General features: G+C 72.5%; 96 protein-coding genes and 1 pseudogene (1 of these 97 only partly in view). 45 read left to right on the forward strand and 52 right to left on the reverse strand.

The annotated features are described in order from the left end of the window. Positions 1-184: pseudogene (locus tag Cba03nite_RS17420) on the forward strand (hypothetical protein); the annotation flags it as partial. Positions 185-270: 86 nt separating this feature from the next. Here Cba03nite_RS17420 and Cba03nite_RS17425 read toward each other — a convergent pair. From Cba03nite_RS17425 to Cba03nite_RS17440, 4 genes are all read right to left on the reverse strand, one after another. Beyond that, entirely contained in the window at positions 271-786 is a 516-nt protein-coding gene (locus Cba03nite_RS17425) for a DinB family protein (protein WP_203746984.1), read from the reverse strand. A gap of 114 nt (positions 787-900) precedes the next feature. After that, positions 901-1,116: a hypothetical protein gene (locus Cba03nite_RS17430; RefSeq protein WP_203746985.1), complete on the reverse strand. Its 216-nt coding sequence runs from the start codon at positions 1,114-1,116 to the stop codon at positions 901-903. After that, on the reverse strand, positions 1,113-1,406 hold the full coding sequence (locus Cba03nite_RS17435) for an ArsR/SmtB family transcription factor (protein ID WP_203747436.1): 294 nt from the start codon (positions 1,404-1,406) through the stop codon (positions 1,113-1,115). The genes Cba03nite_RS17430 and Cba03nite_RS17435 overlap by 4 nt, the downstream gene beginning before the upstream one ends. A gap of 146 nt (positions 1,407-1,552) precedes the next feature. Beyond that, a complete protein-coding gene (locus Cba03nite_RS17440) occupies positions 1,553-2,773 on the reverse strand; it encodes an MFS transporter (protein WP_239125815.1) in 1,221 nt (406 codons plus the stop codon). 132 nt (positions 2,774-2,905) lie between these two features. Between Cba03nite_RS17440 and Cba03nite_RS17445 the strand changes: the two genes are divergently transcribed. Continuing rightward, a complete protein-coding gene (locus Cba03nite_RS17445) occupies positions 2,906-3,532 on the forward strand; it encodes an aspartate/glutamate racemase family protein (protein WP_203746986.1) in 627 nt (208 codons plus the stop codon). 63 nt (positions 3,533-3,595) lie between these two features. On the opposite strand, the gene Cba03nite_RS17450 is transcribed toward Cba03nite_RS17445, so the two are convergent. Together Cba03nite_RS17450 and Cba03nite_RS17455 are read right to left on the reverse strand one after the other, a co-directional pair. Further along, positions 3,596-4,396: a TIGR02452 family protein gene (locus Cba03nite_RS17450; protein WP_203746987.1), complete on the reverse strand. Its 801-nt coding sequence runs from the start codon at positions 4,394-4,396 to the stop codon at positions 3,596-3,598. 344 nt (positions 4,397-4,740) lie between these two features. After that, positions 4,741-5,736: an aldo/keto reductase gene (locus tag Cba03nite_RS17455; protein WP_203746989.1), complete on the reverse strand. Its 996-nt coding sequence runs from the start codon at positions 5,734-5,736 to the stop codon at positions 4,741-4,743. A gap of 52 nt (positions 5,737-5,788) precedes the next feature. Here Cba03nite_RS17455 and Cba03nite_RS17460 point away from each other — a divergent pair, with 52 nt between their 5' ends. Beyond that, complete coding sequence (locus Cba03nite_RS17460; protein ID WP_203746991.1) at positions 5,789-6,160, forward strand: MerR family transcriptional regulator; 372 nt, start codon at positions 5,789-5,791, stop codon at positions 6,158-6,160. Here the strand turns inward: Cba03nite_RS17460 and Cba03nite_RS17465 are convergent. The 6 genes from Cba03nite_RS17465 to Cba03nite_RS17490 all read right to left on the reverse strand — a co-directional run bounded on the left by Cba03nite_RS17465 (position 6,151) and on the right by Cba03nite_RS17490 (position 11,179). After that, entirely contained in the window at positions 6,151-6,900 is a 750-nt protein-coding gene (locus Cba03nite_RS17465; protein ID WP_203746993.1) for a GntR family transcriptional regulator, read from the reverse strand. The genes Cba03nite_RS17460 and Cba03nite_RS17465 overlap by 10 nt on opposite strands. A 170-nt stretch (positions 6,901-7,070) precedes the next feature. Further along, the gene (trpA, locus tag Cba03nite_RS17470; protein WP_239125816.1) at positions 7,071-7,865 is read right to left on the reverse strand and encodes a tryptophan synthase subunit alpha; all 795 of its coding nucleotides are present in this window, start codon (positions 7,863-7,865) and stop codon (positions 7,071-7,073) included. Then, on the reverse strand, positions 7,862-9,019 hold the full coding sequence (gene trpB / locus Cba03nite_RS17475; RefSeq protein ID WP_239125838.1) for a tryptophan synthase subunit beta: 1,158 nt from the start codon (positions 9,017-9,019) through the stop codon (positions 7,862-7,864). Before trpB ends, trpA begins: the two co-directional genes overlap by 4 nt. 173 nt (positions 9,020-9,192) lie before the next feature. Beyond that, positions 9,193-9,855, reverse strand: a complete 663-nt coding sequence (locus tag Cba03nite_RS17480; protein WP_203746997.1) for a hypothetical protein — start codon at positions 9,853-9,855, stop codon at positions 9,193-9,195. 2 nt (positions 9,856-9,857) lie between these two features. Further along, on the reverse strand, positions 9,858-10,241 hold the full coding sequence (locus Cba03nite_RS17485) for a hypothetical protein (protein WP_203746999.1): 384 nt from the start codon (positions 10,239-10,241) through the stop codon (positions 9,858-9,860). Positions 10,242-10,471: 230 nt separating this feature from the next. Further along, positions 10,472-11,179 (reverse strand): M23 family metallopeptidase, encoded by a 708-nt coding sequence (locus Cba03nite_RS17490; RefSeq protein ID WP_203747001.1) that lies wholly within the window; start codon positions 11,177-11,179, stop codon positions 10,472-10,474. Positions 11,180-11,695: 516 nt separating this feature from the next. On the opposite strand from Cba03nite_RS17490, the gene Cba03nite_RS17495 reads away from it, so the two are divergent. Then, positions 11,696-12,067, forward strand: coding sequence for a TraR/DksA family transcriptional regulator (locus tag Cba03nite_RS17495; RefSeq protein WP_203747003.1), 372 nt, complete (start codon positions 11,696-11,698; stop codon positions 12,065-12,067). Positions 12,068-12,139: 72 nt separating this feature from the next. Here Cba03nite_RS17495 and Cba03nite_RS17500 read toward each other — a convergent pair whose 3' ends face one another. From Cba03nite_RS17500 to Cba03nite_RS17575, 16 genes are all read right to left on the reverse strand, one after another. Further along, positions 12,140-13,645, reverse strand: coding sequence for a sugar ABC transporter ATP-binding protein (locus Cba03nite_RS17500; RefSeq protein WP_239125839.1), 1,506 nt, complete (start codon positions 13,643-13,645; stop codon positions 12,140-12,142). After that, a complete protein-coding gene (locus Cba03nite_RS17505; protein ID WP_203747007.1) occupies positions 13,645-14,664 on the reverse strand; it encodes an ABC transporter permease in 1,020 nt (339 codons plus the stop codon). The genes Cba03nite_RS17500 and Cba03nite_RS17505 overlap by 1 nt, the downstream gene beginning before the upstream one ends. Continuing rightward, positions 14,661-15,713 (reverse strand): ABC transporter permease, encoded by a 1,053-nt coding sequence (locus tag Cba03nite_RS17510; protein ID WP_203747009.1) that lies wholly within the window; start codon positions 15,711-15,713, stop codon positions 14,661-14,663. The genes Cba03nite_RS17505 and Cba03nite_RS17510 overlap by 4 nt, the downstream gene beginning before the upstream one ends. Positions 15,714-15,834: 121 nt before the next feature. Continuing rightward, a complete protein-coding gene (locus tag Cba03nite_RS17515) occupies positions 15,835-16,884 on the reverse strand; it encodes a sugar ABC transporter substrate-binding protein (protein ID WP_203747011.1) in 1,050 nt (349 codons plus the stop codon). Positions 16,885-17,095: 211 nt separating this feature from the next. Next, positions 17,096-18,586 carry a glycoside hydrolase family 99 protein gene (locus tag Cba03nite_RS17520; RefSeq protein ID WP_203747013.1) on the reverse strand — a complete coding sequence of 497 codons (1,491 nt, stop codon included), beginning with the start codon at positions 18,584-18,586 and terminating at the stop codon, positions 17,096-17,098. Positions 18,587-18,596: 10 nt separating this feature from the next. Beyond that, positions 18,597-21,431, reverse strand: coding sequence for a PQQ-dependent sugar dehydrogenase (locus Cba03nite_RS17525; protein ID WP_203747015.1), 2,835 nt, complete (start codon positions 21,429-21,431; stop codon positions 18,597-18,599). A gap of 196 nt (positions 21,432-21,627) precedes the next feature. Then, entirely contained in the window at positions 21,628-23,739 is a 2,112-nt protein-coding gene (locus Cba03nite_RS17530; RefSeq protein ID WP_203747017.1) for a ThuA domain-containing protein, read from the reverse strand. An 88-nt stretch (positions 23,740-23,827) separates the two neighbouring features. Further along, positions 23,828-27,229, reverse strand: a complete 3,402-nt coding sequence (locus tag Cba03nite_RS17535; RefSeq protein WP_203747020.1) for a discoidin domain-containing protein — start codon at positions 27,227-27,229, stop codon at positions 23,828-23,830. 195 nt (positions 27,230-27,424) lie between these two features. Beyond that, on the reverse strand, positions 27,425-30,562 hold the full coding sequence (locus tag Cba03nite_RS17540; RefSeq protein WP_203747022.1) for a fascin domain-containing protein: 3,138 nt from the start codon (positions 30,560-30,562) through the stop codon (positions 27,425-27,427). A 156-nt stretch (positions 30,563-30,718) separates the two neighbouring features. Continuing rightward, on the reverse strand, positions 30,719-31,801 hold the full coding sequence (locus Cba03nite_RS17545) for a polyprenyl synthetase family protein (protein ID WP_203747025.1): 1,083 nt from the start codon (positions 31,799-31,801) through the stop codon (positions 30,719-30,721). Between the two features lie 235 nt (positions 31,802-32,036). Further along, positions 32,037-33,416, reverse strand: a complete 1,380-nt coding sequence (locus Cba03nite_RS17550; RefSeq protein ID WP_203747028.1) for an alkaline phosphatase family protein — start codon at positions 33,414-33,416, stop codon at positions 32,037-32,039. Further along, positions 33,416-34,534 (reverse strand): metabolite traffic protein EboE, encoded by a 1,119-nt coding sequence (gene eboE / locus Cba03nite_RS17555; protein WP_203747031.1) that lies wholly within the window; start codon positions 34,532-34,534, stop codon positions 33,416-33,418. Before eboE ends, Cba03nite_RS17550 begins: the two co-directional genes overlap by 1 nt. After that, on the reverse strand, positions 34,534-35,385 hold the full coding sequence (locus Cba03nite_RS17560) for a TatD family hydrolase (RefSeq protein ID WP_203747035.1): 852 nt from the start codon (positions 35,383-35,385) through the stop codon (positions 34,534-34,536). The genes eboE and Cba03nite_RS17560 overlap by 1 nt, the downstream gene beginning before the upstream one ends. Next, positions 35,385-36,689, reverse strand: coding sequence for a TIM barrel protein (locus Cba03nite_RS17565; RefSeq protein WP_203747038.1), 1,305 nt, complete (start codon positions 36,687-36,689; stop codon positions 35,385-35,387). Before Cba03nite_RS17565 ends, Cba03nite_RS17560 begins: the two co-directional genes overlap by 1 nt. Then, a complete protein-coding gene (locus Cba03nite_RS17570) occupies positions 36,686-37,528 on the reverse strand; it encodes an SCO3242 family prenyltransferase (RefSeq protein ID WP_203747042.1) in 843 nt (280 codons plus the stop codon). The genes Cba03nite_RS17565 and Cba03nite_RS17570 overlap by 4 nt, the downstream gene beginning before the upstream one ends. Beyond that, positions 37,525-38,748, reverse strand: coding sequence for an inositol-3-phosphate synthase (locus Cba03nite_RS17575; protein ID WP_203747045.1), 1,224 nt, complete (start codon positions 38,746-38,748; stop codon positions 37,525-37,527). The genes Cba03nite_RS17570 and Cba03nite_RS17575 overlap by 4 nt, the downstream gene beginning before the upstream one ends. Positions 38,749-39,145: 397 nt before the next feature. Between Cba03nite_RS17575 and Cba03nite_RS40520 the strand changes: the two genes are divergently transcribed. The 3 genes from Cba03nite_RS40520 to Cba03nite_RS17590 all read left to right on the forward strand — a co-directional run bounded on the left by Cba03nite_RS40520 (position 39,146) and on the right by Cba03nite_RS17590 (position 42,230). After that, positions 39,146-40,312, forward strand: a complete 1,167-nt coding sequence (locus Cba03nite_RS40520) for a ThuA domain-containing protein (protein WP_203747048.1) — start codon at positions 39,146-39,148, stop codon at positions 40,310-40,312. Between the two features lie 149 nt (positions 40,313-40,461). Then, on the forward strand, positions 40,462-40,803 hold the full coding sequence (locus Cba03nite_RS17585) for an STAS domain-containing protein (protein ID WP_203747051.1): 342 nt from the start codon (positions 40,462-40,464) through the stop codon (positions 40,801-40,803). Further along, positions 40,800-42,230, forward strand: coding sequence for a trehalose-6-phosphate synthase (locus tag Cba03nite_RS17590; RefSeq protein ID WP_203747054.1), 1,431 nt, complete (start codon positions 40,800-40,802; stop codon positions 42,228-42,230). Before Cba03nite_RS17585 ends, Cba03nite_RS17590 begins: the two co-directional genes overlap by 4 nt. Before the next feature lie 59 nt (positions 42,231-42,289). On the opposite strand, the gene Cba03nite_RS17595 is transcribed toward Cba03nite_RS17590, so the two are convergent. Beyond that, on the reverse strand, positions 42,290-42,748 hold the full coding sequence (locus Cba03nite_RS17595; protein ID WP_203747057.1) for a carboxymuconolactone decarboxylase family protein: 459 nt from the start codon (positions 42,746-42,748) through the stop codon (positions 42,290-42,292). Between the two features lie 143 nt (positions 42,749-42,891). Here Cba03nite_RS17595 and Cba03nite_RS17600 point away from each other — a divergent pair, with 143 nt between their 5' ends. Together Cba03nite_RS17600 and Cba03nite_RS17605 are read left to right on the forward strand one after the other, a co-directional pair. Then, the gene (locus Cba03nite_RS17600) at positions 42,892-43,773 is read left to right on the forward strand and encodes a sigma-70 family RNA polymerase sigma factor (RefSeq protein WP_203747060.1); all 882 of its coding nucleotides are present in this window, start codon (positions 42,892-42,894) and stop codon (positions 43,771-43,773) included. 459 nt (positions 43,774-44,232) lie between these two features. After that, the gene (locus Cba03nite_RS17605) at positions 44,233-46,104 is read left to right on the forward strand and encodes a right-handed parallel beta-helix repeat-containing protein (protein WP_203747063.1); all 1,872 of its coding nucleotides are present in this window, start codon (positions 44,233-44,235) and stop codon (positions 46,102-46,104) included. 62 nt (positions 46,105-46,166) lie between these two features. On the opposite strand, the gene Cba03nite_RS17610 is transcribed toward Cba03nite_RS17605, so the two are convergent. Next, complete coding sequence (locus Cba03nite_RS17610) at positions 46,167-47,096, reverse strand: NADP-dependent oxidoreductase (RefSeq protein WP_203747065.1); 930 nt, start codon at positions 47,094-47,096, stop codon at positions 46,167-46,169. 409 nt (positions 47,097-47,505) lie between these two features. Between Cba03nite_RS17610 and Cba03nite_RS17615 the strand changes: the two genes are divergently transcribed. The 4 genes from Cba03nite_RS17615 (at position 47,506) to Cba03nite_RS17630 (ending at position 50,305) form a co-directional block, all read left to right on the forward strand. Next, the gene (locus tag Cba03nite_RS17615) at positions 47,506-48,762 is read left to right on the forward strand and encodes a glycoside hydrolase family 16 protein (RefSeq protein ID WP_203747067.1); all 1,257 of its coding nucleotides are present in this window, start codon (positions 47,506-47,508) and stop codon (positions 48,760-48,762) included. Positions 48,763-48,857: 95 nt separating this feature from the next. After that, positions 48,858-49,016 carry a hypothetical protein gene (locus Cba03nite_RS17620; protein ID WP_203747069.1) on the forward strand — a complete coding sequence of 53 codons (159 nt, stop codon included), beginning with the start codon at positions 48,858-48,860 and terminating at the stop codon, positions 49,014-49,016. 29 nt (positions 49,017-49,045) lie between these two features. Further along, entirely contained in the window at positions 49,046-49,705 is a 660-nt protein-coding gene (locus Cba03nite_RS17625; RefSeq protein ID WP_203747071.1) for a hypothetical protein, read from the forward strand. Between the two features lie 30 nt (positions 49,706-49,735). Further along, entirely contained in the window at positions 49,736-50,305 is a 570-nt protein-coding gene (locus Cba03nite_RS17630; protein ID WP_239125817.1) for a P-loop NTPase family protein, read from the forward strand. Here the strand turns inward: Cba03nite_RS17630 and Cba03nite_RS17635 are convergent. Further along, positions 50,271-50,966, reverse strand: a complete 696-nt coding sequence (locus Cba03nite_RS17635) for a GNAT family N-acetyltransferase (RefSeq protein WP_239125818.1) — start codon at positions 50,964-50,966, stop codon at positions 50,271-50,273. The genes Cba03nite_RS17630 and Cba03nite_RS17635 overlap by 35 nt on opposite strands. Positions 50,967-51,109: 143 nt before the next feature. Further along, entirely contained in the window at positions 51,110-51,679 is a 570-nt protein-coding gene (locus Cba03nite_RS17640; RefSeq protein WP_203747073.1) for an HAD domain-containing protein, read from the reverse strand. 408 nt (positions 51,680-52,087) lie between these two features. On the opposite strand from Cba03nite_RS17640, the gene Cba03nite_RS17645 reads away from it, so the two are divergent. Next, on the forward strand, positions 52,088-53,659 hold the full coding sequence (locus Cba03nite_RS17645; protein WP_203747077.1) for a vWA domain-containing protein: 1,572 nt from the start codon (positions 52,088-52,090) through the stop codon (positions 53,657-53,659). 115 nt (positions 53,660-53,774) lie between these two features. Then, positions 53,775-55,244, forward strand: a complete 1,470-nt coding sequence (locus tag Cba03nite_RS17650; protein ID WP_239125819.1) for a hypothetical protein — start codon at positions 53,775-53,777, stop codon at positions 55,242-55,244. A 70-nt stretch (positions 55,245-55,314) separates the two neighbouring features. Here Cba03nite_RS17650 and Cba03nite_RS17655 read toward each other — a convergent pair whose 3' ends face one another. Beyond that, entirely contained in the window at positions 55,315-55,791 is a 477-nt protein-coding gene (locus Cba03nite_RS17655; protein ID WP_203747080.1) for an SRPBCC family protein, read from the reverse strand. A 1-nt stretch (position 55,792) separates the two neighbouring features. Then, positions 55,793-56,134: an ArsR/SmtB family transcription factor gene (locus tag Cba03nite_RS17660; RefSeq protein ID WP_203747083.1), complete on the reverse strand. Its 342-nt coding sequence runs from the start codon at positions 56,132-56,134 to the stop codon at positions 55,793-55,795. A 117-nt stretch (positions 56,135-56,251) separates the two neighbouring features. On the opposite strand from Cba03nite_RS17660, the gene Cba03nite_RS17665 reads away from it, so the two are divergent. Then, entirely contained in the window at positions 56,252-57,292 is a 1,041-nt protein-coding gene (locus Cba03nite_RS17665) for a suppressor of fused domain protein (protein ID WP_203747086.1), read from the forward strand. A gap of 61 nt (positions 57,293-57,353) precedes the next feature. On the opposite strand, the gene Cba03nite_RS17670 is transcribed toward Cba03nite_RS17665, so the two are convergent. The 3 genes from Cba03nite_RS17670 to Cba03nite_RS17685 all read right to left on the reverse strand — a co-directional run bounded on the left by Cba03nite_RS17670 (position 57,354) and on the right by Cba03nite_RS17685 (position 61,647). Next, entirely contained in the window at positions 57,354-57,962 is a 609-nt protein-coding gene (locus Cba03nite_RS17670) for a hypothetical protein (RefSeq protein WP_203747089.1), read from the reverse strand. 124 nt (positions 57,963-58,086) lie between these two features. Then, positions 58,087-60,012 carry a fibronectin type III domain-containing protein gene (locus tag Cba03nite_RS39830; protein ID WP_239125820.1) on the reverse strand — a complete coding sequence of 642 codons (1,926 nt, stop codon included), beginning with the start codon at positions 60,010-60,012 and terminating at the stop codon, positions 58,087-58,089. Positions 60,013-60,177: 165 nt separating this feature from the next. Continuing rightward, entirely contained in the window at positions 60,178-61,647 is a 1,470-nt protein-coding gene (locus Cba03nite_RS17685) for a DivIVA domain-containing protein (RefSeq protein WP_203747092.1), read from the reverse strand. 252 nt (positions 61,648-61,899) lie between these two features. Here Cba03nite_RS17685 and Cba03nite_RS17690 point away from each other — a divergent pair, with 252 nt between their 5' ends. From Cba03nite_RS17690 to Cba03nite_RS17735, 10 genes are all read left to right on the forward strand, one after another. Next, positions 61,900-62,403, forward strand: coding sequence for a hypothetical protein (locus Cba03nite_RS17690; protein ID WP_203747095.1), 504 nt, complete (start codon positions 61,900-61,902; stop codon positions 62,401-62,403). A 90-nt stretch (positions 62,404-62,493) separates the two neighbouring features. Further along, positions 62,494-63,330 (forward strand): DUF4097 family beta strand repeat-containing protein, encoded by an 837-nt coding sequence (locus tag Cba03nite_RS17695; RefSeq protein ID WP_203747098.1) that lies wholly within the window; start codon positions 62,494-62,496, stop codon positions 63,328-63,330. 12 nt (positions 63,331-63,342) lie between these two features. Then, a complete protein-coding gene (locus tag Cba03nite_RS17700; protein ID WP_203747100.1) occupies positions 63,343-64,299 on the forward strand; it encodes an ATP-binding cassette domain-containing protein in 957 nt (318 codons plus the stop codon). Further along, positions 64,296-65,075, forward strand: coding sequence for an ABC transporter permease (locus Cba03nite_RS17705; protein ID WP_203747102.1), 780 nt, complete (start codon positions 64,296-64,298; stop codon positions 65,073-65,075). The genes Cba03nite_RS17700 and Cba03nite_RS17705 overlap by 4 nt, the downstream gene beginning before the upstream one ends. A 179-nt stretch (positions 65,076-65,254) precedes the next feature. Next, positions 65,255-66,574 (forward strand): DUF1800 domain-containing protein, encoded by a 1,320-nt coding sequence (locus Cba03nite_RS17710; protein ID WP_203747104.1) that lies wholly within the window; start codon positions 65,255-65,257, stop codon positions 66,572-66,574. Positions 66,575-66,593: 19 nt separating this feature from the next. Continuing rightward, the gene (locus Cba03nite_RS17715; RefSeq protein ID WP_203747106.1) at positions 66,594-67,832 is read left to right on the forward strand and encodes a DUF1501 domain-containing protein; all 1,239 of its coding nucleotides are present in this window, start codon (positions 66,594-66,596) and stop codon (positions 67,830-67,832) included. A 54-nt stretch (positions 67,833-67,886) separates the two neighbouring features. Continuing rightward, the gene (locus Cba03nite_RS17720) at positions 67,887-68,546 is read left to right on the forward strand and encodes a copper resistance CopC family protein (RefSeq protein WP_203747108.1); all 660 of its coding nucleotides are present in this window, start codon (positions 67,887-67,889) and stop codon (positions 68,544-68,546) included. 97 nt (positions 68,547-68,643) lie between these two features. Continuing rightward, a complete protein-coding gene (locus tag Cba03nite_RS17725; protein WP_239125821.1) occupies positions 68,644-69,408 on the forward strand; it encodes a pyridoxamine 5'-phosphate oxidase family protein in 765 nt (254 codons plus the stop codon). A 130-nt stretch (positions 69,409-69,538) separates the two neighbouring features. Beyond that, entirely contained in the window at positions 69,539-70,222 is a 684-nt protein-coding gene (locus Cba03nite_RS17730) for a hypothetical protein (protein ID WP_203747110.1), read from the forward strand. A 131-nt stretch (positions 70,223-70,353) separates the two neighbouring features. Next, a complete protein-coding gene (locus Cba03nite_RS17735) occupies positions 70,354-71,766 on the forward strand; it encodes a carbohydrate-binding protein (protein WP_373315757.1) in 1,413 nt (470 codons plus the stop codon). Positions 71,767-71,830: 64 nt separating this feature from the next. On the opposite strand, the gene Cba03nite_RS17740 is transcribed toward Cba03nite_RS17735, so the two are convergent. The 3 genes from Cba03nite_RS17740 to Cba03nite_RS17750 are packed head-to-tail and all read right to left on the reverse strand — an operon-like array spanning position 71,831 to position 74,085. After that, the gene (locus Cba03nite_RS17740; RefSeq protein WP_203747112.1) at positions 71,831-72,220 is read right to left on the reverse strand and encodes a PPOX class F420-dependent oxidoreductase; all 390 of its coding nucleotides are present in this window, start codon (positions 72,218-72,220) and stop codon (positions 71,831-71,833) included. Positions 72,221-72,247: 27 nt separating this feature from the next. Further along, positions 72,248-72,904 (reverse strand): response regulator, encoded by a 657-nt coding sequence (locus Cba03nite_RS17745; protein ID WP_203747115.1) that lies wholly within the window; start codon positions 72,902-72,904, stop codon positions 72,248-72,250. Further along, complete coding sequence (locus Cba03nite_RS17750) at positions 72,901-74,085, reverse strand: sensor histidine kinase (RefSeq protein ID WP_203747117.1); 1,185 nt, start codon at positions 74,083-74,085, stop codon at positions 72,901-72,903. The genes Cba03nite_RS17745 and Cba03nite_RS17750 overlap by 4 nt, the downstream gene beginning before the upstream one ends. A gap of 131 nt (positions 74,086-74,216) precedes the next feature. Here Cba03nite_RS17750 and Cba03nite_RS17755 point away from each other — a divergent pair, with 131 nt between their 5' ends. Continuing rightward, the gene (locus Cba03nite_RS17755) at positions 74,217-74,762 is read left to right on the forward strand and encodes a hypothetical protein (RefSeq protein ID WP_203747119.1); all 546 of its coding nucleotides are present in this window, start codon (positions 74,217-74,219) and stop codon (positions 74,760-74,762) included. Between the two features lie 108 nt (positions 74,763-74,870). On the opposite strand, the gene Cba03nite_RS17760 is transcribed toward Cba03nite_RS17755, so the two are convergent. Then, the gene (locus Cba03nite_RS17760) at positions 74,871-75,488 is read right to left on the reverse strand and encodes an HAD family hydrolase (RefSeq protein ID WP_203747121.1); all 618 of its coding nucleotides are present in this window, start codon (positions 75,486-75,488) and stop codon (positions 74,871-74,873) included. 23 nt (positions 75,489-75,511) lie between these two features. Here Cba03nite_RS17760 and Cba03nite_RS17765 point away from each other — a divergent pair, with 23 nt between their 5' ends. After that, positions 75,512-76,963 (forward strand): serine/threonine-protein kinase, encoded by a 1,452-nt coding sequence (locus tag Cba03nite_RS17765; protein ID WP_203747124.1) that lies wholly within the window; start codon positions 75,512-75,514, stop codon positions 76,961-76,963. A gap of 2 nt (positions 76,964-76,965) precedes the next feature. Here Cba03nite_RS17765 and Cba03nite_RS17770 read toward each other — a convergent pair whose 3' ends face one another. Next, positions 76,966-77,604: an HdeD family acid-resistance protein gene (locus Cba03nite_RS17770; RefSeq protein WP_203747126.1), complete on the reverse strand. Its 639-nt coding sequence runs from the start codon at positions 77,602-77,604 to the stop codon at positions 76,966-76,968. Positions 77,605-77,739: 135 nt separating this feature from the next. Between Cba03nite_RS17770 and Cba03nite_RS17775 the strand changes: the two genes are divergently transcribed. Genes Cba03nite_RS17775 through Cba03nite_RS17785 form a run of 3 tightly spaced genes read left to right on the forward strand, consistent with a single transcriptional unit; the run spans position 77,740 to position 81,564 of the window. Continuing rightward, the gene (locus Cba03nite_RS17775; RefSeq protein WP_203747128.1) at positions 77,740-78,090 is read left to right on the forward strand and encodes an SCP2 sterol-binding domain-containing protein; all 351 of its coding nucleotides are present in this window, start codon (positions 77,740-77,742) and stop codon (positions 78,088-78,090) included. Further along, positions 78,083-80,146: an amylo-alpha-1,6-glucosidase gene (locus Cba03nite_RS17780; RefSeq protein ID WP_203747130.1), complete on the forward strand. Its 2,064-nt coding sequence runs from the start codon at positions 78,083-78,085 to the stop codon at positions 80,144-80,146. Before Cba03nite_RS17775 ends, Cba03nite_RS17780 begins: the two co-directional genes overlap by 8 nt. After that, positions 80,143-81,564 (forward strand): MFS transporter, encoded by a 1,422-nt coding sequence (locus Cba03nite_RS17785; RefSeq protein ID WP_239125822.1) that lies wholly within the window; start codon positions 80,143-80,145, stop codon positions 81,562-81,564. Before Cba03nite_RS17780 ends, Cba03nite_RS17785 begins: the two co-directional genes overlap by 4 nt. A 6-nt stretch (positions 81,565-81,570) precedes the next feature. Here Cba03nite_RS17785 and Cba03nite_RS17790 read toward each other — a convergent pair whose 3' ends face one another. The 5 genes from Cba03nite_RS17790 to Cba03nite_RS17810 form a co-directional block, all read right to left on the reverse strand. Beyond that, positions 81,571-83,409, reverse strand: coding sequence for a hypothetical protein (locus Cba03nite_RS17790; protein WP_203747133.1), 1,839 nt, complete (start codon positions 83,407-83,409; stop codon positions 81,571-81,573). 350 nt (positions 83,410-83,759) lie between these two features. Next, positions 83,760-87,218, reverse strand: a complete 3,459-nt coding sequence (locus Cba03nite_RS17795) for a discoidin domain-containing protein (RefSeq protein WP_239125823.1) — start codon at positions 87,216-87,218, stop codon at positions 83,760-83,762. Between the two features lie 367 nt (positions 87,219-87,585). Beyond that, entirely contained in the window at positions 87,586-89,454 is a 1,869-nt protein-coding gene (locus tag Cba03nite_RS17800) for a CASTOR/POLLUX-related putative ion channel (RefSeq protein ID WP_203747135.1), read from the reverse strand. 173 nt (positions 89,455-89,627) lie between these two features. Then, positions 89,628-91,919: an exo-beta-d-1,3/1,6-glucosidase gene (locus Cba03nite_RS17805; protein ID WP_203747137.1), complete on the reverse strand. Its 2,292-nt coding sequence runs from the start codon at positions 91,917-91,919 to the stop codon at positions 89,628-89,630. A gap of 151 nt (positions 91,920-92,070) precedes the next feature. After that, positions 92,071-92,703, reverse strand: coding sequence for a TetR/AcrR family transcriptional regulator (locus Cba03nite_RS17810; protein WP_203747140.1), 633 nt, complete (start codon positions 92,701-92,703; stop codon positions 92,071-92,073). A gap of 102 nt (positions 92,704-92,805) precedes the next feature. On the opposite strand from Cba03nite_RS17810, the gene Cba03nite_RS17815 reads away from it, so the two are divergent. Continuing rightward, entirely contained in the window at positions 92,806-93,564 is a 759-nt protein-coding gene (locus Cba03nite_RS17815; RefSeq protein WP_203747142.1) for an SDR family NAD(P)-dependent oxidoreductase, read from the forward strand. Between the two features lie 10 nt (positions 93,565-93,574). Here Cba03nite_RS17815 and Cba03nite_RS17820 read toward each other — a convergent pair whose 3' ends face one another. The 4 genes from Cba03nite_RS17820 to Cba03nite_RS39835 form a co-directional block, all read right to left on the reverse strand. Further along, a complete protein-coding gene (locus Cba03nite_RS17820) occupies positions 93,575-93,919 on the reverse strand; it encodes a helix-turn-helix domain-containing protein (RefSeq protein WP_203747144.1) in 345 nt (114 codons plus the stop codon). A 76-nt stretch (positions 93,920-93,995) separates the two neighbouring features. After that, positions 93,996-94,484, reverse strand: coding sequence for an Hsp20/alpha crystallin family protein (locus Cba03nite_RS17825; protein WP_308442756.1), 489 nt, complete (start codon positions 94,482-94,484; stop codon positions 93,996-93,998). Positions 94,485-94,598: 114 nt separating this feature from the next. Beyond that, the gene (locus Cba03nite_RS17830) at positions 94,599-95,276 is read right to left on the reverse strand and encodes a response regulator (RefSeq protein WP_203747147.1); all 678 of its coding nucleotides are present in this window, start codon (positions 95,274-95,276) and stop codon (positions 94,599-94,601) included. A gap of 95 nt (positions 95,277-95,371) precedes the next feature. Beyond that, on the reverse strand, positions 95,372-96,670 hold the full coding sequence (locus Cba03nite_RS39835) for a sensor histidine kinase (protein ID WP_239125824.1): 1,299 nt from the start codon (positions 96,668-96,670) through the stop codon (positions 95,372-95,374). 173 nt (positions 96,671-96,843) lie between these two features. Between Cba03nite_RS39835 and Cba03nite_RS17840 the strand changes: the two genes are divergently transcribed. From Cba03nite_RS17840 to Cba03nite_RS17875, 8 genes are all read left to right on the forward strand, one after another. Then, a complete protein-coding gene (locus Cba03nite_RS17840) occupies positions 96,844-97,524 on the forward strand; it encodes an ABC transporter ATP-binding protein (RefSeq protein WP_203747150.1) in 681 nt (226 codons plus the stop codon). Beyond that, on the forward strand, positions 97,521-99,956 hold the full coding sequence (locus Cba03nite_RS17845; protein ID WP_203747152.1) for an ABC transporter permease: 2,436 nt from the start codon (positions 97,521-97,523) through the stop codon (positions 99,954-99,956). Before Cba03nite_RS17840 ends, Cba03nite_RS17845 begins: the two co-directional genes overlap by 4 nt. Before the next feature lie 305 nt (positions 99,957-100,261). Next, on the forward strand, positions 100,262-101,095 hold the full coding sequence (locus tag Cba03nite_RS17850; RefSeq protein WP_203747154.1) for a S1C family serine protease: 834 nt from the start codon (positions 100,262-100,264) through the stop codon (positions 101,093-101,095). 33 nt (positions 101,096-101,128) lie between these two features. Further along, positions 101,129-102,115: an AAA family ATPase gene (locus Cba03nite_RS17855; RefSeq protein WP_203747156.1), complete on the forward strand. Its 987-nt coding sequence runs from the start codon at positions 101,129-101,131 to the stop codon at positions 102,113-102,115. Between the two features lie 2 nt (positions 102,116-102,117). Then, on the forward strand, positions 102,118-103,008 hold the full coding sequence (locus Cba03nite_RS17860; protein WP_203747158.1) for a DUF58 domain-containing protein: 891 nt from the start codon (positions 102,118-102,120) through the stop codon (positions 103,006-103,008). Next, positions 103,005-103,961: a VWA domain-containing protein gene (locus Cba03nite_RS17865; protein ID WP_203747160.1), complete on the forward strand. Its 957-nt coding sequence runs from the start codon at positions 103,005-103,007 to the stop codon at positions 103,959-103,961. The genes Cba03nite_RS17860 and Cba03nite_RS17865 overlap by 4 nt, the downstream gene beginning before the upstream one ends. Then, positions 103,961-105,007, forward strand: coding sequence for a VWA domain-containing protein (locus tag Cba03nite_RS17870; protein ID WP_203747162.1), 1,047 nt, complete (start codon positions 103,961-103,963; stop codon positions 105,005-105,007). Before Cba03nite_RS17865 ends, Cba03nite_RS17870 begins: the two co-directional genes overlap by 1 nt. A gap of 62 nt (positions 105,008-105,069) precedes the next feature. Further along, positions 105,070-105,792, forward strand: coding sequence for a hypothetical protein (locus Cba03nite_RS17875; protein WP_203747164.1), 723 nt, complete (start codon positions 105,070-105,072; stop codon positions 105,790-105,792). 158 nt (positions 105,793-105,950) lie between these two features. Here the strand turns inward: Cba03nite_RS17875 and Cba03nite_RS17880 are convergent, their stop codons facing one another. Next, the gene (locus Cba03nite_RS17880; protein WP_239125825.1) at positions 105,951-107,276 is read right to left on the reverse strand and encodes a ThuA domain-containing protein; all 1,326 of its coding nucleotides are present in this window, start codon (positions 107,274-107,276) and stop codon (positions 105,951-105,953) included. 169 nt (positions 107,277-107,445) lie between these two features. Between Cba03nite_RS17880 and Cba03nite_RS17885 the strand changes: the two genes are divergently transcribed. The 5 genes from Cba03nite_RS17885 to Cba03nite_RS17905 form a co-directional block, all read left to right on the forward strand. Beyond that, positions 107,446-107,742, forward strand: coding sequence for a hypothetical protein (locus tag Cba03nite_RS17885; protein ID WP_203747167.1), 297 nt, complete (start codon positions 107,446-107,448; stop codon positions 107,740-107,742). Next, positions 107,739-108,140 carry a hypothetical protein gene (locus Cba03nite_RS17890; protein ID WP_203747169.1) on the forward strand — a complete coding sequence of 134 codons (402 nt, stop codon included), beginning with the start codon at positions 107,739-107,741 and terminating at the stop codon, positions 108,138-108,140. Before Cba03nite_RS17885 ends, Cba03nite_RS17890 begins: the two co-directional genes overlap by 4 nt. Positions 108,141-108,504: 364 nt before the next feature. Next, positions 108,505-109,539, forward strand: a complete 1,035-nt coding sequence (locus Cba03nite_RS17895) for a LacI family DNA-binding transcriptional regulator (RefSeq protein WP_203747171.1) — start codon at positions 108,505-108,507, stop codon at positions 109,537-109,539. A gap of 132 nt (positions 109,540-109,671) precedes the next feature. Continuing rightward, on the forward strand, positions 109,672-112,590 hold the full coding sequence (locus Cba03nite_RS17900) for an extracellular solute-binding protein (protein WP_239125826.1): 2,919 nt from the start codon (positions 109,672-109,674) through the stop codon (positions 112,588-112,590). Positions 112,591-112,776: 186 nt separating this feature from the next. Next, positions 112,777-114,372: the 5' portion of a beta-1,3-glucanase family protein gene (locus Cba03nite_RS17905; protein ID WP_203747173.1), read on the forward strand. Its footprint extends 57 nt past the window's final position; 1,596 of the gene's 1,653 nt are visible here — the first part of the coding sequence; it begins with the start codon at positions 112,777-112,779; the stop codon falls past the right edge of the window.

Below are 114,372 nucleotides of genomic sequence, written 5' to 3' on the forward strand. Positions count from 1 at the left end.
GGCCGCCGCCTACGTACTCATGCTCGCCGTACTCGGCCCACTGTTCGCCCGCGGCGTCGAACCACTCATCAACCGCATCAGCCGACGCCGCCTCGGCACCGGTGCATCCACCGCCCCGGAAACCGTGCACCTGCCCGGCCAGCTGGGCGCACCCGACCCCGACGGCACCCCTGCCAAGGCCTGACCGGCTCGCGGCACGCGCCCCAACCACGACGTCGGCCCGCCTGGAACGAAACAGTCCAGGCGGGCCGACGTATGCGTGAAGCGGGATCACTCCCAGAGGTAGGCCTGCCAGGGGCCGACCTCGGTGGTGTAGCGGCTGCCCAGGGCCTGGGTGACCTGGCCGAGGTGCACGTGGTCGTGGGTGGTCCAGGTGGCGAGCAGCTGGCCGAGGGTGACCGGGCCGAAGGCGGGGTGGGTGCCCTCGCGGGCCAGGTCGTCGGGGGTCAGGCCGAAACCGCGCAGCGCGGCCAGGTTCTCCGCGCGCAGGGTGCGGAACAGGTCCAGCAGCTCGGCGGTGGTGCGCCCGGCCGCGATCGGGGCATGGCCCTCCCGGTCGAACGGCGTGAACGGGCGCTCGGTGCCGTGCTCCAGGATGATCCGGGCGCGCGGGATCCAGTCGGTCTGCTCGCCGTGGATGAAGTGGGCCAGCACCTCGTGCGCGCTCCACTCGCCCGCGGCGGGGCGGTGCCGGGTCCAGCCGTCGTCGAGCTCGCCGAGCAGTGCGTCGAGGGTGTCGGGCGTGCGGCTCAGCGCGGCGACCGCGTCAGGGAGCTGGAACGTCATGACGTTCAGCCTAGGCCGACCGCTGATCGAAACCGTCCCACCTCCCCGTGGCGGCGGTGCCCGGCGCGAGCCGAGCCGCGCGTCCCGAGGCAGGTGGGACGGTGGCGCACGGTGTCAGTCCACCGAGGCCAGCACCTTCTCGATCTTGGCGACGCGGGTCTGCAGCTCGGTGAGCTGCGCGCTGATCGCGGCCAGCTGCTCGCGCTCGCCGGACAGGCCGGACCTGGCCTTGGTCTCCTCGCGGCGGTGCCACAGGAACATCCCGGCGATGGCCAGCACCAGCATGCCGCCCGTCCAGATGGCGCCCATGCTCATCGTGTACGAACTCATGACGTCTTCTCTCCGTCCTCGAGGGTGAGCGTGCGCGCGGCGAGCGCGATGCTCTGCGGGGTGAGCGTCACGGTGAACGGCACCGTGTCGTAGAACTTCATCGCCTTGCCGTCGGCCGACAGCTCGAACGTGGCGGTGACCAGCCCGGCCGCCTCCAGCCGGGCCAGGTGCAGCTGCAGCAGCGGCCGGCTGATGCCCAGCTCGCGGGCGAGCGCGCTGACGTAGTTGCGCCCGCTCGCCAGCGCCGCGATCACCCGCATGCGGTGCGGGTTGGCCAGCGTGGCCAGCATCCGCGCCAGCTCGTCGCCGCTGTGCGAGGTCTCCACTCGGTGCCTCCCAGCTCCTTCTTTCACCTGCAAGAGAAAGCTAGCAGGTGCCCGCAAGAGCTGTCGAGTGCAATAAGCGACAGTGGTTCCGCGACCGACGGAAGACCAGGTCAGAGGGCCGCCGGTGCGGCCGCGGGGCGCGGGCTGCGGCGGGCCCAGGCGACGGTGTACGGGATCGCCGCTCCGATCAGTGCGAACAGGACCGCCATCACCGCCCAGCCGAGCACCCCGTGGCTCAGCGCGAGCCAGGTCAGCAGGACCGGGGCGAGCATCCGGCCGAACTGCGCCCCCATCGAGTACGTGGCCTGGTACTGGCCCTGCGCGCCGTCCGGGGCGAGCCCGAACGAGATGCCCCACCCGGCCGCCGACTGGCGCAGCTCGCCGATCACGTGCACCAGGGCGCCGAGGACGAGCACCGCGACCGCGGCCCAGCCGGGCACCCCGGCGCTCGCCGCGAACAGCAGGCAGGCCGCGGCGACGAACAGCCCCGCGGTGCGGGCGGCGCGGGCGGCGCCGTCCAGCCCTTCGGTGCCCCGGGCAGCCCGCACCTGCAGCAGCACCACCATGCTGGTGTTGACCAGCAGCAGTACGGCGATCAGCCAGTGCGGCGCGTCCGTGCGGGTGGCGATCCACAGCGGCAGCACCACGTTGAGGATGTCGAAGTGCATCGCCAGCAGCCCGTCCAGCGCCACGAAGGCCAGGTACGGCCGGTCGCGCAGGGCCACCAGGCGCGGACCGCCGGTCGCGGGCACCGGCGCGACCGCGGGCAGCCGGAGGCCGAGCAGCGCCGCGCCGAGGAAGCTGACCGCGTTCCCGACGATCATCAGCCGGTACGCCGTGGGAGTGTCCGCGGCGATGGCGAGGCCGGCCAGCGCGGCGCCGAGCGAGATGCCGACGTTGGTGGTGGCGCGCAGGTAGGCGCGCCCGCGCACCCGGCGCTCGGCGGGCAGCGCCCCGGCGATCAGCGCGCCGCGCGCACCTCGGGCCGCCGCGTCGGCCAGCGCGGTCACCGCCGACAGTGCGACGAAGGCCGGGAAGGACGCCACCAGCAGCATCGCCGCGGCGAGCACAGCCTGCAGCGCGTACGCGAACAGCTGGACGCCCCGCGGGCCGCGGCGGTCGGCCAGGTAACCCATCGGCGTGCTCGCCACCACGCAGACCAGGGACGCGGCGGTGAGGCCGAGGCCGTACTGCGCCGGGGACAGCCCGACCACCTGGGTGAGGTAGAGGGCGCTCGACGTCACCCACAGTCCCTGTCCGACGGTGTTGACGAGGGTGACGGCGGCGAGCGCGCGCAGGGGTCCGGAATCGGGCAGCAGTCGCTTCAGCACGGCTTTCACTTAACAGTACGTACGTACGGTTTGTAAAGCGGTGTGATCACGATCTCGCCGGGCCGGTCCGGCGCTCCGGGTGGTGTTAGCGTGACCCGCCCCTGATGACCGATACGTGCCCGGAAACGAACGATGCTGGCGCTGCTGCACACCTCGCAGGCTCACGTGCTGACCTTCGACCGCCTCCGCGGCGAGGTCGCCCCGACGCTCACGCTCTACCACATCGTCGCCGAGCACCTGCTCGACGAAGCCCGCCGGCGCGGCGTACCGGCCGTCGCCGACCAGGTCACGCAGCAGGTCCAGCTGGCCGCCGAAGCCGGGGCGCGCGCCGTGCTGTGCACCTGCTCCACCATCGGCGCGCTCGCCGAGAGCGCCGCCGCCGCGGCGGGCATCCCGGTGCTGCGCGTGGACCGGCCCATGGCCGCCGCCGCGGTCGAGGCCGGGACGCGGATCACGGTGCTGGCCGCGCTCGCCACCACCCTCGCGCCCACCAGCTCGCTGATCGAGCAGGAAGCCGCCCGCGCGGGCCGCGCCGTCGAGGTGCGCGCGCAGGTGATCTGCGGGGCGTGGGACCGCTTCGAGGCCGGTGACCTCGACGGGTACCTCGACCGGGTCACCGCCGCGCTGGCCGCGGTGACCGATGCGGACGTGATCGTGCTGGCACAGGCGTCGATGGCCCCGGCCGCCGAGCGCGGCGCGACCGCGATCCCGGTGCTCGCCTCCCCGCGCCTCGGTTTGCGCGCCGCCGCGGCCCTCTGACCGGCACCCCCTCGACCGCCCGCTGTCACGCGCCGCCGCGTGGGTGGTCCGGCGGCCGAGCCGTCAGGCGCCGAAGACCTTGGCGAAGGCCGCGTGCACGGGGGTGCCGGACACGCGGTCGTACACGGCGAAGATGACGTGGTCGAAGCGGTCCACGGTGCGCAGCGCCTCGGCGAACGCGCCCGCGACGACCGCCGGGTCGTTGCGGAACACGCCGCAGCCCCAGGCGCCGAGCACCAGCGTGCGGTGGCCGTGCGCGGCCGCGATCGCCAGCACGCGCGTCGCCCGGCGCAGCAGCACGGCGGGCACGTCGGCGGTGTGCTCGGGCTGGTTGCGGACGATCGCGCCCAGGTTGGGGGCGGCGGCGGTCAGGAACGAGGTCAGGTAGGGCTCGGCGAGCAGGTTGCCCTTGTCGTCACGGAACACCGGGACGGCGGGTGAGTAGACGACCCGGTCGCTGTAGCGCAGGTCGCGCTGTGCGCGGTGGTACGCGTAGAAGTCCGGTGCGGTGAGCAGCGCGGGGTAGAGCGCCGAGGCGCGGGCGAGGCTCTCCTCCTGCGCCTGGGCGCCGCCGAGGAAGCCGCCGCCCGGGTTCTTCGCCGAGGCGAACACCAGGGACGCCGCTTCCGGTCCGGCCCGGCGCGCGGCGACCAGGGTGGACTCGCGGGTCACCTCGATCACGGGGTGCGCCGCACGCTCACCCGGCGGGTCCAGCGGGTCCTCCGGCTGGTAGTGCCGGGTTCCCTCTACCGCGGCGCGTACCGCCGCTCCGATCTCGACGGTCCTGCCCGCGGCGTCGCGGTAGCCGCCCGCCTCGGCGATCGCCACCGTCTGCCGCGCGATCTCGCGCAACCGGCCGCTCACCGCCGCCCCCTCACGTCACTTTCCACGCCCGCAAGGTAGGCAGTCCAGCCCACCCCCGGCAACCGCTTTGCACCACCCCCACCCCCGCAGCCACCCCCTCCCCAAGATCGCCATCTCGTGTCGAAAAGTGCAGCCACACCACACTTCTCGACACGAGACCGCGATCAACCCACAGCCCGCACCCCGACCGCCCCACGGAGATCGCGGTCTCGTGTCGGAAGGTGGGGCCACACCGCACATTTCGACACGAGACCGCGATCAACCGTGGAAGCCCGCAAGCCGCGGAAGCCGCCCGGCGGACCGGCCGGTGAAGGCAGCCGGCTGCCGCCCGGGAGGCCGCCGGGTCAGGCGCGGAGGTCGGCCAGGAGGGACTCGACCTCGGTGAAGGCGTCGGCGGGCAGCGGGGTGAGGGCGAGCGGGGCGAAGTTCTCCTCCGCCTGCGCGACCGTGCGGCACCCGGGGATGGGCAGGTTGTGCGGGCTGCGGGCGAGCAGCCAGCCCAGCGCGCCCTGCGCGAGGGTGCGGCCGTCGCTGGTCAGCGCCTCGCGCACCCGGTCCACCCGCGCCGCCCACGCCGGAGTGGGCACCCCGTCGTCGAACCACTGCAGCCACTCGGGGCTGCGCCCGCGCACGTCGTCGCCGCCGATGAGCCCGGCGGTGCCGTGGTACTTGCCGGTGAGCAGCCCCATCGCGAGCGGCCCCCGGTTGAGCCCGCCCAGGTCGCAGGCGGCCAGCACCTCGACCATCGCCGCGTTGTCGTTGAGCACCGAGGAGTCGTACTGCACCGTCGCGCAGTGCGCACCGGCCTTGGCGAACGCGGCGGCCCGCTCGGCGTCGTCGGTGCTCCACCCGTACGCCCGGATGCGGCCCTGCGCGACCAGGTCCTCCAGCGTCGCGACCAGGTCCAGGGCCTGGCTGATCGGCAGCCCGCCGAGGTGCAGCTGGTACAGGTCGAGGTAGTCGGTGCCGAGCCGGCGCAGGATGCCGTCCAGGCAGCTGACCGCGTACTCGGGCGTCGCGTCCTCGCCGGTGGCCAGGCGCGTCTCCTCGACGGTCGTGTAGCCGAACTTGCTGGCGAGGACCACGTCGTCCCGCCGCCCGGCCAGGGCCCGGCCGAGCACCCGCTCGCTGTGCCCGGCGCCGTAGTTGCTGGAGGTGTCGAACAGGGTGATGCCGAGGTCGAGGGCGCGGTGCACGGTGCGGATCGACTCGTCGTCGTCGACCTCGCCCCAGCCGTAGGGCTGGCCGTCCTCGCCCCAGAACGGGCCGCCGATGGCCCAGCAGCCCATGCCCAGCGCGCTGACCTCGATGCCGCTGCGGCCCAGTGTCCGTGTCGTCATGCCAACGAGCCTGGCACCTGGAGCGCGCTCCAGGTCAAGCTATCGTCGGGCCATGACCGCGTACACCCCCTCCGAAACGTCCCGGCGCAGCGGCTTCAGCATCGACACGCTGCGGTACTACGAGCGCATCGGCCTGCTCAGCGAGGTGGACCGCACGCCGGGCGGGCAGCGCGTCTTCACCGACGACGACCTGGGCTGGCTCGGCATGCTGCGCTGCCTGCGCGATACCGGCATGCCCATCAACCAGATGTGCCGCTTCGCGGAGCTGTCGCGCAGCGGCGACCAGACCATCGCCGACCGGGTCGAGCTGCTGCGCGCCCACGCCGAGGCGGTCGAGGAGCAGATGGCGCTGCTGGAGAAGCAGTACGGCCACCTGCGCGACAAGATCCGCTACTACGAGCGGGAGCTGTCCGGTCAGCGCTGACCGGGGCCGCCCCACTGCACGGACACCTGGTGCACGGTGCGCTCGGCGCGCACCTGCATCAGCTCGCCCGCGATGACGGCGCGGTCCACCACCCCGGCCGCGCCGTCGCGGGTGCGGGTGACCCGCTCGCTGACCAGCACCGGGCTGCCCTCGGGCCGGTGCAGCAGGCCCGCGCTCGCGGCGGTGAGCGCGGCGGCGGTGATGCGCTCGGTCGCCGAGACGATGTCCATGCCCGCGTCGGCGAGCGCGGCGTAGAGGGCGACGGCGGTGAAGTCGGTGCCGCGCAGGCGGCTCGCGTACGGTTCGTCCACCCAGGACACCTGGTGGATGGCCGGTACGCCGTCGACCAGGCGCAGCCGCTCCAGCCGCAGCGCGCGGGCGGCCGTGTCCCGTTCGCCCCACAGCGCGGCGGCCCAGGCGGGCATGGTGCGCAGCGAGTGCGACACCACCTCGGTGCTGACCCGGTGGCCCTGCTCGCGCAGGTCGTCGACGAAGCTGCGCAGGGTGTCCAGCCGGTACGCCGGGCGCGCCGGGGCGACGAAGGTGCCACGTCCTGCCTCGACCACGATCAGCCCGTCGTCGATCAGGGCCTGCAGCGCCTGCCGTGCCGTCGCCAGCGCCACCTCGTAGTGGACGCTCAGCTCCCGCTGGGCGGGCAGCGCGGTGCCGGGCGGGTACTCCCCGCGCCGGATGCGCTCGGCGAGGTCCGCGGCGATGGCCCGATACCGAGGGCTGGGCATGGCGGCGCTCCTGTCGTCGGACGGCGAGGATGCCAGCAAGTATCCCCGGCATCCCGCGCGCCGATCGACGCCGCCGCCCGCGTCTGCCCGCCGCGTCAAGACCACGCCTTCCCGCCGCGTTAAGAAGGGCACCTTCTTCTACGCAAAGCGTTAAGAAGGTGCCCTTCCTTTCAGGTATCCAGGGTGGTGCGGAGGGAGGTGACGAAGGCGGCGGTGTCGGCGGGGGTGGCGCCGTCGAGGATGCGGCGCATGAGGGCCGAGCCGACCACGACGCCGTCGGCGGAGCGGGCCCCGGCGGCGGCGTGGTCCGGGGTGGAGATGCCGAAGCCGAGGAGTACGGGCAGGTCGGTGTGCTGTTTGAGGGTCGCGGCGTAGGCGCCGGCCGTGGCGGGCAGGGCGGTGCGCTCGCCGGTGGTGGCCATGGCGGTGACCGCGTAGACGAAGCCCCGGCTGCGCTGCGCGATCTCGCGGAGCCGGGCGGGGCTGCTGCTGGGTGCGGCGACCAGGATCAGGTCGATCCCGGCCCCGGCGGCGGCCTGCTCCAGCCCGGCCGACTCGTCCAGCGGCAGGTCGGGCACGATGAGGCCGCGTACGCCGGCCTCGGCCAGCGCGGCGCAGACCGCGGCGAGGCCCTCCCGCGCGACGAGGTGGTAGTACGTCATCACGATCAGCGGCACGTCCACGCGGACCGTACGCAGATCGGCGAGCAGGATGCGCAGGCTGGTGCCCCGGTGCAGCGCCCGGTCGGACGCCTCCTGCACCGTGGGGCCGTCGACGGTCGGCTCGGAGAACGGCAGCCCGATCTCGATGGCGTCCGCGCCCGCCTCGGCGCAGGCGCGCAGGTGGGCGGTCCAGTCGTCGCACACGCCCGCGGTGACGTACGGCACGAGCAGCTTGCGGCCGGCGTCGCGGCGAGCGCGCAGGTGGGTCTCGACGGGCACGCCCGTCACGGTCGGCGTCGTCACTGTATCTCCATCAGGCTGTTCGAGTCCTTGTCACCGCGCCCGGACAGGGTGATCAGCACGGTGCTGCCGGCGGGCAGCTCGGCGGTGCCCGCGGCGCGCAGCACCCAGGCCACCGCGTGGGCGGATTCGAGTGCGGGCAGGATGCCCTCGCTGCGGGCCAGCCGCTTGACCGCGTCGACCACCTCGGCGTCGGTGACGGTGACGTACCGGGCCCGGCCGAGTTCGTGCAGGTGCGCGTGCTCGGGGCCGATGCCGGGGTAGTCCAGGCCCGCGGCGATCGACTCGGCCTCCAGGATCTGCCCGTCGCCGTCCTGGATGGCGTACGAGCGGTGGCCGTGCATGACCGCGACCGCGCCGTTCGAGATCGCCGCGCCGCCCGCCGCCTCGACGCCGACGAGCTGCGCGCCCGTGTCGGCGAAGCCCGCGAAGGTGCCCGCGGCGTTGGAGCCGCCGCCGACGCAGGCGACCACGTAGTCGGGCACGGCCCTGGGCAGCTCGGCGGCGCACTGGGCGCGCGCCTCGGCGCCGATGACCCGCTGGAACTCGCGCACCATCCACGGGTAGGGGTGCGGGCCCATCACCGAGCCGATGCAGTAGTACGCCTCGTCGACGCAGGTCACCCAGTGGCGCATGGCCTCGCTGGTGGCGTCCTTGAGGGTGCGGCTGCCGCTGGTGACCTCGACGACCTCGGCGCCGAGCAGCCGCATGCGGTGCACGTTGAGCGCCTGGCGGGCCATGTCCTTGCTGCCCATGAAGACGGTGGCGGACAGGCCGAGCAGCGCGGCGGCGGTGGCGGTGGCGACGCCGTGCTGGCCCGCACCGGTCTCGGCGATGAGACGGGTACGGCCCATGCGCACGGCGAGCAGCGCCTGCCCCAGCACGTTATTGATCTTGTGGGAGCCCGTGTGCGCCAGGTCCTCCCGCTTGAGGAGCACGTCCACGCCCAGCTCGGCGGACAGCCGCCAGGCCGGGGTGACCGGGGTGGGCCGACCGGCGTACACGGTGAGCAGGCGGTCCAGGTCGCGGCGGAAGCCGGCGTCGGCCCAGGCGTCGCGGAAGGCCTCCTCGACCTCGGCGCAGGCCGGGATGAGCGACTCGGGCACGAAGCGCCCGCCGAACTCGCCGAAGCGGCCGTTCGCGCCGGGTTCGCGCATCAGCCCGGCGGCGGGCAGCAGCGCGGGCAGGCCCTGAGCAGTGATGGCACCCACAGTTCCTCCAACTGTTCTAGAACTGTTGCCCATACTGACATGCCGAGGGGCCGCCGCGCCACTTTCGGCGCGACGGCCCCTCGGCCGGGTCGGGCATCGGCGGCCCGCGTTCGCCGGATTCAGGCGACCGCCTCGATGGAGAGCAGGTGCTTGTCCTCCCCGCCGATGTGAATGGCGGCCGCATGGTCCGCGGCGGTGAGCGTCCGCTGGTCCTCCTCCGGCACCAGCACGATGGTGCGCGCCACGGCCATCTTCATCAGCACGTGGTTGACGTCCTCGAAGCTGTCCCCGGCCAGCTCGGCACGCAGGTCGGTCAGGCTGACCCACGCGTTGGGCATGTCCGAGAGCCTGTCGTACGCGGCCAGCAGGCGTTTCTCCAGCCCGCGCTTGACCACCGGCTTCACCTTGACGGCCGGCCGCGGGGCGGGCGGCGCGGTGCTGGCGGTGAACATGTCCGCCAGGGCGACCCCGCTGCGGCTCAGGTGCCGGTCCACCGCGCCCAGCAGCGCGTGCAGCGCCGGGAACGCCGGGCCGGCGCCCCGCACGTACTCGGCCCCCAGCTCCCGCTTGCACTGTGCCCAGCCCTCGTCGGTCAGCTCGTGCACCAGCGCACCGTTGGCGCCCTTGCGCCTGGTGACAAGCTTGGCCTCGACCAGTGCGCGGCTGTCCGCGCCGGCGATCGCGACGCCGTAGCGCGCCAGCAGCTCGCTGTTGGAGACCTCGCGGGCCTCGGCCATCAGCAGCATCAGGAACGCCTTCTGCGAGGGCTTGAGGTTGACCATCTTCACTCCTTGTGCGCATCGATGCGGCGGGGTCGGAGGTACTGCTCCAGGTGTGTCGGCACCTCGCCGGGGCTCGGTGAGGACCTGGTCGTCGGTGAAGCGCAGCACGGCGAAGCCGTCGAGCCACCACAGCTCGTCCCGGCGGCGATCGTGCTCGAACCGGTGGCGGGCAGCCAGGCCGGGAACAGGCGCAGCACGGCGCGCTCCAGCTCGTCGAGCGCGCAGGCGACGAGCGGCGCGGCGGTGCAGGCGGGCGCCGAAGGGAGGGTGAGGAAAGCGAGCGCGGACGCAGGCAGCGGGCTCGGGGCCGCCTCGACGGCCTCGGTGGACGCACCCCGCAGCCGGGCGACCCGGCCTGCCGACGGCGGCGTCCAACCTGCTGTCATCCCTAGGCTCTCCCCAGCTGCGACTCCTGGTGATTCTGTCGCTGCACTGGGTAGACGGCAACCCGACAAACGTTCCATGACAACGTTTTCAGGTCACGAAGAATGCCGGATCGTCCAATCCCGAAGCCCGCTGGTCGCCTAAAGGCGAAGATCGCCGTCTCGTGTCAGAACCTGCGGCAGGACCACGCCAATCGACACGAAACCGCGATCATGCCCCGGGCGGCACGGACTCAGGCGCCGTATACCTCTTCGACTTCCAGCTCGAAGTCGACGCCGTGCTTCTTGAACCAGGTCAGGGGGTCGTGCGCGACGCCGTCGACGTGGATCTCCAGGTGCAGGTGGTTGCCGAACGAGTAGCCGGTGTTGCCGACCAGGCCGATGACGTCCCCGGCCTGGATCCGGTCGCCGACCCGGACCAGCACCCGGCTGGAGTGCCCGTACAGCGTCTGCAGGCCGTCGCCGTGGTCGATGATGATCGAGTTGCCGTAGCCGCCGTTCCAGCCGGCCTGCACCACGGTCCCACCTCGCACCGCCATGTAAGGCGTGCCCTCCGGCAGCCCGGCCAGGTCGAGCCCGCGGTGCGGGCTGCCCCAGCGCATGCCGAAGCGGGAGCTCAGCGTGTAGTCGTGCAGGGGCAGCACCCACGCGTCGGGGGCGCCCTGGTTGATGGAGGTGCTCAGCGGCCGCTCGCCGCGGTCGGCCCGCTCGGCGATCTCGGCGCGGGCGCTGTCGGAGAACGACGTCATGTGCCCGTATCCCTTGGCGTCCGGCACCATCGCACCGGCGCCGAAGGCCACGATCCCGGCTCCCGCGGCCGCCGTGGCGACCACGGTGGCGTACCTGCTCCGCGAGGGCACGCCCGCACGGCGCCGGCCGCAGTAGCGGTCGGCCTCCCTGACCAGCTCCGGCCGATAGCGCACGACCACACCCTCCGTCATGTCGGACCCCGGTCCGTCCGGGGCCCCGTTGCGGCGAGTCGCCCTCGCCCGGGATGGCACTGCTGGACAACCTAACAAATCAGGCATTGGATACAAGCCACTTGGTATGACAAAAATTGGCCAAAAGGCTCGAAATCATGTTCACGTTTCACGTTCCCGGTCATACCTAAGTGGACGGTCACGCGGCGGCCGGGCGCTCAGTGGGGAGCGTCACGCGGCAGCCCGGTGCACCGCCGCCGGAGGATGCTCCGGCCCTCGGCCACCTTCCGGATTGATCGGGCAATTCGCCCCACCCGGCGCGGTTGTCCAGCGCCCGTGCGACCGGCGGCGGGCAGGATAACGCCCCCGCGCCAGTGCTCCGCCACACGTTCAGCGAAAGCTCAGACATCCGGCGCACCATGGCTGCGCCCGACCCGAAACCGCCCGGCGCGCGATCCGTTGTCTCGCTTGAGGCGATGGAGGTTTCGCCGCCGGTGGCATCGGGAAGCACCGTTGCACCGAGACAGTGGAGGCATGATGACAACGCTGGAAGGCACGCTCGACATGGCACAGCTGGGCGTGCTGCTGCGGGCCCGCTACGAGGAGGCCGCCGAGCAGGTGCGTGTGCAGACCGAGGCCGTCGCGCAGCTGCGCCGGTCCGGGGACCAGGGTCCCGGCGACGTCGCGGACGCGGGCACGATGGTGTCGGACACCGAGCAGCAGGACCTGCTGACGGCCGCGCTCGACGACCACATGCGCAAGCTGGGCGAGGCGCTGACCCGCCTGGAGGCCGGCACCCTGGGCACCTGCAACGGCTGCGGCCTGCCGATCCCGCCCGCCCGCATGGAGATCATGCCCTGGGTCACCCACTGCGTGAAGTGCCAGGCCGCCGCCGAGCGCTGGCGCTGAACACCTCTCCCCCATGCCCGAAGGCTCCCGTCACGCCGCTCCGGCAGCAGGACGGGAGCTTTCGAGCATCGGTCACGCGGCGGCGGGCGCGGCGTGGATGAGGCGGATGACGCGCTGGCTGACGGCGTCGTAGTCGTGGTCGTTGGCCAGCTCGCCGCGCACCGCGCCCTCGCCCAGCACCACGATGCGGTCGGCCAGGGTCACCACCTCGGGCAGGTCCGAGGAGATGAGCAGGATCGCCATGCCCTGCCCGGCCAGCCGCGCGATCAGCTCGTGGAACGCCGCCTTGGTGCGCACGTCGATGCCGACGGTCGGCTCGTCCACGATGAGGATGTCGCACTCGGCGGCCAGCCACTTGGCGAGGCTGACCTTCTGCTGGTTGCCGCCGGACAGCTGACCGGCCAGCTGCTGCGGTGAGGCCAGCCGGATGCCGAGCAGCTCGGTGTACTCGTCGACCACGCGCCGCTCGCCCCGGTCGGGGATGAGGCCGAGCCTGGCCAGCCGCCGCCACACGGTCACCCCGACGTTGCGGGCGATCGGCTGCTCCAGGAACAGCCCCTCGCCCTTGCGGTCCTCGGGCACGTAGCCGATGCGGTACTGGCGCAGCGCCTGCCCGACGTCGCGGATGCGCACCGGCGTGCCGTGCACGCGTACCTCGCCGCCGGTGATCTCGCCGAGGCCGAGCAGCGCCTTGGCCAGCTCGGTGCGGCCCGCGCCGACCAGGCCGTAGAGGCCGAGGATCTCGCCGCGGGCCACGGACAGCGACACGTCGCGGTGGCCGTGCCCGGTGCTGACCCCGGTCAGCTCCAGCGCGGGCACCGCGGCCCGGTCGACGGTGCGGTCCGCGAGCCGCACGGAGGCGTACGCCCGGCCGACCATCAGGTCCACGATGCCGTCGCGGGTGTACCCGGACAGCGGCTGCGCCTGCGCGACGCTGTGCCCGTCGCGCAGCACGGTGACCGTGTCGGCGACCGCGAACACCTCTTCCAGCTTGTGGCTGACCAGCACCACGGCGTGCCCGGCGGCGGTCAGCTTGCGCACGATGGCGTAGAGCCGGTCGGCCTCCTCGCCGGTGAGCGAGGCGGTGGGCTCGTCGAGCAGCAGCACCCGGGTGTCCACCGACAGCGCCTTGGCGATCTCGACGAGCTGCGCCTGGGCCACCGACAGCTCGGCGACCCGGGTGTCCGGGTCCAGGTCCAGGTCGAGCAGGCCGAGGCAGCGGCGGGCCTCGGCCCGCATACGCGTCCGGTCGACCACGCCGCCCCGGTGCGGCAGGTGCTGCAGGGCGATGTTCTCCGCGATGGAGAACTCCGGCACCAGGTTGCGTTCCTGGTGCACCACGCCGATGCCGGCCCGCAGCGCCTCCAGCGGGCTGCCGAAGTGGACCTCGGCGCCGTCGAGCAGCACCCGGCCGCCGTCGGGCCGGTACACCCCGGTCAGGATCTTCACCAGGGTGCTCTTGCCCGCGCCGTTCTCGCCGAGCAGGGCGTGCACGCTGCCCGCGGCCAGTTTCAGGGTCGCGCCGTCCAAAGCGCGTACGCCCGGGAAGCTCTTGATCAGGCCCTCGGCCAGCAGCATCACGACGACCTCCGGGACAGCTTCTGCCGGATCGCGCCGGACAGCACCACGCCGAGCACGACCGCGCCGACGATCAGGTCGACCCAGCGCCGGTTGATGGCGAACTGGGCCTGGGTGACGTCGACCAGCCGAACGATGAACGCGGCCAGGCAGGTGCCCAGCACGCTGACCACGCCGCCCGCCAGCGCGACGCCGCCGATGATGGGCGCGGCGAAGCTGGGCAGCAGCAGGTCGTCGCCGATGCTGGCGTTCACCGAGCCGGACTGGGCCAGGGTGAGCACCGCGGCGACCCCGGCCAGCAGGCCGGAGAGGGTGTGCGCGAGCAGGATGGACCGGTCGTTGGACACGCCGGACAGCCGCGCCGCGAACGGGCTGCCGCCGCTGGCCAGCAGGTGCCGGCCGGGCACGGTGCGGGCGAAGAAGAACCACACCCCCGCGGCGACCACACAGGCCAGCAGGAACACCACGGGGAAGCCGAGCAGGGAGGCCTGGCCCAGCTCCTGCAGCCCGGCCGAGTAGTCCTGGTAGGTGCCCGGCCCGTTCACGCCGTAACGCAGGCCGTCGATGATGGTCATCGTGGCCAGGGTGACGATGAACGCGTTGATCCTGGTGAACACGACCAGCAGCCCGTTGCCGAGGCCGACGGCCGCGCCGAGCAGCATCGCGCCGGGCACGGCGAGCGGCGCGGGCAGTCCGGCCTCCAGCATGGCCCAGGCGGCGACCATGGCGCAGAAGCCGGTGAGCACGCCGACGGACAGGTTCATCTGCCCGATGGCCAGCACCACCATCTGCGCCAACCCGATGATCATGGGTACGGCCAGGAACCGGAAGAACGCGGCCAGCGTGCCTGAGGACAGCATGTTGCCGTCGGTGGTCAGGGTGAGCGCGACGAAGCCGATGACGGCGATCGCGACCAGCGTGAACTCCGAGGAGCGCACGGTGCGCCGCAGCCGCACGCCCGGAGCGCTCGCAGCGGTCGCGGTGGGCCGCTCGGTGGGGGTCTCGATGGTGCTGGTCATGCCGGTACTCCCCTGCGTTCGGCGAGGACGTGGCGCAGCCGGTCCAGCGACAGCGCGGCCAGCAGCACCAGCCCGATGTAGAGCTTCAGCTCGTCGACCTGGAACTGCAGCAGGTTCAGCCCCTTGTAGATGACCTGGGTGATGCCGGTGCCGAGCACCGTGCCGAGCACGCTCACCGCGCCGCCGACCAGCAGCGTGCCGCCGAGCACCGGCGCGAGGAAGGACGGCAGCAGGAAGCCGTCGCCGACCCCGGCGGAGAACGAGCCGTTGTTGGCCGACAGCAGGAACCCGGCCAGCCCGGCCAGCAGCCCGGACAGCGCGTGCGCCTGGACGACCCGCAGGTTCACCGGGATGCCGGACAGCAGCGCGGCCTTGGCGTTGGCGCCGGTCATCAGCACTTCCCGGCCGATCCGCGACCAGCGGAACAGCAGCCCTACGCCGAGCGCCGCGACCAGCGCGATCGGGGCCAGCAGCGGGATCTCCGGGCCGCACACGTCCCCGGCGCAGTAGTCGGCGAACGTGTCGGTGCGCAGCGCGGACATGCCCGCGGGCAGCCCGCCGAACGCGACCCCGTCGGTGAACGTGGCGTAGAGCAGCGACACCAGGCCGATCAGGGCGAAGTCGAGGGCGAGGGTGACCACGAACGAGTTGACGCCGGTGCGGGCGATGATGAGCCCGGCGAGCGCGCCGAGCAGCGCGCCGGTGGCCAGGCCGCCGAGCAGGCAGACGATGAGGGGCGCGTCCAGCCGGTCGTGCAGCAGGCCGGCGGCGAAGGCGCTCATCGCGGCCATCCGGCCCACGGCCATGTTCATGTGGCCCAGCGACAGCACGGCCAGCTGGGAGAGCCCGACCACGGCGTACACGCTGATGTCGGACTGCATGGGGACGAGGGTGAGCTGCGTGTTGAGGAACGCGGGGCGCAGCGTGGTGAACAGCGCGATGAGCGCGATCAGCAGCACCACGAGGCCGATGCGGGGATTGGCCCACAGCGGCAGCCGCGCCGCCTGGCGCGCCGCCTCCGGTGGGGAGGGATTGTCGTCTTGCTTCACTGCACTCTCCGGGGGTGTGACGCGTCGCGATGCGCAAACGCGCCCCGGCCGCGTTGGGGGTGAGGCCGGGGCGCGTCGCCGGCGGCCGGAGCGGGTGCGGCGCACCCCGGCCGTCAGCGGATCACTTGGCGCAGGTCAGGTACTTTTCGTCGAAGTCCTTCTTGAGGAAGTCCGTCTTGGCCTGGCGGTCGTTCTCGTACGTGGTGGCGTTGGCGGCGTTGACCACGAAGGAGCCGGAGTCGATGATGACACCGGGCGTGGCCATGGTGCAGCCCTCGGCGAGCTTCAGCAGCGCGTACGAGCCGACGTAGGCCTGGCCGACCGGGTTCTGCAGCACGGTCGCGGCGACCTCGCCGTTCTTGATGCCCTGGATGATGGTCGGGTCGTCGTCGATCGCGATCACCTTGATCGGCAGCTTGGCCTGCTTGACGCCGCCCGCCGCGGCCACGGCCGGGTTGTAGGCGGTGGTGACGATCGCGTTGACCTGGCTGCCCTTGGCGGCGAGCAGGTCGGCGACGGCCTTCTGCGCGGTCTGCAGGTCCTTGTCGATGTCGGTGATGGTGTCGAGCAGCTTCACCTTGCCGCCGGTCTCGTCGACGGCCTTCTGCACGCCCGCGATGCGGCGCTGGGTGTTGGAGTCGACCTTGTTGCCGGTGAGGTGGACCAGGTTGCCCTGGCCGCCCATGGCCTCGACCGCCGCCTTGGCCGCCTTGTACGCCGCCTCCTGCACGTCGGTGGAGAGGCAGAAGTCGGCGAGGTTCTTGTCGCCGGCCGGGCAGGAGGCCAGCGAGCCGACCTTGAAGCCCTGCTTCTTGAGGTTCTCGAAGGTCGAGTTGATGCTCTCCGGCGCGACGCCGAAGATGCCGAAGGCGTTGTAGCCCTGCGCGGCCAGCGAGGTGAGCACGTCGTTCTGCTTGGTCTGGTCCCAGCCGGCGGTCTCGTTGAAGGTGACGTCGCCGAAGGCGAAGTCGGCCTTGGCCTTGGTGCCGGCGTCCTTCCACGGCTGGAAGTACGGGTGCGCCCCGCCGGGCACCAGCGCCACCTTGACCTGAGCCGCGGTGAGCGCACCGGCCGCGCCCTCGGGCTCCTCTTCCTTCTTGGTGCAGGCCGACGCCGTGATCATCAGCGCGAGCACGCCGACGGCCGAGCCCAGTCGAACAAGCGGTCGCATGACCGAGTCCCTTCCCTAGTCAGGCACTTTCGGTTGTCGAAATCCTATAGGATATTTCCTAGATGTTGTTTACTCGGCTCGACGACCGTAGTCAACCCCCGTTGGTAACGAACACGATCGAATACTGAAACCTGGAAACGCTTTCCTTGCAAGGCTTCGCCGTGATCGCGCTCGGCGTGCGCGATCACGGCGAAGTGGACGGAACGGATGTTCAGTTAGGGATGATGTCGAATCGCTCCCAGCCGCCGATGGCGGTGCGGTTGGCGATCAGCGGGGCGGCGCCCGCGTTCTCGGCGGCTACGTAGCGGTTGTTGGCGGTGGCCAGGAGGCTGACGCTGCCGTCGGTGTTGCTGACGACGCGGAAGGTCTCCCAGGTGCCCGACGACGCCGCGTTGGCGATGAGCGGGGCGGTGTTGTCCGCGTGGACGAAGCGGCTGTTGATCCGGGCGCGCAGGGCGATGAGGCCGCCGCCCAGGTCGACGCGGTCGAACTGCTCCCACGGGCCGACGGAGGTGCGGTTGGCGATGAGCGGGGACGCGCCCGCGCTCTCCGCCGCCACGTACCGGCCGTTGACCCGGGCGCGCAGGCTCACCACCGTGGGGGTCGGGGCCGGCGGGTTCAGCCGGTCCACCCAGTACTTCGTGCGGGTCAGGTACGCCGTCTCGGACGCGGTGCCGGTCAGGCCGTACGCGCCGGAGAAGGTCTGATACCCGAACCCGCCCGGCGGGGACGCGCTCGCCGGTTCGATGACCGAGCCCTCGTGCCACTCGTTGAACGAGGTGATCGACACCCAGCTCGGCGGGCCGCCATTGGCCGCCGCGAGGACGTTGCCCCACTGGTGGTCGTAGGTCGCCCCGTTCTCGCGGGACAGGGTCGGCGTCGTGTTGCCCGGCACCGCCCGGTCGTCGATGTAGCCGGGGCCGATCGACGGCGCCCAGACCAGGCCGTTCGCCTTGCAGTACGCGTGCGCGTTCGCCCAGCCGGGCGCGGTGTTCCCGGCGATCGCGTCGTACGTGTACATCCCGCCGAAGTGGGCCACCTTCGAGGTGTCCGTGGTCTGCGCCAGGATGATGTTGTTCGCCCGCAGCGGCCCGATGGGTGCCCAGTCGGTGATGCGCAGGCTCTCGAACACGTAGAACGCGGGCCGGTTGCCGTGCGCGGTGTCGCGGTAGTACGCCGCGTGCGACCCGTACCGGCTGTTGAGGTAGTTGACGTCGGCGACGGTGGACGCGGCGGTGCGCCCGCTGTAGGGCTCCAGGTGCCAGGCGACCTTGATCCCCGCTGCCGCGGCGGCGTCGAGCACCCGCGGGACCAGCCGGTCCTCGTAGGAGTTCTGCCCCCACCAGCTGTACACGATCACGCCGACCCCGGCCTGGGCGATCCAGGCCAGGTGCTGGTTGATCGCGTTGACGTCGCCGGAGTCGTAGGCGCCGAGCTTCGGGTACAGGTTCGCCCCGATGCCGGTGGGCGGGGTGTGCCCGCCCTGCTGCCAGTGCCGGTACGACCCGTTCACGGCCGGGCTGCCGTACCACGAGTAGTAGAAGATGTGCACGTTGGACGCGAGTGGTGCGGCGGCCGCGGCCTGTGCCGCGAGAGGAGCCGCCGCCGGCGGGGGCGCCGACGCCCGCGCGGGAGTCCCCGCGAGCGCCAGCAGCCCCACCGCCAGGAGCAGGGCGGACCAGGTCCGCCGTAGTCGGTTCATGGTCAGCCTCCTACTGGGTGATGAGGTCGAACTTCTCCCACGGGCCGATGGCCGTGCGGTTGGCGATGAGCGGGTTGGCGCCGGAGTTCTCCGCGGCGACGTACATGCCGTTGACCGTGGCGCGCAGGCTGACGCTGCCGTCGGAGTTGTTGACCAGCGTGAACGTCTCCCAGGAGCCGGCGGTGGCCCGGTTGGCGATCAGGTTGCCCGCGCCCGCGTTCTCGGCGCAGACGAACATGTTGTTGGCCTTCGAGCGCAGCGCGTAGTTGCCGCCGCCCAGGCTGACCAGGTCGTAGCGCTGGGTCGCGCCGATCGTGGTGGAGTTGGCGATCAGCGCCGTGGTGGCGTTGGCCGCGGTGACGTACTGGTTGTTGACCCGCGCCCGCCACGCGACCACCGGGGTGGTCGGCGCGCTGCCCGTGGTGAGGGTGAACGAGTCGACGTCGAACAGGTTGCCCGCGCCGCCCTTGAACACCAGGTACAGCGTGGTCGCCCCGGCCGGCAGCGCGGTCAGGTTGGCGCTGACGCTGGTGAACGTCTCCCAGCTGCCGGTCACCGGCACGGTCACCGTACCGTGCAGGGTGCCGGTCGCCGAGCCGGTGCGCACCTCGATGGTGCCGCCCGCGCCCGCCGAAGCGGCCCGCACGCTGATCTGGGTCGCGTTGGACACGTTGTACGGCGTGTACGCGATCCAGTCGTTGTTCTCGATGAAGCCGGCGGTGCGCCCGCCCTCGGCCGCCGCGTGGTCGGCCAGCTGCACGCCCGACTGCGAGCTGAAGTGCTCGCCCTGCCGCTTCTTCGGCTGCAGGGTGCGGGTGCTGCGCGAGGTGAGCCCGCCGTTGTCGGTGTAGCCGGCGTCGAAGACGCCGAAGATGTTCGCCGCCGCGTCGTGCTCACCGTCGACCGGGATGGTGATGGTGCCGGAGCAGCCGGTCTTCGAGGTGATCTGGTGGGCGTGGCTGTCGTGGCCCAGCGAGTACGTCACGGTCACCCGCGAGCAGTCGATGGTGCCGTCCTCCGGGTCGCTGACGGTGACCGTGAACGGCACCGTGTCGCCGAAGTTGAACAGCTGCCCGTTGCCGGGCGTGGTCAGGTTGATCGTCGGCGCCGCGTTGCCGACCGTGATCACCAGGCTCGCCGTGCCGGTCAGGCCGCCGGGGTCGGTCACCCGCAGGGTCGGGGTGTAGGTGCCGTTGGTGGTGTACGTCTTCGTCGGGTTCGCGGCCGTCGACGTGGTGCCGTCGCCGAAGGTCCACAGGTAGCTCAGCGCCCCGCCCTCCGGGTCGGAGCTGCCCGCCGAGGAGAAGTTCACGGTCAGCGGGTTCGGGCCGGACGTACGGTCGGCGGTGGCCCGCGCGACCGGGCTGCGGTTGCCGCCGCCGATGTACTCGATGCGCCACAGGCCCTGGTTGTTGGAGCCGGTGCCGTAGTCGAGCACGTACAGCGCGCCGTCCGGGCCGAAGGCCATGTCCATGACCTGGGTGCCGGTCCACGGGAACGCCGAGATCTCGCCGGGCGTGCCGTCGGCGTTGAGCGCGATCGCCTTGATCCAGCGGCGGCCGTACTCACCGGCGAAGTAGCGCCCGTCCATCGACTGCGGGAACTTGATCGCCGAGGTGGACGAGGCGTTGTACCGGTAGACCGGGCCGCCCATCGGCGACTCCGAGCCGGTGCCGAACTCGGGCGGGGTGCCCGCGTCACCGGCGTAGCGGATCCAGGCCGGCTTGGCGGCGGGCAGCGTGGCCTGACCGGTGTTGCGGAAAGAGTTGTTGGCCGGGCCGCCCGCGCAGTTGTACTTGGCCTGCGACGGGCCGGACGGGAACGTGTACTCGTTGTAGGTCTCGGTGCTGGTGTTGGTGCCGGTGCAGTACGGCCAGCCGTAGTTGCCCGGCGCGGTGATCCGGTTGAACTCGACCTGCCCCTGCGGGCCGCGGGTGGAGCTGGTGGTGCCCGCGTCCGGGCCGTAGTCGCCGAGGTAGACGATGCCGGTGGCCTTGTCCACGCTCATCCGGAACGGGTTGCGGAAGCCCATCGCGTAGATCTCGGGCCGGGTGTTCGCCGTCCCGGGCGCGAACAGGTTGCCCGCCGGGATGGTGTAGCTGCCGTCGGCCTGCGGCTTGATGCGCAGCACCTTGCCGCGCAGGTCGTTGGTGTTGCCCGAGGTGCGCTGCGCGTCGAACTGCGGGTTGCGGTCGGTGCGTTCGTCGATCGGGGTGTAGCCGCTGGACTCGAACGGGTTCGTGTCGTCGCCGGTGGTCAGGTAGAGGTTGCCCGCCGCATCGAAGTCGATGTCGCCGCCGACGTGGCAGCACTGGCCGCGGTCGTTGTCGACCTGGAGGGTGATCCGCTCGCTGGCCAGGTTGACGGTGTCGTCGGAGTTGAGCGTGAACCGGGACAGGCGCAGGTGGCCCTTCCAGGTGTTCCAGGTCGCGGTGGTGCCGGTGACCGGGGCGTCGCCGGCCGGGGTGCTCAGCGGCGGCGAGTAGTAGACCCAGATGAAGCGGTTGGTGGCGAAGCCCGGGTCGACCGCGATGCCCTGCAGGCCCTCCTCGTCATGGGTGTATACCGACAGCTTGGCCGCCTGCCGGGTGTTGCCGTTGACGTCGGTGACCCGGATCGTGCCGTCCCGGGCGGTGTGCAGCACCGACCGGTTCGGCAGCACGGCCAGTGACATCGGCTCGCCCAGCTCGGCCGAGCCGGTGGCCAGCGACACCTGCTGGTAGTCGGCGGCCGGGATCGGTGCCGCCGTCGCGGCGGGCGCTCCCGCCGCGACGGAGACCGCGAAGCTCGCGGCCAGGGTGGCGACGGCTGTGGACCACAGCCGCCACCGGGGGACGTGTCTCATCGAGGGGTTTCCTTCCGGGGGTGAGAACCCGGCGCGCGGGGCACGCGCCGGGGCGGGACGGGGAAGGTCAGTTGCGTTCGGCCGTCGGCGTCACCCGCCACCAAGGAGGTAAGCGAAGCGAAGCCGACGACCGGCGGGTGACGCCGACTGCAGAGGCCGAACGCCGCACGCGCGGAGCGTGTGCCAGCAGCTCAGCTCAGCTGCCGTAGATGTCGAGCTCCCAGAGGGAGTAGCCCCACTGGGTGGCGCGCTGGGTGCCGTTGATCCGCACGTAGCGGCCGTTGCCGGAGACGGTCAGGTCGTCGACGCCGCCGTCACCGGTGGTGGTGGAGTAGATCGAGGTCCAGGTGCTGTTGTCGTTGGAGACCTGCACCTGGTACGCCCGGCCGTAGGCCGTCTCCCAGCTGAGCCGGACCCGGCTGATCACCTTCGCCGCGCCGAGGTCGACGGTGATCCACTGCGGGTCGCTGTAGGCGCTGCCCCAGCGGGTGCCGGTGTTGCCGTCCACGGCGTTGGCGCCGTTGTGCGCGCTGCCGGGCTCCACGCTGGAGACCGTCACCGGGCGGTTGCGCGACAGCAACTGGGGGCCGCTGGCCGGGGTGCCGTAGACGTTCAGGTCCCACAGCGAGTAGCCGTACTGGGTGAGGCCGCGCTGGGTGCCGTTGACCCGCACGTACCGGCCGGTGCCGGACACCGTCAGGTCGTCCACGCCGCCGTCGCCGGTGGTCGTGGTGTAGACGTTCGTCCAGGTGGCGTTGTCGGGCGAGGTCTGCACCTGGTACGCCCGCGCGAAAGCGGCCTCCCAGTTCAGCCGGACCCGGTTGATGGTGTACGAGCCGCCGAGGTCCACGGTGATCCACTGCGGGTCGGCGTACGCGCTCCCCCAGCGGGTCGCCGCGTTCCCGTCCACGGCGTTCGCGGCGACGTGCGCGCTGCCGGGCTCCACGCTGGACGCCGTGGCGGTCTTGCCCTGGGCGATGTCCGTGGCGGGCGGCGTGCCGCCGTCGGTCTTGATGCGGATGTTGCGGTAGTTGATGTCCGCGCCGGTGCCGTCGTTCTGCACGCCGATGTACCCGTTGGCGATCGCCCGCGAGCTGGTGTAGTCGTTGATCTTCACGCCGTTGAGCCAGATCTCGACCCGCTGGCCGTGCAGCCCGATCTCGTAGGTGTTCCACTGGCCGGGCGGGTTGAGCGCGGCGGCGCGGGCGGTGGTGTTCGGCGCCTGGAAGCTGTACACGCTGCCCGTGGTGCGGCTCGGGTCGGCGTCGGTGGCGTCGATCTGGATCTCGTGCCCGGCGTTGACCGGCCCCCACGGGTCGTTGCCCGGGTCGGGGAAGCCGATGAACACGCCGCCGTTGTCGTCGCCCGGCATCATCCAGTCGACCTTGAGCGAGTAGTTGGCGTAGGTGCGCACCGGGAACCACAGCAGACCCATGCCGCCGAACGAGGTCAGCGTCTCGTTGGCCAGCGTGAACCCGCCAGGTCCGGCCATGCGCCACTGGTTCAGGCTCGCCTGGGTGCCGTCGAAGATCGCGGTGTAGCCGGTCTCCGGGCGGCAGTCGGCGGGCTTGGCCCCGGCCGCGATCTGGATGCCGCCGAGCAGCATGGTGCGGAAGTTCGCGTCGGCGTAGGTCTCCTCGGTGTGCCCGAGGCCGGTGTACCAGGATCGGCCGCCGCCGTAGTTCTGGCACCAGGTGATCGGGTGGTCGCCCATGGTCCCGCCCGAGTACGACGACTCGACCAGGCTGGACAGCACCTTCACGTTGCCGCGCGGGTTGGCGCGGTAGTTGTACCACTCGTCGGTGCGGGTCCAGGTCGGCGGCAGGTGCGCGGTGGAGATGTTCGCGCGGTCCTCGACCCGGATGGTGGCCTGCTGCGTGGCCGGGTGCGAGGCGAAGTACGCCCCGACCAGGCCGCCGTACCAGGACCAGTCGTACTCGGTGTCGGCGGCGGCGTGGATGCCGACGTAGCCGCCGCCGGAGGCGATGTAGCTCTGGAACGCGGCCTCCTGCGTCGTGTTGAGCACGTCGCCGGTGGTGGAGAGCCAGATGACGGCCTGGTACTGGGCCAGGTTGGCGGTGGTGAACTGGGCGGCGTCCTCGGTCGCGGTGACCGTGAAGCCGTTGGCGGTGCCGAGTGCCTGGATGGCGGCAATGCCGTTGGGGATGGACGAGTGGCGGAAGCCGGCCGTCTTGGAGAAGACCAGCACCTTCGTCAGCGGTGCGGCGGACGCGGGCAGCGGCGCCGCCAGCGCCGTGCCGGCCGCCAGCGCGAGGCCGGCGACCACGGACAGAAACCTTCTGCGCATCAGTGCTCCTTGGATCGGGTGGTCCAGGTCGGGGAGGTGCCTGTGCGGGGCGGGGAGGCGGTCGCACACGCCGCCTCCCCGCGTCGGGTCAGGACCCGTAGACGTCGAACTCCCACAGCGAGTAGCCCCACTGGGTGGCGCGCGCCGTGCCGTTGATCCGGACATAGCGGCCGGAGCCGGAGACCGTGAGGTCGTCGGTGCCGCCGTTGCCGGTGGTGGTCGACGAGACCGTGGTCCAGCTGCTGTTGTCGTTCGAGACCTGCACCTGGTAGGCGGTGGCGTACGCGGCCTCCCAGTTCAGGACCACGCGGCTGATCGACCGGTTCTGGCCGAGGTCCACGGTGATCCACTGCGGGTCGCTGTAGAGGCTGCTCCAGCGGGTGGCCGTGTTGCCGTCCACCGCGTTGGCCGCGACGTTCGTACCGGCCTCGGTGCTGGACACGGTGACCGGGCGGCCGCGCGACAGCAGGGTCGTGCCGCTGACCGGGGACCCGTAGACGTTCAGGTCCCAGATCGAGTAGCCGTACTGGGTCAGGCCGCGCTGGGTGCCGTAGACGCGCACGTAGCGGCCGGTGCCGGTGACGTTGAGGTCGTCCACGCCGCCGTCGCCGGTGGCGGTGGAGAAGACCGACGTCCAGGCGCTGTTGTCACTGGACACCTCGACCCGGTAGGCGCGCCCGAAGGCGGCCTCCCAGTTGATCCGGACCCGGTTGAGCGTGTACTGCTGGCCCAGGTCCACGGTGATCCACTGCGGGTCGGCGTAGAGGCTGCTCCAGCGGGTGGCGGAGTTGCCGTCGACCGCGTTGGCGGCGACGTTGGCCCCGGCCTCGGTGCTGGACGCGGTCACCGGGCGGCCCTGCGCCAGGTCGCTGCCGCCGCCCGGCGGGGTGGTGCCCACGCCGCTGCCGATGAACGTGTAGCTGTCCACGTCGTACAGCGCGCCGGTGCCCGAGCCGGTGAACACCAGGTACAGGTCGTGCGTGCCGTCGTCGGGCTTCGTCACCGGGGCGGTCAGCTCGGTGTAGTTGTCCCAGCCGCCGGTGCTCGGCACGGTGATCCGGGCCACCTCGGGGCCGGTCGTCGAGTCGTACCGGAAGGACAGCACGCCGCCCGCGTTGGCCGAGGAGACCCGGGCCTTGACGCTGGTGATGCCCTTCAGGCTGACCGCGTGGTGCCGGACCGACTCGCCGTTCTGGATGTCGCCGAGCCGCTGGCCGCCCTCGGCGGCGGCCTGGGCGACCACGCGCGGCCCGTTCAGGGTCACGTAGTGCTCGGCCTGCCACTGCTTGGGCCACAGGGTGAGCTGCTGCTCGCCGGTCAGCGGCACGGTGCCGGTGGCGCCGCGGTCGGTGTAGCTGCCGCGGACCACGAAGAACTGCACCGCGTCGAGCCCGGCGTGGATCGGGCCGGTGTTGAAGGTGAAGCCGCAGCCGGTGCCCTGGCCCTCCTCGTGCGCGTGCTCCTGGTGGCCCAGGGCCACCCGGACCACCACGTTGCCGCAGGCGATGGTGCCGTCCTGCGCGTCGGTGGAGGAGGCCGTGGCGGTGATGTTGTCGCCCCAGCCGTAGACGCCGCCGTTCGGGATGGACCCGACGGTGGTGACCGGCCGGTTGTTGCCGACCACGATCGGCAGCACGGTGGTGCCGGAGCGGCCGGTGCCGTCGTTGACGGTCAGCCGGGCGCGCTTGTCGCCCACGGTGGTGTACGTGTACGACGGGTTCGCCGCGGTGGAGTCCGTGGTCCCGTTGTTGTCGAAGTCCCAGGCGTAGGTCAGCGGGTCGCCGTCGGGGTCGCTGCTGCCCGCGCTGGAGAAGGTCACCGCGAGCGGCGCGAGGCCGTTGTCCCGGTTGGCCGTGGCCACGGCGATCGGCGAGCGCCCGCCCGCCACATAGTTGATTTTGTACAGGCCCGCCGCGACGTCGCCGGAGAAGTATCCGTTGCCGTACTCGAGCAGGTAGAGCGAGCCGTCCGGCCCGAACTCCATGTCGATCGGGTGCACCAGCTGCATCCCGGCCACGACCGGCTCGATGACCGTCGGGTTGCCGGTCGCCGCGTTGCCGTTGCTGAACTGGACCTCCTTGATCCAGTTACGGCAGTACTCGGTGATGATCAGCTTGTTGTCGTAGTACTGCGGCCACTTCACGTCCGAGACCAGGTTCGGGTTGTAGTGGTAGACCTCGGCGTGGTTGGGCGAGCCGCAGCCGCCGGGGTTGTCCAGGGCGGGCCAGTCGACGCTGCCGCCGTGCTGCTCCCACACCAGCGCGCCCTTGGTCGCCGGGAGCTGCTGCAGGCCGGTGTTGCGGGGCGAGTTGTTGACCGGGCCGGTGCTGCCGCCGCACGGGAACCAGCCGCGCGGGCTGTTGGTGGCGAAGTCCCAGTCGTTGTAGGCGACGTTCGGGCCGCCGCAGTACGGCCAGCCGTAGTTGCCGGGCCCGCTCGCGCGGTTGTACTCGTCGTAGGCGGCCGGGCCCCGGTTGGGGATGGTGGCGCCCGCGTCCGGGCCGACCTCGCCCCAGTAGAGGGTGTTGTTGGCCTGCTTGTCGACCCAGATGCGGTACGGGTTGCGTACGCCCATGATGTAGATCTCGGGCCGGGTGCCGGCCGTGCCCTGGGCGAACAGGTTGCCCGGCGGGATGGTGTAGGTCCCGTTGCTCTCCGGGTGGATCCGGTTGATCTTGCCGCGCAGGTCGTTGGTGTTGCCCGAGGTGCGCTGCGCGTCGTACTGCGCGTCCCGGCTGGTCCGCTCGTCGATCGGGGCCATGCCCGCCGAGTCGCCGCCGGAGTTGGTGTTGTCGCCCACCGCGAAGTAGAGGTTGCCGGCCGAGTCCCAGGTCATCGAGCCCGCGGAGTGGCAGCACAGCCGCCGCTCGGTGGGCCACTCGATGAGCTTGGTCTCGCTGGCCGCGTCCAGCACCAGCGTGCCGGTGTTGAAGGTGAACCGGCTGATCCGGTTGACCAGCGGCGTGGCCACCGGCGAGTAGAACAGGTACACCCAGCGGTTCGTGGCGAACTGCGGGTGCAGCGTGATGCCGATCAGGCCGTCCTCGAACCGGGCGTCGAGCTGCAGGGTCAGCGCCACGGTGGTCGAGTTGGTGGCCGGGTTGAACAGGCGCACCTGGCCACCGCCGGAGCTGGTGCCCCGGTTGATGTAGAGGACCTTGCCGTCGGGCAGCACGGACAGCTCGATCGGCTCGCCCATGGACAGCCCGCCGTCCAGCTTCACCTTCTCGAAGCTGCTGGTCGGGGGCGGTGCGGCGGCCGCCGGGGCGGGTGCGGCGGTGACGCTGACGGCGCTGGCCGTGAGGCTGGCCAGCAGCAGCATGGCCAGGCCCGCGGCGAGGCGGGGTCGGGTACTTCGTGGCATGGCGACGCTCCGGTGGGGGTCGGCGGGGATCGGGCGGGCGACCTCGGGGGTGCGCACGGCCCATCGGCCGACCTGCCACCGCGACTGCGGCGCAGGAGGTGGTGCTTCGGCGACGGGTGCGGCCATGACGCGTTCCCTCGGGTCGGGACCCGGACGGTGCCCCGTGCCGCCCGTGGAGGCGGTGCGCGGAGAGCGGCCGGGCCACCGGGCCGCCGCGGTGGTGCCGCGAGGACCCGGACGTCGGTCCGGAGCCGGGTCGCCGAATGACCGGCTCCGAGATGGCGGTGCGGGGGGCCGGACGGACGCGGCCCCCCGCACGAATCAGAGTGTGATCATGTCGAACTTCTCCCACGGCCCGATGGCCGTGCGATTGGCGATGAGCGAGCCCGCACCGGCGTTCTCGGCCACCACGTAGAGGTTGTTGACCGTGGCCCGCAGGCTCACCGTGTTGTCGGAGTTGCGGACCAGCGCGAACGTCTCCCAGGAGCCGGCCGAGGCGCGGTTGGCCAGCAGCGGGTTGGCGCCCGCGTTCTCGGCGCAGACGAACTGGCCGTTGCTGCGAGCCTTGAGCGCGACGTTTCCGCCGCCGAGGTCGACCACCTCGAACTGCTGGGCGGTGCCGGTGGTCGTGGAGTTGGCGATCAGCGCCGTGGTGGCGTTGGCCGCGGTGACGTACTGGCCGTTGGCCAGGGCGCGCAGCGCGACATAACCCGTGGGCTGCGGGTTGCCGCCGCCGGTGGTGACGCGCAGCGCGTCCACGATCGCCACCGAGGTGGTCTTGTTGACGATGCGGATCGTGTGCTGCGCGTTGGCCAGGCCGGTCTTCGACCAGACCACCACCTGCGCCTGCCGCGCGCCGGACACGTTCAGGTTGACGTTGGCCTGGAACACGCCGTCGAGGTACACGTCGACGTTGCCCATGTCGCTGAACCGCTCAGACAGGTACTCGATGCCGGTGCCGGTGAAGGTGTAGCTGGCCGCGGCGTTGACGGTGTTGGTGTGGTGGGTGTCGTCGTTGTAGTCGCCGTAGCCCCGGCCGGTGGTGTGGTACCACCCGGCGTCGTAGGTCAGCTCGGTGTTGTTGACCAGCCCGCCTCCGCCGCCGGTGCCCAGGCCCAGCGTCGAGGCGGTGTTGCGCAGCGACTTGGCGTCGTTGTTCTGCGTGCCGGTCAGCGTGGCCGTGGTGTAGTTGGCCAGCGGCTTGGCGGTGCGCTCGACCACGTACACCGTGTTCGCGGCGGTGGCGAAGCTGATCTCCGCCGCGCTGGACGTCGTGATGATCGCGTTGTCGCTGGTGCGGCGCACCCGGACCTGCTGGGTGCCCCACGGGTTGACCACCGTGGCGTTCTTGCCGAACTGGCTGCGCAGGCCCACGTACTTGATCTCGCCGGCCTCGCGCTCCGAGCTGACCAGGAAGCCGTCCTTGGCCAGCAGCGTGAACTTGCCGACGAAGGACGAGTCGGTCGGCACCGCCGGGAACACCCTGATCTTGTCGTTGTAGCTCTGCATCAGCGACTCGTTCATGGCGACCAGGTGGATGCCCAGGTACTCGAACACCCCGTTGGTGTTGTTGGTCATGCCGTTGGGGTAGTTCTGGTAGCGCTGCAGCATCAGCTTCATGCCGTTGAACGCCTGGTCGCCCAGGCCCAGCCGGGCCGCCTGCGCGTGGTCGTTCGCCCACACGTTGCTGTACGGGTTGGGCCGCACGTTCCAGGTGTTCAGCGCGGTGCCGTAGTCGGCGTAGCCGATGCCGGTGCGGTCGTAGGGCCAGATCAGCTCGGCCGACACGTTCTCACCGTTGCGCGTGGGCGACGTCGGCGGGTCGTGCGGCAGCCAGGCGTTGTTGGAGATCTGGTACGGCCACAGGTTGTCGACCAGGTTCTGCCAGCCGGCGCGCAGCCCGCTGTCGAGGCCGAGCTGCGTGCTGACCTGGATGGTCAGCGGGGCCAGCAGCCGCACCGCGGCCAGGTCCGTGATCGCGTTGCGCACGTCCCAGTAGGTCTCGTGCGCGTTGCTGTTGACCATCTGGTACTTGCCGTTGATCAGCTGGAACCGGTTCTGGTAGAAGCGCAGCGCGTCCTTCAGGTACGGGTACACCGTGTTCTGCAGGTACGCGGTGTCGTTGGTGTACCGGTACTGCAGGTACATGTTGTACGCGGCCTCGGTGCCGGTGGAGTAGATGTCGTTGACGTAGTCGCTGTTGATGGTGCCGCGGGCGTTGCCGTCCCAGCCCATCGTCTCCGGCACCCACAGCGAGTCCGTGCCGTACCTGGTCTGCGTGTACGCCTTGAGCGCGGCGTAGTTGCGGCTGTAGAGCCGGTTGAACACCGCCATCATGTCGGCGTGGTTGCTGGCCAGGAACGAGTTGTAGACGTCGCGCTGGTTCCAGTACCAGTACCCGTTGCTCCACTTGGTCTGGTCGCCGGTCGCCCGGAACACGCCGTTGATGAAGTGCACCGGGTAGTTGCCGAACCCGCCCGCCGCGATCATGTACGTGGACAGGTAGTACACGTTCTCCAGGTAGTCGGCCTCGCCGTTGGAGTTCGAGTACTGCACGAACGACTTGCCCCAGAAGTTGTGCCACCAGTTCTTGTAGTTGGTGAACGTCGTGCTGTAACCAGTGGACTTCGCCGAGTTCAGCTGGTTCTTGGCCTGGGCGACCGAGTCGAGGTTCGGGGAGTTGATCCGGCTGGCCGCGGTGAACCAGATGGTGTAGCTCGACGTCGGCGTGATGCTCAGCCGCACCCGGGTCCCGTTGACCACCGACGCCGTGTACGACGCACCCTCGACCGTGGCGGCGAAGGTGTAGCCGAAGTTGTTCGGGTCGGCCTGGCCCCGGCTGAACCACGCGGCCGAGGAGTCGCTGCCGGTGGACACGGTGCGCCAGGTGGTCAGGTTGGGCACGTCGGCGCTGTTGGAGACCCCGTTCGGGTCCCACAGGCTCAGCTCCAGCGTCGCGCTCGACACCCCGCCACGGGCGTCGTCGACGTGGATGCCCATCACCTCGGAGCCGGGCGAGCCCATCATGGTGACAGTGCGGTTGCTGTCGTACTTCGTGGTCAGCGTGCCGTCGTACAGCGACAGGCGCTGCTGGAAGGTGCTGGAACCGGAGTCCAGGGCCGGGCTGGTGTTGAAGTTGAGCATGCCGGCCGCGAACGCCGACTGCTGCGACAGGTCCACGCCGGACACCTGGGCGGTGATCCCGTTGGCGGACCAGACCATGGCGCCGGTCTTGCCGTTGCCGACGGTGAGGCCGTGCAGCGGGTTGGTGTTCTGGCGGTTGTAGACGACGTCGTGCTTGGACAGGTATCCGGCGTAGTTGACGTTGAGCGCGCCGGTGGAGCTGTTGAACGCGGCGTCGGTCGGCGACGCCAGGGCGGGAGCGGCGGGGGCGGCCGCGCCCAGGCCGGCGGCGACGAGCGCCGCGACGGCCAGTCGTAGCGACTTGCTGAGGTTCATGGGGGTATGACCTCCGCGAGATGGGGGCAGAGTTTCCGGCCTGTTACCGGACCGTGTATGAAATATCCTATAGGATAGAGGAAGATCAGGTTAAGACATGTCGCTGTTTATATGGAAATTGGTGGGCTCAGTGGATTCCTGAGCGATCCTGTTGCCTCAGGCCGATCTGCTCGCCACGAATTCCGCCAGCCCCGCCAGCGCCTGCCGCGCGTCCGGCGCGAGATCCAGGAAGTCCAGCGCACGCAGCGACTCCGCCCGCGCCGCCGCGATCCGCTCCTCCACCGCCGCCAGCGCCCCACTGCCGGCCACCGCCTCCCGCACCAGCCGTGCCCCCGGCTCGTCCAGCTGCGGATCCCCCACGTGCGCCGACAGCACCGCACGCGATCGCACGTCGGCGCGCGCGTACGCCTCCGCCAGCAGCTGCGTCGGCTTGCCCTGGCGCAGGTCGTCCAGGGTGGACTTGCCCGTGCGCGCCGGGTCGCCGAACACCCCCAGCACGTCGTCGCGCAGCTGGAACGCCTCGCCCAGCGGCTCGCCGTACGCGGCCAGCCCGTCCAGCACCGCGTCCGGCGCCCCGGCCAGCGTCGCCCCGATCTGCAGCGGCCGCACCACCGAGTAGCGCCCCGTCTTCAGCTGCACCACCCGCGCCGCGCGGGCCGGCGCGCCCGGCCCGAAGTCGGCCATCGCCTGCGCGACGACCTCCAGATACTCCCCCGCCACCGCCTCGGTGCGCATCACCGCGAACAGGCGCCGCGCCTGCGCCAGCCGCACCGGCTCCACCGGGCACCCGGCCAGCAGCTCCTCGGCCCACATCGCGCACAGGTCGCCGCAGAGCAGCGCGGTGTTGCGCCCGAACGCCCGCGCGTCCCCGCGCCAGCCCGCGCGCGCGTGCGCCGCCGCGAACTCCTCGTGCAGCGACGGCGCGCCCCGGCGGCGGGTGCCGTCGTCGATCAGGTCGTCGTGGATCAGCGCGAAGCAGTGGAACAGCTCCAGCGCCGCGCCCGCGGTCACCGCGCGCTGGTCGTCGGCCTGCTCCGCCGGGGCCGCCGTGCCGCGCCAGGCCCAGTAGCAGAACGCCGGCCGCAGCCGCTTCCCCCCGCTCAGGATGAACCGCCGCAGCGAATCCAGCATCGGCCGCAGGTCCTCGTCGGGCCACAGCAGCCGCTGCCCGTCCACGAACCCGGCCAGCACCGCGTCGATCCGCGCGGCCAGCGGCGTCGGCGCGGGCGCGAGCGTCACGGCGCGCTCCCCACACCCGCGGGTCCGGAGTGCAGTTTCGGGGAAACTGCACGAATCCTCACCCCAGACCCTGTACTTTCCCCGAAACTGACGCGCCCACCGGCGTGGGCCCCCACCCGCGTAGCGAGCGCCCACCCCACGGGCGTGCCCGCGCGGCCGCCCTGCAGTTTCGGGGAAACTGCACGAATCCCAGCGACCCACCCTGCAGTTTCCCGGAAACTGCCACACCCCGGCGTCATGGCGTGCTCCCGGCGAGGCGGAGGAGGAGGGCCTTGACGTCGGTGGCGGCGATGCGGTCGACGGCGGGGCCGGGGTCGGAGCACAGGAGCAGGGGTGCGTCGTCGGGACCGGGTGGGAGCAGGCCGTGGGAGCCCCGGATCGCCGACGCGCCCGCGTCCAGGCCGATCACGTTCATGCGGTAGCGCATGCCGAGCTTCTTGCGGACCAGCGCCTTCGCGGCACGGGCCTTGGCGGCGCCGGGGCTCGCCGGGTCGAAGAACAGCTCGGCGGGGTCGTAGCCGGGCTTGCGGTGGATCTCGACGTGGGTGGCGAAGTCGGGGGCGCGCTTGTCGTCGAGCCAGTAGTAGTACGTGAACCAGGCGTCGGGCTCGGCGAGCAGCACCAGCTCGCCGCTGCGGGCGTGGTCCAGCCCCTGCTCGGCCTTGCCGGACTCGTCGAGCACCTGCCCGACGCCGGGCAGCTCCGCGCAGATCTTCGCGACGGCGGCCAGGTCGGCGGGGTCGCGTACGTACACATGCGCGATTTGATGATCGGCGACGGCGAACGCGCGCGAGGTGAACGGGTCCAGGTACTCCATTCCGTCCTGGGTGTGCACGTGCAGCAGCCCGGCGGCGCGCAGCGCCCGGTTGACGTGCACGGGGCGGGACACGTCGGTGATGCCGTACTCCGAGAGCGCGACCAGCGTCGCCCCGCGCGCGGCGGCGGCGTCGAGCAGCGGGCCGAGGACCTCGTCCAGCGCGGCGGCGGCCTGGGCCGAGCGCGGGTCGGCCGGGCCGAAGCGCTGCAGGTCGTAGTCGAGATGCGGCACGTACACCAGGGTCAGGTCCGGGTCGCGGGTCTGCATGACGTGCACCGCCGCCTCGGCGATCCACTTCGACGAAGGCAGGCCCGCGCCCGGACCCCAGTACGTGAACAGCGGGAACTCGGGCAGCTCGTCGTGCAGCTCGGCCGGGATCGTGTAGCAGTCCGGCTCCTTGCGGCCGTCGGCGCGGTAGATCGGGCGCGGCGTGATCGTCCAGTCGACGTCCGCGCCCATGGCGTACCACCAGCAGATGTTCGCCACGGTGTAGCCGGGGCGGTCCCTGCGGATCGCGTCCCAGACCCGCTCGCCCTCGATGAGCGCGTGGCTCTGCCGCCACAGCAGCACCTCGCCGAGGTCGCGGAAGTACCACCCGTTGCCGACGATGCCGTGCTGCGCCGGGGTGCTCCCGGTCAGGAACGTCGCCTGCACCGAGCAGGTCACGGCCGGCACGACCGGGTCGAGGCGCGCAGTGAAGCCGTCCGCGCACGCGGCGCGCAGCCGGGGCATGCGCGCGAGCAGCCGTGGCGTCAGCCCGACGACGTCCAGCACCACCAGCGGATTGATCCGGTCCATCACGACACTCCCAACGCGGCGAACTGTTCCCGGGCGAAGGCAAGCTCGGCGGCGATGCCCGCGGCCAGCCCCGCGTCGTCGGCGGGGCGGGCCGCCGACGGCAGCACGTCCCAGGTGTAGGTCTCGACCTCGAAGTGGTCGCAGTCGGAGTTGGTGAGCAGCGCGGCCAGGCCCTCCTGCAGCACCTGGGTGCTGGTGCGCAGCGGTTCGAGGGCGGCGGCGTGCAGCGGCGCGTGGAAGTGGATGCGCCACGGGCCGGGCGCCTCCGAGGCCAGCGCGAGCGGCAGGTCGTCGAAGCGCTCCCCCGCCGAGCTGCGGGTCTGGTGCAGGAAACGCGGCTCGGCGTATGCCGCGAGCACCTCCCGGGCCGCCTGCGGGTCCTCGACCTCCAGCGCCTGGGACACCTGCACCTTGACCACGGGCACCCCGGCCGACTTGAGCTTGGCGACCGCGTCGGCCGGGTCCTCCCAGCCGCAGGCCAGGTGCGCGAGGTCGACGCATACCCCCAGATGCTCGTCGGCGACGGCGGACAGCGCCGCGACGGCCTGGTCGGTGGACTCGACCACGCAGCCCGGCTCGGGCTCCAGCGCGACCCGGACCGTCCGGTCCAGGCGGGCGAGTCCGGCCGCCAGCTCGCCGAACTGGGCGCGGGCGGCGCCGAAGCGCCGCTTGTCCCAGGGCTCGCGCCAGGCCAGCGGCAGCGTCGAGATCGAGCCGCGGGCGGCGTCGTCGGGCAGCAGCTCGGCCAGCACCAGGGCCAGGTCGAGGGTGTACCGCAGCCGCCGCGGGTCGGTCCAGTCCGGCAGGTAGACGTCGTGCTTGACCACCGGGGCCTGGAACGCCTGGTAGGGGAAGCCGTTGAGGGTGACCGTCTCCAGGCCGCGCGCCGACAGCTCGGTCCGCAGCCGCCGGCGCAGCTCGGGCTGCTCGGCCAGGGCGCGGGCGACCGGGGCGGCCAGCCACAGGCCCAGCCCCAGCACGTCGGCGCCCAGGCGCTCGCGCACCGGCACCGCGAACCGGTCCAGCTGCGACAGCACCCCGTCGAAGTCCTCGGCCGCATGCACGTTCGTGCAGTACGCCAGGTGGACGGTGGTGCCGTCGGCGTCGCGCAGCCGCATCACGAACCCCCGCGCAGGATCGAGTTCCCGGCGAACGTCGCCTCGGCGGCGGCGTCCTCGTCGAGGTCGAGCCGGCCGGACTGCCCGTAGAACTCGACGGGGTTGCGCCAGAGCACGCGGTCCACGTCGTCGGCGCTGAACCCGGCCGCGAGCATCGCCTCGCCGGTGCGCAGGGTGAGCAGCGGATCGGACTTGCCCCAGTCGGCGGCGGAGTTGACGAGCATGCGCTCCAGGCCGTACTCGCGCAGGATGGCGACCATGCGCTCGGGCGACATCTTGGTGTCGGGGTAGATGGAGAAGCCCATCCAGCAGCCCGTCCCGGCGACCTCGCCGACGGTCGGCTCGTTGAGGTGGTCCAGCACCACCATGCCCGGGTCGATGCCGGACTCCTTGACCACATCGAGGCTGCGCCGGGTGCCGGTGACCTTGTCCCGGTGCGGGGTGTGCACCAGCGCGGGCAGCCCGTGCTCGCGGGCGAGCTGCAACTGGACCGCGAAGACCTCGTCCTCCTCGGCGGTCATCGAGTCGTAGCCGGTCTCGCCGACCGCGACGACCCGGTCCTTGGCCAGGTAGCGCGGCAGCAGCGGCAGCACCTCCCGGCAGCGCGGGTCGTTGGCCTCCTTCGGGTTCAGCGCGATGGTGCAGTGGTGCCGGATGCCGTACTGGCTCGCCCGGAACGGCTCCCACCCGATCAGCGCGTCGAAGTAGTCGGTGAACGAACCCGGGTTGGTGCGGGGCTGGCCGAGCCAGAAAGCCGGCTCGACCAGCGCTCGCACACCCGCCGCCGCCATCCGCTCATAGTCGTCGGTGGTGCGCGAGGTCATGTGGATGTGCGGGTCGAAGATGCGCATCAATGCAGCCTCTCCAGGAGTTCGACGGCGTCGGCGGGCATGGTGCGGCCGGCCGCTTCCCGCTCGTGGCGCAGGGCCGCGAGCATGCGGCCCAGCTCGGTGTCGGCGCGTTCGGCCAGCCCGTCCACCCCGGACAGCGGCAGGCCCATGAACACGCTCTTGAGCACGCCCTGGCGCCACTCGGCGGCGGGCAGGTCCCGCGCGCCGGGGCCGAGCGCGGCGGCGACCAGGCGGGTGTCGTTGCTGCGCAGCGCGTCGCGGACCAGGTCCGGAGCGGGGCAGGCCAGCAGCACGGCACGCTTCTCGTCGTTGTCGCCGTAGCGGTACAGCTCGGCGGCGGCGTCCGCGCCGGGCGCGGCGGCGTGCAGCAGGCGCACCCGGGCGTCCTCGGCGGCGGCGCGGCCCACGCCCCGGCGTGCGGCGGGCAGCAGCGTGGCGATCGCGGCCGGGTCGCGGGCGATCTTGTCGAGGGCGTCGCCGAGCCACTGCGCGGCGCGCAGGAAGGTCAGCGAGCGGGCCGCGACCTCGGGTGCGGCGTGCGAGTGCCGGGGCAGCTCGACGGCGACCAGGCCGGTGTATCCGGTGTCGGCCAGCGCGCGCAGCACCGGCGGGAAGTCGATCTCGCCCGTGCCGAACTCCAGGTGCTCGTGCACGCCGCGGCGCATGTCGTCGATCTGCACGTTGACCAGGTGCGGCCCGGCGATCCGGACGCACTCCTCGACGCCGACGGGCTCGTTGGCGCAGCAGTGGCCGATGTCGAGGGTGAGCTTGAGCTGCTCGCCGACGAGGTCGCGCAGCCGCTGCCAGTCGGCGAGGGTCTCGACGAGCATGCCGGGCTCGGGCTCGAAGCCGGGCGCGACACCGCGCTCGGCCGCGTAGGCGACGACCTCGGCGCAGCCTTCGGCCAGCAGCTGCCAGGCCACGTCGGCGGATACGTGCGCGGGACGGACCCCGGCCCAGAACGACACGGCTTCGGCGTTCAGCTCGGCGGCGATGTCGACGGCCCGTTTGAGGAAGTCGACGCGGCGGGGCGCGTCCTCGTGCAGGAAGGTGGGCGCGTGCTTGCGCCGGGGGTCGAGCAGGTAACGCGCGCCGGTCTCCACGACCACCGCCAGCTCCCGCTCCGCGAGCAGCCGTGCGGTCCGTGCCACCTGGTCTTTCACATCGATGGCGTACGGATCCACGTGCGCGTGGTCCAGCGTCAGCGCGACGCCGGTGTAGCCGAGTTCGGCGATCACGTCGAGGGCGTCGGCGAGCCGGTGGTTGGCGAATCCGTTGGTGCCGTAGCCGAAGCGCAGGCTCATGTCGGGGACACCTTTCTCGCGAGCTTCGCCCCGGCGGGGGCGGCGGTGGCGATCGCGGCCCCGAGCAGCGGCCGGCCGTCCCTGGCGATGAGCGCGCCCTGCAGCGCGGGCAGCGAGGTGATCCCGGCCCCGACCGCGGCGCGCACCCGCGGCGCGTCGGGCTGGCGCAGCACCTCGCGCTGGGCCCGGCCGAAGCGCACCGCATACCACGCCGCCAGCAGCACCGGCAGCGGCCCGCCGGACCGGCCCGCGGCCTGCGTGGCCACCGCGGCGGTCGCGCCCAGCGTCAGCGCGGGCAGCGTGCGGTCGGCGCCGGACACCTCCCGCCGCGACAGTGCGGTGACGGCGTACGTGTGCGCGGCGACGGCCAGCGCGGGCCGGGCGGCGCGGCGCAGGTCGCCGCCGCTGCCGCCCATGAGCACGTCCAGCCCCCGGCACAGCGCCATGCCCGCCGGACCCGCCGGGCTGTTCTTCCACTTCACGTCGTAGGTCCAGATGGCGCCCGCGAGCAGCGCGGCGGTGGCCAGGGTGCGCCGCCCGCCGCTGGCCCCGGCCAGCACCAGGCCCGCCGCGGTCAGGCCGCCCGCCACGGCCAGCGCCGTGTTCGGGCTGATCCGGCCGGACGGGATGGGGCGCTCGGGGCGCTCCTTCGCGTCCAGCTCGCGGTCGGCCCAGTCGTTGGCGGCCATGCCGCCCCAGTAGAGGCAGACCGAGGCGGCGGCGACCCCGGCGGTGCGGGCGCTGAGGCTGCCCGCCGCGACCGCGCCCGCCACGGCGTCACCCGGCACCGACAGCGCGGCGGGAGCGCGCACGAGCTGGGCGAGGTCGCGGAGTCTCATCGCGGCTGCGCCCCGTCCTGGTCCGCGACCCGGTCCGCGTGCTCGTCCGCCGCACCGCCGGGCCCGCCGGAGCCCGAGTCCGCTGCCGCGAGCGGCCACCCGTGCACCCAGCGGCAGAGCAGCTCCCACTGCTCGGCCAGGCCGTGCGGGACGTCGCCGAGCGGGTCTTTGAAGAAGTAGGCGAGCTGCGGCAGCGCCCCGTGCTCCCCCTGTGCGTGGGCGGCGGCGGTGAGCCGGGCCAGATCCAGCACCAGCGGGGCGGCCAGCGCGGAGTCGCAGCCGTGCCAGGTGAACTCCAGCCGCATCCGGCTGCCCAGGAAGCCGCTGAAGGTGATCAGGTCCCAGGCGGTCTTCAGGTCGCCGATGTCGGGCACGTAGTCGATGCGGGTGTGGCCCTCCGGCTCGTAGCCCAGCGTCTCCTTGAGCACCCGCTGCTTGCTGGCGACCTTGGCCGCGTTGGCGTCCGGCCGGGCCAGGGTCGCGCCGTCGCCGCCGCCGAGCAGGTTGGTGCCCGACCAGGAGCGCACCCGCAGGTTGCGCATCGCGAACATGGGCGCGAGCACCGACTTGAGCAGCGTCTCGCCGGTCTTGCCGTCGTGCCCGGCGTAGGGCACCCGGTGGTGGGCGGCGAGCTGGTCCAGCGCGGGCAGCCGTGCTCCGGTCGACGGGGTGAAGTCGACGTACGCGCAGCCCGTGGTGAACGCCGCGTACGCATACCGCGAGCTGGGCGGCAGCACCTGCTCGGTGTGCAGGGCGGCGGCCAGCGCGGCGGCGTCGGCGTGCGCGGGGTGCGGGGCGGCGAGCGGCTCGGTCGAGGACACGTTGACCACGACGACCCGCTCCAGACGGTGCCGGGCCCGGAAGTCGGCCAGATCGGCGGTGATCCGGGCGACGGTGTCGTGCTGCGTGCGGCCCTCGGGGGCCGCTCGGACCTCGGGTTCCATCGCGGACAGCTCGTCGGCGACGGCGGCGACCACCGCGGCGGGCAGCACGCCCGCGGCCACGAGCGCCTGTGCCTTCTTGACCAGGCCGACGCAGGACACGTCGTGTCCGCCGAAGACCAGTTCGGACAGCGCCGGCAGCGCCGGGTGGCGCAGCGCGGGCAGCTCGGTGACGCAGCCGACGGGCTCGGCGAGGGAGGCCCGGATCGCCAGCGCACCCACCATGCTGGTCACCGCGACCGATCCGCGGGCGCCGACGAGCCATATACCAGTACGCACAGGACCTCCTGTAACGCGTTCGTGGCGGCCATATTAAATCCACGCCAGCAAAAGTTTCTAGATAGAGATGCATACTTTTTTCTGATCTAGCAAAAGTTCGGCTGCTGTTGACAAATCGGAGGGCTGGATCGGACGGAAGGGACTTCCCCCGGCCGGACGATTCCTATAGGATTCGATGCCGATAGATATCGGATCCGTGTTCGGCGACCGGCTCCGGTTCGCGGGTGACCTCCGCGAACGCCGTCCAGGGGCGTGCCCGCGCCCCGGGGGCGCTGTCCCGGTCGCCGCCCGCGCCCCGCTTCCCCGCTCGCGCCCGCGGCCGACCGGCCCGGCGTGCCGCGGCGTACGCCGGTCGCCGCCCGCTCACCGCGCTAACCTCAGGCAAGGAGCGAGCCACATGCGAAAACGCGTACTGTCCCTGGTCGCCGGCCTCATCACGGTGCTGGCCACGACCCTGCTGGCCCCGGCCCCGGCCTCCGCGGCGCCGCTGACGAAGGTGCTGGTCTTCTCCAAGACGGCCGGCTTCCGCCACTCGTCCATCCCCAACGGCATCGCCGCCATCCAGGCACTCGGCACCGCCAACGGCTTCACCGTCACCGCCACCGAGGACGCCGCCCAGTTCACCACCGCCAACCTGGCCCAGTACCAGGCCGTCATCTGGCTCTCCACCACCGGCGACGTGCTGGACGCGACTCAGCAGACCGCGTTCCAGAGCTACATCGCCTCCGGCGGCGGCTACGTCGGCATCCACGCCGCAGCCGACACCGAGTACGACTGGTCCTGGTACGGCGGGCTGGTCGGGGCGTACTTCCACTCCCACCCCGCGATCCAGAACGCCCAGCTGCGGGTGGAGGCGCCGGTCAACGCCTCGACCGCGCACCTGCCGTCCACCTGGACCCGCAGCGACGAGTGGTACAACTACCGCACCAACCCGCGTGCCAACGTCCGCGTGCTGATGAACCTCAACGAGGCCAGCTACACCGGCGGCAACATGGGCGACCACCCGATCACCTGGTGCCAGGCGTACGGCGGCGGCCGGGCCTGGTACACCGGCCTCGGCCACACCGAGGCCAGCTACACCGACACCAACTTCACCCGGATGCTGCTCGGCGGCATCCAGATCGCGGCCGGGGCGGTCGCCGCCGACTGCAGCAAGCCCACCCCCGGCCCGGCCGGGACCAGCCTGCGCGCCCGCGCCAACGGCAGGTTCGTCACCGCCCCCAACGGCGGGGCGTCGGCGCTGATCGCCAGCGCGACCACCATCGGCACCGCCGAGCGCTTCGAGATCATCGACCGCGGCAGCGGCAACGTCGCCATCCGCGCGCTGGTGAACTCGCGGTACGTCTGCGCCGACAACGCCGGGGCCAACCCGCTCATCGCCAACCGCACCGCGATCGGCGGCTGGGAGACGTTCGCGCTGATCCGCAACAGCAACGGCAGCATCAGCCTGCGCGCCCAGGCCAACGGCCGGTATGTCGTCGCGGAGAACGGCGGCGCCGCCCCGCTGATCGCCAACCGCACCTCCATCGGCCCGTGGGAGCAGTTCGACCTGGTCACCTCGTAACGGGCACCGAGCAGGCCGGCCGGTGGCGACAGGGCGCCACCGGCCGGCCCATACCTCGTGGGTGGGTTGTCACAAAACTGTCATGCTTTCGAGGGTTAGCTCCGCACCGGACCGGGCATAGGGACCTCCGCCGGTAAGGAGGTAGCCAGGTGAACGAAACGGTCGCGACGGCCACGGCACAGGCGGTGCCGCTGGTGGAGGTGCAGGTCAAGGGCGTATTCGACGCGCAAGCGGCGCCCGGGGTGAACCGTCTCCTGGAGGAGGCGCTGGAGCTGCGCCCGCAGCAGATCGTGATCGACCTGGCCGAGTGCGAGACGATCGACGCGGCGGGCATCCTGCTGCTGCTCGACGCGCACCGGCGTGCCGTGCGCGACGGCGGGACCGTCGCCCTGCGCTCGCCCAACGCGAGCACCCGCCGCAGCCTGCGGCTGGCCCGGCTCGACCGCATGTTGCAGATCCTGCCGTACCAGCAGGGCCGGGTGGTCGCGTGAGCAGGGGCGAGCAGCCTGCCTCGGCGCGGGACGAGCGCGCCTACGACCTGATCGTGGCGGGTGACCGGGTGCCCGCCGCCGATCCCGACGACAGCAGCGACCACGTCGACGTCGCGCTGGCCTCGCTGCGCCCGTTCGTCGCCGCGCGCCGCGGGACCTGGACGGCGGTGCCGGACGGCGCCGCGGCCCGGCTCGGCTCGGGCCTGCTGCGCTCGCTCTACCACCACCAGCGGGCCGAGTTCCCGGACGGCTGGTTCGAGCCGTACGAGCAGGCCAACCATGCGCTCGCGCACTCCGTCGCCAGTTCCGCGGGCTCTGGCGGCATCGTCTGGCTGCACGGGCACCAGCTGCAGCTGCTGCCCCGGATGCTGCGCCGGATGCGGCCCGACCTGGCCTCCGCGGTGCACCTGCACAGCGCGTTCCCGCCCGCCGAGGCGTTCGGGCGGCTGCCCGAGCACCGCGAGCTGCTGTCCGGGCTGCTCGGTGCCGACGTGGTGGCGCTGCCGCACCGCCGCGCCGTGGACAACCTGCTCGACCTGGCCGGGCGGGTGCACGGGCTGCCGGTGCGCGACGGCCAGATCGCCGTCGGCAACCGGCGGGTCCGGGTGCTGGCCTGCGCGCTGCCCGCCGACACCGGCGGCATGCGGCGGCTGTCCCGGCTGCCGCAGGTCCGGGCGCGGGCGGCCGAGATCCGGGCCGCGTTGCGAGTGGACGGGCCGGTGCTGCTGTCCATCGCCGGCTGGGACCCGGCCGACGCGGTCGAGCAGCGGCTGCACGCCTTCGACCGCTTCCTCGCCGAGCACCGGCCGGAGCCGGGCACGGTGGCGCTGCTGCACGTCGCCTGCGGCGAGCCGCGCACCCCTGAGGAGCAGGAGCAGCGTGAGCTGGTCGACCGCCTGATCGCGAAACTCAACGGCACACACGCCAGCGTCGGCCAGGCCGTGGTGCACTACGTGCGCACCAGCCCGGACCGGCGCGAGCTGGCCGCGCTGTACCTGGCCTGCGACGGCCTGCTGGCCACCCCGGTGCACCACGGCACGCTGCACGCCGCGCACGAGTTCGCCGCGGCCCGCGGCGCGCGCGGGGCCACGGTCGTGGTCAGCGAGCTGACCAGCGGCGCCGCCGAGCTACCGGGCGCGATCACGGTGAACCCGCACGACACGGCCGGGTACGCCGAGGCGATCGCCCTCGCGGCGGGCTGCCACGGCCCGGCGCCGCTGGCCGGTGTCCGGCCGGACCAGCCCGCACTCGACACCTGGGCCGAGCACGTGCTCACCGCGGTGCGTGCCCGCGCCGCCGCCGGACCGGTCCCCCGGCCCCGGCGGCAGCCGACCATGCCCGGCCACACCCGGCCCGCGCTGCCGGAGCGGGCCGCGCCCCGGCCCGCCGCCGGACCGGAGCCGGCCCGCCGCACGGACGTGCACTGACGCCACCGGGTCACCGGGGCTCCGCCCGCCGTCGGCATGGGCGCAGCCCCGGTTGACCGTCAGCCCCAGTGCTGCGGGGCCGGCTGGCGGGTGGTCACGTTCATCCGGTTGAACAGGTTCGTGGTCGCGATCCACAGCACGATCGCGGCCAGCTCGTTCTCGCCGAAGTGCTTGGCCGCCGCCTCCCAGACGTGGTCCGGCACCGGGTCGGGCCGGTCGGCCAGCCGGGTCGCGTACTCGGCCAGCTCCAGCGCGGCCCGCTCGGCGTCGGTGAAGTACGGCGTCTCGCGCCAGGTGGCGACCGAGAACAGCCGGTCGTCGGTCTCCCCCGCCTTGCGCATGGCGCGGGCGCCGGAGTCGGCGCAGGCGCCGCAGCCGTTGATCTGGCTGCTGCGCAGGTGCACCAGCTCCAGCGTCGAGGTGGGCACCCCGGCCGAGTGGGCGGCCTTGTAGAGGGCGTTGATGCCCTTCACAGCCTCCGGCAGCAGCGTGGCGGGGTTGGTCATCCGTGCCTGCATGGGTTCCTCCATAGGATCTTGGTCGTCCGGGCTGTCACATCGGCCCGTTCTCGTTCGTCATCGGTATGACGGGCCGCTCGACGAAGATGTGACAGATATGGCCTGGATCACATTTGATGGCGATTCATGGAGGTATGCAGGAGATGCGGGATCAGGACCGGCTGGCGGAACGCTTCGAGCAGGACCGGGGACGGCTGCGCGGCGTCGCGTTGCGGATGCTGGGCTCCACCGCCGAGGCCGACGACGCGGTGCAGGAGGCCTGGCTGCGGCTGTCCCGCACCGACGTCAGCGAGGTGGGCAACCTCAGCGGCTGGCTGACCACCGTCGTCGGCCGCATCTGCCTGGACATGCTCCGCTCGCGTACCACCCGCCGGGAGGACTCGCTGGACGACGCCGCCGAGACCGGCCTCGTCCCCGCGGAGGGCGCCACGCCCGACCCGGAGCAGGAGGCGCTGCTGGCCGACTCCGTCGGGCTGGCCCTGCTGGTGGTGCTGGACACGCTCGCCCCCGCCGAGCGGCTGGCCTTCGTGCTGCACGACATGTTCGCGGTGCCGTTCGACGAGGTGGCCCCCGTCATCGGGAAGTCGCCGGACGCCGCGCGGCAGCTGGCCAGCCGCGCCCGCCGCCGGGTGCAGGGCCTGGCGCCCGACGCGGCCGAGGCCGACCAGGCCCGCCGCCGCGAGGTGGTCGAGGCGTTCCTGTCCGCCGCCCGCGAGGGCCGCTTCGAGGCCCTGCTGGCCGTGCTGGACCCGGACGTGGTGATGCGCTCCGACGCGCTGGCGGTGAAGATGGGTTCGGCCGCCGAGGCCCACGGCTCCCGGACGGTGGCCGGCTACTGGTCCGGCAAGGCCGCCGAGGCGCGCGCCGCGCTGCTCGACAGCGTCGTCGGCGCGGTGTGGGCACCGGGCGGCAAGGTCCGCGTCGCGCTCTCCTTCACCGTCGTGGACGGCCGGATCACCGCCATCGACCTCACCGCCGACCGCGCCGCGCTGGCCGACCTGGACGTGGAAATCCTCTCCGCCTGACCGCCGCGACGGCTCCGTGGCGCGCCCACCGGCCCAGGTGCCCGAGCCCGGTCGCCGAGCCTGGTGGACGAGCCTGGCGGACGGGTCCGGACGACCCGACCGGACCCGGCCAACCACGGGCCCGGCGTCCGGCACCCGCCTGCCGACCACCGGCAGCACAGGCCACCCGGCGAGGCCACAACTTCTGGGTTGTAGCTACAACCCAGAAGTTGTGGCGCCGCCACCAAGACATTGCGGCGGGCGCTCCCAGGCACAACTCGTCCCGGCGAGGCAACTCGGGTGTTGCCGTGGCAACTTCTGGGTTGCCTTCCCGCCGGGGCACGTCCACCCTCCCCAGCATCTCAGCGTGACCGCATGCCGACAGTGCTCGTGGCCGACCGGCGGCTGGTGCCCGCCGGTCCGCACCGAGCAGGCTCGCAGGCAAGCGCATCGATGCGCACTGTCGTGAGAGGACTCCTGATGCGGCGCACCTTCGCCCTGCTCCTCGTAATCCCGGCCCTGGTGGTGCTGCCCGCGGCACCGGCCTTGGCCGCCACCGTCACCGTGACCACCACCGCCGACGTGGTGAACGGCGGGGACGGCCTGGTCTCGCTGCGCGAGGCCGTCGACGCGGCCAACGCCGCGGCCGGGCCGACCACCATCGAACTGGCCGCCGGGGCGTACACCCTGAGCCTGTGCGCCGACGACGACACCAACGCGGGCGGCGACCTCGACGTCACCACCGCGCAGCCGGTGACCGTCGACGGCGGCGGCGCGACGGTGACCCAGACCTGCGCGAACGAGCGCCTGCTGCACACGCTCGACACCGCCGGCACGGTCATCGTGCAGGACGTGACCCTCACCGGCGGCGAGGGCCCCGGCGCGGCCGCGCAGTACGCCGGCGACCTGGACGTGGTGGACAGCACCGTGTCCGGCAACGACGCGGGCGGGGGCGCGGTGCTCAACAGCGAGGACGGCATCTCCGGGGCGAGCCTGGACCTGACCGGCTCGACGCTCGGGCCGAACACCGGCACCGGCATCCGCGTCTCGTTCGGCACCGTGCACGTCACCGACTCGGTGATCTGGCAGCACACGCTGCGCGGCGTCGGGCTGATCGACGGCGCGCTGACCGTCACCGGCTCCACGGTCACCCAGAACGGCACCGGCGGCCTGAGCACCACCGGACAGGGCTCGGGCCTGTTCGCGCTGACCGACTCGACCGTCTCCGACAACGACGGCACCGGCGTGACCTGCTCGGCCTGCGGCCACCTGGAGGTCACCGGCTCCACCATCAGCGGCAACAGCCCCGGTCCGTCGTCGCCGGGCGGCGGCATCGTGGTCAACGCCGACCAGGACACCCCCACCGACGAGCTGCACGTGTACGTCACGAACAGCACGGTCAGCGGCAACACGCGCGAGGGCGCCGGGGGCGGGCTGGGCGTGTTCATCCTGGAGAACACCGACGGGCCGCCGCCCGCGCAGATCGTGCTGACCGGCTCCACGTTCAGCGCCAACGGGGCGCTCGGGGCGAACGGCCGCGGCGGCGGCGTGTACGCCGAGACCGGCGAGACCCGGGTCGACAACTCCACGCTGACCGGCAACAACGCCAACGTCTCCGGCGGCGCGCTGTTCGGGGCCGGCGGCGACGTGTTCCTGCGGCACGCCACCGTGTACGGCAACTTCGGCCCCGCCGCGTCCAACGTGGCCACCGGCGCGGACCTGCACGCCTTCGCCTCGGTGGTGGCGCTGGGCACCGGCGGCGCCGACGAGTGCGCGATCGCGGGCACCACCACGTCCACCGGGTACAACGTCGGCGGTGACGGCTCGTGCGCGTTCGTGGCCGGGCCGGGCGACCTCAACACCACGCCCGACGCGGGCCTGCTGAGCCTGGCCACCAACGGCGGGCCGACGCAGACGCTGCTGCCCACCGCGGCCAGCCCGGTCAACGGCCGGGTGCCCGCCGGGGCGTGCACCGTGCTCACCACCGACCAGCGGGGCACCGCCCGGCCGCAGGGAGCCGCGTGTGAGACCGGCGCGGTCGAGGTCAGCGAGGTCCCGCCCGCGCCCGTCTGCACGAAGACCGGCACGCCCGGCCCTGATGTGCTGATCGGCACCCCGGGCGCGGACGTGCTGTGCGGGCTCGGCGGCGCGGACACGCTGCTCGGCCTGGGCGGTGACGACGAGCTGCGCGGCGGCGACGGCAACGACCTGCTGATCGGCGGCGCAGGCGACGACACCCTGCGCGGCGGGGCGGGTGCGGACCTGCTCATCGGCGCGCCCGGCACGGACGTCTACGACGGCGGACCAGGCGGCGACCTGTGCGTACGGCCGAGCGGCACGCCGTTCTGCTGAGCTGAACCCGGCCGGGGCCCGCGGTGCGGACGGGCCCCGGCCGGGCGATGTGCGCCGTGCGGTCAGCCGACGCGCACGGCGAGCTTGCCGATGGTGCCCCCGGCGAAGTCGGCGAACGCCTGCGGCACCTCGTCGAGTTCGTACACACGCTGCACCGGCACGGACACCCGGCCCGCGCGCACCTCGCCCGCCAGCCGTTCCATCGCGGCGGGCGCCAGATCGGCGTTCACCGGCACGGCGACCAGGTCACGGCCGACCAGCTGGTCCGCCCCGACGCCGAGCAGGCTGGTGAACCGGCCGCCGGGCGCGAGCAGATCGGCCAGCTCGAACGGGTCCCCGGCCAGGTGCACCACGGCCCGCACCCCGCCCGGCGCCACGGCGGCGACCTGCGGGATGAACTCGTGCCGGTAGTCGATCACGTGCGCGGCGCCGAGGCGGCGCACCAGCTCGGCGCCCTGCGGCGACGAGGCGGTGGCCAGCACGACCGCGCCGCGCGCGGCGGCCAGCTGCACCACGATGCTGCCCACGCCGCCGGTCGCACCCGCGACCAGCACGGTGTCGCCGGGCCGCGGGTCGATCGCGTTGACCGCGGTCTCCGCGGCGGCCCCGGCCAGGCCCAGCACGCCCGCCGTGGTGAGGTCGAGCCCGTCGGGCACCCGGGCCAGGCTCGCCGCCGGGACCACCACGTACTCGCCGAAGGCGCCGGCCTGCAGCGGGTGGCCCAGCACCACGCCGAAGACGCGCTCACCCTCGGCGTACCCGCCGACCCCGGGGCCGACCTGGTCGATCGTGCCCGCGAAGTCGCGGCCGAGCACCACCGGGAACCGGTGCTCCATGAATGAGGCCATGTAGCCGCTGACCACAGCGGTGTCGAATCCGTTCAGTGACGACGAGGCGACCTTGACCCGCACCTCGTCCGGCCCGGCGGACGGCGTCTCCAGCTCCGCCAGCCGCGCCGCTCCCCCGAGTTCCGCGCTGATGACCGCGCGCATCCTCTCTCCTCACTGTCTGTCCATGGTGGATCCCGCGACGTTACGGCTCCGGCCAGGCGCGTCGATACCGTCCGTGACGACGGGGTACGGCGGCTCTCCGGCCATCGGGAGCGCCGCAACGGCGACCACCACTCGTCCGGCGCATGTCCTCACGCGGCGCACCGCTCGTCGATCGGCCGCCGGGCTCGCCGTAAGCGATGACGACAGCACCCCATCGACCTGGTAGAGGATGATCCACTGTGGACGCTCACGCGCTGTCCCCGGCCGTGCACGTAGAGAGCGCTCTCTTGACGCCGCCGTCACACCGATTTAACGTGACGCGTATCGATTTATTAAGAGTGCTTACCGAAAAGGTGTCCCGCTCGACCGCCTGGTAGCACGCTCCGCCCGCTCCCTGGAGGTAGGTCCCATGCGCAGAGCAACACGGCTCATGGCCCGCGTCACCGTGGCCGCGCTCGCCGCCGCCACGCTCACCGTGCCCGCCACCGTCATGACCGCCAGCCCCGCCCTCGCCGTCGGCCCGCAGACCTGGTCCGACGAGTTCAACGCCGCCGCCGGCACGCCCGTCAACGGCAGCAAGTGGAAGTTCGACATCGGCGGCGGCGGCTGGGGCAACAACGAGCTGCAGTACTACACCAACAGCACCAGCAACGCCGTGCACGACGGCGCCGGCAACCTGGTCATCACCGCCCGCCGGGAGAACCCGGCCGGCTACGGCTGCTGGTACGGCAGCTGCCAGTACACCTCGGCGCGGCTGCTCACCGCGGACCGGTTCACCCAGACCTACGGCCGGTTCGAGGCGCGCATCAAGATCCCGCGCGGCAACGGCATCTGGCCCGCGTTCTGGATGCTCGGCAGCGACATCGCCACCAACCCGTGGCCGAACTCCGGCGAGATCGACATCATGGAGAACATCGGCCGCGAGCCCGGCACCGTCCACGGCAGCCTGCACGGCCCCGGCTACTCGGGCTGCTGCGCGCTCACCGGCCAGTACACCCTGCCCGGCGGGGCGCGGCTGGCCGACGCGTTCCACACGTACGCCGTCGACTGGGCGCCGGACTCGGTGACCTGGTACATCGACGGCATCCAGTACCTGCGCAAGACCCGCGCCGACGCCGGCAGCAACCGCTGGGTTTTCGACCACCCGTTCTTCATGCTGCTGAACGTCGCCGTGGGCGGCAACTGGCCCGGCTCGCCCGACGGCAGCACCATCTTCCCGCAGCAGATGCTGGTCGACTACGTGCGCGTGTTCGCGTACGACGGCGGCACCACCCCGCCGTCCGGCGCGACCTCGCTCATCGGCCAGAGCAGCAACCGCTGCATCGACATCCCCAGCTCCAACACCGCCAACGGCACCCGGCTGCAGATCTGGGACTGCAACGGCACCGGCGCGCAGAAGTGGAGCTTCGAGGCCGACGGCAGCCTGCGGGCGCTGGGCAAGTGCATGGACGTGGCGGCCGGCTCCACCGCCGACGGCGCGGCCATCCAGCTCTACGACTGCAACGGCACCGGGGCGCAGAAGTTCGTCCTCAGCGGCGCCGGTGACCTGGTCAACATCCAGGCCAACAAGTGCGTGGACGTGACCGCCAACGGCACCGCCAACGGCACCAAGCTGCAGCTTTACACCTGCAACGGCACCGGCGCCCAGAAGTGGCGCAAGGGCTGAGCACCTCCTCAACCCGGTGCGCCCCGTGCCCTCGCGGCACGGGGCGCACCGTTTCTTGACGTCCCCTTACGACAGCCGGGGAGGCGTTCCTCAGCGTGCTCGCGCCGCGCTTCAGCGACTACGTGCTGGCCTACACCGTCGCGCCGGGCGTGCTCGCCGACGGCGAATACCGCTGGCGGGTGCGCGCCGAGGACGGCACGCAGGTGTCGGCGTGGGCGCCGTGGTGCTCCTTCACGGTTCGCGCCACGGCCTGACCGTCGGCGGCGAGCGGTAGCCTGTCCCGGTGGTGCGCAGGGTGCGGCACATCCTGGACGCCCCGGGCAGGCTCAGCCCGCGGGCCCGCGCCTACCTGGCCGCCCACGGCGTACGCCACCAGGTGTGGACCGCCGACCAGCACCGCCGCCACTGGCACCGGCAGGGCCGCCCGGACGCCGCGATCGAGCCGCTGGCCGAGTTCCAGATGCGCTGGGGCGGCCTGGCCCTGCCGCCCACCGCCGAGTACGACGGCGGCCCGCGGCTGCTCGACGCGGCCGCGCTCACCGAGCACGACGGCTTCGCCGCCGGACCGGCGCGCGGGGCGAACGCGTACACGTTCCGGGTCGACGGCCAGGGCCGCTTCGGCATCCACGGCGGGGACGCCTGGGTGCCGCTGCACGGCTCGGTGGACGGCTGGGTCGAGGCCGCCGCCCTGGGCCACCTCGCCGCCGCCCTGCCCGCCGACGTCGGCCTGGCCACCGGCCCCCGCGTCGACGAGCTGCCGGAGCGGTACGGCCTGCGGCGCGTACGCGAGGTGGACGGCCTGGCCGACGAGTGGTGGCACGGCGATCGCACGCTGCTCGCGGTCCATCGCGGCGAGGCCCGCCTGTTCGGCAACCCCGCCTACCAGACCGCCTACCTCTACACCGGCATCGACGACCTGGCCGGCCACCTGCGCGCCGGGTGAGCAGGTGCGCCCGGCTACTACGCTCGGCGCGTGACTCCCGCTGAACCGCTGCCCTCGCGGATCCTGATCTACGGGGTGTACGGCTCCGGCAAGACCACCCTGGCCGCGCGCCTGTCCCGGCTGCTCGGCATCGCCTGGCGGCCCGTCGACGACCTGACCTGGGAGCCGGGCTGGCGCGAGGTGCCGATGCGGGTCCAGCGCGAGCGCATCGCCGAGCTGTGCCGCCGGAAGTCCTGGATCCTCGACGGGGCGTACCGCGACTGGCTCGACATCCCGATGGCCTCGGCCGACCTGATCGTCGGGCTGGACTTCGGGCGCTGGCTGACGCTGCGGCGGCTGCTGCGCCGGACCGCGCGCCTGGTGTCCACCGGCGAGACGATCTGCAACGGCAACCGCGAGACGCTGAGCAGCGTGCTGTCCTCCGAGTCGATCATCCTGTGGCATCTCGGCTCGTTCGGCCGCAAGCGCCGCCGGATGCGGCAGTGGGCGGCCGCCTCGCCTGGCCCCCGGGTGCTGCTGTTCAGCACGCCCGAGGAGCTGGACGCGTGGGTCGCCGGGCTGCCGGTCAGCTCGCCGGAGGCTGGACCACGGCGAAGGTGAGGCTGCGCCGCACCGCGAAGCCCATCGCCTCGTAGAGCCGGATCGCGCCGGTGTTGTCGCTGGCCGCGTGCAGGTACGGCGTCTCGCCGCGCTCGCGCACCCCGGCCGCGACGGCCCGGATCAGCCGGGTCGCCAGGCCCTGGCCGCGGTACTCCGGATCGGTGCAGACCGCGCTCAGCTCGGTGAACCCCGGCGGGTGCATGCGCTCGCCCGCCATCGCCACGAGCCTGCCGTCGCGGCGTACGCCCAGGTAGGTGCCCATCTCGATGGTGCGGGGCAGGAAGGGTCCGGGCCGGGTGCGGGAGACCAGGTCCAGCATCTCCGGCACGTCGGCGGGGCCGAGCCGCACCGCCTCGGGCTCACCGACGACCTCGACCCCGGCGTCGACGAGCTGCACGACCTCGTCCTGCCAGCCGACCTGCCAGCCGTCCGGCACCGGGTGGTCGCCGATGACCACGGCCCGGCCGTCGGCGCCGATCAGCGCCGCCAGATCAGCCCAGTCCTGCGCTTGCGCGCCCTGGGGCAGCGCGGCGAACGGCGTCACCTCCGGGTCGTAGCAGGCGGCCCGGCCCCGCCTGCGGACGAAGCCCGCGTGCGGCCCGGCCAGCGCCGCTCCGGCGGGGTCGTCGAGCACCCCGGTGTCGACCGCGAACGAACCCACCGCGCGCCCCTCCCCCGTGTCGGCCTTTGCCCTGCTGAGCAGCAGACGTCATCGTAGCCAGCGGGCCGTCCGGGCATGGTGGCAGCCGGACGCCGGCCGAAGCGATACGTCCCGGCGCCCGCCGTGACGGTCGGGGAGCCGGGTCAGGACCAGTTGGTGAGCCAGCGGTCGATGCGGCGCAGCTGGCGCGGCGTCAGGCCGGCTTCCACCGGCGGGGCGACCACCAGTGCGCTGGCGCCCCACGGGCGGGTGTCCGCCGCCCGCAGCTGGCGGCGTGCGTCGTCGTCGGTCCACAGCAGCGGCCGTCCCTGCGCGAGCACCCGCTGTGCGGCGGGCAGCTTCCACCAGGTCTGCCGGGTCCGGGCCAGCGGGGTGGCCAGCTCGGTCTCCTGGGTGCCGAACTCGGGGCTTTCCCGCACCGGCCACACCGGCAGGCCGAGCGCGGTGCCCACGTTGACCGAGTTGTGCTGCCACGTGCTGTGCCACCAGATCTCGGCCCGGCCCTGCTCGTGGACCCGGCGCAGGAAGTCCAGGACCGGGGTCGCGGCCAGGATGGGCCACTCGAGGTCGTGGTTGCTGGGTGCGGTGGTCCGGATCCACTCCTGCTCGGGCCACACCCGCCGGTCCGGCTCGTCGGTCACCGCGTTGATGACACCGTCGATGTCCAGCAGCCAGATCGGCACCCCCGACACGGCCGGCCGTCGTCGCAGCACCTCACACCCTCCTTCCATGGACGACGAGCAGTGCCGCCGCGTCCGGCGGACCTGGCAGGCATACCCGGACGCCGCACCGCGCGACCAGGAAAAGATAAATCGATTGCGCCACGAACCGGTACGCCGATAGCTTCTCCCGCACACCTCCCGGTGCGCTGGTGACGGCTACTTCCTCGAACAAAGACGCCGTCGCCCACCTTGTCTCGGGAGGTGCCGTCACGCCGCAATCCCGTCCGTGGGCGAGCCGTCCACCGGGCCAGGGGCCGGGGTCCGTAGACCGCCGGTCCGCGCCGCTCAGGCGACAGAGCAGCACAGTGTCGCCGTCGATCGTGATTTCGGGTGTGTGGTGCGCCGTGACCGTTCCGGCGCCGGATGGGGGACGTCCTTTTGGCCCGGTTCAACTTCAAGGTGCGCGAGAACCGTCACGAGCTCGAAGAGGTCACCGTGGTGCCGCTGCGGACGGCGGCGGGCGGCGCACGGCGGATCGTCCCGCAGTGGGTGACCGAGGAGGGCGCGCCGGGCTTCGTCCGCACGCCCCGCCTGGAGCTGTACCTGCTCGCGGTGTCGTACATGGTGGGCGAGGACGCCTTCTACGAGCGGGCGGGCGGCCGTCACGAGCGCTTCCGCGAGCTGGTGCGCACCGTCGCGGTCACCGACGCCGAATGGTTCGCCCGGTTCGTGCCGTGGCTGCGGCTCGGCGCGATGCTGCGCTCGGCGTCGGTCGTGGCGGCGCTGGAGGGCGCGTACGCGCAGGTGCAGGCGGGCATCCCGGGTTCGCGTGCGCTGGTGGACGCCGCGCTGCAGCGGGCCGACGAGCCCGGCGAGGCGCTGGCGTACTGGCTGTCCCGGCACGGCCGGACCATCCCGAAGCCGGTGAAGCGGGGCGTCGCCGACGCCGTGCGCCGCCTCTACACGGAGAAGAACCTGCTCAAGTACGACAGCGCGGGGGCCGCGGTGCGTTTCGGGGACGTGGTCCGGCTGACCCACCCGGTCGCGGTCGCGCCGTGGCAGGGTGACCTGTTCCGCCACGCCGTCGACCGGTGCCTGGGCCGTGACCGCGGTGTGCCCGACACGCTGCCGGTGGTCCGGGCGCGGGCCGAGCTGATGGCCACGCCGGTCGAGCAGCGGCGTGCGGTCACCGACCCGGCGGTGCTGGCCCGTGCCGGCATGACCTGGGAGGCGCTGGCGGGCTGGCGGCAGTCCACGATGGACGCGGCGGCCTGGACGTCGATGATCCCGAACATGGGCTACTTCGCGCTGCTGCGCAACCTGCGCAACTTCGACGAGGCCGGGGTCGGCGACGACACGGCCGCGGTGGTCGCCGCGCGTCTGTCGGACCCGGCCGAGGTGGCCCGCGCCCGGGTGCTGCCGATGCGCTTCCTGTCGGCGTACCGGGCGGCGCCGAGCCCGCGCTGGGCGGAGCCGCTCGCGTCCGCGTTGCAGCATGCTCTGGTCAACGTGCCCGCGCTGGACGGGCGGGTGCTGATCCTCATCGACACCTCGGGCTCCATGTCGATGCCGTTCAGCAAGGACGGCTCGCTGCTGTTCTGGGACGCCGCGGCGGTGTTCGGCCTGGCCGTGGCCGCGCGGGCGGCCGAGCCGACGGTGGTGTCGTTCTCCACGGGCAGCCGGGCCTTCCCGGAGGTGGCGGGCGAGTCGCTACTGTCCGGGCTGGACCGGTTCAAGGACGGCTACTTCCTCGGGCAGGGCACCGAGACCCGGGCGGCGGTCCAGCGGCACTACGACGGGCACGACCGGGTGGTCATCCTGACCGACGAGCAGGCGTCCTGGCACGGCGACCGCAACGTGGCGGCCTCGGTGCCGGGCCGGGTGCCCGTGTACACGTGGAACCTGGCCGGTTACCGCCTCGGCCACGCGCCGTCGGGCGCGCACCGGCACACGTTCGGCGGGCTGAGCGACGCCGCCTTCCGGATGATCCCGCTGGTCGAGGCGGGTGACAGCGACTGCTGGCCGTTCTAGGCGGCCGCTGCGGCACGGCGTGCACCGCGCGGCCGGTCGTTGCCGACCGGTGGGTCACCGGCTAGTGTCCGCGGCGCACGGCGGCCGCACCGGCCGGCGAAGGAGGCGCAGCAGCATGGCATCGTCCGGGGTGGTTTTCCCCGTCAGCAGCGGCACCGGCCGCAGCACGTCCGCGCTGGGGCGGGCGGTGGTCGCCGACGCCCTGCGCGAGATCGACCCGATCGGCGCGCGGGCGGCCGAGCACGAGACCAACTGGCGCGCCGACTACCTGGTGCACTTCCGGCGGCTGGTGGAGGCGGGCCTGGCCGACGGCGGGGCCGCGCGGCGCAGCGCGGCCGCGGGCCTGGCGTCCCTGCACGACCGGATGCGGGTGGTGTACGCCGACGGCGAGGTGGGCCTGCGCGACGCCTTCGCCCGCGCGCCGGAGCCCGGCGAGCGGCTGGACACGGTGACGGTGACCGGCGACGGCGAGGTGGAGCGCGAGCTGTCCGTGCCGTACCGCGGCGAGCGGCTGCGCGGCGACGCGCTGGCCCGCCGGCTCGACGCCTGGGTGACGGCCGGGGTGATCGAGCCGGGCTGCGCCGAGGCGGTGCGCGCGGTGCTGGCGAACCCGGACTGGCTGGACCTGTCCGATGTGCGCGTGGTGGCGCTGGGCGCGGGCGCGGAGATGGGCCCGACCCATTCGCTGCTGCGCTGGGGCGGCGACGTGGTCGCGGTGGACCTGCCCCGGCCGGGGCTGTGGCGCAACCTGCTGCAGACCGCGTCGCGCTACGGCGGGCGGCTGCACGTGCCGGTCGCGGCGGCGAAGCAGAACCGTGCCGACCTGGCCGAGGTGGCGGGAGCGGATCTCCTGCACGACCTGCCCGTCGTGGCCGAGTGGCTGCTCGGGGTCGAGGGCAGGCTCGCCGTCGGCAACTACGTCTACGCCGACGGCGCGACCAATCTCCGGGTGTGCACCGCGGTGGACGCGCTGACCGAGCACCTGCGCGCGAGCCGGCCGGACACGGCGCTGGCGTTCCTGGCCACGCCGACGGACGTGTTCGCCGTGCCGGCCGAGGCGGTGGCGCACGCGGACGCGAAGTACCGGGAGGCGGGCGGCGTGCTGCGGACGCTGCGCGGCCCGCTGCGGATGGTGTCGGCGGGGCGGCTGCTGCGGCGCAACTACCCGCCGGACGCCGATCCGGGCGTGTGCGACAGCCTCGTGGCGCAGCAGGGGCCGAACTACGCGCTGGCCAAGCGCCTGCAGCGGTGGCGGGCCGCGACGGCGCGGGAGCAGGGCGCGACGGTGAGCTTCACGGTGGCGCCGCCGACGCGTACCCGATCGGTGGTGAAGAACCGGGTGCTGGCCGCGGCCTACGCGGGAGCCCCGGCGTTCGGGGTGGAGGTGTTCGACCCGGCTGCCAGCAACACGCTGATGGCCGCGCTGCTCGTGCACGACCTGCGCAATCCCCCGCCGGTGCGCGAGCACGTGTGGCAGGAGGAGGCGGCGGGCGCCGCGCACGGCGGGCTGTGGACGATGCCGTACGCCCCGCGCAGCGCCCTGGGCCTGGCCGCCCTGCTCGGCTTCGGCGGCGCGCGCAACTGACCGCGCCGCCACCTGATACGGCGCGGCCCCGCCGGCGGCGGGTGCCGTCGGCGGGGCCGCCGCGCCGGGCTCAGGCCAGCGTCTTCAGGTACGCGTCCAGGGCCTGGTAGGACTCGTTGGCGCCGCCCTCCATGCCGGAGGCGACCATGCCGTCGCGGTCCTCCCTGTTGGCGAAGGTGGACGTGCCGGTCAGCACGGTCTTGCCGTCCTTGTACTCGAAGACGAGCCGCTCGACCGAGATGTGGCCGGGCATGCCCTCGAACTCGAAGGTCTGCACGATCAGCTCCAGCGGGACGATCTCGCGGATCTCGCCGCGGAAGGCCCACTCCTCGCCGTTGTCGCCGTGCTCGACGATGCGCCACTTGCCGCCGGGCCGGAAGTCGTGCTCGGTGATGTCGGCCTCGTGCCCGCGCGCCCACCACTTCTTCAGGTGCTCGGGCTTGGTGTGCACCTCCCAGACCAGCTCCAGCGGCGCGTCGAAGCTGCGCGTCATCACGATCTCCAGGTCGCCCTGCAGCTTGACGTCCAGGGTCTTGGCCTCGCCCATCTCACTTCTCCTCGGTGTCGGGACCCTGTTCCTGCAGGGTCCGCAGGTACTCGTCCAGCCTGTCGTAGCGCTCATCCCAGAAGCGCCGGTATTGGTCAGCCCAGTCCGCGATGTCGCGCAGCGGGGCCGCCTCCAGCCGGCAGGGGCGCCACTGCGCGTCCCGGCCGCGGGTGATCAGGCCCGCCTGCTCCAGCACCTTGAGGTGCTTGGAGACCGCCTGGAGGCTGATCGGGAACGGCTCGGCGAGCTGGTTCACGGTGGCCTCGCCGTCGGCCAGCCGGGCGAGGATCGCCCTGCGGGTCGGGTCGGCCAGCGCCGCGAAGACCAGGCTCAGTCGGTCCATGACCGCCTCTCTATTCAACCGTTCGGTTAATCAACCGACAAGTTGAGTATGCACGTCGCGGGGTACGCATGCAACCCATACCCCCGATGTCGGGAACCACCCGTAGATTGACCGCCCATGACCGACGACGAGACCTACCCCGGTTGGGACGCCATCGACGCCGCGCTCGCCCCGCTCTACCCCGGCGTCGAGCCGCTGCACTACGGCACGATGATCAAGTGGCGGATAGGCGGGCCGGATCCGCTGGACGGCGTCAGCGTCTACCGCCGCGACGACCACTGGCACCTGGTCAGCTTCGGCATGTCCGAGCTTTACACCAAGGAGTGGGAGGATCCCGACCAGTCGGGCTGGGGCTTCGAGTTCACCTTCCGGGTGGCCCGCGCGCCCGGTGACGAGGACCCGCCGCTCTGGGCCGTCAGCCTGCTGCAGAACCTCGGGCGGTACGTGTTCAACTCGGGCAACGTCTTCGGCCCCGGGCACCACCTGAACCTGAACGGCCCGATCTCGCTCGCCCGGCCGGACACGGCGATCCAGGCGGCGGCCTTCGCCGAGGACCCCGAACTCGGCGCCATCGACACCCCGCACGGGCGGGTCGTGTTCCTGCAGGTCGTGGGCCTGACGCTGGAGGAGTACGCCGTCATCGAGCGCTGGGACACCGCCCGGCTGCTCGACGTGCTGCTGCCCCGGCTGCCGCTGCTCGTCACCGACCTCGACCGGGGCGACCTCACCGGCGAACCGGGCATCGCGGCCGCGATCGAGGAGGGGGTGCGCCGCGACGGCTCGTCGACCGGCGCGCTGTTCGTGTCGGACGTCGGCTGGCAGTCCGAAGGCGGGGTCACCACCGTCCGGTTCGGCGCCAACGCGGCGACGCGGCTCGCCGGGGTGCTGGGCGCGCGGCTGGCCTACGACCGGGGGCTGGTCGTCGACGGGCCCGACGGGGCCGTGCTGTTCCGGACCGGGGACGCGTACGGCGTCGCGGAGGTGGGCGACGGCGCGATCGAGGTGGTGCTGCCCGCCGGCGCGGCCGTGGCGCTGGCCGAGACGCTGCGCCCGGTCGCGGGCACGTACACCGTGCCCGGGGCGCCGGGGCTGGTGGTGCGGATCGTGCGCTCGCAGATCCGCGACGCGGACGGCAACGTGGTCGCCGAGATCGGCTGAGGTCCGCCGACGGCACCGGCCCGCCTGGATGACGGACGGGCCGGTGCCGGAGCGCGACGGATCAGGAGATCTTCTTCAGCGGCATGGCGAAGAAGCCGTTGTTCAGCGTCGCCGTGCCACCCGAGCAGGTGTAGGCCAGGGTGCCCTTGGACAGGTCGAGGTTGCCGTCGTAGCCGCCCGTGGTCGTCGGCGTCTCGACGCCGTTGAGGACCACGACGGTCTTCGTGGAGATCTTCCCGCCGGGCATCACACCCGTGATCTTCCCGTCCTTGGCGTGGTACTCGGTGCTGGTCGCGGAGCCGTTCACGGTGTTCTTGCCGACGGCCTTCGAGCCGGAGATCTCCATGGTGAGCGAGAAGACCACGTCGTCGTACGTGATGGTCATCTGGTCGCCGAACTCCAGCGTGAGGTTGCCGGTGCCGGAGCCGGTCGCGTTCGTCATGCCGCCCATCTTGGACACGTTCTTGGCCATGGCGTCGACGTCGGCCGACCACTTGCCGGCCAGGCAGGCGTCGCGGTCGCCGGCGGCGGGCGGGTCGGCGGCGGCGATGGTCGCGCCCGTGGTGCCGCTGGGCGCCGGGGAGGTGGCGGAGGGGGTCTCGCCCGTGCAGGCGGCGGTGGCGAGCGCGGTCGCGAGGACCAGTGCGGCGAGGGGTGCCCGGAGCGTCATGGCCGAAATGCTGCCGACCACCCGCCACCAAATCAAGATCCAGCACTGACAACTAGCCGACGACAGAAGGTTAGGAAGGGCACCTTCTTATACATATAGCGATAAGAAGGTGCCCTTCCTTTCGTCACGGCATGGTGACGAGGTGGTTGTGGACGGTGTTGGCGAAGTTGTAGCCGTTGGACGCGTCCCAGTTGATCGACCACGTCATGGCGCCGCGGATGGAGGGCCAGCGCGCGGGCGGGACGAAGCTGCCGCAGTTGGTGCCGGCCGCCAGGCAGTTGAGCGCGTTGTTGACGACGGTCGGGCTGACGTAGCCGCCGCCTGCCGCCTGGGTGGTGGCGGGCAGGCCGAGCGCGATCTGGTCCGGCCGCAGCGCGCTCTGCAGCTGGATGCAGGCGAGCGCGGTGAGGAAGTTGATCGTGGCCTGCGAGTACGCGAACTGCTGGTCACAGCCCAGCATGCTGCCCGAGTTGTAGAACTGGGTGTGCACGATGGTCAGGATGTCCTTGATGGCCAGCGCCAGGCTGAAGTAGCCCGCCCCGGTCGACTGCATGTCGATCGTCTGCGGCGCCATCGTGATGATCAGGCCGCTGCCCACGCGCGAGCGCAGGTTGCGCAGCGCCTGCTCCATGTACGTGGCGTTGAGGCCGTTCTCCAGGTCGATGTCGACGCCGTTGAAGCCGTACTCGGTGATCAGGTTGTAGAGGGTGTTGGCGAAGTTGGTCGCGGCCGCCGAGCTGCTGACCGAGACGCTGCCCAGCTCGCCGCCGACGGACAGGATCACCTTCTGGTTGCGCGACTTCAGCGTGGCCACGTCCGCCTTGAACTGCGCGGCGGTGTAGCCGCCCAGCGCGGAGGAGAGCCCCGCGTCCACGTGGAAGCTCACCGCGCCGGGCGTGCCGGCGACCGCGTCGGCGAAGGCGACCGCGACGATGTCGTACGTGGTCGGCACCGACGACAGGCGCAGCGGGGTGGCCCCGTTGACGAAGTTCTGCCAGTACCCGGTGAGCAGGTGCTTGGGCAGGGTGCCGGTGGTGCAGCCGGTGGTGGTGCCGGACACGGTCGCCGCGGCCGACTCGCCGGTGCCGTTGTAGGCGCGCACCGTGTACGTGTGGCTGGAGCAGGTGCCCAGGCCGGACAGCGTGGCGGCCAGGCCGGTGACGGTGGTGCGCAGGGTGCTGCCCTCGTACACGCGGTAGCCGGTGACGGTGCCGGAAGAGGCGTTCCAGGCCAGCGACAGCGAGGTGTCGGTGGCGCCGGTGACCCGGAAGTCGCCGGGCACGCCGGGCACGCCGGTGCCGCAGCCGGTGGTGGTCACCGTGACGGAGCCGGAGCGGGCCGACTCGCCCGCGCTGTTGTACGCGGCGACCGAGTACGTGTGCGTGGTGCATGCGCCCAGGCCGCTGATGGTGGCCGAGGTGCCGGTGGGCGAGGAGACGACGGTGCTGCCCTCGTACACCCGGTAGCCGCTCACGGTGCCGGAGGAGGCGCCCCAGGACAGGGCGACCGAGGTGTTGGTGATCGAGCCGGCCGACGGGTTGCCGGGCGCGCCCGGGACCTGCGGCCCGGTGCCGCCCTGCCCCTGCAGCGAGATGTCGTCGGCGAAATAGGTGCCCTGGCCGTACCAGCCGTGCAGGTACACCTGGATCGAGCTGCTGGCGGCGGTGAAGGTCAGGGTGAGCTGGGTCCAGTTGGCCGCGCTCGGGGTCCAGGTGGCAGTGCCGCCGTTCACGCCGAGGTAGACGTAGTTGCCCCGCACCCACGCCGACAGCGTGTACTGGGTGCCGGACACCACGGACACGGTCTGCGTGCACTTGGCGTTGTCGGCGGCGCTGGCGGCGCCCTGCAGCGCCTTGGTGCCGGTGCGGACCGGGGTCGACACCACGCTGCCGAGCCCGCCGGTGCAGCTCCACGGGGAGAGCGAACCCGACTCCAGACCACCGTTGACGAGCACCTCGGCGGCGCTGGCGGGGGTCTGCAGGGCGGTGACGGCAAGGGCGGCGACCAGGGCGGTCGCGGCGGCCGCGGCGGCGGCGCGCAATCTGTTCATATCGAGCTGCTCCGTTCTGAGGACGGGGAGCATGGAGGGTTCCTGGATCGTCGCCGCTCGATAATTAACAGTCAATAAGCCTTACTATTAATTCCCACATACCGAGAATCGGGGGTATGCCGAAGGCCCGCTCGCAGGAAGCGAACGGGCCTTCGTGAGCTGCTGCTACTCGGCGCCGACCCGCTCCTCCGCCGCGCGCTGCACGGGGATCGGGTGGCCGTTGTGGCGGCCGTTGTGCTCGGCGTGCCGCTGCTCCTCGTGCTCGGCGCCCTGACCCTGCTCGTACTCCTCGTGCTGCTCGGCGGCGGGCTCCTCGCGCTCGTCGTGCAGCGGGTGGCCGTCGTGCGGCTGGTGCGCCTCCGGCTCGTCCTGCTCCTCGTGGGCGGCGTCGAGCGCCTCGGCGACGATCTCGGCGGCGACGTGCTCGGCGATGTCCGGCACCACGGCCGCGGCCACGTCCTCGACGTCGACCTCCGCCGCGGAGTGCCGCGCGGAGCCCTGCTGGCGCACCTGCACCCGCGGGTACTCCCCCGTCTCCACGCCACCGACGGCGGCGGCCATCACGGCGGCGGCGGCCAGGTTGGCCACCCGCTCGGCCTCACGCTGCACCCGGGCGCGCACCGCGACGGCGTGGCGCTCGGCCGACTCGGCCGCGCGGCGCGCCTCGTCCAGGCGCTGCATCTCGGTGTGCAGGTCCTTGTTGATCTCGGACAGGCGCTGCTGGAGCTGGGCCACCTCACGCTCGGCGACGGCGCCCTCCTGGCGCGACTGCACCAGGCGCTGCTGCGCGATGTCCAGCTCGGCCTGCAACTGGGCCAGCGCCTGGCGGCGGGCCCGGATCTCCTGCTGCACCACGGTCAGCTGCTGCTGGTGCGCGGCGTTCTGGTCGTCGGCGCGGCGGCGCAGGTCGGTGGCGTACTGCTGGGCCTCGGCCTGCAGCGCGGCGTTCTTCTGGTTGGTGGCGGTGCGCTGCCCGGCGATCTCCCGCTCGGCGCTGGACCGCAGCTCGCCGAGCTCGCGCTCGACATTGGCCTTCCACTGCGAGATCTCCTGCTGGGTCTGCGCCCGCGCCGCCTCGATCTCCTGCTGCATGCGCACCCGGGCCGCCTCGACCATCGCCTCGGCCTCGGCCTGGGCGTGCTCGGCCTGCTGGGCGTTTGCCTCCTGCACCCGCTTCAGCTCGTGCTCGGCGCGCTCCATGGCGGCCTCGCTGTCGGCCCGCATCCGGTCGGCCCGCTCCTGTGCCTCGGCGAGGATCTTCTCCGCCTCGGCCTTGTGGTGCTGCATCTGCTGCGCCGTGGTGGTGGTGATCTGCTCGGCCTGCTTCTCGGCCAGGTCGAGGATCTGGTCCACCATCGGGCCCAGGTGGCGGAACGAGGCCCGCTCCACCTGCGGCGGGCGCTGGCGCAGCTCGGCCAGCTCGGCCAGGTCGGTGTGCTGCCGCTTGAGCCGCTCGGTCAGCTCGCGGACCTGCACTACGGCGCGCTCGCGCTCGGCCGACAGCGTCGACATCTCGCTGTCGAGCTGCGCGAGGTAGTGGTCGACCTGGCGCTTGTCGTACCCGCGCAGGGTGACCTCGAAGTTCGGCCGTGCGGCCAGGTCGTCACGCTGGCCGTGCTGCTCGCCCAGAGACATACGTCATCCTCCATAGATCGCGAAAGCGATGCCGGCGGATGAGCCATGCCACGCGGGGGTACGCGGCATGGCCGACGGACCCACCGCCCGCCTGCACATCCGGAGAGGGTATCGGCGACCCCCGTGGCTCGTCACCCTGCCCCGGGTACCTCAACCTCCGACGATCAGCTGAACCTGCGACGACGCCACCGATGACACCATGGCGCGCCATAATGGTTGCACGTGGTGCCATGATGATGCCATAGTGATGCCATGGACCTGACGCCGTATGTCGAGAAGCTGCGCGCCGAGCTGGCCGTCGCCGCCGAGGCCGGTGGCGCGGAGGCCCGCGCGCTGGCCGAGCGCCTCACCGCCCCGCTGGAGTCGGCCATCCGGCTCACCCTGCTGGAGGCCCTGTCCGCCGCGGCCGACGAGATCACCCGGGACCTGGCTCCCGGCTCCGTCGACGTACGGCTGCGCGGGGTGAACCCCGGCTTCGTGGTGCACCTGCCGCAGGCCGAGCCCGAGACCGCGCCGGCCGCCCCGGCCCCCGCCTGGGACGAGGCCGCCGGCGGCGCCGCCACCTCGCGGATCAACCTGCGCCTGCCCGACGACCTGAAGACCCGCATCGAGGAGGCCGCCGGGCGCGAACGCCTGTCGGTCAACACCTGGCTGGTGCGGGCCGCCGCGGGCGCCCTGGACGGACCCGCCGAACGGCGCGGCACGGCCGAACGCGGCCCCGACCTCGGCCAGCGCTTCACGGGCTGGGTGCGCTAGCCCGCCGCCCCGACACGCGCTCCGGCGCGCAGACGTACCCGCCGTCCGGCGGCCCCACCTGATCGACCAGACCCGAGGGAGGGCTCCACCATGCCCGTTTTCGACACCCCGCAGCCCGTCGCCGTGACGCTGAGCCTGCTCGCCGCCGACGTGCGCATCACCGCGGGCGAGCGCACCGACACCGTGGTCGAGGTGCGCCCGGCCAACAACAGCACCAAGGCCGCCAAGGCCGCCGAGGAGACCCGCGTCGAGTACGCCGACGGCCGGCTGCTGATCCGCACCCCCAAGCACCTCAACTCCATGTGGGGCCGCCCCGGCTCCATCGAGGTGGACATCGCGCTGCCCGCCGGTTCGTCGGTGGACGGCGACGCCGGGATCGGCGAGCTGACCGCCGAGGGCCCGCTCGGGTCGTGCCGCTACCAGAGCGGGTACGGCCGGATCCGGTTCGACGAGACCGGCCCGCTGCGCGCGGAGACCGGCGCGGGCGACATCAGCGCCGAGCACGTGCTCGGCGACGCCACGGTGTCCACCGGCACCGGGCGGATCCGGCTCGGCCGGGTCGACGGCGACGCCGTGGTCAAGAGCTCCAACGGGGAGAGCGTGCTCGGCGAGGTCACCGGCCTGGCCCGGATCAACGGCGCGAGCGGCTCCATCACCGTGGAGCGGGCGCTGGGCGGGGTCACCGCGCAGACCGCCCACGGGGACATCCGCGTCGGGTCCGCCGTACGCGGCTCGGTGTCGCTGGTGACCGCCGCGGGCCGCCTGGAGATCGGCATCCCGCACGGCACCGCCGCCTGGCTCGACCTGCGCACCTCCGGCGCGGTCCGCAACTCCCTGGACAGCGCGGCCGGTCCCGCCGAAACCGACGAGCGCGTCGAGGTGCGGGCCCGCACCCACTGGGGCGACATCACCATCCACCGATCCTGAGAGGACACCGCCATGCCCACCCCCGCCATCGAGGTACGCGGCCTGCGTAAGGCGTACGGCGCCAAGACCGTGCTGGCCGGCCTCGACCTGACCGTGCCCGCGGGCACCGTCTACGCCCTGCTCGGCCCGAACGGCGCCGGCAAGACCACCACCGTGCACATCCTGTCCACCCTGCTGCGCGCCGACGCGGGCCAGCTGCGGGTGGCCGGGCACGACCCGGCGGCCGACCCCGACGCGGTGCGCGCCGCGATCGGCCTCACCGGCCAGTTCTCCGCCGTGGACGGCTACCTCACCGCCCGGGAGAACCTGGCCCTCATGGCCGACCTGAACCACCTGGACCGGCGGGAGGGCCGCCGCCGCGTCACCGAACTGCTGGCCCGGTTCGACCTCACCGAGGCGGCCGACAAGCCGGTGGTGACCTACTCCGGCGGCATGCGCCGGCGGCTCGACCTGGCGATGACCCTGGTCGGCGACCCGCGCGTGGTGTTCCTCGACGAGCCGACCACCGGCCTGGACCCGCGCAGCCGCCGCACCATGTGGGACAGCATCCGCGAGCTGGTCGCCGGAGGCGTCACCATCCTGCTCACCACGCAGTACCTGGAGGAGGCCGACCAGCTCGCCGACCGGGTGGCGGTGCTCGACCACGGCCGCATCGTCGCCGAGGGCACCCCCGCCGAGCTGAAGCGGCTCATCCCCGGCGGGCACATCCGGCTGCGCTTCGCCGCCCTGGCCGAGCTGGAGTCCGCCGCCCGCGCGCTGGGCCCGGTCACCCGCGACGACGACGCGCTCACCCTGCAGGTGCCCAGCGACGGCGGGGTGCGCTCGCTGCGCGAGGTGCTGGACCGGCTCGACGGCGCGGCCGTCGAGGTCGCCGAGCTGACCGTGCACACCCCCGACCTGGACGACGTCTTCCTCACCCTCACCGGCCGCCCCGACGCCGCCGCCCTGGAAGGAGCAAACCCCCGATGACCACCTACGCCCTGCGCGACTCCACCACCATGCTGCGGCGCTACCTGCTGCGCGCCCGCCGCTACCCGCTGATCGGCTTCCTGGTCGGCATCCCCGTGATCATGCTGCTGCTGTTCGTGTACGTCTTCGGCGGCACGCTGGGCGACGGCATCGCGGCGGGCGGCGGCCGGGCCGCGTACGCCAACTACGTCACGCCCGGCATCCTGCTGCTGGCCATCGCGAGCATCGCACAGCTCACCGCGATCGGGGTGGCGCAGGACATGACCGAGGGCATCATCAACCGGTTCCGCACCATGGCCATCTTCCGGCCCTCGGTGCTGACCGGCCACGTCATCGGCAACCTGGCGCAGATGCTGCTCGCCCTGGCCGTCGTGATCGGCGTAGCGCTGCTCGTCGGCTTCCGCCCGAACGCCACACCGGTCGAGTGGCTCGCCGCCACCGGCATGCTGACCCTGGTCTCGCTGGCCGTGATCTGGTTCGGCGTGGCCTGCGGCCTGACCGCGCGCACCGTCGAGTCGGCCAGCAACCTGCCCATGCCGCTGATCCTGCTCCCCTTCCTGGGCAGCGGCTTCGTCCCCACCGACTCGATGCCCACCGGAGTGAGCTTGGCCGCCGAATACCAGCCCTTCACCCCCGTCATGGAGACCATCCGCGGCCTCCTGCTCGGCACCGGCATCGGCAACAGCGCCTGGCTCGCCACCGCCTGGTGCACAGCCCTCACCGTCCTCTGCTTCTTCTGGGCCCGCTCCCGCTACAACCGCGAGGCGGCCCACTGACCGCACCGCCCAAGATCGCGACGATCTTGCGTGAACTGTTAGGGATATGTCCGAAAGGGGCGTGTCGCACCCACAGTTCACGCAAGATCGTCGTGGTGTTGGGCGGGCGGGGCGGGACTTTACGTTGCTCGAACATCGCGCGGGGGTGGGGCTGATCTTTGTGCTTTTAGGATCGGGGTATGGGTGAGCGTGAGAGGGTCGCGCACCTGCTGCGGCGGGCGACGTTCGGGCCGACCGCCGATGAGGTGGACCGGGCCGAGCGCGACGGGTACGCGGCGACCGTCGAGCGGCTGCTGAAACCCGGCGGAGACGACGCCGGGGCGGCGCGTACGCCGGTGCCGGAGCTGGGGGCGGATCCGTATCAGAGCCTGGTCAAGGGCGCCTCGCGGGAGCAGCGGCAGAAGGCGCGGCAGGCGCGTAAGGCGCAGGTGCAGGAGCTGACGCACTGGTGGGTGGACCGCATGATCGCGGCCGAGCACCAGTTCGGCGAGAAGCTGGTGTTCTTCTGGCACGGGCACTGGGCGACCAGCGTGCAGAAGGTCAACTCGGCGCACCTGATGCTGGCCCAGCAGCAGGTGTTCCGGCGCGAAGGGCGCGGGGACTTCGGCGGCCTGGTGCGGGCCATGCTGCGTGACGCGGCGCTGATCCACTGGCTGGACGGGCAGCGCAACACCCGCAAGGCGCCCAACGAGAACCTGGCCCGCGAGCTGATGGAGCTGTTCACGCTGGGCATCGGCGCGTACACCGAGGCCGACGTGAAGGCCGCGGCGCGGGCGCTGACCGGCTGGACCGTCAACCGGGACACCGGCAAGGCCGTGTTCCAGCCCGCGCGGCACGACAGGACGGACAAGACGGTGCTCGGGCGCACCGGCCCCCTGGACGCCGACGGCCTGGCCGCGATCCTGCTGGACCAGCCCGCGGCGGCCACGTTCCTGCCCGCGCGGCTGTGGTTCCGGTTCGCCTCCGGCGAGCCCATGCCCGACGCGGTGCGCGACCGGCTGTCCGCCGCGTTCGCCGGGCGCGACGTGTCCGCGCTGCTGCGGGCGCTGCTCACCGACGAGGCGTTCGGCGGCACCGGCGGGCAGCTGGTCAAGCAGCCGGTGGAGTGGCTGGTGGGCGCGGTGCGCCAGCTCGGCGCGGCCGGCACCGCGGCCGGGATGAAGCAGCGCAAGCAGGTCTACCAGGGGCTCAGCCGGCTCGACCAGGTGCCGTTCCGGCCGCCGAGCGTCGGCGGGTGGCCGTCGGGCACCGCGTGGCTCAACACGTTCAGCACGCAGACGAAGGTGCAGCTGGCGCAGGCGCTGGCCGCCGCGGCGAGCCCCGCGTTCACCGAGCGGCTGTCCGCCGCGCCCGCCGCCGGGCGGCCGGAGGCGCTGGCCCGCCTGCTGGTGGTGGACGCGTGGACCGACCGCACCCGCGCGGTGCTGGCCGAGGCCGCCGAGGACGTACGCAGGCTGACCGTGCTGGGGCTGATCAGCCCCGAGTACACCGTCCACTGAGACCCGGGGAGGAACGGCCATGGACAAGACGACCCGGCGCAGGTTCCTGATCGCCAGCGGGGTGGTCGGCGGCGGCGCGCTGGCGGCCGGCGCCGCCACGCTGAGCCTCACCGATCTGTTCGACACCGCAGGCGAGCGGCCCGAGGGCGCGAAGACCCTGGTCGTGATCACGCTGTACGGCGGCAACGACGGCCTCAACACCGTGGTCCCGCACGCCGACAAGGCGTACCAGGACGCGCGGCCGGAGCTGGCGTACGACGGCGGCGAGGTGCTCCGCCTCGACGACGGCACCGGCCTGAACCCGGGGCTGAAGGGCCTGCACGGGCTGTTCGGCACGAAGCGGCTGGCGATCGTGCGCGGCGTCGGCTACCCCAAGCCCGACCGCAGCCACTTCCGCTCCATGGACATCTGGCAGACCGCCTCCCCCGAGCGGCCCGGCAACACCGGCTGGATCGGCCGCTGGCTCGACGGCGCGGGCGCCGACCCGCGGCTGGCCGTGTCGTTCGAGAAGGTGCTGCCGCCGCTGCTGGCCGGGCAGAACTGTGCCGGGGCGGTCATCGGCGCGGCCGACGCGAAGCTGCCCAAGGCGGTCACCGCCGACGTGCTCGCCGGGCTCGCCGCGCCCGCCGCCGGTGAGCCGCCGCTGCAGGCCCGCGCCGCGGCGTGCTTCGGCGACCTGGCCCGCGTACGCGAGATGGCGCAGCAGGTGAAGGACGCCGCCGACGAGGAGGACGGCACCGACGGGGGCGACGACACCCCCGCCGCGACCGGCACCGGCGGCCTGGCCGGGCTGCAGGCGCAGCTCGGCCTGGTGGCGCAGTGCATCGAGGCGGGCGTGGCCACCCGGGTCTTCTCCGTGTCGCTGGGCGGCTTCGACACCCACGCCGACGAGCGCAACCTGCAGGAGACGCTGCTGTCCTACCTGGACCGGGGCGTGACCGCGTTCTACCAGCGGATCAACGCGCACCCGGCGGGCAGGGACGTGGTGGTGCTGATCTACTCCGAGTTCGGGCGGCGGGTGCGGGCCAACGCCTCCGACGGCACCGACCACGGCACCGCGTCCAACGTGTTCCTGCTGGGCGAGTCGGTGCCCGGCGGCCTGTACGGCGAGCAGCCCAGCCTGACCGACCTCGACGACGGCGACCTGAAGTTCACCACGGACTTCCGGGACGTGTACGCCACCGTCCTGGACCGCGTCCTGCAGGACGATCCAGGCCGTGCTCTCGGCGGCTGGCAGGACAGCCTGTCCTGGTGGTGACCTCCACCTGGGACAGGCTGGTGCGGTGGGCTTCGATCCCTTAGGTTCATCGCCATGCTTCGAAAGATCGCGGTCGTGCTCGCCGTCGTCGCCGCCGTCGCGCTGGTGCCCGCGCCCGCGCAGGCGCACGGGCAGCTCGCGTTCTCCGACCCGGCCGACAAGAGCACGGTGACCGAGCCGCTGGTGGACGTGCGGCTCTACTTCACCGAGAAGCCCGCCTCGAACGCGTTCTTCAGCATCACCGCGCCGGACGGCACCCGGGTGGACCGCGGCTGGTCCGGTGGCGAGCCGAAGCCGCTGCCCACGCCGGTGCAGGAGCTGAACCTGGTCAACGGCAACTGGGAGCCCAAGGTCTACAACATAGGGTTCCCCACGGTGATCCCGGTGGGGTACTGGCCGCAGACCGGCGTCTACACCATCACCTACAAGTCGGTGGCCAGCGACGGCGACCGGGTGGCCGGTGAGATCCGCTTCGACTACCAGGGCAGGCTCACCCAGGCCCCGGCCGACTGGCAGGCGCCGACCAACCAGCCCGACCCGGCGCTGGACGAGCACGGGCCGACGGCCGGATCGGTGGCGACCCTCAGCGCCACCTCGCCGGACGCGCCCCTCGCCCCCACCTCCACGACCTGGCCGTACTGGGTGCTCGGGGCGCTGATCGCGGTGCTGGCCGGGGTCGGCGTGCTGCAGCACCAGCGGCGTAACACCCGCTGACGGGGCCCGTGTCGCACCTGATGTGCGACGCGGGCGCCCTCCCATCCGCGAATCTCGATCGCGTGCGCCGGCGCACGCCGGGCGGAGGGAGGCGGCAGTGACGAGCATCGCCGTGGTCCAGGGATCGGCCGGGGAGCGGGCGCTGCAGGCCGCGCACGGCACGGCCGAGCGGGCACAGCGCTTCTACGACCAGCAGGTCCTCGACCACCTCAACGAGCGCATGATCACCTTCGTACGGGCGCAGGAGATGGTCTTCGTGGCCACCGCCGACGCGCACGGCGAGTGCGACGCCACGTTCCGCGCCGGGCCGGCCGGGTTCGTGCACGTGGTGGGGCCGACCCGGCTGATGTGGCCGGAGTACCGAGGCAACGGCGTGCTGGCCAGCCTGGGCAACATCAGCGAGAACGCGCACGTCGGGCTGCTGTTCATGGACTTCGTCAAGGACGTCATCGGGCTGCACGTCAACGGCCGCGCCACGGTCATGGAGGACGCGCAGGCCCGCGCCGAGTGCCCGGAGCTGCCGGTGGACCCGGTGCCGGGACGGCGGGCCGAGCGCTGGGTGGTGGTGGACGTGATGGAGGCGTACATCCACTGCGCCAAGCACATCCCGCGCATGGTCAAGGCGCCGCGGGAGCGCGCCTGGGGCACCGACGACGTACGCCGCAAGGGCGGCGACTTCTTCGGCGCGGCGGCGTCACAGCCGGAACGCGCCGAGCGCCCTGAAAAGGAGCAGAATGGCGACAATCGTCGCGGCGGAGCCGGCCGGTGGCGGCGCCTGCTCCGCCTTCCGTGGCGTCGGGGCAGGTCAGACGTACCGGACCCGTCCGCGGGGGCACCCGCACGGGGTCGGCGGGCCGGGTGAACAGCCTTCCCCCGAAACGGCTGGTTGGCTACGATTCTGCCTGCCCTCACCGGTGGTGTACCGCGCCTGGGGGACGTGCCCGGCCGAGGTCGGTCGCGGCGTCCGAACGCTACGGTGAGGAGATCGCCACATGACCGACAACCGGCTGAAGGGCCGCGTCAAGGGCCTGTTCGGCGGCGCCGCCGCGGACGCCGAGGTGCTGGAGCACGCCGAGCCGGTGCTCGCCGATCCGGAGGCCGAGCGCCAGGCGCTGCAGGTGCTGGTGCTGGCCCGGCGGACCGCCGACGAGCACATCGCGACCGCGCAGCAGGAGGCGAGCCGCATCCACGCCGAGGCGCGCGCCAAGTCCGAGGAGATCGCCCGCGAGGCGCGCGCGATGGTCGAGACGGCGCGCGAGGAGGCCGCCCGGATCCAGGCCGCCGCGCAGGCCAAGGCGGTGGAGGTCTCCCGCGAGGCGCAGGCGCACGCGGAGACGACCCGGCGCGAGAGCGAGAAGGTGCTGACCGACGCGCGGCACCGCGCCGAGGACATCCTCGACGACGCCCAGGCCAAGGCCGACCGGCTGGAGGGCGACGCGCTGCAGCAGTACGAGGACGTGGTCGGCAGCCTGGAGGGCAAGCGGGCGGCGCTGCAGCAGCGCATCGAGGGCCTGCAGCAGTTCGACCGGGAGTACCGGGCGCGCCTGCGCAAGTTCATGAGCGGGCAGCTGGAGGCGCTGGACGCCGACGAGCCGTCGCTGGCCGAGGTGGAGCAGCACATGGTCGCCGACGTGCCGCCGCAGGCCACCCGGCAGCAGCCGGTGCGCCGCCGCTGAGCCCGCGGAGATCCTGATCGGAGGGCCCGTCACCGCGCTGGTGGCGGGCCTTTCTTAACTAATGCTTAAACACCACATTGGCACCCGTGCACCCATGGACATTGACAGTAAGCTTTCCTAATAATGACGCCATGCCGAACACTCCCACCCGCTCGATCCGCCGCTCGGCGCGCTGGGCGATCGCCGTCGCCGCCAGCGTGACGGCGACCCTGGCCGTGGCCATGGTCTCCGCCCCGAACGGCCAGGCCGCCCCCACCCCGGTGGCCGCGCTCGTCGCCTGCTCCGCCCCGGCCTGGGCCGAGGGCAACACCTACACCGCCGGCACCCAGGTCACCTACAACGGCCGCCTGTACCAGGCCCTGGTCACCCACACCGCGCACGTGGGCGCCGGCTGGAACCCCGCGGCCACCCCGTCGCTGTGGAAGGACCTCGGCGCCTGCGACGGCACCCCGCCGTCGCCGTCCGCCTCGGCCTCCCCGTCCCGGCCGCCGTCGCCGTCGCCGTCGCCGTCCGCGTCGCCCTCGCGGCCGCCGTCGCCCTCCCCGTCGGTGTCGGCCCCGCCGTCGCCGTCCACCTCGCCCGGCGGCACCACCTGCCCGGTCAAGTCCCGGCCCACCGGCAAGGTGCTGCACGGCTACTGGGAGAACTGGGACGGCTCGTCCAACGGCGTGCACCCGCCGTTCGGCTGGACCCCGATCACCAACGCAGCCATCCGCCAGCACGGCTACAACGTCATCAACGCCGCCTTCCCGGTGATCCTCTCCGACGGCACCGTGAAGTGGGAGGACGGCATGGACGCGGGCGTCAAGGTCGCCACCCCGGCCGAGATGTGCGAGGCCAAGGCGGCCGGCCTGACCATCCTGCTGTCCATCGGCGGCGCCACCGCCGGCATCGACCTCAGCTCCTCAGCCGTGGCCGACCGGTTCGTCGCCACCGTCGTGCCGATCCTGAAGAAGTACAACTTCGACGGCATCGACATCGACATCGAGACCGGCCTGTCCGGCAGCGGCAACATCAACACGCTGTCCACCTCGCAGGCCAACCTGATCCGCATCATCGACGGCGTGCTCGCGCAGATGCCGTCCAACTTCGGCCTCACCATGGCGCCGGAGACCGCGTACGTCACCGGCGGCAGCGTCACCTACGGCTCGATCTGGGGCTCGTACCTGCCGATCATCAAGAAGTACGCCGACAACGGCCGCCTGTGGTGGCTGAACATGCAGTACTACAACGGCAGCATGTACGGCTGCGCCGGTGACTCCTACTCGGCGGGCACCGTGCAGGGCTTCGTCGCGCAGACCAACTGCCTCAACACCGGCCTGGTCATCCAGGGCGTGACGATCCGGGTGCCGTTCGACAAGCAGGTCCCCGGCCTGCCCGCGCAGGTCGGCGCCGGTGGCGGCTACATGTCGCCGTCCCTGGTGTCCCAGGCCTGGAACACGTACAACGGCCAGCTCAAGGGCCTGATGACCTGGTCCATCAACTGGGACGGCTCCAAGAACTGGACCTTCGGCGACAACGTCAAGGCCCTCCAGGGCCGCTGACCGAAACAAGGAAGGGCACCTTCTTAACGCTATGCGTAGAGGAAGGTGCCCTTCTTAACGCGTCTCAGCGGGAGAACACCTTGACCGGGGTCACCCGGCACACGACCCGCACGCTGGCCGGATCGTGCTCGGTGAACGGGCCGCCCGTGTAGCGCTGGGACAGCTCCTGGATCAGCTCCGGGCCGCCCTGCTCGGTCATCGTCACCTCGCCCCGGACCTCGACGTACTGGTACGGGTTCGCCGGGTCGAACAGGGTCAGCGACACCCGCGGCTCGCGCTGCATGTTGCGCGTCTTGCGGCGGCCGAGGATGGTCGAGAAGACGACGTCGTCGCCGTCGCGTTTGACCCAGACGACGCTGCTCTGCGGCGACCCGTTCGGGTTCACCGTGGCCAGCGTGGCGAAGGTGTCGGCGTCGATGAGCCGCTTGGCGAGTTCGGAGAGTGCAACGGTCACCCGGCCACCCTACGCGCCGCACGGCGGTCACGACGGCGGCCGCAGACCGTGTTCCCGGGCCAGGATCGCCGCCTGCACCCGGCTGCGCAGGCCCAGTTTCGCCAGGATCCGGCTGACGTGCGTCTTCACCGTCGCCTCCGCCATGTGCAGGGCCAGCGCCGCGTCCGCGTTGGACAGCCCGGCTCCGAGGCAGCCGAGCACGTCCCGTTCCCGGCCGGTCAGCGTGTCCAGGTCCGGCACGGCGGCCGGGTCGGTCCAGCCCGGCGCGGCCAGGAATCGGTCCAGCAGCCGCCGCGTCGCCGCCGGGGCGATGATCGCGTCGCCGCGGGCCACCGTGCGCACCGCCTCGGCCAGCGCCGCCGCCTCGATGTCCTTGAGCAGGAAACCCGCCGCCCCGGCCCGCAGCCCGCCGAACACGTACTCGTCGAGGTCGAACGTGGTCAGGATGAGCACCTGCGCGAGCTGCTCCGCCACGATCTCCCGGGTGGCGGCGATGCCGTCGAGCACCGGCATGCGCACGTCGAGCAGCGCCACGTCGGGCCGCTCGCGGCGGCACAGCTCGACCGCCCGCGCCCCGTCGGCGGCCTCTCCCACCACCTCGATGTCCGGCTGCGTGCCCAGGATCAGCACGATGCCCGAGCGCACGGCGGGCTGGTCGTCGGCGACCACCACCCGGATGCTCATCGGCTCGCCGCCGGGTCGTGCCGCAGCGGCAGCTCCGCCCGCAGCCGCCAGCGGCCGTCGACGGCTGCCGCGGTCAGCGTGCCGCCGAGCAGGGCGGCCCGCTCCCGCATGCCGATCAGGCCATGCCCACTGCCGGTGGCAGCGGGCCCCGGCCGCACCGGGTTGTCCATCTCTATCAGCACGCGGTCGGCGTCGGCGTCGACGCGCAGGACGGCCGTGCCGGTGCCGTGCTTCCAGGCGTTGGTGAGGCTCTCCCCCACGATCCGGTGCGCGGCGAAGTCGACGCTCACCGGCAGCGCCCGGTCCGTGCCGGCCGTATGCGCCTCGACGGCCAGCCCGGTGGCCTGGGCCTGTGCGAGCAGCTGCGGCAGCGACGCCAGGCCGGGCCGGGCCGCCGGATCGGCGCCTTCGCCGTCGCCGGTGTCGCGGAGCAGGCCGATCATCTGCCGCATCTCGGCCAGGCCGGACACGCTGCTCTCCCGGATCTGCTCGACGGCGCGGCGGACCAGCTGCGGGCTGGGGTCGGGTGCGGACAGCACCGCGGTGGCGTGGATGGCGATCGCGCTGAGCTGGTTGGCGACCACGTCGTGCAGCTCGCGGGCCATCCGGGCGCGCTCGTCGGCGACGGCCTGCCGGCGTTCCCAGGCGGCCAGCCGCGCCGTCTCCTCGGCCCGCTGCCGCTGGATCCGGGCCTGCTCGCGGTACTGCCGCACGCTGATGCCGGTCACCGTGGGCAGCACCACGACCAGCGCGACGACCAGGCCCAGCACGATGCCGCGCCAGTCGCCGGAGAGGAGCACCCCCGCGACGGCGGCCAGCACCGAGCCGGCCACCCCGCCGATCAGGTTGGCCCGCCACAGCCAGGCGCGGCCGTAGACGCAGGCGTCGTACACCACCTGCGTGAAGATCAGCGCGGTGCCCAGCGAGCCGCCGAGCATCGTGTCGGCGGCCAGCGCGACCAGGCCGATGCCCTCCGCCGTGCCCGGGGCGAGGCGGCGCAGCAGGCAGCAGCCCGCCATCACGGTCATCGGCACGAGCAGCAGCCAGTCCGGCGCCCCGGACCAGGGCCCGTCGCCGAGGAACATGCGCCAGCCGCCCGCGGCGTACAGCAGCAGGCCGCCCGCGAACGAGACCAGGCTGATCGCCAGGTCGGTCCGCCACGAGGGCCAGCGCGCGGTCATGACTTGATCACAACACATCGCGCGGGGTCCGGCGACCGGCCCGGGACGGAGGCCGCCTACATCCTTCGGTGTACGCCGTTCTCGTGCCGCGCTCCGAGGCGCGGGGACCGAACGGCGGCGACGATCGGGACATGCTGCTGTTCGTCATCGCCGCGTGCGAGATCGGGTTCTGGGTCATCCTCGGCGCCGGGCTGGCTGCCCGCTACCTGCTGCGCTGGCCGGCCGTCTCGGCGGTGCTGCTGGTCGGGGTGCCCGTGGTGGACCTGGTGCTGCTCGCGGCGACGGCCGTCGACCTGCACCGCGGGGCCACCGCGACGTTCGCGCACGGCCTGGCCGCGGCGTATCTGGGCTTCTCGGTGGCGTTCGGGCACTCGATGGTGCGCTGGGCCGACGTGCGGTTCGCGCACCGCTTCGCGGGCGGCCCGGCCCCGGTCCCGCCGCCGCGCTACGGCGCGGCCCGCACCCGGCACGAGTGGCGCGAGTGGGGCAAGGCGTTCGTGGCCTGGCTCATCGCGGTGGTGCTGCTGGCCGCGGCCATCTGGTACGTCGGCGACGCCGCGCGCACCGCCGAGCTGGCGGGCTGGATCCAGCGGCTGACCGTGGTGCTGCTGATCTGGCTGGCGGGCTGGCCCGTCTGGTACACGCTGTTCCCCAAGCGCGAGCCAAGCCGGGTATAGGCCGGCGCTACGGCCACAACTTCAGGGTTGTACCCACAACCCAGAAGTTGTGGCCCCGGGGAGCACACACCGTCCCGGCGGAGGCAACCCGGAAGTTGCCTCGGCAACTCAGTGGTTGCCCAGCGCCGCGGACGGTGTCCGCTCCCACGGCGGCGGCACCCTAACAGCGGCCATGCCGGCGGCGGCCGCGGCCTGCATGCCCAGGTCGGTGTCCTCGAAGACGAGGCAGTGCTCGGGTGCGACGCCCAGGTGCGCGGCGGCCAGCAGGAAGCACTCCGGGTCGGGCTTGCCCCGGGTGTACTCACCGGCGCAGACCAGCACGTCGAAGCGGTCCAGCAGGCCGAGGGTGCACAGCGACAGGGAGACCGGCTCGCGGGTGCCGCCGGACACCACGGCCATCGGCACCCGGCCGTGCCCGTCCTCGACGTGCCACACCACCTCGGGCACGGCGGTCAGCTCCGGCAGCAGCTCCTGGTAGAGCTCCTCGCGGCGGCGGTCGACCTCCGGCACCGGCATGTCCAGGCCCTGCGCCGCGTTGAGGTCGACGATGATGTCGAGCACCGACCGGCCGCCCCAGGCGTAGAACAGCTCCTCGGACAGCTCGCAGCCGTGCTCGCCGAGCGCCTGCTGCCAGGCGCGGAAGTGCAGCGGCATGTTGTCGGCGATGGTGCCGTCGCAGTCGAACAGGTAGGCCCGGAACTCCCCGGGCGGCAGAGCCAGCGTCACCGGCGCAGCCTACTGTGACGGGCATGACGGCGACCCACCCCGGACTGCTCAACGGCCGCTACCGCATGGACGAGCGCATCGGCGCGGGCGGCATGGGCGAGGTGTGGCGGGCCACCGACGTGGTGCTGGGCCGCCCGGTCGCGGTGAAGACGGTGCTGGCCGCGCTCGCCGACGACGAGGACTTCACCCGCCGCTTCCTCGCCGAGGCGCGGGCCATGGCGGGGGTACGCCATCCGGGCGTGGTCGCCATCCACGACTTCCAGCACGGGCCCGACGGCGCCTACCTGGTGATGGAGTACGTCGACGGCGAGCCGCTGTCCAAGGTGCTCACCCGGTACGGCAGGCTGTCCGCGCCGGCCACGCTGCACCTGGTCGGGCAGGCGACGAACGCGCTGCACGCGGTGCACGGCCGGGGCATCGTGCACCGTGACGTGAAGCCGGGCAACCTGCTGGTCCGTCCGGACGGGACGCTGCTGCTCACCGACTTCGGCATCGCCCGGCGCGACGGCGCGACGGCGCTGACCGCGACCGGCGCGGTCATCGGCACGCTGTCCTATCTGGCCCCGGAGCAGGTGCTGGGCCACCCGGCGACCCCGCGCAGCGACGTGTACGCGCTCGGCGTGGTCGCGTACGAGTGCCTGACCGGGCGGCGGCCGTTCCTCGCCGAGAACCCGTTCGCGGCGGCGATGATGCGGCTCAGCCAGCCGCCCCCGCCGCTGGGGCCGGAGGTGCCCGCGCCGGTGACGGCGCTGATCGAGCGGGCGCTGGCGGCCGACCCGGAGGCGCGCTGGGCGAGCGCGGCCGCGTTCGGCGCGGCGATCGCGCAGGTCGCGGCGGCCCTGCGCGGCGCGGTCGCACCCCCGCCCGGGGCCGAGCCGACCGTGGCGCAGCAGCAGCGGGCCATGCCGCCCACTCTGATCGAGCCCGGCAACGCCGCGACCGTCGTGGTCACCCCCACCCCGACCCCGTCGTCCTTCGCCGGGCAGGGGCCGCGCGACGGCCTGACGGCCCCCTACCCCGGCCCGGTGACCGTCGGCTCGGCCACGCCGCCGCCGGGGCAGGAGACCTCCGGCGGCGGCCCGGCGGGCAGCCTGCCCGTGCCCGCCGGGTTCGCCGCGCGGGACGGCTACTACGTGCCCACGTCGCCGATGTGCTGGGGCGGCCTGGTCATCCCCGGCGGCCTCGGGCGGACGCCGAAGCGCTACCGCCCGGACGAGGAGCACTACTGGGAGACGTTCGCGGCCGGCGAGCTGCCCGAGGATGCCGTCTACCTGCGGCAGGAGGAGCTGATCGAGCATCCGGCGGTGGCCGCGGTGTGCAACCCGCGGGTGCTGGCGGCGTGCAGCCGTGACCCGCGCCGCACCACCGGCTGGGAGCTGGAGCCGTGGCCGGTGCAGATCGGCCGGGACCGGTGGATCTTCCACTGCCTGGCGGGTCCCGGCACGGGCGAGTGGTTCGGCACCGAGTTCGGCTGAGGTCACTCCGCGCGGGCGGCGCGGACCATGTCGCGTACCCGGAAGGCCATCACGAAGTCGGTGATGGCCCGCATCAGCGCGATCACCCCGATGACCACGACCAGCAGGGCGACCGAGCGGAAGAACCGCCCGGCGGCCCACAGGCCCAGCAGCAGCTCCAGCATGCCCACGAGCAGCCCGACCCACCACAGGTCGTGCTCGCGCTTGCTCAGGAACGCCAGCACGATGTCGGCCGCGCCCTTGAACAGCAGGTACCAGCCGAGGATCGCGGCCAGCCAGAACACCGTCCTGCCCGGGTTGATGAACGCGAAGAACCCGGTGAGCAGGAAGACGATGCCGAGGATGCCGTGCAGCCAGCGCCAGCCGGGCGCGAAGAACATGTCGAACAGCTCGGCGACCGCGGCCACCAGGATCACGATCCCGGCGAGCACGGCGACGGTCTTCAGGCTGCTGGTGTTGAAGGCGAGCACCACCCAGGCGATGACCAGCCAGAAGCAGCCGGTGATCAGGAAGACCCACCACGGCACCCAGGTCAGCCCGGCGACCTTGCCGCGCGGGGCGAGCGGGTTGCCGGCCAGGTCGGCCACTGGTGAGGGCATGCGGGCCGGGCCGGACCGGCCGTTGCCGGAGACGCTGCTCATGCGTACACGATGCGCTCTTGACCGGGCTTATGTGGCGAAGTTGCCAGCACTGCCGCGAATCGCATTCAAAGCCCATCAAACGGCTGCCAGTATTACGCTCAGGACAACCCGCCCCTCTCGGAGGAGTTGATCGCCATGTCCACGGCGACCGAGACGTTCTTTGCCGAACTCGGCAGACGCGGCCATGAGCCGCTGCTGCGCCGGGTCACCGGCAGCATCAGGTTCGACATCGGCGAAGGCCGGGCCGTGCAGCGCTGGCTGGTGGACATCGACCACGGCGACGTCGCCGTGTCCAAGCGCGCCCGCGGCGGCGACTGCACCGTGCGGACCGACACCGCCACCTTCGACAGCATCCTGCAGGGCTCCGACAACACCATGGCCGCCTACCTACGCGGCGCCATCGGCGCCGAGGGCGACCCGGAGCTGCTCATGCTCAGCCAGCGCCTGTTCGCCGGCCCGGAACGCACTGGGTACGACCATGGCTGACCAGGTGCGCATCCTGCACGGCAACACGTTCGTGGTCAGCGACGACCGGGGCGACATCGAGGCGTCGCCGACCGACCCGACCGGCCTTTTCGCCTGGGACACCCGCTTCCTGTCCGGCTGGGTGCTGACCGTCGACGGGCAGCGGCTGGCCATGCTCAGCGTCGACGACCTGCAGTACTACCAGACCCAGTTCTTCCTCGTGCCCGGCACCGGCACCGTCTACATCGACGCGAAGCTGTCGGTGATGCGGCTGCGCGAGGTGAGCGACGGCTTCCGTGAGCGGGTGGAGATCCTCAACCACGGCGAGGAGCCGGTCGAGCTGACCGTCCGGCTGGACGCGGGCAGCGACTTCGCCGACCTGTTCGACGTGAAGAACGCCCAGCAGAAGAAGGGCGAACTCTACGCCAAGGCCGAGCGCGACCAGCTGACGTTCGGCTACCGGCGCGAGACCTTCCACCGGCACACGACGGTCACCGCCCAGCCGCGTCCGGACTACGACGAGCAGGGTATGACGTGGAAGGTGCGCATCGCGCCGCAGCAGGGCTGGACCGCGGACCTGCGCGTGGTGCCGGGCGTGCGCGGCTACGACGACAAGCCGATCCTGCTCGCTCCCCCGGCCGTGAATCTGGGCGGCGAGCTGGACAAGTGGCTGGCCGACGCACCCCACCTGGAGAGCGACTGGGAGCCGCTGCACAACACGTACCGGCGCAGCCTGATCGACCTGGCGGCGCTGCGCTTCGCCCCGCTGTCCTCGGGCGGTCGCAGCCTGCCCGCCGCCGGGCTGCCCTGGTTCATGACCATGTTCGGCCGGGACAGCATCTTCACCAGCCTGCAGGCGCTGCCGTTCGTGCCCGAGCTGGCCGCCACCACGCTGCGCGAGCTGGCCGCACGCCAGGGCACCCGGATCGACGACTTCCGCGACGAGGACCCGGGCCGCATCCTGCACGAGATGCGCTACGGCGAGTCGGCGGCGTTCAAGGACCAGCCGCACACGCCCTACTACGGCAACGCCGACGCCACCCCGCTGTTCGTGGTGCTGCTGGACGAGTACGAGCGCTGGACCGGCGACAAGGCCCTGGTGAAGGACCTGGAGCTGGAGGCGCGCGCCGCGCTGCACTGGATCGACGCGTACGCCGACCTGATGGGCGACGGCTACCTCTGGTATCAGCGCCGCAACGAGGAGACCGGCCTGGAGAACCAGTGCTGGAAGGACTCCTGGGACTCCATCTCCTACCGTGACGGCCGCCTGCCCGGCTTCCCCCGGGCCACCTGCGAGCTGCAGGGCTACGCCTACGACGCGCGGGTGCGCGGCGCCCGGATGGCCCGCGAGATCTGGCGCGACCCGGAGTACGCCGCCGAGCTGGAGCGCAAGGCCGCCGACCTGAAGCGGCGCTTCAACCGCGACTACTGGGTCACCGACGGGGAGTACTTCGCACTGGCCCGCGACACCGAGGGCAAGCAGGTCGACGCGCTCTCGTCGAACATCGGGCACCTGCTGTGGAGCGGCATCGTGGACCGGTCCAAGGCGCGGGCGGTGGCCCGGCACCTGATGGGGCCGCGGCTGTTCTCCGGCTGGGGCGTGCGCACGCTGGCCGTGGGCGAGGGCCGCTACAACCCGATCGGCTACCACGTGGGCACGGTGTGGCCGTTCGACTGCTCGTTCATCGCCTGGGGCCTGCGCCGCTACGGCTTCAAGAAGGAGGCGGCGCAGATCGCCGCGGGCATCCTCGACGCGGCCGAGTACTTCGACGGCCGGCTGCCGGAGGCGTTCGGCGGCTACCCGCGCGAGGCGACCCGCTACCCGGTGCAGTACCCGACGGCGTGCAGCCCGCAGGCCTGGTCCACGGGCGCGCCGCTGCTGCTGCTGCGTACCATGCTCGGCCTGCAGCCGCTGGGCGACAGCCTGGTCGTCGACGCGGCGCTGCCGGCCGGCATGGGCCGGATCGAGCTGCTCGGCATTCCGGGCCGCTGGGGCCGGGTGGACGCGTTCGGCCGGGGCCGGGTGCGGGTCGAGGCGCCGAGCCGCCTGCGTCCCTCGCTCGCAGGCCAGCGGTGAGCACGCCGGTGGGGGCCGTGGACGTGACCGGACGGCCCCCGGCCGAGCTGCGCCGGGCGCTGGTGCCGCTGGCGCTGGCGCAGTTCATCTGCAGCTTCGCCGGCTCGAACATGAACGTGATGATCAACGACATCAGCCAGGACCTGAACACCACTGTCCAGGGCGTCCAGATCGCGATCACGATCTTCCTGCTGGTGATGGCGGCGCTGATGATCCCCGGCGGCAAGCTGACCGACCGCTACGGCCGCAAGCGCTGCTTCACCGCCGGGCTCATCCTGTACGGCGTCGGCGCGCTGCTCAGCGCGGTCTCGCCCAGCCTGGGCGTGCTCATCCTGGGCAACTCGATCTTCGAAGGCGTGGGCACGGCGCTGCTCATCCCGCCCGTCTACATCCTGACCACGCTGCTGTTCAGCGGCCTCGCCGCCCGCGCCCGCGCGTTCGGCGCGATCAGCGCGGCGGGCGGCATCGGCGCCGCCGCCGGCCCGCTCATCGGCGGCCTGATCACCTCGGCGGCGAGCTGGCGCTGGGCGTTCGTGTTCCAGGCCGCCGTCATCGCGGCGATCGTCGTGCTCAGCCGCCGGGTCCCCGATCCGCTGCCGCCCGACCCGACCCGGCCCTTCGACACCGGCGGCGCCGTGCTGTCGGCGACCGGCCTGGTCCTGCTCGTCGCGGGCATTCTCGCCGCCGACGACAACGCCTGGCTCATGCTCGCGCTGATCGCCGCCGGCGCGCTGTTCCTGGTGCTGTTCTTCCGCTCGGTGCGGGCCAAGGAGCGCGCCGGGCAGGAGCCGCTGCTGTCCACGGCCCTGTTCCGCAACCGCACCTCGAACCTGGGCCTGGTCACCCAGAACGCGCAGTGGCTGATCCTGATGGGCACCTCGTTCACGGTCGCGGCCTACCTGCAGGTGGTACGCGGCTACGACGCCATCGAGACCGGCGTCATCTTCACCGCCGCGACCGTGGGCCTGCTCGTCTCCTCCCTGGCCGCCGAGCGTCTGGCCAAGCGCCGCCCGCAGCGCACCCTGATCCAGGCCGGGTTCGTGCTCACCGCGATCGGCGTCGCCGCCCTGCTGGCGATGGTCGCGTGGTCGCCGAACGTGTGGGCGTTCGCACCCGGCCTGCTGTTCATCGGCCTCGGGCTGGGCCTGATGCTGACCCCGTCGGTCAACGTCGTGCAGTCCAGCTTCGGCGAGAGCCAGCAGGGCGAGATCTCCGGCCTGTCCCGCAGCGTGTCCAACCTCGGCTCGTCCCTGGGCACCGCGATCGCGGGCACCATCATCGTCGCGGGCATCACGGTGACCCCGCAGCGCTCGTACGCGCTCGCCATGGCCGTGCTCGCCGTGGTGGCCGTAGCCGGCCTCGTCGCCGCCAGCCGCCTGCCCCGCACCCCTCCCCCGGCCGCCGCCCCGCGGCCCTGAGGCAGTTCAGCGGCGTTCGATCAGGGTACGCAGGTTGGCGACGCCGATGGCGACGGCGGCGGTCAGGGCGAGCACGCCCAGGGCGATGCGCAGGTTGGTGGCGAGCAGCCAGATCAGATACACCGAGCCGCCGATGATGGCCAGGCTCAGCAGGAACAGCAGCAGCCGCCCGCGCAGCAGTGCTTCGACGCCCATCACCAGCAGCACCGCCGCGACGAACACCCACAGCCCGCCGCCCACGTCGAACAGCAGCCCGAGGCCTAGCAGGATCAGCAGGATCGACAGCGACGCCCCGGTCCAGAACCGCAGCAGGGCGCCCGCCGGGGTCGTCACGTCGGGCACCGCCCGGTGCCGCAGGTGCGCGTGCGGCGGCGGCTCGGGCACCACCGTGCCGACCTCGCGCAGCTGGTCGCGCTCGTTGACGGCGGCACGGCGGCGGGTCCGCAGCCCGGCCAGCGCCTGCTCCCGCTCGGTCACCTGGGCGGCCGCGCCGTCGCCGCCACGCCGCGAGTCGGTGACCGTCGACGGCAGCACCTCCAGCCCCGACGCGGCCCGGCGCAGCTCGTCCTGCCCGGTGCTGATCTGCCCGTCGAGGTCGGCGACCAGCTCGTCCAGCTCGGCGATGCGGTCCCGGCGGGCACCGGGCGCGACCGCGTACGGCGGCACCCGGTCCAGGCCCGCCCAGCCCACCGGGTCGGCCCAGGAGGCCCGGATCGCGCCGCTGCGCTCGTAGCGCGGCCCGGCCGGAGCTCGCTCCCCGCCGAACGGGTCATCGGTGTCCAGGCCCCACAGGCCGCGGTAGTCGCGTACCCACGGGGTCGCCGAGTCGATCAGGATCGGGGTCCAGGGGCGGCCGGTGCCCGGCCCGATCTGCACGCCGTCGCCGCGGCGGTAGTCGACGTACGGGATGCCCAGGCCCGCCCGGGGCTGGTTTCGGGTCCACGGCAGCAGCGCCCAGCGGATCGCGTTGACCACCGCGAACGGCTTGGCCAGCGCCGGCGGCTGGACCCGGACCAGGTAGTCGCCGGGCAGGTACGCCCCCGAGTGCGAGCCCGCCCCGGCGTTGCCGACGATGTGCGTGCCGCCCGACCAGGTCAGATCCGGGTCGTCGGCGCGGCGGCGCAGGTCCGCGCCTACCTCGTCGTGCGACGACAGCGCCACCCACGCCACGGTGTACCCGTCGCCGCTGTGCGGGCCCGGCTCCGGGCCGGAGGGCACGAGGAAGAGGGTGAGCTGCTCCCAGTCCGACTCGTGGTCGTTGACCCCGGCGAAGCTGGTCCGCCAGTCGTTCATCGCGTACAGGAACCAGTACTGGATCACCACGTAGCCGCCGTCGGTGCTGACATGGGCGTGGTAGGCGTCGTACGGGTCGGCGACGGCGGCGTACTGCCGCTGCACCGCCGCGGTGAGCCCACCCGGCACCCGGCCGCGCATCGTCAGCGAGAACCGCATCAGCGAGTCGATCACCCGGCCGAGCAGGCCGACGGCCGCCAGCCGGGACACCCCGGTGAACGTGGGCCGGTCCGGGCGGCGGCGCCATTCACGCAGCTCGCGGCGCTGCAACGAGGTCGGCGCGTAGCGCAGGAACAGCGGCGCGTCCGGGTTCGCCCGTGCCTGCTCGGCGAGCTTGTCCGGGTCGAGGCTGCCGTGGTCGACGAGCAGGGTGGGCGTGCCCCGGCTGTCCCGGCGCGACGACCACAGCGCCGCGCCGGCCAGGTACTGCTCGACGGGCATGGGGAAGAACAGTTCACCGGCGGTGTAGCGCAGCACGGGCTCGAACCGGCGCACGAGCGCGAGCAGGTCGGCGCCCGCGGGCAGATCCGGGGCATCGCACTCGCCGGTCACCTATGCATCTTCCCGTCCGGCCCGGTCGCATATTGCTGGAACCGCCGTACTCAGTGGGGTACGTCGCGCGACTGGGGGCCGAGATCGCGCCTTCGTGTCATGATCTGCGGTTCTACCGCACCTTTCGACACGAGATAGCGATCATCAACCCCTGCCCCCGGCAAGATCAGGTCGATCTTGCAGGTGACGAGGGCGATTGAGCCTGATTCGAGCGTGTCGCACCCACAGTTCGCGCAAGATCGGCGCACTTGGGGGGCCGGCGGTGGGTTGGGTGGCGAGATCGGGTCCCGATGCGGGACAGAGGAGCGGGAGGCGGCCCCAGGAAGGCCGCCTCCCGCCGGTTCACGGGGTCAGAGGCTCAGCGGCTCGACCCAGATGTTGCGGTAGCGCACGTTCGCGCCCGCGTCGCCGTGGTCCTGCAGCCGGATCGGGCCGACGGACGGCCCCTCCGGCGCGCCGGCCCCGGTCGGCCCGTCGATCTGCGCGTTGTTGTGGATGGTCACGCCGTTCCAGACGACCGTGACCCGGGCGTTCTCCGTCTTGACGCCGGAGGAGTTGTAGCGGGCCGCCCGGAACGTGACCTCGTAGGTCTGCCACGTCTCCGGTGCGGTCGCCGCGTTCGACGACGGCGCGAGCTTCAGGTAGATCGAGCCGCACTCGTTGTTGGCCGGGGTGGTGTCGCCCCACGAGTCCAGCACCTGCAGCTCGTACCGGTCCTGCAGGTAGATCCCGCTGTTGGCGCGGGCCTGCCCGGTGACGTCGATCGGCAGGTTCGGCAGCCAGAACTCGATGTGCAGCTTGAAGTCGCCGAACGCCTGCTTGCTGCGGATGTCGCCGCCCAGCACCTCCGCGGAGCCGCCGGACACGGGCCAGGTCGCGGCCGTGCCGTCGGTCTTCTCGAAGTTGTTCAGGTTGGTGCCGTCGAACAGCTGGATGCGGTTGGTGCCGCCGGTGCCGTACACCTCGAACTCGTAGATGCGGGCCGCGGCGTTGCCGTCGCTGGTCGGCGTCGTGACGTTGAGCCGCACGTAGCGCGCCGACGTGGCCGCGATGTCGTGCGTGGTGGTGTTGGCCGTGTTCGCGGTCACGGTGGTGACCGTCGTCCAGGAGGTCCCGTTGGCGCTGACCTGGATGTTGAAGTCACGCGTGTTCCAGGCGGTGTTCTCCCCGCCCGCACCCGCGTGCTTGACCACGAACCGGCTCAGCGACGCGCTGGCGCCCAGGTCGACCTGGAGCCACTTGGTCGCGCCCGAGGAGCACCACTTGTCGCTGTTGCCGCCGGACACCGAGCCGTTGACGGCCTTGGCCGGGCCCTCGGTGGTGCCGCAGGAGCTGTCGGCCGTGGCGGTCTTGCCCAGGGCCAGGTTGTTCGACGGTGGTGCGGTTCCGCCGTACACCTCGAACTCGTAGATGCGGGCGGCGCCGTTGCCGTTGTTGGTCGGCGTGGTGATGTTGAGCCGGACGTAGCGTGCCGACACGGCGGTGATGTTGTGCGTGGTGGTGCTGGCCGTGTTCGCGGTCGTGGTGGAGACCGTCGTCCAGGAGGTGCCGTTGGTGCTCACCTGGATGTTGAAGTCACGGGTGTTCCAGCCGACGTCCTCGCCGCCCGCACCCGCGTGCTGCACCACGAACTTGTTCACCGACTGCGCCGAGCCGAGGTCGACCTGCATCCACTTGGTCGCGCCCAGCGAGCACCACTTGTCCAGGGTGCCGCCGGTGACGCTGCCGTTGACCGCCTTCGCTGGGCCCTCGGCCGTGGCGCAGGAGCTGTCCGCGGTGGCGGGCTTGCCGAGCGCCAGGTTGTTGGCGGTCTGCTGGCCGGGGATGGCGTTGAGGGTGTACCAGACCTCGGTGCTCCACAGCGACTGGCCGTTGGCCGCGGCGAACGGCTTGGGCGAGCGGATGTGCACCACCCGGCCCGGCTTGAGGCCGTTGATGACCAGGGTGACCTTCTTGCTGTCGGCGGACAGGGTCGCCGACGAGACGGTCAGGGTCTCCTCGTCGACCTTCGGGCCGCCGTACGCCGCGGTGGGCACGTAGCGCCACTGCTTGACCTTGTACTTGGTGGCCAGGCTGGTGGCGGTGGCCGCCGAGATCGGCTGGGTGTACTCCATCTCGAAGCCGTTGGGCAGCGCCCGGGTGGCCAGGATGTCGAAGGCGTTGCCGCCGTTGGGCATCAGCTTCTGGAAGCCGTAGGCGAGCTTGCCCTCCTGGCCCCAGTTGCCGCCGCCGTGCAGGCCGCCGAGGTAGAACGCGCCGTCCGGGCCGATGCTGACCTCGGTGACGCCCATCTCCAGGCCCTGGGTCATGCGGTAGAGCGCGCCCTGGTACTCGCCGTTGACCTTCTCCAGGTACGCCCGCTGCAGGCCGCCGTAGGTGACGTCGCCGATGGCGAGCTGACCGGCGAACGGGCCGCTGTTCATCAGCACCGGGGTGCTCGGCGAGTTCGCGATCTCGTTCTGCGGCATCCACAGCACCGGCGGGGTGGGCGCGGCGTTGTCGAACGGGCCGGCCGGGTTCATGTAGTGGTTGAAGAAGCGGCCCTGCTTGACGTGCAGCAGCTTCGACGAGGGCAGCCAGCCGCCCTGGTTGTCGGTGACGAAGATGCCGTTCTCCGGGCCCCAGCCGATGCCGTGCGGCGTACGCAGGCCGCCCGCGACGTAGGTGACCGCGCCGGTGTTGCGGTCGACCTTGATGGTCGTGCCGCGGTTGGGCGAGCCCTGGGGGTCGGTGGTGGCGCCGCCGTAGTTGATCGACACCGAGAGGTTCAGGTAGAAGAAGCCGGCCTCGTAGAGCAGGCCGAACCCGAACTCGTGGAAGTTGCCGTCGAACGGCCAGGTCGCCACGGTGCGGTAGTTGTCGATGATCCCGTCGCCGTTGGTGTCGTTCAGCTCGGTGAGCCGCTGCTTCTCGGAGACGTACATCTTGCCGTCGACGATCTTGATGCCCATCGGCTCGCGCAGCCCGCTGGCCACCCTGGTCCTGGTGACCTGGCTCGGGCTGGTGTTGCCGGTGACGCCGTTGAGGATCCAGACCTCACCCGCGACGGTCTCCGAGCCACCCCAGGTGAGCAGGGCCAGGCGGCCGTCCGGGAACCAGTCGAACCCGGTGACCTGCGGCTCGAAGCCGCTCGGGCGCAGGTTCATCAGGGTGTAGTTGGGGTGCACGCCGGTCAGCGGCAGGCCGTCGCCCGGCGTGTCGCCGCTGGCCTCGCACTCCTTCTTGCCCGGCGCGGTGACCCGCACGACGCCCGCGTCGGTGCTCAGCACGGAGTTGGGCACGTTGACGAACGTGGTCGAGCCCGGCGTCTGCCACTGCAGCGTGAGCTGGTTGTCGACGGTCGCCTCGAAGTACTCGATCTTCAGCGAGTGGTAGCCGGTGCTCAGGGTGATGGCGCCGTCCTTGGCGCTCGCCCCGTGCAGACCGTCGTGATCGATGACAAGGTTGTCGTCGATGAGCAGCCGGGAGCCGTCGTCACTGATCAGGCGGAAGGTGTAGCTGCCGGCGGTGCTGATGTTGACGTTGCCGAGGACGTGGACCAGGAAGTTGTCCGCCAGCCCGAAGTCGGTGGTGGTGGTCCAGTTGACGATCGGCATGAGCTTGTCGATGTTGGGCGTCTGGCCCGCCTTCAGCGTGCACAGCTTGGTCATACCGGTCGGCATGTCGAAGACGCGCAGCGTGACGCCGGGCTCCTGGGGCGGCGGGGCGGCCGCGGCGGCGGCGGGCAGCCCCGCCAGGCTCGCGGCCGTGAGCAGGGTGGCGAGGGCGCCCACGAGGGACAGGCGCGCTCGTCGGGACGGTTTGGACACGGTTCCTCCAGCGGGAGCGGGGGACGACGAGACCCGTCGTCGGCGCGGCAGCCCGCGGAGCGGCGTGCCTGGACCTGGACGGACTTCGTCGCGCTACGTCCGGTGATCAGCCCGGCACGCCGTTGCCTGGCGAGTGGAACCTTATGATTCTTCTTTTTGAATGTCTAGATGTTAAGGCGAGATTGACACAACTTCTGATCGCGCCAGCAAAAGTTCTGGGCACCCGGCCCGCTGAGCCCGCCGCGCGGCCCGCCCCACCAGGCCGTCGGCAGTTTCGGGGAAACTGCAGGCACCGGGGGCGCGATCGCTGCAGTTTCCCCGAAACTGCAGGGCAGGTCCGGGCCCGCGGGGCGTGCGGCGAGCGCGGTCAGCTGGAGGCGAGGACGATCACGCGGTCGACGGCGGGCATGGGCTGGTCCTTGTCGGGGTTGAGGACGACGCCGTGGCCGTCGCCGGGTTCGGCGACCCGGTAGCCGATGGCGACCTCGCCGCGCCGGTAGGCCGCCTCGACCACGGTGGCGAAGGTGACCTGCGCGTTCGGGCGCAGGTAGTAGCTGGCGGGCCGGATGTAGATCTCAGCGCCGTCGGCGTCGAACAGGTCGGCGAACACCGACTCCAGGTGCTTGTCCTCCGAGATCTGCGTCATCAGCAGGCTGACCAGCTGCTCGCTCACCACGAAGTCGTCGGCCTTGGTCAGCTGCGCCAGGGCGCGGTCGCGCTCGTCGCGCATCTCGCTGACGATCGAGCCCGGCCCGCGCCCGGCCAGGATGTCGCGTACGTGCAGCAGCGTGACCAGCACCCGGGAGTCGGCGGTGAGCGCGTCCAGGTCGTCGTCGGCGAGCACGATCACGTTGTGGTACGCCACGATGTCGAGCGTCTCCAGCAGCCCGCGGTCGCGGGTGTCGCCGGTGCGGGCGCGCAGGGTCAGGTTGCGCAGCCGGGTCGCGAGCCGGTTGACGGCCGGGCCGGCGTCGGGCCGGTCGACGACGACGTCGACCGACGAGCCGGCGGCGACGTACGCGTCGAGCTGCTCGATGATGCGGGTGGCGCGCCGGTTCCAGCCGAGGATGAGGGTGCTCTCGGGGGCGGCCGGGCCGCGTACGGCGTGCACGATCGCGGTCTCGTCGACGGGGAACCGCCGGGTCGCCAGCTTGATCATCGAGTCGTCGCGGGCGAGCAGCACGATCCGGTCGCCGGGGCTGATCACGGTGCCGGGCGGCGGGTTGAGCACGGTCTTGCCGTCGGCCAGCAGCAGCCCCAGCGGGCAGCACACCTGGTACGCGCGCAGCGCCTCGGCGAACGGCCGCCCCACCAGCGCCGGCTCGGCGGTCATGTAGATCTCGTCGCCGCCGAAGTCGAACAGGTCGTGGTAGACGACGGACAGTTTGGACTGCCGGGCGGTCTGCACGATGAGCCGCGCGCCGATGTCGTCGCCGTCGAGCACCACCGCGTCTCCCCCGGCCAGCTCGGCGACGGCGAGGTTGCGGCTGTCGCGCACCGCCGCGACCACGTGGTGCGGGCGGCCCCGGAACGCCGGGCCCTTGTTGATGGCGAGCAGGATCTTCAGCACGAACGCGTCGGCGTCCTCGGCGGGCACCCCGTCCGGGGCCAGCACGATGATCGAGCGGGCCTCGTTGAGGTTGACCAGCTCCAGGTCGCGCAGGTCCAGCGGGCTGCCGGTGCGGAACACCAGCCGGGTGCGGCCGGTGTCGGGCAGCCGGTGCCGGACCCGGTCCTCCATGGTCACCTTGTCCTGCTCGGCGAGCACGACCACGGCGGCGCGGCGGCGGCTGGCGTTGGCCTCGACCAGCTCGCCGAGCACCGTGTAGATCTGGTCGGACCAGCCCAGCACGACGGTGTGGTCGGTCTCCAGCACCTGCGAGCGGCCCTTGCGCAGCTGCTCCAGCCGCCGGTTGACGCCGCTGGTGAGCAGACCGATCAGCGCGCCGACGACGAAGATGCCGCCCAGCGCCAGCACGAACCACAGCAGCGTGGGGATCAGACTCTCTGTGGTCGGCGCCGAGAGGCTGAACGTGGTCACGAACGTCTCCCACAGCAGCCGCAGCGGCTCGGGATGCCTGCCCTCGGTGTCGACCAGCTCCAGCGCGACGGTGATCACGAGGATCATGGCGACGGACGCGATGCCCAGCCAGCCGATCAGCCCGGTCGTGCCGCGCGACAGCGTGTTGTCGAACCAGTAGCGGAACTTGGCGCGGTAGCCGACTCGACGGGCCATGGGCTCGCTGTCCTTCGAACGCGGGGAGGGGGCGATCGATCCAGGTGCGGGCTCACTTTAGTGGCGGCGCGACACGCCGTGTCGCGGGGCTCCGTCATGGACTGTGACGTGCGGAAGGGCCGCCGCGACACCGGATCCGGGTCGTGGCGGCCTGCGGTCCGCGACCGCCGTGCTCAGCTGACGACGGTGAACCCTGCGCGCAGCAGGTCCTCCGGGCGTGAGGAGCAGCCGACGAGCAGCTCGAACGCGCCCGCCTCGACGACGCGCACGCCGCGGGCGTCGACGATGGTGCAGTCCGCGACGGGCAGGGTCAGCTCGACGGTGCGGCTCTCCCCCGGCGCGAGATCCACCTGGGTGTACGCCTTCAGCTCCCGGTCCGCCCAGGTCGCCGAGGTGACGGTGTCGCTGACGTAGACCTGGACGGTCTCGCGCACCGGGCGGGCGCCGGTGTTGGCCAGCCGCACCTGCGCGCGCACGGTGTCCGCAGCGGTCACGGTGGGGGTGAGCACGCGCAGCTCGGCGTACTCGACGGTGGTGTAGCTGAGGCCCTGCCCGAACGCGAACGCCGGGCTCTGGGTGAGGTCGGCGTAGCGGGTGCCGTGCTGGCCGCGCACCTGGTTGTAGTAGGTCGGCTGCTGTCCGGCGTGGCGGGCGAACGAGATCGGCAGCCGCCCGGTGGGCTCGATGAGCCCGAGCAGCAGCTCGGCCAGGGCCCGGCCGCCCTGCATGCCCGGGTTGGCGGCGTACACGATCGCGGCGGCGTTCAGCGCCGACGGCGGCAGCACCAGCGGCTTGGAGCTGACCAGCACCACCGTCATCGGGGTGCCGGTGGCGGCGAGCGCGTCCAGCAGCGCGATCTGCGCGCCGACCAGCTCCAGCGTCGCCGTGGACTTGCCCTCGCCGACCAGCTCGATCCGGTCGCCGACTACTGCGACCACGTGGTCGGCGTCGCGCGCGGCGGCCACCGCCTCGGCGATCATCGCCTCGTCCGGCTCGCACGGGAGGACCACGTGCGGCCGGGGCTGGCCGTCGGGGAAGGTGTCGCCCTCGGGGTCGGGCCCGGCGGTGAGGATGTCCGCGCCCCGGGCGTGGCTGACGGTCCAGCCCGCCGGGACGTGCGCCCGCAGGCCGTCGAGCACCGTCGTGATCATCTCGCGCGGGTGCCCGTCGGGCAGCCAGTCGCACTGGCCGGAGGCCCCGGCCCAGTCGCCGAGCATGGTGTGCGGGTCGTCGGCGTTCGGCCCGACGACGGCGATCCGGCGCGCCGGGGCGTCGGCGGGCGCGATCGCCCGGCCGTCGGACCCGGCCGTGAGCCCGCCGGTCAGCGGCAGCGTGCCGTCGTTGCGCAGCAGCACCAGCGAGCGCCGGGCGACCTCCAGGTTGAGGTCGGTGTGCGGGGCGCAGGCGATGACCTCGGCCTGCCGGGCCGGGTCGGGGCGGCGCGGGTTCTCGAACAGGCCCAGCTCGAACTTGAGGGTGAGGACGCGGGCCACGGCGGCGTCCAGGTCGGACTCGTCGAGCAGGCCCTTGGCGATCGCGTCCTGCGCGCCCTGGAAGAAGTCGGGCGTGGTCATCACCATGTCGTTGCCGGCCTTCACGGCCGCGGCCGACGCCTGCGCGTAGTCGGCGTAGATGTGCTGCTCCCACACCATGCGCCCGACGTTGTCCCAATCGGTCACCAGGGTGCCCCGGTATTCCCACTCGCCGCGCAGCACGTCGTTGAGCAGCCAGTCGTTGACGGTGATCGGCACGCCGTCCATCGACTGGTAGCCGAGCATGAAGACGCGGCACCCCTCCCGGGCGACCCGCTCGAACGGCGGCAGGAACCAGGAGCGCAGCTTGCGCCGGGAGATGTCGGCCTCGCTGGCGTCGCGCCCGCCCTGCGTCTCGGAGTAGCCGGCGAAGTGCTTGGCGCAGGCCAGGATCGCGGTCGGGTCGTCCAGCCCGTCGCCCTGGTAACCGCGGACCATGGCCGAGGCGAACTCGCCGATGAGGAACGGGTCCTCGCCGAACGTCTCGCTGATCCGGCCCCAGCGCAGGTCCCGGCCGATGCACAGCACCGGGGAGAAGGTCCAGTGGATGCCGGTGGCGGCGACCTCGACGGCGGTCGCCCGGGCGGCCCGCTCGATCAGGGCCGGGTCCCAGGTCGCGGCCATGCCGAGCTGGGTCGGGAAGATGGTGGCGCCGACCCAGAACGAGTGGCCGTGGATGCAGTCCTCGGCGACCAGCAGCGGGATGCGCAGCCGGGACTGCTCGGTGAGCGCGGCCGCCTCGAGCACCCGCTCCGGGGAGGTGTGCAGGATCGAGCCGACGTGCATGTCCTCGACCAGGGCGCGGACGCCGTCGCGGGCGTCGAGCTGGAGCATCTGCCCGACCTTCTCCGGCAGCGTCATCCGTCCGATGAGGTCGGCGACCCGTTGCTCGGTGGGCAGCGCGGGGTCGAGGTACGGCAGGCGGGAAGTCACGGCAGCTGTCCTTTCGGCGGACGCGGCGGCATCCTGGGGCTAGAGTGCACGCACGCGCTCCGGGCGGCGTCGATCGGAGAGCGCTCTCCGATGGTACATAACTCCCGTCGCGCCCCCTACCCGCCCGGCGCATCACCGTCCACCGATCGGTCTACTCCCGGGAGTCCGCGGGGGCGGCGGCGTGGAGGGCGGCGAGGGCGCCGTCGAGGGCGGCGGCCAAGGGCTCGTTGGAGCGGGTGGCCTGGTTAAGCAGGAGGCCGCCCTGCACGGAGGCGAACACGGCCAGTGCGAGGCGGTCGGGTTCGGCGTCCGGGCGCAGCAGCCCGCGCTCACTCATCCGGCGCAGGCCCGCGCTCAGGTACGCCCGCCAGCGGTCCAGGTGGGCGGCGACTTCCTCGGCGGCCGCGGCATCGGTGCCGGTCAGCTCGCTGACCAGCGTGCCGATCGGGCAGCCCCAGTGCGGCTGGGCCGCGTAGTGCGCGAGCAGCGCGGTCCGCCAGCCGTCCCAGGACTCCCAGGTGTCCAGGCCGTCCAGGTACGGCCGCTGCGCCTGGAGGACGCGCTCGGTCTGCAGGGCGGCGATGGCGAGCACGAGTTCGCGCTTGCCACCGGGAAAGTAGTGGAAGAGCTGGCTCTTGCTGGTCAGCGTGCCCGCACGTACGTCGTCGAGGCTGGTGCCGCCGACCCCGCGCGCCAGCACCAGATCGGCCGCAGCCGCGACGATGCGCGTACGGGTGGCGACGCCCTTGCCGGTCAGCCGCGTGGCGGGGAAAGCAGTGGTCACGGCAGCCAGACTACCGGAAATGGACCAGCCGGTCCATTATCCGTGCTACGGTCTGGACTGAGCGGTCCAATCTTGGCCGCGACATCGAGAAAGGTTCGCACCGTGGGCACTCGCCTGGCCGGAAAGACGGCCCTCATAACCGGTTCCACCAGCAACATCGGCCGCGCGACGGCGCTGGCCTTCGCCGCCGAGGGCGCGCACGTCGCCGTCTCCGGCCGGGACAAGCAGCGCGGGGACGAGGTGGTCGCGCAGATCCGCGCGGCGGGCGGGCGGGCCGACTTCGTCGCCGCCTCGCTCGACGGCTCCCCCGCTACCTCGCAGGCGCTGGCCGACGAGGCGGTGCGTGTGCTCGGCGGGCACATCGACGTGCTCGTCAACAACGCCGGCATCTACCCGCCGTCGACGACGCCGACCGTCACCAGCGAGATGTTCGACGAGGTGTACGGCGTCAACGTCAAGGCGCCGTTCTTCCTGACCGCCGCGATCGCGCCGCGCATGGCCGAGCGCGGCTCCGGTGTGATCGTGAACCTCGGCTCCTGGATCGCCCGGCTCGGCGTCCCGGTCAGCGCCCTCTACAGCTCCACCAAGGGCGCGATGGAGACGCTGACCCGCGCCTGGGCCGCGGAGTTCGGGCCGCGGGGGGTACGCGTCAACGCCGTCTCCCCCGGCGTGGTCCGCCCGGAGTCCGCCGACGACATGGCCGAGGCGATGATGCGCGGCACTCCGGCCGGCGCCAGCGGGCGGCCGGAGTCGATCGCGTACGCGGCCGTCTACCTCGCTTCCGACGAGGCGGCGTTCGTGCACGGCACAGTGCTCGACGTGGACGGCGGCCGGACCGGCGTGGCCGTGGTCGCCGCCTGAGCGGGCGACGTCACGCGCGGCCGGGTGGATCGCCCAGGCGGCGGCGCAGGATCTCGATCATCGCGTTGGCCGCGGCAAGCTGGTACTCCAGGTCGACGATGCGCACCGCGGCGTCCAGCCGCATGCCGTCGTCGACCAGGCCGCGGGCGCGGTCGGCCCGCTGCAGGTCGTCCTGGCTGTAGCGGCGGTGCCCGCCGCCGGACCGGTGCGACTCGAACAGCCCCGCGGTCTCCACGGCGCGCAGGAAGGCCGGGGTCACCCCGATGGCCTGCGCCGCGGTGCCCATGGAGTAGCCAGGGAAGTCCGCGTCGCCCAGCACCGGCCTGTGGCCCGTGCCCTGTGTGGGTTCCTTCATCGCCCGATCCGTTCCTATGGGACCGGCGCCGGTCGGCGGGTGCTCCGCCGCCCGGCGCCGGTCGTGTCCCGCGCGGTCAGCTCGCGGCACCGGCGGTGGCCGGCACGCGGTCCTCGCTCGTCTGACCGTTGATCATCCGGTGCCCCTCGTGGGACTCCAGCGCGGCGTCGCGCCCGCGGGTGACCTCGATCCGGCGCGGCTTGGCGCGCTCGGCGACCGGGATCGTCAGCGTCAGCACGCCGTCGCGGTAGTCGGCGGTGATCGCCTCGACGTCCAGGCCGTCGCCCAGCACGAGCTGGCGGCTGTAACGCCCGGCGGGCCGCTCCGAGACCAGGTAGGACGCGTCCTCGGGGTCGTTGCGGCGCCGCTCGCCGCGCACGGTCAGGGTGCCGTTCTCGGCCGCGACGTCGAGGCTCTCGACGTCGATGCCCGGCATGTCGAACCGGACCACGAACGTGTCGCCCGTGCGCAGGCAGTCCATCGGCATCGGCGACGGGGTGCGCGCCGTGCCGAACACCTCGCCGGCGAGCCGGTCGAAGTCGCGGAACGGGTCGAAACGCATCATGATCAACACACCTCCCAGGTGATTGCCTCCGAGCAAGACATCTCGCTTGCCCGACACAAATTCTATAACACCCAAAGCAGATTTCAACCACAGACGGCGTCAACTTTTCTGCCCTCAGGAGCCGGGGCTGACCAGGCCGCTCTCGTACGCGAAGATGACCGCCTGCACCCGGTCGCGCAGCTGGAGTTTGGCCAGGATGCGGGCCACGTGCGTCTTCACCGTGGCCTCGCCCAGCTGCAGCTCGGCCGCCAGCTCGGCGTTGGACAGGCCGCGGGCGAGCAGCACCAGCACCTCCCGCTCGCGGGCGGTCAGCGTGGGCAGCGCGCCGTGGTCCTCGACCACGCCGCGCCCCGAGGTGAAGCGGTCCACCAGCCGCCGGGTGATCGACGGCGCGAGCAGCGCGTCCCCGTCCCGGACCAGCCGCACCGCGTGCACCAGATGGTCCGGGGTCACGTCCTTGAGCAGGAAGCCGCTGGCCCCGGTGCGCAGCGCGGCGTAGACGTACTCGTCCAGGTCGAACGTGGTCAGGATGATCACACGGGTGGGTTCCCCGGCCGTGGTCGTCGCGCCGGAGGCCAGCAGCCGCCTGGTCGCCTCCAGGCCGTCCATGCCCGGCATGCGGATGTCCATCAGCACCACGTCCGGCCGCAGCCGCCGCACCGCCGCGAGCGCGGCCTCGCCGTCGCCCGCCTCCCCCACCACGTCGACCCCGGCCGCGGCCAGGATCATGGTGAACCCGCTGCGGACCAGTGCCTGGTCGTCGGCGACGACGACGCGCAGCGGCTCACTCATGCCTTCCCCCGCTTCGCTCGGCTCCGGCACGAGTGCCATCGGCCCCTGACCCGCCCACCGCGTCGCTCATGCCCTCAACCTGCCTCGCGCCGCGCTCACGACGCGGCCGGGATGCGCGCGGCGAGCAGGAAGCCGCCGCCGGGCGCGGCTCCCGCCTGGAGCGTGCCGTCGTGCAGGCGCAGGCGTTCGCGCAGGCCGAGCAGCCCGCGTCCGGCGCCGGGCCCGCCCGGCTCACCCGCGGCGGCCTCGTTGCTGACCTCGACCAGCAGGTCGGCGCCGTCGCGGCGGATGTGCACCGCGGTCACGGCCCCCGGCGCGTGGCGCAGCGCGTTGGTCAGCCCTTCCTGCACCACCCGGTACGCCGTCAGGTCCACGCCCTCGGGCACGTCGGCGCCGTCGCGGCGCAGCGTCACCGGCTGGCCCGCGGCGCGTACCGCGTCGACCAGGGTGTCCAGCTCGCGCAGGCCGGGCTGTGGATGCAGGCGGTCGTCGGCGGGGGCCATCAACCCCAGCAGGTGGCGCAGCTCGGCCATGGCGGCCCGGCCGCTGTCCTCGATCGCGCTCAGCGCCCCGGCGGCGAGGTCCGGCCGCTGGTCGATGACCTTCCCGGCCGCCCCGGCCTGCACCACCATGACGCTGACGTGGTGGCTGACCACGTCGTGCAGCTCGCGGGCGATCCGGGCCCGCTCCTCGGCCATCGCGGCGCGGGCGGTGGCGGCCTGCTCCTGCTCCAGCGCGGCGGCCCGGCGGGCGGCGGCGGCGGCGCGCTCGCGGGCGCTGCGCAGCGCGGCGGCGAACAGCCCGGCGGGTAGCAGCACCGCGAACGGGCTGGCCCAGCCCGGCATCTGCGGGATCGACTGGGAGAACAGCGAGGCCGAGATCACCGCCGCGACCGTCAGCAGCGCCCCTGCCCAGCGGACGCTGCGCCCGTACGCCACGGCCGAGTACGCGCAGATCAGCACCGCCAGGAAGCCCGGCCACAGCAGGCCGTCCTGGAGCACGAACACCCCGCCGGCGGCGACGGCGAACGCGCTCATCGGCCATCGCCGCCGCACCGCCACCGCCGCCCCGGCGATCAGGTTGACCAGCAGCATGCCGTCGTCGAGCCCGCCGCTGTCGTCTCCCTCGGGCAGCAGCGGCGGCCCGATGGGCGCCCGCGGTTCCTCACCCGTGCCGAACCTGTCGGGCGGGGCCGGGATGTCGGGAATCGCCGGCCGCTCCTCCATCCGGGACACGCCGGGGATGTCCAGCCGCACGGGCGCCGGGGCGTCACCCCTGTCGCCGCTGACCGCGATCGCCCACCCGAACCCGGCCAGCACCAGCACCACCGCGAGGGCGAGATCGGCGGCGGGCACTCCGAGGCGGGCGGCCAGGCGGCGCAGGACGGTCGGCACGCCGACCATTGTGCCCAGGTCACTCCGCTATGGCGTCCACCGTGATGACTACCCGCGTCATCATCGTGGCGGACGGCACCCCGCCAGGTTCGCTCCCGCGCCGGACGCGCCCGCGTACCCCCGCTTCCTACGGTCGCCAGGACCGGTATCCGACCTGGAGGGGGCAACCGACCATGACCGAACTGATCCGCCTGCGCGACGTGGCGAAGGCGTACGAGGCCGCGGGGCCGCCCGCCCTGGCCGGCGTCGACCTGACCGTGCACGCCGGGGAGGCCGTCGCCGTCATGGGCCCGTCCGGCAGCGGCAAGTCGACCCTGCTCAACGTCATCGCCGGGCTGGACCGGCCGACCGGCGGCACCGTCGAGGTGGCCGGCGTACGCGTCGACAAGCTGTCCGAGACCGCGCTGGCCCGCTTCCGCAGCGCGCACATCGGCATCATCTTCCAGTTCTTCCACCTGCTCGACGAGATGACCGTGCGCGACAACGTGCTGCTGCCCGCCCGCCTGGCCGGCATGCGCGCCGCCCAGGCCCGTGGCCGCGCCGACGAGCTGCTGGACCGGCTCGGCATCGCGGGCAAGTCCGACCAGTACCCGGCCCGCCTGTCCGGCGGGCAGCGCCAGCGGGTGGCCATCGCCCGCGCCCTGATGAACCGCCCCCAGCTGCTGCTCGCCGACGAACCGACCGGCGCCGTGGACCAGGAGGCCGCCGCCGGGGTCCGCGACCTGCTGCACGAGCTGTCCGAGGGCGGCCTCACGCTGCTGCTCGTCACGCACGACCCGCAGCTGGCCACCGCCGCCGGGCGGCGGCTGATCACCATGCGCGACGGCCGGGCCACCGAGGCGGTGCCCGCATGAGCGCCCTGACCGGGGTCTCCCCCGCCGCTGAGCGGCAGGAGCGCGCCCGGCCGCCGGAGCCGCGCCGCGGCCGGGGCACGGGCGCCGTGCTCGCGGCCGCCCGCGCGGCGGTGGCCCGGCGGCGGCTGCAGACGGTGATCGTCGGGATCGTCGTGCTGCTGTCGGCCGCCACCTCCGTGCTCGGTGTCGGCCTGCTCGTCGCCTCGCACGGGCCGTTCGACGACGCGTTCGCCGAGGCACAGGGCGCCCACGTCGCCGCCACCGTCAGCGCCGAGGTGCCCGCCGGGCAACTCGCGGCGACCGCCACGGCCACCGGCGTCGCTGCCGCGGCAGGCCCGTTCGACCAGGTCACGGCGCCCATCACGGGCATGTTCGGGCCGCCCGGCCTGGAGTTCGTCATCGTGGGACGCGGCGAGCAGCACGGCCCCGTGGACCGGCTCACGCTCACCGACGGCACCTGGCTCACCGGCCCCGGGCAGATCGTGGTGACCCGGCGCATCTCCGGGCCGCGCACCAGAGTCGGCACCACGCTCACCATCAACGGGGTGTCGCTGCGGGTGGTCGGCGTCGCCGCGTCGGTCACCGGCACCGCCGACGGGTGGGTCCACCCCACCCAGACCGACGTGCTCACCGGCGAGAACACCGCCCGGCAGATGCTCTACCGCTTCACGAGCCCCGGCGCCGACGACGCCGCGCTGCGCGCCGCCCTCACCACCGCCACCAGCGCCCTGCCCCGGGGCGCGGTCACCGGCGCGACCACGTACGTGACCATCCGGCTGGCGCTCAACCGGTCCATCGCGGCGATCGCGCCGTTCGTGGTGGCGTTCGCGATCCTCGGCATCGTGCTGTCCGTGCTGATCACGGTCAACGTCGTCAACGGCGCGGTCGTCTCCGGCTTCCGCACCATCGGCATCCTCAAGACCCTCGGCTTCACCCCCGGGCAGGTCGTCGCCGTGTACGTCGCGCAGGTGCTCGTCCCGGCGCTGGCCGGCGCGGCCCTCGGCGTGGTGCTCGGCGCGCTGCTGGCGGTGCCGATGCTCGCGCAGACCGACGACGCGTACGGCATCCCCGGCGACGGCGCGGGCGTGCCGCTCTGGGTGATCGGGCTGGTGCTGGCCGCCGCTCCGCTGCTGGTCGCGCTCGCCGCGCTCGGGCCGGCGCTGCGGGCCGGGCGGCTGGCCGCCAACCAGGCGATCAGCGTGGGCCGCGCGCCGCGTACCGGCCGGGGCTTCCGGGCCCGCCGCGCACTGACCGCATCGGCGCTGCCCCGCCCGGTCGCCCTCGGCCTCGGCATGCCGCTGGCCCGGCCGTCACGGGCCCTGGCGACCGTGGTCGCGCTGCTGCTCGGCGCGATCACCCTGGTCTTCTCCAGCGGCCTATCCGCGTCGATGATCGAGGTCAACACCGCGTTCAGCCGCCTCGACGCGGTCGCGGTCGAGGTGAACGTCATAGTGCCCGACGCGTTCGGCAACGCTCCGCTGCCGCCACCGGGACCGGGCGGGGCTCCCCGTGCCCCGATCGACCCGCCCGACCCCGCAGACGTCGCCGCGGCCGTGGCCGCCATGCCCGGCACCGCGCACTCGGTGCTGCGCGAGGACGCCGAGATCCGCGTCGCGGGCATCAGCGGGGAGGTCCGCCTCTTCGGGTACGCCGGAGACGCGAGCTGGGCCGGGCACCGCCTCGCCGCCGGGCGCTGGTACTCGGGTGCGGGCGAGGTCGTGCTCTCGTCGTACACGCTGCGGCAGACCGGGCTCGTGCTCGGCGACCGGGTCACCCTGCCCGGCGGGCGCGTGGTCACCGTCGTCGGCGAGGTCATCAACGGCAGCGACCAGTACACGATGATCGGCGACGAGTCGCTGGTGGAACAGGCGTTCTCCGCGCGGGTCGAGGTCGGCCTCACGGCGGGCGCCGACTCCGCCGCGTACACGAAGGCCTTGCAGGCGAAGTATCCGGAGGAGACGTCCGGGGTGTACGTCGAGGACCGGGCCGTCAGCGAGGAGAGCGAGACGTTCGTGATCATCCAGGCGCTGATCGTGATGCTCACCTTGCTGCTCAGCGTCGTCGCGGCGCTGGGGGTGCTCAACACGGTGGTGCTGACCACCCGGGAGCGGATCCACGAGATCGGCGTGCTGAAGGCGCTGGGCATGACGCCGCGGCAGACCCGGATCATGGTGGTCACGTCGATGGTGGGCCTGGGACTGCTGGCGGGCGTGATCGCCGTGCCGCTGGGAGTCGCGCTGCACCACGCGGTCATCCCGGTGATGGGTGAGGGCGCGTCCACCGCCCTGCCGCAGTCCGCCATGGAGGTGTACGGGATCGGCGAGCTGGTGCTGCTCGGCGGCGCGGGCATCGTGCTCGCGGTGCTCGGCGCGCTGCTCCCGGCGGGCTGGGCGGCCCGCACCCGCGTCGCCACGGCCCTGCGCGCGGAGTAGCCGCCGGCACGCCTGTGCCATGACCGAAGCTCTCGCCACGCTGCCGGAGCTTCGGTCATGGCGCGCCGCACGGCCACCTCCCCTGACTCCCGCTGGGAAGATCACCGTTTCGTGTCGTTATGTGTGGTGAGACCACAGGTTCTGACACGAGACAGCGATCTTCAGGCGTCGGGCGGCCGCAGGCTGCCGGGCCAGCGCGCGATTGCCCGGCGGGGGCGATCTCCGAGGGTGTTCCGAGGTGATTCTCGTTGAACGTTCAGCGAACGGCTCTGGTCTCGGTTCGGTAACACCCCTAGGCTCAGGTGATGCCGGGTCGCTTCAGGGTCGTGCCGACCGAGCCCGCCGCGCCGCCCGCTCCCCCGGCGGCCGAGGGCAGTCCAGCGGGTCCGCCTGCGCGCGTACGCCATCGGGTCCTGATCGCGGCGCTGGCCGCGGCGGTGCTGGCGCTGACCGCGGTGGTCGCCTACCAGTGGGGCTCCTCCTCGTCCCCGGAGACGGCCACCGTGGCGCCGGCCCCGTCGCCGTCGGCGGACGCGCCGCTGACCGTCGGCGAGATCTACCAGACCCTTGCCCCGTCCGTGGTGTTCATCAAGGCGGCGGGCAAGGCGGGCACCGCGACCGGCAGCGGCGTGGTCGCCAACGCGGACGGGTCGGTGCTGACCGCGCTGCACGTGGTGCGCGGCGCGACCGCCATCGAGCTGGCCTTCGCGGACGGCACCACCGCGAAGGCCGCCATCGCCGCGCAGGACCCGGCGCACGACATCGCCGTGCTGACCCCGGCGCAGCTGCCGTCGGTGCTGGTCCCGGCGGTGATGGGCGGCGGCCCGGCGATCGGCGACGCGGTGGTCGCCATCGGCAACCCGCTCGGCCTGGTCCAGTCGACCACCTCGGGGGTCGTCTCCGGCCTGGACCGGTCCATCGTGGCCAAGGAGGCGGGCGAACTGGACGGGCTGATCCAGTTCGACGCCGCGGTCAACCCGGGCAGCTCGGGCGGGCCGCTGGTCAACGACCGGGGGCAGACCGTCGGCATCGTGGTCGCCCTGGCCAACCCGACGGAGGCGGGCACCTTCATCGGTGTCGGCTTCGCCGTGCCGATCGGCACCGCGCTGGGCGCCGACGGCCCGCGCCCGCAGCTGTGATCCCCCATCCGCGTAACCACTGAGGACGGACAGATGAGCAACCCCGCCACCCCCGGCCCCGGCACCGTCGAGCAGGTGCTGTACGAGGTCAAGAAGGTCATCGTCGGCCAGGACGCGCTGCTGGAGCGGCTGATGGTGGCGCTGCTGGCGCGCGGGCACATCCTGGTCGAGGGTGTGCCGGGCCTGGCGAAGACCCTGGCGGTGCGGTCGCTGGCCGAGGCGGTGGGCGGGCAGTTCCACCGGGTGCAGTTCACGCCGGACCTGGTCCCCGCCGACATCGTGGGCACCCGGGTGTATCACCAGCACAGCGGCGAGTTCCAGGTGTCGCTCGGGCCGGTGTTCACGAACCTGCTGCTGGCCGACGAGATCAACCGGGCTCCGGCGAAGGTGCAGAGCGCGCTGCTGGAGGTGATGCAGGAGCACCAGGTCACCATCGGGCGGGAGACGTACAAGGTGCCGGAGCCGTTCCTGGTGCTGGCCACGCAGAACCCGATCGAGAACGAGGGCACGTACGCGCTGCCCGAGGCGCAGGTGGACCGGTTCATGATGAAGGTCCTGGTCGGCTACCCGAGCCCGACCGAGGAGTTCGTGATCGTCGAGCGGGCCGTGCAGGCGACCGCGGCGATCCAGAAGGTCATCGACCCGGAGCAGCTCATCGCGCTGCAGGCGCAGGCCGACCGGGTGTACGTGGACCCGTCGCTGATCGAGTACTCGGTGCGCCTGACCAACGCCACCCGGGAACCGGCCCTGGTCGGCCTGGGTGACCTGGCCCGCTACGTGACGTTCGGGGCGAGCCCGCGTGCGTCGATCAACCTGGTGCTGGCGGGGCGGGCGCTGGCGTTCCTGCGCGGGCGTGACTACGCGCTGCCGCAGGACCTGATCGACCTCGCCCCGGACATCCTGCGGCACCGGCTGGTGCTGTCGTACGAGGCGCTGGCCGACGAGGTGAGCGCGGACGCGATCCTGGACCGGGTGCTGGCGTCGCTGCCGGTGCCCGAGCTCGCGCTGCAGGGCCGCTGAGCATGACGGCGGCCTCCGACCGGCTGCTGCGGCGCCTGGAGTGGCAGGTGCTGCGGCGTCTCGACGGGCGCCTGCAGGGCGGGCACCGCACGGTGTGGCGCGGGGTCGGCATCGACTTCGCGGACCTGCGCGCGTACACGCCCGAGGACGACGTACGGCACATCGACTGGAACGTCACGGCGCGCATGGACGAGCCGTTCGTGCGGCAGTACACCGAGGACCGTGAGCTGACCGCGTGGCTGGTGCTGGACCGCTCGGCCTCGATGCGGGTCGGCGGCGGCGACGCGCCGGGCAAGGAGTCTGTGCTGACGGAACTGGCGATCTGCCTGGCCCGGCTGCTGTCGCAGCACGGCAACCGGGTGGGCGCGATCCTGTACGACAACCGGCACCAGAAGGTGATCCCGCCCCGGGCCGGGCGCAACCAGATCCTGCGGCTGGCGCACGAGCTGGACCGGCCGGTCCCCGCCGACGGGCACGGCGCCACGACCGACCTGGCGGCGATGCTGCGGCTGGCGGCGACCACGTCGCGGCGGCGGTCGCTGTTCCTGGTGCTGTCGGACTTCATCGGCGAGCCGGGCTGGGAGCGGGCGCTGACGTTGCTCGCCCACCGGCACGAGGTCGTGGCGGTGCGCATCGTCGACCCGGCCGAGCTGCGCCTGCCCGACCTGGGCCTGGTGATCATCGAGGACGCGGAGACGGGTGAGCAGCTGCTCGTCGACACCGGCGATCCGCTGCTGCGCAGGCGCTTCCGGGCGCAGGCGCGGGAGCGGGAGGCGGCGCTGGACGGCGCGGTGACCCGGGCGGGCGCGGTGGCGCACCGGGTCACCACCGACACCGACCTGGTCGACGCCCTGGTGGGCATGGTGCACCGGTCCCGGCGGAGGCCCCGATGACGGTGATGTATCCGCCCCTGCTGGTCTTCGGCCTGCTGCTCAGCGCCGGCCTGATCGCCGGGTACGTGCTGCTGCGCCGCTCGCGCGCGAACGCGCCCCGGGCGACGGCGACGGGCCGGTCGGGGCTGCGCCGGCACCTGCCGTACGCGCTGATGCTGGCGGCGCTGCCGCTGCTGCTCGCGGGGCTGTCCCGGCCGCAGGCGGAGCTGCCGGTGCCCCGGGTGTCCGGCACGGTGGTGCTGGTCTTCGACGTGTCCAACAGCATGGCCGCCGAGGACGTGGCACCGAACCGGCTGGCCGCCGCGCAGACCGCGGCGAACGCGTTCGTGGAGGCCCAGCCGGACACCGTCGACATCGGCGTGGTGATGTTCGGGCAGGGCGGGCTGCTCACCCAGGCCCCGACCGACGACCGGCGCTCGGTGCAGGCGGCGATCTCCCGCCTGACGCCCAGCGGCGGCACGTCGCTGCGGCAGGCGATCCTGACCGCGCTGGGCGCGATCGTCGGCGAGCCGGTGGACCTGCCCGCCGAGGACGCGACCGAGCTGCCCGACCTGGGCTACTGGGGTTCGGCCACGATCGTGGTGTTCTCCGACGGGCAGGACGACGCGCCCGCCGACGCCGAGGCGGCGGCGATGCTCGCCGCCGGGGCCGGGGTGAGGATCGAGACGGTCGGCGTCGGCACGGTCGAGGGCACCACCGTCGAGGTCGACGGCTACCAGGTCGCCACGGCGCTTGACGAGCAGCTGCTGACCGGGCTGGCCGCGGCGACCGGCGGCGAGTACCACCCGGCGCGCGACGCCGCGGCCCTGCACGACATCGGCGACGCGATCGACCTGCGCATCACCACCCAGCCCGAGCTGGTCGAGCTGACCGGCCCGCTCGCCGGGATCGCGCTCCTCCTGCTGACCCTCGGCGGACTGCTGATGATCCGCTGGTACGGAAGGATCGTCTGATGTCGCTCACCTGGCCGTGGGCGCTGGCCGCCCTGGTGGCGGCCCCCCTCCTGCTGCTCCTGCGCTGGTGGATGCTGAAGCGGCGGCGCAAACTCGCGGTGCGGGTGTCGAGCCTGGCGCTGATCCGGGCCGCGCTGCCCGGACCGAAGCGCTGGCAGCGGCACCTGCCGGTGGCCCTGTTCGTGCTCGCGCTGCTGGCGCTGGGCACGGCCGTGGCCCGGCCGCAGGCGTCGCTGCGGGTGCCGACGAGCAGCAGCTCGATCGTGCTGGCGCTGGACGTGTCGCAGTCGATGTGCTCGACCGACGTGCCGCCGAACCGGCTGACCGCGGCGCAGGAGGCGGCCCGCGAGTTCGTCCGGGCGCAGGACGGCGGGACGAAGATCGGGCTGGTCGCCTTCTCCGGCATCTCGGGCCTGCTGGTCGCGCCGACCACGGACCGCGACGCGCTGCTGGCCGCGATCGACGGCCTGAGCACCGCGCGGGGCACCGCGATCGGGCAGGCGATCCTGACCGCGATCGACGCGGTCGCCGAGATCAACCCCGAGGTCGTGCCGATCGGCGTCGACCTGGGCGAGACGACCCGGCCGGAGGGCGACGGATTCGTCCCGGACACCATCGTGGTGCTCACCGACGGCGCGAACACCCAGGGCGTGGACCCGGTGACCGCGGCCGAGCAGGCGGCGGGGCGCGGGCTGCGGGTGTACACCATCGGGTTCGGCACGACCGAGCCCGCGCCGATGGTGTGCAGCCCCGACCAGATCGGCAGCGGGGGCATGGGCACCCGGCCGGAGTGGCAGGGCCGGTTCGGCGGCGGGCGGCGCGCCCAGCTGATCGACGAGGACACGCTGGCCGCGGTGGCCGAGCTGACCGGCGGGGAGTACTTCCGGGCCGAGGACGCCGACCAGCTCAACGAGGTGCTGACCGACCTGCCGAGCACGATCGTCACGCAGGAGCGCGACGTCGAGGTGACCGTCTGGTTCGTGCTGGCCGGGGCGCTGCTGCTGATCGGCGCGGTCGGGTTGTCGCTGCGCTGGAACCGTTCCTGACCGCGACCGTCCAGGTGCGACGGTCTGGCGCGGCCGGGCTGTGATCGGCGAGGATGGGGCCCGTGTGGGACCTGACGATCAATCTGCTGGCGAGCGCCATCGCCGGCGCGGCGGTGTGGCTGACCCAGTACGCGCTGCGCCGGCGGCGGCTGCACCGGATGCGCACGTTCTTCGGGCTGGCCGCGGAGGCGCCGTGCGTGTTCTTCGTGTCGCGGCACGCGTCGTCGCCGCACCCGAACAGCGTGCACCGGGCGGACATGGGTGCGCTGCTGGAGCTGGCGGTCATCGCGCGTGACTGCGGCAGCCGCCCGCAGATCGCGTCGTTCGAGGACCGGCCGCTGGGCCTGGGCGAGCTGACCGAGTTCAGCGTGGGCGGGCCGACGTTCAACCCGCGCACCGAGAGCCACCTGCGGCGGATGCTGCCGGGCGTGGACGTCAGCGGGACCAGCCCGAGACCGCTCACGTTCACCATCGGCGGCCAGGTGTACGAGTGCAAGCCGGGGCGCGTCGAGTACGTGCTGGTGGCTCGGGTGTTCGGGCCGAACGGCGGGCGGCCGGTGTTCGTGCTGTGCGGGCAGACCGCGCTGTCGAACCAGGCCGGGGCACGGCACCTGCGGGCGGAGTACGCGCAGCTCGGCAAGACCTACGGCGACCGCCCGTTCAGCCTGATGCTGCGGGTGGTGGACACCGACGCGTACGGCCCCGCCGTCGTCGACCAGATCACCGACGTCACCGCCGACGCCACCACTCCCCTGCCGCAGCCCCAGGAGCCCGCCGCCGCTTGATCATCCGACTTGCCTGGCACCTGGGCGTACCCGCACTCATGATTCGCCCACCTGCCAGGCAAGTTGGACGATCAAGCCGTCCCCGGCCACGATCTCGGGGTAGTGGGTCGGGTGCCGGGCTCCCACCGCGTCGTGGCGGGAGCCCGGCTTTTGCCGGGTCAGGGCTGCTGGACCAGGCGGAACGACTGGGCGCCGGTGCCGTTGCAGGTGTACTGCACGAGCTGGACGCTGTCGGCGGTGGACGCGGCGGGCACGTCCAGGCACTTGCCGCTGTTGCGGTTGACCAGGTGATACCAGCCGCTGCCCTCGGCGACCGGGAGCCACTGCTGGTTGTTGCCGGCGCTGTAGGTCCACAGCTGGATCGGCGCGTTGTCGGCGGTGGACACGTTGGTCACGTCCAGCGACCGGGTCGCGTTGAGCCGGATGTTCACCCGGGTGTACCCGCCGCTGGTGGGCTGGAACTGGTACTGCTGCGCCTGCGAGTTGTTGCAGGTGTACTGCTGGATGGCGGTGCCGTTGGCGGACCCGGCGGCGCGCGCGTCGACGCACTTGCCGCTGGTCTTGTTGACGACGCTGTACCAGGCGGTGGGCGAGATCGGCCCGGTGGGCGCCGACGGCGAGGGCGAGGCGGGCACGCTCGGGCTGGGGTTGGCCGTCGCGCCGCCCAGCCACAGCAGGCCGTCGATCAGCCAGCGGTTCTGCGTCTCGCTGGCGAACGTCGAGGACAGCCGGGTGTTGGTGTTGTAGTTCATCGCGTTGTGGCCGAAGTTGGCGTACAGCATCCGGTAGTCGCGGTTGGTCCAGATGATCGGGTGGTAGCCGCTGTACCAGGTCTGGTTCGGGTCGGTGCCGACCGGGTAGGACGCCGGGTCGATCGACGCCAGGATGTCGATCCTGGGGTTCTGCCGCAGGTCGTTGCGCCAGGAGTACCACTCGCTGACCGCGGAGCCGAACGTCGCGGGCAGCCGGACCGTGGACGGGTGGGTGCGGTTCTCGGTGCGCAGGGTGACCGCGGTCGGCCCCCAGGTGTTCGACACGAACGCGCCGGTGCCCAGGAACGTGTTGTAGTACCAGCTCCACGTGTTCGGGTCGGTGTTGAACGCGGTGACGTGGAAGCCCATCCACGCGCCGCCGTTGCTCATGTACTGCTGGAACGCCGCGCGCCGGTCCGCGGGCGGGGCGTCGTCCAGGAACATGATCACCTTGTACTGGGCCAGGTGCGTGGCGTTGAGCCGGCTCCAGTCGGTGGTCGCCTCCCAGGTGAAGTTGTTCTGCGCCGCAGCCTGCGGGAACCAGGTCAGCGCCTCCTTGTCGAAGTCGATGTGGGCGGCGTCCCAGGTGCCGTTGTAGAAGGCGAGCACCTTGAAGGCGGGCGCGGCCTGCGCCGGGCGCTGTCCGGCGACCAGGCCGGTGGCCAGCACGGCGAGCAGCGCGACGGCGGCGGCCAGCCACCAGCGCACGGCGGGCAGGATGGATCGAGACACGACGTGTCCTCCGTTTCGTCATGACGTGGCAAGACGGGTCCTGCCCCACCAGGCGAGACCTGGAAGAAACCGTCCGGTAAACATTCTTAACTGACGATGGACCAATAGGCAAGACGGTTCACCTAATGGCCGGCTTCCCGCTCGTTTAATAAATGAGTACGCTGCTTTTATGAATAGCGAGCCCGTGGACCCTCCGGAGACCACTGAACGGCGGGTCAAGTCCTACAGCCTGCCCACCGAGCTGGCCGAATACGTTGAGCGCAAGGCCGGCCGCCGGGGCGCCTCGGCCTACATCAGCAACCTGATCGCGGCCGACCGGCACCGGGACCTCGTCCGCCAGGAGCTCGCCGAGTTCGGGTACACCGGCGACCTGGCGATCACCGACGAAGGCCGCGCCCGCGCCCGCCGGCGCCTCGACCGGCACGCCGCGAGCAAGGCGGCCCGGTCCGGCCGGCAGGCCGCGTGAACGTCGGGCTCGTCTTCGACACCAGCGCGCTGCTCGCCCACGTCCGCCCGGAACGGCTCTCGGCGGGCGAACTCATCGGCGAGGTCGCCGAGAACGGCGACCTCGTGGGCGTACCCGTGCTCGCCGTGCTGGACGCCCTGGCGCAGCTCAAGCAGGACGACCGTGCCCGGCTGGAGCGGCTGGTCGGCGGCGACAGCCACACGATCGCCGTACTCCCCCTCACCGCCGACGACGTGCTGGAGGTCCACCGGGTGGCCTCGCTCATCGCCGGTGGCTGGGGAGCCGCCCAGGCGGTGGTCACGGCCAACCGGCGCGAGGTGCTGCTCGCCACGACCATGCCTGCCGACCTCGGCATCGGCGTGGTCATCCACGCCGACGACGTGGACGTCCTTTCCTGAGCGGGCGTGGGTCCGGAAGCGCTTCCAGTCATGGCGCCTCCGCAATCGCGCCGCCGTCCGCCCCCTGGCCGAACCCTGGATGAACATCACCCGATCCGACATTCACCAATGTGGACGGCGGCGTTACACTGGACTGGAAGCGCTCCCGGGAGTCCGGCGACAGAGGGCAGTCGCCGGCCAGAGGTCCGGGTGGCACGCGCACGCCTCCAGCGGCGATCGACGCGGGGAATGCGGTGCACGGATCCGGCGATGCCGCCCGTGACCCCCCGGGAGCGCTTCCAAATTGATCCGCGTACGGGCCGCGGGTCCCCGCACCGCGGGTCAACCTGTGCCCACCGCGCCCAAGAGGAGACACGACCACCCCATGGGGACCCCCCAACCGTCACGGCAACCCACATTGGACGAGGTAGCAGCCCTGGCCGGGGTCTCCCGGTCCGCCGCGTCCCGGGTGATCAACAATGCCCCGCACGTGAGCCGGGCCAAGCGCGAGGCCGTCGAGCGCGCCATCGCCGAGCTGGGCTACGTGCCCAACCCGACCGCGCGGGCCCTGGCCACCAGCCAGGTCGGCTCGGTCGTGTTCGCGATGCCCAACGACGACCCGGCCGCCTTCGGCGACCCGTTCTTCGCCCAGGTGGTACGCGGGGTCAGCGCCGAGCTGGCCAAGACCGACCTGGAGCTGATGCTGGTCGCGGCCCCGTCCCCGCACGGCCGGGACCGGCTGCGCCGCCTGGTGCGGGCGCGCCGCGCCGACGGCGTGATGCTGATGGCCCTCAGCGGCGACGACCCGCTCGCCCACCTGCCCGAGGAGACCGGCATCCCGGTGGTCTTCGGCGGCCGCCCGCTGCACGTGCAGCCCCGCTGGTACGTCGACGTCGACAACCGGGCCAGCGCCCGCCTCGCCGTCGAGCACCTGCTGCGCACCGGCCACCGCCGCATCGCGACGATCACCGGCCCGCTGGACACCGACGTGGCGACCGCGCGCCACCACGGCTTCCGTGATGCGATGGCCGAGGCGGGGCTGCCCGCCGACCGCGTCGCGGCCGGCGACTTCACCGAGACCGGCGGGGCGGCAGCGATGACCCGGCTGCTGGACGCGTTCCCGGATCTGGACGCGGTGTTCGCGGCCAACGACGACATGGCCGCGGGCGCGCTGCGGGTGCTGCGGGCGCACGGCCGCGACGTGCCGGGCGACGTCGGCGTGATCGGGTTCGACGACCTGCCCGCCGCACTGCACACCGACCCGCAGCTCACCACGATCCATCAGCCGATCGAGGCGCTGGGCCGGGAGATGGCGCGGATGCTGGTCGCGCTGCTGGCCGGGGAGCGGCCCTGCCCGATCATCCTCCCGGCCCGGCTGGTGGAGCGCGACTCCGTCCGCGCCCGCCCGCTGACCGGCTGAAAAGGACGGACGGGCCGATGTCGGACCGGTGTTCCAGACTATGACGCGTATGCGGCTCCAGGGGTACGGCGGTGGAGCCGCGTCGCTATCCTTACGGCTCGTAGTCAACGATCTTCACTTTCAGGAGGGCGGATGTCCGGTTCGGCCGATGCTCCGACGCCGAACGTCGCGCCCCTGACGGCCCACGATCCCCGGGCCGCCGGGCCGTACCGGCTGCTCGGCCGGCTGGGCCAGGGCGGGCAGGGCGTCGTCTACCTCGGCGTGGACGGCGACGAGCGGCGGGTGGCGGTCAAGATGCTCAGCATCGACCTGCGCCAGGACGCTCGCGCGCGGGCCCGCTTCGCCAAGGAGATCGCCGCCGCGCAGCGCGTGGCGACGTTCTGCACCGCGCAGGTGCTGGAGGCCGAGCTCGACGCCGAGCCGCCGTACGTGGTCAGCGAGTACATCGAGGGCATGACGCTGCACAGGCACGTGCGCGGCAACGGGCCGCTGTCCGGCAACGCGCTCTACCGCCTGGCCGTGGGCACCGCGACCGCGCTGGCCGCGATCCACCAGGCCGGGGTGGTGCACTGCGACTTCAAGCCGGACAACGTGATCCTCGGCGGGGACGGCCCGCGCGTCATCGACTTCGGCATCGCCCGCGCGCTCGGCTCGGAGACGATGACCGGCAACGTGATGGGCACCGTGCCGTACATGGCGCCGGAGCGCTTCAGCAACGTCGACGTCGGCCCGAGCTGCGACGTGTTCGGCTGGGCGGCGACCATGGCGTTCGCATCCTCGGGCCGGGGCCCGTTCGGGCACGACTCGATGGCGACCGTGATGGCGCGGGTGCTGCACGAGGAGCCGGACCTGAGCAACCTGTCGGGGCCGCTGCTGGGCCTGGTGCAGGAGTGCCTGGCCAAGGACCAGCACGCCCGCCCGACCGCCGAGCAGGTGCTGCTGCGGCTGCTGGGCCACGGGGCGGTGCCGCTGAACGCCGCGCTGCGCGAGGGCAGCGACGCCGCGACCGCCGTGGCCGTGCCCGCGCCGCCGCCGACCCTTCCGGCGAGCCCGCCCACGATCACCGCACAGCCGGTCTCCCCCGCCCCGCCGACGCAGACCGCGCCGCGACTGCCGGTGGACCCGCGCACCGCTGCCGCCACGGCGGCCGACCCGCGCCGGACCGCGCCCGACTTCGGCGCCGTCACCCCGCCGGTGCCGCCGACCCGCCAGGACGTGGCCGGTCCGGGCACCACGGCCGGCCCGACGGTGCCCGCGCCGCGCGGTCCCGAGCCGGTCGGCCCGCAGCCGCCGCGCCGCCGTCGCCGCTGGCCGGTCGCGGTCGCCGCGCTGCTCACCGTGGCGTTGGCCGCGGGCGGTTACCTGTACGGGCGCTACGGCGGCGGCTTCGGCCCGACGGACTGCGTACGCCTGGACGTGGTCTCCTCCACGGAGAAGAACGTGCAGGTCGAGAAGCTGGCCCGGCGCTACAACGACAGCGGCCGGTCCTACGGCGGCGAGTGCGCGCAGATCAGCGTGCACGGCCTGACCTCCGGCCAGGCGATGGAGGCGCTCGCCGGAAACTGGGCCGAGGTCGCGGGCAACCGCATCCCCGAGCCGCAGGTCTGGCTGCCGACCTCGACGCTGTGGACCGGGCAGCTGGAGCTGCTGGACCGGGCGAACAAGCGCGCCCCGCAGACGCCGGGCGGCGCCGAGTTCCCGTCGATCGCCAACAGCCCGCTGGTCATCGCGATGCCCGCGGCGAAGGCGGCGCAGGTGAAGCAGCGCGGCCCGCTGGGCTGGGGCGACATCCTGGGCATGTCGGGCGAGCAGGGCTGGGCGTCGTTCGGGAAGCCGGAGTGGGGCCGGTTCACCTTCGGCAAGGACAACCCGAACCTGTCCACCTCGGGCCTGGCGGCCACGATCGCGGCGTACTACGCGGCGTCGAACAGCTCCAGCGACCTGACCGAGGCCGACATCCGCAACTCCGACGTGACCCGGTTCGTGCGGCGGATCGAGGCCAACGTGTCGCACTACAGCGACGACGTGGTCGATCTGCTGCGCTCGCTGGCGGCCGTCGACCTGTCCACGGTGGAGGGCGCCGCCGCGTCCGACCTGAGCGCGATCGTGACCCAGGAGGAGCTGGTCTACCTCTACAACCAGGGCGAGCTGAGCCCCACCCCGGGTAAGAAGCCGAACGAGCCGCTCGTCGCGCTCTACCCGAAGGAGGGCACGTTCAACCTGGACCACCCGTACGTGGTGCTGCCCCGGGCGAGCGCCGAGCAGAAGCGCGGCGCCGCGGACTTCCTGGCGTTCCTGCAGGAGCCCGCGCAGCAGGCGGAGTTCGAGGCGATCGGCTTCCGCAACCACGAGATGGTGGCTTCGAAGGACCTCATCGCGACGGTCGGCGGCCAGGAGGCGGCGCAGAAGTACTTCGAGCCGCCCGCACCGGGGGTGGTGCAGGCGATCAAGGCGAACTGGGCGACGCTGCGCAAGAAGGCCAACATCCTGATGGCGGTGGACGTCTCCGGTTCGATGACGGCCAATCAGGTCAACGGGCGCACCCGGCTGGAGGTGGCCGTCGAGGCGGCCTCGGACGGCATCGCGCTGCTCAACAGCGAGGACCGGGTGGGGCTGTGGGCGTTCTCGTCCCGGCAGGGCGGTGACCGGCTGCCCTACCGGGTGCAGCATCCGCTGTCGAAGCTGGACACGGCCGCGTACACGGCCAAGCTGCGGGCCATGAAGCCGGGCGGGCAGACCGCGCTCTACGCCACGGTGCGCGCCGCGCACGACTACATGCTCGCCAACTACGACCGCACCCGGGTCAACGCGGTGGTCGTGCTGACCGACGGCGAGAACGAGTACCCGGCCGACAACGACCTCAACAAGCTGCTGAAGGACATCGCGCTGGACCCGGACAAGCCGGTGAAGGTGTTCTGCATCGCGTTCGACAAGGCCTCCGACCTGAAGACGCTGCAGGCCATCGCGAAGGCGAGCGCCGGCAAGACCTTCAACGCGCAGGACCCGACCATGCTCGACGAGACGTTCGTGAAGCTGCTCAGCAGCTTCTGACCAGCAGTGGCACAGCGGGACGCCCACGTCCATTGACGGTGGGCGTTTCGTGGCCGTAACGTGAGAGCGCTCTCTGGACGAGAGCGCTCTCGCAGCCGGGCCCGCTGCGAGCAGCGAACACCCGCCCGGCAAGCCCACCGGGCGGCGCCCTGAACCCCGTCCCACTCCCGGAAGCGAGGGCTCTTCATGCGTACCCGAAAGAGGGTCTGCGGCGCGATAGCCGCACTGGCGCTGGCCGTGCCCGCGGCCGTCGCCGCGTCCGCGGCGCCCGCCGCGGCGATCGGACCCGATCCGCTCCCCGTCACCATCACCAACAACACCGGCCGCAGCGAGGCCGTCTGGGTCTACGTCATCGGCATCCAGCTCAGCAGCGGCCGGCTCGGCTACGTCAACGCGGCCGGCGCGTTCACGCCGTGGACCGGCGGGCAGCTCCCGCCCTCTCCCGCGCCCGACGTGGCGATCGCCGGTCCGGGCAACGGCGGCAGCACCACGGTCCGGTTCCCGCGCGGCTTCTCCGGCCGGGCGTACTTCTCCATGGGTGAGAAGCTCAAGTTCTTCCTCACCCCCGACGGCCTGGTGCAGCCCGCGCCGTGGGCGTCCGGCGACCCGAACTACAACATCCTGTTCGACTGGAGCGAGTTCACCTACAACGACGCGGGCCTGTGGCTCAACAGCTCGCAGGTGGACATGTTCGCCATCCCGCACGCGGTCACCGTGACCGGAGCGTCCGGCGCCACCAAGCGCACCGGCGACGTCGTCTCCAACGGCCGCAACAACGTGATCAACCAGATCAAGGCGCAGTCCGGCTGGGCGAACACCGTCTACACCCGCTCCGACGGCACCGTGCTGCGGGTGCTGGCACCGGGCAAGGCCGCCGGGGCCGGGCTGTTCAGCACCACGTACCTGGACGGCTACATCACCTCGGCGTGGAACGCGTACACGAGCAAGACGCTGACCGTGGTGCCGTTCACCGACCAGCCCAACACCCGCTACTTCGGGCGCACCAGCGGCAACGTCATGAACTTCACCAACAGCGCGGGCCAGCAGGTCGCCTCGTTCAACAAGCCGACCAGCGCCCACGTGTGGGGCTGCGACGGCAACCTGCAGGCGCCCAACGACCTGGTCGTCGGCCCGATCGCGCGTACGCTGTGCGCCGCGCTCAACCGCGGCACGCTCGGCACGATCGACACCCAGCCGAGCACCAACGCGGCGCAGTTCTACCAGAACAGCCCGACCAACCAGTACGCCAAGATCATCCACGCGAACATGGCCGACGGCAAGGCGTACGCGTTCGCGTTCGACGACGTCGGCGCGTTCGAGTCGCTGGTGCACGACGGCGACCCGCGCTCGGCGAGCATCATCCTGAGCCCGTTCGGGTCGGGCGGCACGCCCGGCGGTCCCATCTCGTCGACCACCTGGTACAGCGTGGTCAACAAGACCAGCAACAAGTGCGTGGACGCGCGCTCGTCGGGCACCGCCAACGGCACCGCGATCCAGCAGTACACCTGCAACAACAGCTACGCCCAGCAGTTCCGGTTCACCCCGACCAGCAACGGCTACGTACGGATCGAGAACCGCAACAACCCGGCGCAGGTCATCGACGTCAGCGGGGTGTCGACCGCCGACAACGCGGTGCTGCACCTGTGGGCGTACGGCGGCGGCAACAACCAGCAGTGGCTGCCCGTCTCCGAAGGCAGCGGGTACTACCACTTCACGGCGCGGCACAGCGGCAAGTGCGTCGACGTGCCCGCCGCCTCGACCGCCGACAGCGTCCAGCTCGTG

It is taken from the genome of Catellatospora bangladeshensis (assembly GCF_016862575.1).
In the GTDB taxonomy this organism is placed as follows: Bacteria; Actinomycetota; Actinomycetes; order Mycobacteriales; family Micromonosporaceae; genus Catellatospora; species Catellatospora bangladeshensis.

What these genes read in the sequence shown, in the direction of transcription:
- Cba03nite_RS17425 (WP_203746984.1), bottom strand. Translation starts at nt 786, where the DNA reads ATGACGTTCCAGCTCCCTGACGCGGTCGCCGCGCTGAGCCGCACGCCC.
- Cba03nite_RS17430 (WP_203746985.1), bottom strand. Translation starts at nt 1,116, where the DNA reads ATGAGTTCGTACACGATGAGCATGGGCGCCATCTGGACGGGCGGCATG.
- Cba03nite_RS17435 (WP_203747436.1), bottom strand. Translation starts at nt 1,406, where the DNA reads ATGCTGGCCACGCTGGCCAACCCGCACCGCATGCGGGTGATCGCGGCG.
- Cba03nite_RS17445 (WP_203746986.1), top strand. Translation starts at nt 2,906, where the DNA reads ATGCTGGCGCTGCTGCACACCTCGCAGGCTCACGTGCTGACCTTCGAC.
- Cba03nite_RS17455 (WP_203746989.1), bottom strand. Translation starts at nt 5,736, where the DNA reads ATGACGACACGGACACTGGGCCGCAGCGGCATCGAGGTCAGCGCGCTG.
- Cba03nite_RS17460 (WP_203746991.1), top strand. Translation starts at nt 5,789, where the DNA reads ATGACCGCGTACACCCCCTCCGAAACGTCCCGGCGCAGCGGCTTCAGC.
- Cba03nite_RS17465 (WP_203746993.1), bottom strand. Translation starts at nt 6,900, where the DNA reads ATGCCCAGCCCTCGGTATCGGGCCATCGCCGCGGACCTCGCCGAGCGC.
- trpB (WP_239125838.1), bottom strand. Translation starts at nt 9,019, where the DNA reads ATGCGCGAACCCGGCGCGAACGGCCGCTTCGGCGAGTTCGGCGGGCGC.
- Cba03nite_RS17480 (WP_203746997.1), bottom strand. Translation starts at nt 9,855, where the DNA reads ATGGTCAACCTCAAGCCCTCGCAGAAGGCGTTCCTGATGCTGCTGATG.
- Cba03nite_RS17485 (WP_203746999.1), bottom strand. Translation starts at nt 10,241, where the DNA reads ATGACAGCAGGTTGGACGCCGCCGTCGGCAGGCCGGGTCGCCCGGCTG.
- Cba03nite_RS17490 (WP_203747001.1), bottom strand. Translation starts at nt 11,179, where the DNA reads ATGACGGAGGGTGTGGTCGTGCGCTATCGGCCGGAGCTGGTCAGGGAG.
- Cba03nite_RS17495 (WP_203747003.1), top strand. Translation starts at nt 11,696, where the DNA reads ATGACAACGCTGGAAGGCACGCTCGACATGGCACAGCTGGGCGTGCTG.
- Cba03nite_RS17500 (WP_239125839.1), bottom strand. Translation starts at nt 13,645, where the DNA reads ATGCTGCTGGCCGAGGGCCTGATCAAGAGCTTCCCGGGCGTACGCGCT.
- Cba03nite_RS17505 (WP_203747007.1), bottom strand. Translation starts at nt 14,664, where the DNA reads ATGACCAGCACCATCGAGACCCCCACCGAGCGGCCCACCGCGACCGCT.
- Cba03nite_RS17515 (WP_203747011.1), bottom strand. Translation starts at nt 16,884, where the DNA reads ATGCGACCGCTTGTTCGACTGGGCTCGGCCGTCGGCGTGCTCGCGCTG.
- Cba03nite_RS17520 (WP_203747013.1), bottom strand. Translation starts at nt 18,586, where the DNA reads ATGAACCGACTACGGCGGACCTGGTCCGCCCTGCTCCTGGCGGTGGGG.
- Cba03nite_RS17525 (WP_203747015.1), bottom strand. Translation starts at nt 21,431, where the DNA reads ATGAGACACGTCCCCCGGTGGCGGCTGTGGTCCACAGCCGTCGCCACC.
- Cba03nite_RS17530 (WP_203747017.1), bottom strand. Translation starts at nt 23,739, where the DNA reads ATGCGCAGAAGGTTTCTGTCCGTGGTCGCCGGCCTCGCGCTGGCGGCC.
- Cba03nite_RS17535 (WP_203747020.1), bottom strand. Translation starts at nt 27,229, where the DNA reads ATGGCCGCACCCGTCGCCGAAGCACCACCTCCTGCGCCGCAGTCGCGG.
- Cba03nite_RS17540 (WP_203747022.1), bottom strand. Translation starts at nt 30,562, where the DNA reads ATGAACCTCAGCAAGTCGCTACGACTGGCCGTCGCGGCGCTCGTCGCC.
- Cba03nite_RS17550 (WP_203747028.1), bottom strand. Translation starts at nt 33,416, where the DNA reads ATGGACCGGATCAATCCGCTGGTGGTGCTGGACGTCGTCGGGCTGACG.
- eboE (WP_203747031.1), bottom strand. Translation starts at nt 34,534, where the DNA reads ATGCGGCTGCGCGACGCCGACGGCACCACCGTCCACCTGGCGTACTGC.
- Cba03nite_RS17560 (WP_203747035.1), bottom strand. Translation starts at nt 35,385, where the DNA reads ATGCGCATCTTCGACCCGCACATCCACATGACCTCGCGCACCACCGAC.
- Cba03nite_RS17565 (WP_203747038.1), bottom strand. Translation starts at nt 36,689, where the DNA reads ATGAGCCTGCGCTTCGGCTACGGCACCAACGGATTCGCCAACCACCGG.
- Cba03nite_RS17570 (WP_203747042.1), bottom strand. Translation starts at nt 37,528, where the DNA reads ATGAGACTCCGCGACCTCGCCCAGCTCGTGCGCGCTCCCGCCGCGCTG.
- Cba03nite_RS40520 (WP_203747048.1), top strand. Translation starts at nt 39,146, where the DNA reads ATGCGAAAACGCGTACTGTCCCTGGTCGCCGGCCTCATCACGGTGCTG.
- Cba03nite_RS17595 (WP_203747057.1), bottom strand. Translation starts at nt 42,748, where the DNA reads ATGCAGGCACGGATGACCAACCCCGCCACGCTGCTGCCGGAGGCTGTG.
- Cba03nite_RS17600 (WP_203747060.1), top strand. Translation starts at nt 42,892, where the DNA reads ATGCGGGATCAGGACCGGCTGGCGGAACGCTTCGAGCAGGACCGGGGA.
- Cba03nite_RS17605 (WP_203747063.1), top strand. Translation starts at nt 44,233, where the DNA reads ATGCGGCGCACCTTCGCCCTGCTCCTCGTAATCCCGGCCCTGGTGGTG.
- Cba03nite_RS17610 (WP_203747065.1), bottom strand. Translation starts at nt 47,096, where the DNA reads ATGCGCGCGGTCATCAGCGCGGAACTCGGGGGAGCGGCGCGGCTGGCG.
- Cba03nite_RS17615 (WP_203747067.1), top strand. Translation starts at nt 47,506, where the DNA reads ATGCGCAGAGCAACACGGCTCATGGCCCGCGTCACCGTGGCCGCGCTC.
- Cba03nite_RS17650 (WP_239125819.1), top strand. Translation starts at nt 53,775, where the DNA reads ATGGCATCGTCCGGGGTGGTTTTCCCCGTCAGCAGCGGCACCGGCCGC.
- Cba03nite_RS17655 (WP_203747080.1), bottom strand. Translation starts at nt 55,791, where the DNA reads ATGGGCGAGGCCAAGACCCTGGACGTCAAGCTGCAGGGCGACCTGGAG.
- Cba03nite_RS17660 (WP_203747083.1), bottom strand. Translation starts at nt 56,134, where the DNA reads ATGGACCGACTGAGCCTGGTCTTCGCGGCGCTGGCCGACCCGACCCGC.
- Cba03nite_RS17665 (WP_203747086.1), top strand. Translation starts at nt 56,252, where the DNA reads ATGACCGACGACGAGACCTACCCCGGTTGGGACGCCATCGACGCCGCG.
- Cba03nite_RS17670 (WP_203747089.1), bottom strand. Translation starts at nt 57,962, where the DNA reads ATGACGCTCCGGGCACCCCTCGCCGCACTGGTCCTCGCGACCGCGCTC.
- Cba03nite_RS39830 (WP_239125820.1), bottom strand. Translation starts at nt 60,012, where the DNA reads ATGAACAGATTGCGCGCCGCCGCCGCGGCCGCCGCGACCGCCCTGGTC.
- Cba03nite_RS17685 (WP_203747092.1), bottom strand. Translation starts at nt 61,647, where the DNA reads ATGTCTCTGGGCGAGCAGCACGGCCAGCGTGACGACCTGGCCGCACGG.
- Cba03nite_RS17690 (WP_203747095.1), top strand. Translation starts at nt 61,900, where the DNA reads ATGGACCTGACGCCGTATGTCGAGAAGCTGCGCGCCGAGCTGGCCGTC.
- Cba03nite_RS17695 (WP_203747098.1), top strand. Translation starts at nt 62,494, where the DNA reads ATGCCCGTTTTCGACACCCCGCAGCCCGTCGCCGTGACGCTGAGCCTG.
- Cba03nite_RS17700 (WP_203747100.1), top strand. Translation starts at nt 63,343, where the DNA reads ATGCCCACCCCCGCCATCGAGGTACGCGGCCTGCGTAAGGCGTACGGC.
- Cba03nite_RS17705 (WP_203747102.1), top strand. Translation starts at nt 64,296, where the DNA reads ATGACCACCTACGCCCTGCGCGACTCCACCACCATGCTGCGGCGCTAC.
- Cba03nite_RS17710 (WP_203747104.1), top strand. Translation starts at nt 65,255, where the DNA reads ATGGGTGAGCGTGAGAGGGTCGCGCACCTGCTGCGGCGGGCGACGTTC.
- Cba03nite_RS17715 (WP_203747106.1), top strand. Translation starts at nt 66,594, where the DNA reads ATGGACAAGACGACCCGGCGCAGGTTCCTGATCGCCAGCGGGGTGGTC.
- Cba03nite_RS17720 (WP_203747108.1), top strand. Translation starts at nt 67,887, where the DNA reads ATGCTTCGAAAGATCGCGGTCGTGCTCGCCGTCGTCGCCGCCGTCGCG.
- Cba03nite_RS17730 (WP_203747110.1), top strand. Translation starts at nt 69,539, where the DNA reads ATGACCGACAACCGGCTGAAGGGCCGCGTCAAGGGCCTGTTCGGCGGC.
- Cba03nite_RS17735 (WP_373315757.1), top strand. Translation starts at nt 70,354, where the DNA reads ATGCCGAACACTCCCACCCGCTCGATCCGCCGCTCGGCGCGCTGGGCG.
- Cba03nite_RS17745 (WP_203747115.1), bottom strand. Translation starts at nt 72,904, where the DNA reads ATGAGCATCCGGGTGGTGGTCGCCGACGACCAGCCCGCCGTGCGCTCG.
- Cba03nite_RS17750 (WP_203747117.1), bottom strand. Translation starts at nt 74,085, where the DNA reads ATGACCGCGCGCTGGCCCTCGTGGCGGACCGACCTGGCGATCAGCCTG.
- Cba03nite_RS17755 (WP_203747119.1), top strand. Translation starts at nt 74,217, where the DNA reads ATGCTGCTGTTCGTCATCGCCGCGTGCGAGATCGGGTTCTGGGTCATC.
- Cba03nite_RS17765 (WP_203747124.1), top strand. Translation starts at nt 75,512, where the DNA reads ATGACGGCGACCCACCCCGGACTGCTCAACGGCCGCTACCGCATGGAC.
- Cba03nite_RS17770 (WP_203747126.1), bottom strand. Translation starts at nt 77,604, where the DNA reads ATGAGCAGCGTCTCCGGCAACGGCCGGTCCGGCCCGGCCCGCATGCCC.
- Cba03nite_RS17775 (WP_203747128.1), top strand. Translation starts at nt 77,740, where the DNA reads ATGTCCACGGCGACCGAGACGTTCTTTGCCGAACTCGGCAGACGCGGC.
- Cba03nite_RS17780 (WP_203747130.1), top strand. Translation starts at nt 78,083, where the DNA reads ATGGCTGACCAGGTGCGCATCCTGCACGGCAACACGTTCGTGGTCAGC.
- Cba03nite_RS17800 (WP_203747135.1), bottom strand. Translation starts at nt 89,454, where the DNA reads ATGGCCCGTCGAGTCGGCTACCGCGCCAAGTTCCGCTACTGGTTCGAC.
- Cba03nite_RS17820 (WP_203747144.1), bottom strand. Translation starts at nt 93,919, where the DNA reads ATGAAGGAACCCACACAGGGCACGGGCCACAGGCCGGTGCTGGGCGAC.
- Cba03nite_RS17825 (WP_308442756.1), bottom strand. Translation starts at nt 94,484, where the DNA reads ATGATGCGTTTCGACCCGTTCCGCGACTTCGACCGGCTCGCCGGCGAG.
- Cba03nite_RS17830 (WP_203747147.1), bottom strand. Translation starts at nt 95,276, where the DNA reads ATGAGTGAGCCGCTGCGCGTCGTCGTCGCCGACGACCAGGCACTGGTC.
- Cba03nite_RS17840 (WP_203747150.1), top strand. Translation starts at nt 96,844, where the DNA reads ATGACCGAACTGATCCGCCTGCGCGACGTGGCGAAGGCGTACGAGGCC.
- Cba03nite_RS17845 (WP_203747152.1), top strand. Translation starts at nt 97,521, where the DNA reads ATGAGCGCCCTGACCGGGGTCTCCCCCGCCGCTGAGCGGCAGGAGCGC.
- Cba03nite_RS17850 (WP_203747154.1), top strand. Translation starts at nt 100,262, where the DNA reads ATGCCGGGTCGCTTCAGGGTCGTGCCGACCGAGCCCGCCGCGCCGCCC.
- Cba03nite_RS17855 (WP_203747156.1), top strand. Translation starts at nt 101,129, where the DNA reads ATGAGCAACCCCGCCACCCCCGGCCCCGGCACCGTCGAGCAGGTGCTG.
- Cba03nite_RS17860 (WP_203747158.1), top strand. Translation starts at nt 102,118, where the DNA reads ATGACGGCGGCCTCCGACCGGCTGCTGCGGCGCCTGGAGTGGCAGGTG.
- Cba03nite_RS17865 (WP_203747160.1), top strand. Translation starts at nt 103,005, where the DNA reads ATGACGGTGATGTATCCGCCCCTGCTGGTCTTCGGCCTGCTGCTCAGC.
- Cba03nite_RS17870 (WP_203747162.1), top strand. Translation starts at nt 103,961, where the DNA reads ATGTCGCTCACCTGGCCGTGGGCGCTGGCCGCCCTGGTGGCGGCCCCC.
- Cba03nite_RS17885 (WP_203747167.1), top strand. Translation starts at nt 107,446, where the DNA reads ATGAATAGCGAGCCCGTGGACCCTCCGGAGACCACTGAACGGCGGGTC.
- Cba03nite_RS17895 (WP_203747171.1), top strand. Translation starts at nt 108,505, where the DNA reads ATGGGGACCCCCCAACCGTCACGGCAACCCACATTGGACGAGGTAGCA.
- Cba03nite_RS17900 (WP_239125826.1), top strand. Translation starts at nt 109,672, where the DNA reads ATGTCCGGTTCGGCCGATGCTCCGACGCCGAACGTCGCGCCCCTGACG.